Consider the following 115,343-nt stretch of genomic DNA (forward strand, 5'->3'; position numbering starts at 1 on the left):
TATCCGCCGCTGGTCAGTACGCGTTAGGTAATTATCAAGCTGAAGCAGTCACTTCAGGTCATGATAATTTCTCTGCCGGTTATGAACGCATATGTACTCTGAAAGCGAACGGTTTATCATATTGCGCTCAATAAAAAGCCTGTCTGAAATTTATTATCAGGCAGGCTTTAATTATCCGCATGCGCGTTGTCGCGTTAATACGGTGCTACTGATTCGGTCAGGCGGCTAATGTAGTCAGGAAGCCTGAAAATGCATTCAGGAAGCTTTTGGCGAAGTTCAGGCCAATGGCCTTGTAGGTCAGGCCCAGAGTCTGGCCCAGATCAGTGCTTTCCTTGATTGATGCGACGGTGGTGTCAAATAAGCCGGACACTTCAGTCAGTGCGGTATTAACCTCACCCAGAAATTCAGTCAGGCCCGCGCCGCTAACTGAAGCAATTTCTGTCTGGTTGATTTCTCTCATTTTTAATATCCTTATTGGTTTTTTAAATAATGGGGATCATTATTCTGCTTTATCCGTTGCCTGCGCAGCAGATAAGCGAGCGAAAGATAACGGATGAATTAACCTTTTCCTATAGTAAGATTTTGATAAATTACCCTTTGCTATTAATAAAATTTCTATCATTAGCGACTGGATGAATGAGCAATGTAACAATGGCTTTGAAATTATGTATGGGACGGTAATTACAGCGCTAAAAGGAAGTAATATAAACGGAGATCAGAAATGATAAAGCAGCGGATATTTAGTTTTGTGTAAAGACAGCCTGGAGGATAGGTTTATAAATAAAAATAGATTCCGATGGCGTTGCCCGGGAATCAGGAACTTAAATCGCGGGCCAGAATAAAGCGTAAATATATTCATCCCGATAAAAAGCCGGCTTACACCGGCTTTAATAACAGCGGTTACTCTTCATCTTCATCGCGCAGCGGCACAATCAGCATGTCGATGTGCACGGTGTTGATCAACTGACGGGCTGAAGACATCAGCTTGCTCCAGAAATCCTGGTGATGACCACACACCACCAAATCAACGTCATATTTTTTGATCGCATCAACCAGCACCTGGCCGAGGTCGCCACTGCCGCTCAGTGTCTCACTGATCGGATAGCCCGCAGCATCTGATAATCCTTTCAGTGCCGCATGCGTCTCTTCAGAGATGCGCTTCTGCATATCCCCTAAGTTGACATCAATCAGGCCGGTGTAAAGGTCGGAGTAATTCACATCAACGTGAATCAGGGAAATTCTGGCATCGTACGGACGAGCCAGCGAGACGGCCTTATCCACCAGCAACTGACTTTCGGGAGAAAGGTCTACTGCAATCAGGATGTGTTTATAAGCCATGATAAAACTCCTTTCACGAGATTAAGGATGGCATCCGGTGTTCCTGCCGCGTCACAGCTTAGCGAAATCCTTTGCGCGAGCGGGCGATGAGCGCCACCAAAGTGTCTACCTGCGTTGCAGGTGATGATGTTGTTATGTTCTGAGTATAGCCTTCTCTCACTGCAAATGCTGCTGTTGCCGTCTGGCTTATGAATAAGATCAAGGCTATGCCAGATTTACTCGCGCTGAACGAAAATCATCGTTGGAAAAAATGTAAAGAATTCTCCTACACTGAAAAAAGGCGGTCCGGTTCGCAGCCGCTCAGGGGGTCGAAAATTTTCGCAGTCCGGTGATTCAGTGGCTGGTTTTTTCTGCAGGCGGATACGGTGTCTGACGCTGGATCTGTTGCTGCGATGCCAGCCGGGAGGGGGAGAATATGATCAGCACTATTGCGCTTTTTTGGGCTCTTTGTGTGGTATGTATCGTGAATATGGCGCGCTATTTTTCATCGCTGCGTGCGCTGCTGGCGGTATTACGGGGTTGTGATCCGCTGCTGTATCAGTATGTCGATGGGGCGGGATTCTTCACCTCTCACGGTCAGCCGAGCAAGCAGGTACGGCTGGTCACCTATATCTGGGCAAAGCGCTATCTTGATCATCATGACGATGAGTTTATCCGGCGATGCGAGCGGGTGCGGGGGCAGTTTCTTCTGACCAGTGCGCTGTGCGGACTGGTAGTGATCAGTCTGGTGGCGCTGGCGATCTGGCATTAAAAAAGGGCGACTTGCGTCGCCCTTTTTTAGCTGGCATCACACCAGTTTTAAGGCAATCCAGTAGAGCGAACCTGACAGCAGAATACAGACCGGCAGGGTGAAGATCCACGCCATGGCGATATTCTTGATGGTCCGACTCTGCAGTCCGCCACCGTCAACCAGCATAGTACCGGCTACCGATGAAGAGAGGATGTGCGTTGTGGAGACGGGCATGCCGGTATAGCTGGCGACGCCAATCGACAGCGCTGCTGTTACCTGTGCTGACATGCCCTGTGCATAGGTCATGCCTTTTTTACCAATCTTCTCACCAATGGTGGTGGCAACACGACGCCAGCCAATCATGGTGCCAATGCCCAGCGCCAGCGCGACGGCCACAATAATCCAGATCGGCGCATACTCGATGGTGCCAAGCAGATCGCTTTTCAGCTTATTGAGGAAGCGCTTGTCATCTGGTGAGGTCTCTTCCAGACGGGCCGCTTTATCGGCGGTATCTGAGATACACAGCAGCAGACGACGCATCTGACCGCGCTGATCAACCGTCAGCTGGTCGTAGCTCTGCAGATTATTCAGTAACACCTGAGCACGCTGAACGGCCTGCAGTGCGCGCGCGCTGTCACAGTGGAACTCCTGCGGACTGGTCGCTGGCACTTCTTCCGGCGTTGGCAGCTTAGGCGGTGCCATCTGGATGATGTGGGTCAGCGAGGCGTTATGCTGCTGGTAATACTGCTCCAGGTGATTGACCGCATCGCGGGTACGCGTGATGTCATAACCGGAGGCATTCATATTCACCACGAAACCGGCCGGAGCCACACCAATCAGGACCAGCATGATCAGGCCGATGCCTTTCTGACCGTCATTCGCGCCGTGCGAATAGCTCACGCCAATGGCCGAAACAATCAAGGCGATACGGGTCCAGAACGGCGGCTTTTTCTTGCCGTCGATCTTCTCGCGGTCAGCAGGCGTCATATGAATACGCGCACGCTTTTTGGTATTGCTCCAGTAGCGACGCAGAATGAAGATTAAGCCGCCTGCGATCACCAGGCCAACGATCGGCGACAGAATCAGAGAAAGGAAGATGTTCAGGACTTTCGGGATGTTGAGTGCATCAACCACCGAGGTTCCGCTCATCAGGGCGTTGGTCAGACCGATACCGATAATGGCGCCGATCAGCGTATGGGAGCTGGAGGCCGGCAGACCGAGATACCAGGTGCCGAGGTTCCAGATAATCGCCGCCAGCAGCATAGAAAACACCATGGCGAGACCGTGAGCCGATCCAACATTTAACAACAGATCGGTGGGAAGCATATGAACAATAGCGTAAGCGACACTCAATCCACCGAGTAGCACGCCAAGGAAGTTGAATACACCCGCCATCACCACAGCAAGCTGGGCACGCATGGCACGCGTATAGATGACCGTCGCAACTGCGTTGGCCGTGTCGTGGAAACCGTTGATCGCTTCGTAAAACAATACAAACAGCAGGGCAAGAACCAATAACAGGCTAGTACTGAGGTCTAGACCAGCAAACAGATGTAGCATAAACGTTACGCCATTTTTGGAGGACATGAACGCGGCGCATTATCCGCGACAACGTGCTGTATGGGAAAGGAAAATATAGCGTTAATTTGACCTTTCGTCGTAAAGCTGAAGGGTAACTCAGCTAAAAAGGGTTAGATATTAAGCAGATACAATATGACACATTTACGGCAATTTTTTGACGCTGGCGTCTCGATGAGCAGATCACTACAATCTGCGCCTTTCCAGTTAAGTGAGTGAACCGCAGTGGAACAGTTTGACGTTATCATCATTGGTGCCGGCGCCGCCGGGCTGTTCTGTGCCGCCCAGGCCGGACAGCGAGGTCGCCGGGTGTTACTGCTGGATAACGGCAAAAAGCCGGGACGCAAGATTCTGATGTCTGGCGGTGGCCGCTGCAACTTCACCAATCTCTATACCGAACCAGCGGCCTATCTGTCGCACAATCCTCACTTCTGTAAATCGGCGCTGGCGCGTTATACCCAGTGGGATTTTATCGATCTGGTCAATCGTCACGGGATTGCCTGGCATGAGAAAACCCTGGGTCAGCTCTTCTGTGATGACTCGGCTCAGCAGATTGTCGATCTGCTGCTGGTCGAGTGTGACAAGGGCAATGTCACCCTGCGGCTGCGCAGTGAAGTGCTCAGCGTGGCGCGCGATGAAAGCGGCTACACCCTGCAGCTCAACGGCAGTACGGTTCAGGCGGAGAAGCTGGTCATCGCCAGCGGCGGTCTGTCGATGCCAGGCCTGGGCGCTTCGCCATTCGGCTACAAAATTGCAGAGCAGTTTGGCCTGAGCGTCTTTCCGACGCGGGCGGCGCTGGTGCCCTTTACCCTGCACAAGCCGCTGCTGGAGCAGCTGCAGACGCTGTCAGGCGTCGCGCTGGAAACCACGATTGACGCGCAGGATGGCACCCGCTTCAAAGAGGCGATGCTCTTTACCCATCGCGGCCTGTCCGGTCCGGCGGTGCTGCAAATCTCCAGCTACTGGCAGCCGGGTGAATTCGTCACTATCGATCTGTCGCCCGCCACGCCGCTTGAGGCGTTTCTGACGGCGCAGCGTGAAGCACATCCGAATCTCAGCCTGAAAAACAGCCTGGCGAAAATTCTGCCGAAGCGTCTGGTGGAAGTCTTACAGGGGCTGAAGGTGGTGCCGGATATCACCCTGAAGCAGCTCAACAGCAGACAGCAAACCGAACTGGCGCAGACGCTGCACGCCTGGCGCATCCAGCCAAACGGCACAGAGGGCTATCGTACGGCCGAAGTGACGCTGGGTGGCGTGGATACGACGCAGCTCTCCTCAAAAACGATGGAGGCGCGTGCAGTGCCGGGGCTTTACTTTATTGGCGAAGTAGCCGATGTCACCGGCTGGCTGGGTGGCTATAACTTCCAGTGGGCGTGGAGTTCTGCCTGGGCCTGTGCCCAGGCGTTGTAACGCGCGTTTACCAGCGCTGATGCACGTGAGGCGCGATCTTCTCCTGATAGATCTGCTTCAGCGCCGCCATCGTCTCCTCAGAGAGCGCATCGACATCGCTGGCGCGGGCATTGGCTTCAGCCTGTTCACGGTTTTTTGCGCCAGGGATGACCACGCTGACATCCTCGTTCATCAGGATCCAGCGCAGCGCAAACAGCGCCATGGTGGTGTCGCCCGTCACAAAGCGGCGAATCTCCTCAACCGCTTCCAGCGCCACTTCATACGGCACGCCGGAGAAAGTCTCGCCCTTATCAAACGCTTCACCATTACGGTTAAAGGTGCGATGGTCGTCAGCGGCAAACACGCTGTCGGCACGCATTTTGCCGGTCAACAGGCCTGACGCCAGCGGTACGCGGGCGATAATCGCCACATCACGGCGTTTCGCCTCACGCAGCAACAGTTCTGCCGGACGCTGGCGGAAAATGTTGTAGATCAGCTGAATCGACGAGACGTTGGGAAATTCCAGTGCCTTCAGGCCTTCTTCGACTTTCTCAACGGAAACGCCGTAGTGACGGATTTTACCGGCCGCCACCATCTCATCCATCACCGCAAACACATCCGGGTTGTAATAGACCTCGGTCGGCGGGCAGTGCAGCTGCACCAAATCCAGCGTCTCAGTCTGCAGATTTTCCCGTGAACGATCGATAAAGGCGTTGAGATTTTCGGCGTTGTAGCCTTCTGCCACGTGCGGTGAAAGGCGACGCCCCAGCTTGGTGGCGACAAACGGGCGTTCTCCGCCGCGCTGATTCAGTACCTCTGCGATAATCTTTTCGGAACGGCCATCGCCATAGACATCGGCGGTATCAATAAAGGTGATGCCCGCATCCAGCGCGGCGTTCAGCGCGGCTTTGGCATCCTCTATGCTCACTTCTCCCCAGGTTCCGCCAATGGCCCATGCGCCAAAGCCAATTTCAGAGACGCGCTGACCGGTACGGCCCAGTTTTCGTAATTTCATGCAAACCTTCCTCGATGCGTTTCAGACAGGGTGACAGAAAAGGGCTAACCATTGAGCTTAGCGCTTTCCGGCGGAGAGGCGCTTTAACGTTGTCGCACACCAGACGGGTAAAAATACAATGCTGCTACGGCAGGCTGCTGGTTACGTTGAAGATTTCAGCGAAAAGCAGCTCAAGCTGGATAGATACCGCTTCGCTAATTAATTGATTTTAAGAAATTTCACCTGAAATTAAACAGGCGAGAGTGTGGATTCCATCACATACTTCAACTTTCAGGCCAACAATGGGATCGCTATGTTTAAATTTGTTAAGTCGGTCTTTGCCAGTCCCGAGAAGTTCCTGCAGATCATGACCCGTCAGGATATCAACGACTCGATCGCAGAAGGTGAGCGCATCATTATTGATGAAAACGGCAATATCGCGGTCAACACGCTGAGCGAGGAAGTCCAGGAAGATTTCGCCCGCCACGTGAATATGTTAAAGGGAGTGTGAGGTGGGTACCGCAATATTTATGGTGTTGATGGTCAGTGGTTACTGGTACACCAGCCGTGATTTGAATAGCCGCTTTAAAATCCGTCGTTCGTCGGGCTGGGATGTCTATTTCCTGGTCGCGCTTTACGGTTGTATTTTTGTGCTCCAGGGTGTCTTTGCGACCGGTATCGTCTGGTTACTGCTGCTCTGTATCTCCGGCATCGCCAACGCTGTCCAGATGATCCCCGGCGTTCATCTGAAGTGGCAGGTGGAGTTTATGAACTGGAGCTTCCTGGGCATCCAGGCTCCGGTGGTGATTATGCTCGCCTTTGCCATTCTGCTCTGTCTCTATCGTTCAAACTGGGCAGGCAGCGCAAGACTGAATGTCTCCGGTCGTAAAGACCTCTATCAGCGACTGTCACGCTCTAATGGCGTGGAGCAACTGCTGTTTCAGTGCATGGAAGAGGGCGAACTGGCGTGGATTACGCTGAAGTCGCGCCGCATCTACATCGGCATGGTTCATGCCTCGACCTTCGAATATGAAAGCACCAAAAACATCGTGCTGATCCCGATGCTGAGTGGCTATCGCGACAGTAAGACGCTGAAGCTGGCGGTAGAGCATAACTATAGCAAATGGTACGCCGAGCACGAGATTACGCTCGACTCGAAGCCCAAAGATGCGATGTCGTTCCGAAAAGTGATCATGGTGGACCAGATTGAGAGTCTGTCACTGTTTGATCCGGCCAGTGCCACGGCGCTTTCGATGGGACATCCGCAGGAAGTGGAGAAGAGTCAGGGGAATGATGACGATGACAGCCCGGATGATGAAAGCCGGGACGCGCAGGATTAAAAAGCCCGATCGGTTTCCCCTGATGATGTGACTTCATCAGGGGAAACCAATCCCCGGTCACACCATATTTTCCGCCGTAAACAGCCGAAACGCCACTTTGCCCGCCTGATACACATCCGGCTGATAGCCGGTTTCGAGATAACTCAGCATCAGATCAATCGCTAAACGGGCATGCTGCTGGGCATGCTGATCCAGGGTAAAGGCCACTTCATCGTTCAGCAGTAGCTGGCGGGTGACATCATAAAGCTCATGGGTGATGTAGGTGCATTTACCCAGCAACTGATGGGCGCGCAGGGTGTCGCTGACATCACTATTTCCCATGCCGGTGTTATAGACCCCTGCAACTGCCTGCGACGGACGCAGATGGCGGGCCAGCTCACTGCGGATGGTTTCCCGCTGATCCTGACCCGACAGCACCTCACGCAGATGACGCAGTGGCGCACGCTGCTCCATGGCTTCACGGAAGCCAGCGATACGCTGACGGTGGGCGCGATAATCAAAGCGGCCGCTGACCATCAGAATATCGCCGGGCTGGTTCAGGGTTTTACTCATCAGCAGGCCTGCGGTGCGGCCTGCCTGATACTGGTCGATGCCAACATGACACAGGCGGTCAGCGTCGGGCAGATCGGTGACGATGGTGATCACCGGCACATTGCGGCTGCGGCACAGCGCCAGTGCGCGATAGACAGGTGGCGAGTCGTGCGCAAACACAATGATGCCGTCACGGTTACTGCTGCAGGCGATAATGCTTTGCGCCAGCTGCTCAGGCTGCGCTTCGGCCACCAGCGTTTTGTGCAGCTTCAGACGGCGATAGCCAAGCTGACTGGCGATCTCGCTGAAACAGGTGGTGAGCTGCTGAAAAAAGGATGAGCCGTTATTGCTGAGGAAGACTTCGATTTGCCAGGGATGCTGATACTCCTCTGGCAGCAGACGCCGGAGTCCCGCTTCGCGCGCGGCTTTCAGGACTTTGCGGCTGGTCTCCAGCGAGACGCCGCCGCGCTCATTCAGCACCCGGTCGACCGTCGCAATCCCGACGCCCGCCATTTTTGCCACCACCTCTAAGGTGAGCTTTTTCATTCAGACTCCACGCGTAAACGGGGCTTAGCTGCTGCCTGCCAGACTGTTTATCTCTTCTAACCGGTTAAAAGTAAAAGATAAAGCGATTTAATGATGGAAAACCATCAATGGCATTGCGCCATGAGCTTTTACCCTCAGTGCGGTCGTCAGGTTAAAAAGCACAGCGGGCCGCTGTCCGGACGGAAATACCGTTAAGCTTGTAGCGAGACAATTAACGAGGAGTGAATATGGCGCAGCAAAAAGAAGTTCTGATTATTGGTGCATCACGCGGTATCGGTCTGGCGGTCGTGCAGGCGTTTGCCGGTGAGGGCTGGCAGGTCACGGCCACCCATCGCAGCGGCGTTCCGGAGCAGGGCAACAAGCCAGGTATCGACTGGCAGGCGCTCGATATGACCGACGCATCGGCGGTTCAACAGCTTGCCGGCCAGCTCAGTGGCAAATCGTTCGATGCGATTCTGATCAATGCCGGGATTTCCGGGCCTTCGCACCAGAAGGTGTCGCAGAGTAACGATCAGGAGCTGGCGCAGCTGTTCCTGACTAATGCGATAGCACCGGTTCGCAGCGCAGAGATTCTGCTGCCGCTGCTGAAGCCGGAGGGCGTACTGGCGCTGACCTCATCCCAGCTCGGCAGCCTGAATGAAAATCCGGACGCGCAGATGCCGATTTACTCGGCCAGCAAAGCTGCACTGAATATGCTGAGCCGCACGCTGACCCCCGCAGTTGAAGCACAGAACGGGACGCTGCTGACGCTGCATCCCGGCTGGGTAAAAACAGATATGGGCGGCGAGAGTGCGCCGCTGACGGCAGAAGAGAGTGCGGCCGGTATCGTTCGGCAGTTAACCCAGTGGGGCGGACGCGGGGGCCATCACTACGTCGATTACGCCGGCCAGCAGCTGCAGTGGTAAGCTGAAACGGGGCGGTTACGCCCCGATGTCCCGCAGTGCCTTACCCTTCATCAGGTTGCGTTCAATATGCTCCAGCGTCACATGTTTGGTCTCAGGTACCAGCATCATGGTCAGCACGATAAACACCAGATTGAGTGCACCGTAGAACCAGAAGGTGTTGGCGTTCCCCAACTGATCCAGCATCGTCAGGAAGGTCGCACCCACAATCATGTTGCCGACCCAGTTGGTGGTGGTGGAAGCAGTAATGCCGAAGTCACGCCCTTTCAGCGGCTGAATCTCTGAACAGAGTAGCCAGATCACCGGCCCGGCCGCCATCGCAAAACCAACGATAAACATCAGCAGCATCGCGACCGCAAAGTATTTGCGGAAATCCGTTTCGACGCCGATGTGCAGCAGCGTGCCCAGCACGCCCATGCCCACCGCCATCACCAGAAAACTGGTGGTCAGCATCGGCTTGCGACCCCAGCGATCGACAAAAAAGATGGCAATCAGCGTGGCCAGCATGTTGACCAGCCCGACAATCACCGTGCCCCACATCTGCTCACTGGTGCTGGAGAAACCGGCAATATTGAAGATTTTAGGGGCGTAATACATCACCACATTCATCCCGGTAAACTGCTGCATCACCTGTAGCAGCATCCCCAGCCACACCGCGCGGCGAAAATTGCCATTAGAGCGGAACAGCGACCAGCCGCGCTGTTTCACCTGCAGACTTTCACGGATCTCTTCCAGCTCCTCCCGCGCCTGTTCGCTGCTGTTACGCAGCCGATCCAGCACGCGCTGTGCCTCGTTAAAGCGTCCGTGCGCTGCCAGCCAGCGCGGACTGTTGGGCAAAAACAGCACGCCGATAAACAGGATTACTGCCGGAATAGCGATAACGCCGAGCATTGCGCGCCAGTTGCCACTGTAGCTGAACGCGGTGTCGGAGAGATAAGCGACCACGATGCCGGTAGTCAGCATCAGCTGATACATCGAAATCATTGAGCCACGAATACGTTCCGGCGCAATCTCCGCCAGATAGAGCGGCGCGGTGTAAGAGGCGATGCCTACCGCCAGCCCCAGCATCACACGGGCACAGACCAGCGACTCTACATCGGGTGAAAAGGCGGACCAGAGCGAACCAATGACGAACAGCGTCGCGCCCGCCAGCATACTTTTCTTACGTCCCAGCTTTGAGGACATCCAGCCCGCCGCCAGCGCACCCAGCGCCGCACCAAACATCATCGAACTCACCACCCACTCCTGCTGATGGTTGGTAATCTGCAAATCCTTCGCCAGGAACGGCAAGGCCCCTGCGATGACGCCGATATCCAGACCAAACAGCAGGCCGGACAGCGCCGCCATAAAACAGACGAACCAGGTAAAACGGTTCTGATGATTTCCTGATTTTTTAGCCGCGGCCATGCGAGTCTCCTTGCAGTGATTCAGTGTCAACATTGTTAATGTTATGTAAACATAGTCGATATCAATGTGGGTCCGATCACACTTCAGCTTATCGCTGGGGGCGCACAACATGGCTGCGAAAAGAAAGCATCAGAGATCAGCAGGTTGATGCAGAAACGGGAAACCGCAGCAGGGCACGAATACGCAAAGCAGCCTGCATCAGGTCAGATTTTGCAACTGACCGCCTGCGGCATTACACTTCCGCCTTTCTGCTATTGATTGAAGGTGCTTATGTCTGAACCTTTCCAGCGTCAGCCGCTACCCTTGCCGGGCGGTCATAAAAAAGTTTTACTGCACTCCTGCTGCGCACCCTGTTCGGGGGAAGTGATGGAAGCGATGCTGGCCTCCGGCATTGAATACACCATCTATTTCTACAACCCGAATATTCATCCGCTCAAAGAGTATGAGCTGCGCAAAGAGGAGAATATTCGTTTTGCCGAGAAATTTGGCGTGCCGTTTGTCGATGCTGACTATGACCGGGATAACTGGTTTGAGCGGGCGCGCGGGCTGGAGTGGTCACCGGAACGGGGTGAACGCTGCACCATGTGCTTCGATATGCGCTTTGAGCGCACGGCACTCTATGCCCATGAGAACGGATTCCCGGTAATGACCAGTTGTCTGGGTATTTCACGCTGGAAAGATATGAAGCAGATTAATAGCTGTGGTGTCCGTGCAGCGGCGGCGTATCCGGATCTGATGTACTGGGATTTTAACTGGCGTAAAGGTGGCGGATCGGCGCGCATGATTGAAATCAGTAAGCGCGAAAGTTTCTATCAGCAGGAATATTGCGGCTGCGTCTATTCACTGCGCGACACCAATCGTCATCGCGTCACCCAGGGACGTGAGCGTATTAAGATTGGTGTGCAATATTATCAGCCGGATGAATCCTGATTAACTGATATCGCAGAAAGCATCTGCCTGCGCATAGCCGCGCGCTGAGCGCGTAACAGGCCGGACTGTTACGCCACAGCTCTGCTTTATGCTTCCTGGCCGTACGTAGCTGCACAGCGCGCAGGGGTCGTCAACGTCGGCCATCTGCTGCTTCGCTTCTTCACTCATCAGACGTTTACGGCAGGCGCTTGGCGTGCAGCCCATAATCTGCTTAAACGAGCGGGTAAAAGATTGCTGGCTTTCAAAATGGTATTTCAGTGCCAGGCTGATGATTGGCGTGCGGCTGTTTTTTAAATCATTCACACTGGCGTTAAGTTTTTTCTTACGAATATAGCGCGCCAGTGTTTCATTATGATAACGGGCAAAGAGTTTCTGTAAATACCATTTCGAATACCCGGCTTTTTCTGCAATATCATCCACGCTTAAACGCTGGTCGAGATTATTATTAATCCACTCAGTAATTGAGACGATCACGCTTTCGTTATATCTGTTTTCTTTCATGGCTGTTCTCCCCTGTTTAATTAAGAGGAATTATGAATTATTTATCTTAATGTGCTTATTCTTTGCGTAAAGTTCTTTCAGTATTTGAATCGTTATCTCTGAAGAGATTCATATGAACAGCAGTTATTAATAAAAAGCATGAATTGTAATTGGTTTGTTGGTAATTACAGGCGAGGGATACTCGATCCTGGGCGAATAACAATAAACGCGAGCATATGATTTGGCTTTCGGCCTCGCAGCTAACGCAGCCAGCGTCGATGACATCAACGTCATAGCACGGACCATCAATAGATTTTCTGCCGCGACATGCCAGGCTTACGACTTACCTTTAACCTGGAGAACCCTGGATGAGCCCGACATACGTGTTGAAAAAACCGCTTGCCGCTTTGCTCACCTCGCTGGCTTTATTTGCGCATGCACCTGCCAGTGCCGCTGGTGTGTATGGCGAACAGTTGGAAGGATTTCATTACCCCTATCCTCTGCAGCATTTCGATTTTCAGTCCCAGCAGCAACCGCTGAGTATGGGCTATATGGATGTGAAACCGGCGCAGCGTGCCAACGGCGAAACCGTGGTGCTGATGCACGGTAAAAACTTCTGTGGCGCAACGTGGGAAGAGACCATTCGCGCGCTGACTCAGCAGGGATATCGCGTTATCGCGCCCGACCAGATTGGCTTCTGCAGCTCGACCAAGCCAGCCAGTTACCAGTACAGCTTTCAGCAGCTGGCAGATAACACCCATCAGCTGCTCGCCCGGCTGGGTGTAGAGAAGGCAGTGATTATCGGTCACTCCACGGGCGGAATGCTGGCAACGCGTTATGCGCTGATGTACCCGGAACAGACGCAGAAGCTGGTGCTGGTCAACCCGATTGGGCTGGAGGACTGGAAAGCCAAAGGCGCACCGTGGCGTTCGGTGGATCAGTGGTATCAGCGCGAACTGAAACTCAGCGCGGAGGGCATTAAGAAGTATGAGCAGCAGACCTACTATGTCGGGCGCTGGAAACCTGACTATGACAAGTGGGTCGATATGCTGGCCGGGCTCAACAGCGGGCCGGGACATCAGAAAGTGGCGTGGAACTCCGCGCTTATCTACGACATGATTTTCACGCAGCCGGTATTGTATGAATTTGGCGCTCTGAACGTGCCCACCACGCTGATGATCGGCACCTCAGACACCACAGCCATCGGCAGTGATATCGCTTCTGCAGACGTGAAAGCCCGGCTGGGGAATTATGCGGTGCTGGGGAAAGAGACCGCAGAACGTATTCCGGGCGCGCGCTTAATTGAATTTCCCGGTATGGGACACGCGCCGCAAATGGAAGAACCGGCAAAGTTTAACCAGGCGCTGCTCAACGATCTGGGCCGGCCCTGAAGGGTCAGGTGCTGCGGCACCTGATCTCAAACCGCTACGCGTTTCTGCTTCTTCCTGAGGTACATCTGCTCATCGCTGTCGTGCAGCAACTGCTCCAGCGACTGTGGATGCGCCGCGTCAAACTCCACCACGCCAGACGAGAATTGCAGACGATAACGACGATTCAGACTGACTGACTGCTGTTGCAGATAACGGTCAAACTGCGCGAGCAATGCTTCGCTCTGCTGCTGCTGCAGGCCGTTGAACAGCACCACGAACTCATCGCCGCCCAGACGGGCAAACAGATCGGAGTGCTTAAACACCACCTTCATCGCATCGGCAAAGTCCATCAGCGCGCGGTCGCCTTCACGGTGGCCCAGCGAGTCGTTAATCTGCTTAAATTTGTCGAGATCGAGAAAGGTCAGGCAGGCGGGCCGGTTTTTCATCCGGCACTCATTCAGCACCATCTGCCCCAGCGTCATAAAGCCACGGCGATTGGTAATCTGGGTCAGCTCATCACAGGTGGCGGTCTGAAAGGCGACCAGTTCCGCTTCAGCCATCGCGGCCAGGTCACGCATCGTGGCCTGATCCTCTTCATTAAACTGGCGCGGTTCACGGCCAATAATACAGAGCGTGCCCATTTTGGCACCGCCCGGCGCACGCAGGGGACAGCCGGCATAAAAGCGAATGTGCGGCTCACCGGTTACCAGCGGATTATCATAAAAACGCGCATCTTTTTGCGCATCTTCAACGATCATGATCTCATCCTGAAGAATGGCGTGGCCGCAAAATGAGATGTTGCGGGGCGATCCTTTAGGTTCATAGCCCTGAGCGGATTTAAACCACTGATGGTCAGCTTCCAGCAGGCTGACTAACGCGATAGGAACGTCATACAGGCGGCGCGCCAGGCGGGTTAAACGATCAAACCGCTCCTCCGCTGGCGTGTTCATTATGTTCAGCGCACGCAACTGCGATAAACGTTGTGCCTCGTCGGCAGGGATTTCAGGTGCTTTCATCTCAGAGACCTTTATTGTTTTAGCTGAAGCCAGGTTCTGGTGTTTGCCTTACGGCGAAGAAGAAGAGCGTGGCATAGCAACCACGCTCTTTATGAGGAGGGGATCAGAGCACTTTTTGTTCTGCGAGATCAAGGGCGAAATAGCTGAAAATCAGGTCCGCACCGGCGCGTTTAATCGCACCGAGGCTTTCCAGCACCACATTGCGCTCATCAATAGCACCGGCCTGCGCGGCAAATTTGATCATCGCGTATTCGCCACTCACCTGATACGCCGCCAGCGGCAGTTCGGTACGTTCACGAATGTCGCGCAGGATATCCAGATAGGCACCTGCCGGCTTCACCATCAATGAATCCGCGCCCTGAGCCGCATCAAGCAACGATTCACGGATCGCTTCACGACGGTTCATCGGGTTCATCTGGTAGGTTTTACGGTCGCCTTTCAGCGCCGTTCCGGCGGCTTCACGGAACGGGCCGTAAAACGATGAAGCGAATTTGGTGGAGTAGGACATGATGGCGGTCTGGGTAAAGCCCGCCGCGTCCAGTGCCCGGCGAATCGCCTCAACCTGACCATCCATCGCCGCTGACGGCGCAATGAAATCCGCACCGGCTGCGGCGGCAACCACCGCCTGTTTACCCAGATTTGCCAGGGTTGCATCGTTATCGACACCATGATCGCAGAGCACGCCACAGTGACCGTGGCTGGTGTATTCGCAGAAGCAGGTGTCAGACATCACAATCATTTCCGGCACGGTGTCTTTGCAGATGCGGGACATGCGTGCCACCAGACCGTTTTCGTTCCAGGCATCGCTGCCGGTCGCGTCGGTATGGTGCGAAATACCAAAGGTCATCACCGAGCGAATGCCCGCTTTGGCGATGCGCTCAATCTCATAGGCGAGACGTTTTTCCGGAATACGCATCACGCCAGGCATCGCCTGAATCGCTTTGTAATCGTCGACTTCTTCTTCAACAAAGATAGGCAGAGCCAGATCGTTCAGGCTCAGAGAAGACTCCTGGAACATTTCACGCATTGAAGCGCTGGCGCGCAATCGTCTTGGGCGCTGGATAAGGGAATAATCAGACATTTTCATTCTTAAGCAGGTGAAAAAAGTGGCTACAGTTTACTCTCTTTGTCTGCGAGGCATGAAGGTTTGTGTGCGGTAATAAGAGGGGAAAAGAACTCTCCCGCCGGGCGGCGGGAGAGCAGAACGATTACTCGTTGATATCCGGATGCTGCTGCACCAGGTTTTTACGTTTCGCTTCCAGGCGGGCAATCTCTTCGTCGATATCTTCGATTTTGTGCTCGATGTTATCGTGATGCTCCTGCAGGATTTCGCGCGCTTCTTCCATGTCTGAGGCGGCTGGCGTGGCACCTTTCAGTGGCTTGTTCGCCGTCTCTTTCATGAACAGACCGGTAATCAGACCAATCACCGCGACCACCATCAGATAGTAGGCTGGCATGTAGAGGTTGTTGGTGGTTTCTACCAGCCAGGCCGCCAGCGTTGGCGTCAGACCGGCAACCAGTACCGAGATGTTAAACGCACTCGCCAGCGCACTGTAGCGGATGTGCGTCGGGAACATCGCAGGCAGTGACGAGGCCATAACACCGGTAAAGGCGTTGAGGATCACCGCCATCAGCAGCAGACCACCAAAAATCAGGCCCAGCACGCCACTGTTGATCATCATGAAGGCGGGAATCGCGAAGACCAGCAGGGCGATACTGCCGATGATGATAAACGGACGGCGGCCGAAACGGTCACTCATCATGCCGATCATCGGCTGAACAAACAGCATACCAATCATGATGGCGATGATAATCATCACGCCGTGATCTTCGCTGTAATGCAGGTTGTGCGACAGGTAGCTCGGCATGTACGTCAGCAACATGTAGTAGGTGACGTTCGTGGCGATAACCAGACCGATACAGGAGAGCAGGCTGCGCCAGTGTTTGGTCGCAATCTCTTTAAATGAAACCTGCGGACCATCCTGCAGGCCTTCACGGTCGCCCTGTTCCAGTTTGTCCACATGCTGCTGGAATGCCGGGGTCTCTTCCAGCGCATGGCGCAGGTAAAGACCGATGATGCCCAGCGGCAGCGCGACGAAGAACGGCAGACGCCAGCCCCACTCAAGGAAGCGCTCTTCCCCGATAATAGAGGAAATCAGCACGACCAGGCCCGCGCCGAGCACAAAGCCCGCAATCGAACCGAAGTCGAGCCAGCTTCCCATAAAGCCGCGTTTACGGTCAGGCGAATATTCGGCCACAAAGATAGACGCACCGGTATATTCACCGCCTACCGAGAAGCCCTGTGCCATCTTGGCTAACAGCAGCAGAATCGGTGCCCAGATGCCGATGGAGGCATAGGAGGGTATCAGGCCGATACAGAACGTACTGACCGACATGATGATGATGGTGATAGAGAGAATTTTCTGACGACCATATTTGTCGCCCAGCATACCGAAGAACAGACCACCTAGCGGACGGATCAGGAAGGGGACAGAGAAGGTACCCAGCGCGGCGATCATCTGCACGCCTGGTGATGCATCCGGGAAGAAGACTTTACCCAGTGCATAGGCCACAAAGCCATAAACACCGAAGTCGAACCACTCCATCGCGTTCCCCAGAGAGGCCGCGGTGATGGCTTTACGTAAACGGGCATCATCGATGATAGTCACATCATCGATCCCAATTGGTTTTACACGCTTCCTACGCAATTTCATAGAATTACCCTGTAATGGAACACGAAAGTCCTCAACGGCGCGAGCCGCGGTGAGTCATCAGACCGCTGCGTTGAGAAATTTAAGCATAGCTTCAAATAAGCGCGGTTTACGCGCTCACTGACACAATAATTACTGTTGTGATTATTGCGAACAGCGACAGAGTATACCGTTTTTGTGTGATATCTGTCATGTTTGGGCTACATACAGGCTATTTTTACCACTGATGCGGCTGATTAGCTGCGAAAAAAAATTATCACGCTGCGTGACAACCGCCGTTTTTTTCAGCAAATTGAGGGTGATGCGCGGCGATACCGACGCCGCAGGTGGTTATTCGCTATACAGAGCCGGATGGCAGTAAGCCAGGCGGCTTAACAAAGACGCTTAGACGCCGATATTGCGCGGCGAGCCTGTTAAGTTCAGAGGCGGTTCAGAGGCTGACTGTCTGATGAGTCTCAGAGGCATGATCCGCTTTAACCGGCTGTTCGCCCTGCCTGGCGAGCCAGGCGATCAGCGCCGCGTTGTCCATCGGGCGGGCATAATAATAGCCCTGGATAAAGACTACGCCGCGCCGATGCAGATAGCTGAACTGCAATGCGTTTTCGACGCCTTCCCCCAGGACTTCCAGCTCAAGCTCATGACTGAGCTGAATGATTGCATCCAGTACCGGGGTTCTGCCCTCCAGGGATTCAATCGCGTTGATAAAGCCGCGATCGATCTTCAGATAATCCATCGTAAAGGTCTGTAAATAACTCAGCGAACAGTGACCGGTACCAAAATCATCAATCGCGACTTTCATTCCGCAACCGCGCAGCTGCTCCAGTTTGCGTGCTACCTCAACGCCGTCTTTGATCAGGCTGCGTTCGGTCAGCTCCAGGGTAATCAGGAACTGCTTCTCTTTTACCCGCCCGGCGAAGTGCAGCATATCGTCGACAAAATCCGGATGCTGCAGATGATCGGCCGCTACATTGATAGCCAGATGGAAGCCTGGCTCAACCTGCCACGCCTGCACATCCGCTGCAATTAAATCGAGCAGATGACGGGTCAGCGGCACAATCATGCCTTCCGCTTCAGCGGCACCGATAAAAATATCGGGCCGGATCCCGTTACCGTCCGGTGTTGTCCAGCGCAGCAGTGCCTCTGCGCCGCTGCAGCGCTGCTGTCGGTTGTCATAGACGGGCTGATAGTGCGCCCTGAACTGGCCGCTGGCGATGGCCCGTCGAATCTCATCGCGCCAGGAAATACGCCGTTGCAGCCAGTTCGCCATCAGCATCATCAGCAGAATAGAGAAAATTATCGCCATCGGCATGATGATCAACATCACCTGACGCCATGCCGAGATCAGCTCAGAGGGTGAGGCAATAAGGGTGACAGAGAGCGGATATCGACTGGAGCCGGCCTGATAAATCAGCGGTTCAAACCAGCCGGACAGGGCGATTTGCGGATCGCCAAACGAGATCGGCGCGCCGTCGTTAAACTCCATGCTGAAATGATAGAGATGGGTGCTGCTGATAGCGCGCATAAAATCGATGAGATACTGGCCATCAATCACTGCCCAGAATCCCTCACCATCGGGCAGATCGCGCATAAAAATCACTGCGGGACGATCCGGCACACCTGTGGTTCCTGCAATCGACAGGCTCCACCAGGCTTTTCCGGTGACCGGCGCGTCACGCATGATCATATCGCTCAGAGAACCCGGTTTTGTACCATAGGCTGAAGAGCAGGCAATTCTGTTTTCTTCCATCTTACCGACGGCGCGAAAATAGGGATTCAGCGAACCGATGCGCTGCAACTGGTTTTCAATCTGGCGGCATGACTGATGCTGAAACTGGCGCAGCTCAGTAATCATATCCCACGCGCTGTCGCTCATTCTCTCGGCCTGAGATAATAGGGTGTTTGCCGCGCTCACCTGCTGCTGCCGAACGGTATGGCGCGCATCAAGGGCGGTGAAAAAAATGCCAATAATCAGAGGCAGCACACCGGAGATAATAATCACCAGCCTGGCGTAGTCGCGTTTTCGTTTTAGTAGCGGCACCGCTAAATCCTCTGGATATTATTGGTATTATACGGAGGGGCTAATCAGTGGCGCAGCATAGCATTTCTCCGGGCGGTGCAGATTAGCGTTTTTGCCATCAACTGAACTGACTCAGGTCAATTATCGACCAGACTTTGCATTTAATGACAGGTTGTTTTGCCTTTATTGGTATTCAGCAAAAAAATCAGATGAGCAGGGACGACAGGCGCGGCAAAAGGGCGAATCACTTGCGGTAGCCCGGGGAGACCCTGGCCCGCCTGAGAGCGGGCGCAGGGTAAACGTGTTTCTCAATCAGCAAAATAGATCTGTTTCAGCGCCACTTCGACGCCGCGCAGTTCAGCCAGTCCTTTCAGCCGGCCAATGGCAGAATAGCCGGGATTGGTATGCTTATGCAGGTCATCCAGCATCTGATGGCCGTGATCGGGACGCATCGGAATCGCTCGCTGATTGCCTGCCTGGCGACGCCGCTGCTCTTCCGCCAGAATGACCCTGATGACACCGACCATATCGACGTCGCCCGCCAGGTGCGCGGCTTCATGGAAGCTGTTGGGGTTATCCTCGCGTTTTGTGGCGCGCAGGTGGACAAAGTTAATGCGGTCGGCATAGGTTTCCGCCATCTCAAGCAGCGCATTGTCGGCACGCACGCCATAGGAACCCGTACAGAAACAGAAACCGTTGTGCAGACTGTCCACGGTGTCCTTCAGCCACTGCATATCTTCCTGGGTAGAGATAATGCGCGGCAGGCCCAGAATCGGGCGCGGTGGATCGTCCGGATGTACTGCCAGTTTAATACCCACCTCTTCGGCAACCGGCACAATGGCGCGCAGGAAAGTCGCCATATGCTCGCGCAGTGTTGCTTTGTCGATGCCGTCATACTGCGCCAGCTGTGCCTGGAACTGCTCCAGCGTGTAACCCTCTTCGGCCCCAGGCAGACCGGCGATAATATTGCGCACCAGCGTGCTTTTCTCTTCAGCGCTCATGGCGGCAAAGCGCTGAGCGGCGGCCTGCTGTTCAGCCGCGCTGTAATCCTGCTCCGCACCCGGACGCTGCAGCAGATAAAGTTCGAAGGCGGCGAAAGCGTCGGCGTCGAAGCGTAGCGCTTTTGCGCCATCCGGCAGCGTCCAGGCGAGATCGGTGCGCGTCCAGTCCAGCACCGGCATAAAGTTGTAGCAGACGGTATCAATGCCGCAGGCGGCCAGATTGCGTATCGACTGCTGATAGCTGGCGATATAGCGAAGGTAGTCACCGCGCTGGGTTTTGATCGCCTCATGAACCGGAATGCTCTCCACTACCGACCAGACCAGACCTTTTTCCGCCAGCAGCGCCTGACGCGCTTTAATCTCCTCAACCGGCCACACTTCGCCGTTAGGGATATGGTGCAGCGCCGTCACAATACCGGTTGCGCCCGCCTGACGGGCATCATCCAGGGAGACCGGGTCGTTCGGACCGTACCATCGCCATGTATGTTCCATTTTTACTCCTCAACTGTGATGCGGCCCAGTGGTCAGGCCGCTGGGCCAAGAGTATGATAGAGGGCAAAACAGGGCCGTGATCCGGATCGCAGCATGACAAACTGCATCCGGCAAGTGAGCGGTTTATGCGGAATAAAAGGAGAAGGTAATGAACCTGCCAGTCATTAAAACGGAGCGCCTGTACCGTCAGATCGCCAACGCCATTATGGCCGGTATCGCGCGCGGTGATTTTGTGGCGGGCGGCCTGTTACCGCCCGAGCGCGAGCTGGCAAAACAGCTGGGTGTCAGCCGTTCGTCAGTGCGTGAAGCATTGATTGCGCTGGAGATGACCGGCTGGGTCGATATCCGTACCGGCAACGGTGTTTACGTCGCTCAGCCACTGCCACAGGCCGCAATCCCGCAGGAGAGTGAAACCTGCAGCCTGCAGGACCTTTTGCAGGCGCGTGAAGCCTTTGAAGGCATGCTGGCAGGATTTGCCGCCCGTAACGGAACCGCCGTGCAGCGTGAGGCGCTGCTGGCGCTGACCGCTGAACTGCAGCAGTACAATGAAAACGACGCGGCGTTTCTGGAGCAGGATAAACGCTTTCATCTGCTGATCGGCGAGATGAGTGGCAATGACGTGTTACGCGACCTGCTGGAGCAGCTCTGGAACCGGCGTCACAGCCCACACGTGCAGCGGCTGGAACGCCATTATGCCGATAACAGCTTTGCGCAGGCGATGAACGCTGACCATCAGCAGATCGCCGACGCGATTGTGGCAGGCGACGAAGCAGTAGCCCGCCAGGCGATGGAGAGCCATCTGCAGCACGTCCAGCAGCGGCTACTTGGTTAATCCCCGAACGCGTTTAGGTCGTCCGGTGCCCAGCATAATCGCCAGACGGCTGCCGCCCGGCGTGGTCTCCATCAGGATTTTGGTAATGCTGGTCAGCGGCACCGAGAGCAGCATGCCGACCGGTCCGAGCAGCCAGCCCCAGAAGACCAGTGACAGAAATACCACCAGCGTTGATAAACCCAGGCCGCGACCCATCAGACGCGGTTCCAGCATGTTACCAAATACCATATGAATCGCGGTAAACAGCGCTGCCACCATCGCGGCATCAAACAGGCTGTTCAGTAACAGCGCCTGCAGAAAGGGCGGAATGCCGGCAATAATCGGGCCGATATTAGGAATATAGTTGAGGATAAATGCCACGACGCCCCACAGCAGCGCGAACTTTACATCCAGCAGATAGAGACTCAGCCAGACGGCGATGCCGGTGATGAGACTCACCAGGGTTTTTAGCGCCAGATAGTGCGTTACACCTTTCAGCGCCTTATGCAGCCCGGCGATGCGAATTTTGGGATTTACCAGTGCGTTACGCATTTTGTAAGGCAGGTGATGAACCTCAAACAGCATAAAGACCACGGTAAGCACCAGCAGCACGGTATTGGTCATCGCGCCGGAAAAGCCGCTGAGCGCCACGCTCGCCAGGTTCATCATGGTATTCGGGTCAAAGCGCTGTACCAGCGCATCGGTAGAAATATTGAGATGAAAACCCGCCGCCAGATGTTGCAACACCGTCATTTTCTGCTCCATGGTGGCGCGCAGTTGCGGGTAGAGATCAGAAAACTCGCTCATCGAGCTGGCGATGATGGCACCCAGCAGCAGAATACCGCAGAAGATCACAGTAATGACCAGCCCAATCGCCAGTCCACGGCGGAAGCCACGACGCATCAGCATTGTCACCAACGGATTCAGCACAATGGCAAAGAACGCCGCCAGCAGAAGCGGGACCAGAATATCGGACGCGGCCCGAACCCCGGCAAGAATGATGACCAGCATTGCCAGTTTTATCAGAATATTTTGTCCAATCTTTTCCCGTTGCAGCTCGCTCATTGCCTCTCCCGTGACGTAATCTGGCTGTTGGAAGTGTAGCTGAAAGAAAATTAACAATCTGATTTATCAGAGAAACGGTAAAGCGCGGCGGCATAATAGCGAGGTAATCAGCGCCATCGCACTCAGCTATGACGCCAGGGCCGCGACGCCCTGCTGTTCCTGTTTTTACGCCGCGTTCTGCTGCCCGATAACCGAGCCATTGGGATGCGCCAGTGACGAAAGCGGGTATAGTTAAAGGATAAACCTTATCATTCAGCCAACTACGCGCGAGAACCTATGCCTGAACAGCCTGCAGCGGAACAGAATGCTCCATCCGGAAGCCTGAATATCTCGCTGCTGATCCTCTCTATCGTCGCCTACAACTTTGCCAGCTATCTCACTATTGGTCTGCCGCTGGCGGTCCTGCCTGGCTGGGTGCATGACCAGCTGGGCTTCAGCGCATTCTGGGCGGGCGTGGTGATCAGCCTGCAATATGTGGCAACACTGCTGAGCCGGCCACACGCCGGGCGCTATGCCGATCTCTGGGGACCAAAGAAAGTGGTGGTGACCGGTCTGGTGGGCTGTCTGATTAGCGGATTGTGTATTCTGCTGGCGGCGCTGATCGCATCACCGGTGTGGAGCCTGATACTGCTCTGCGTGGGCCGGTTGATTCTGGGTGTGGGCCAGAGCTTTACTGGCACCGGCACCTCGTTGTGGGGGGTGGCGCGGGTGGGGTCACTGCACATTGGCCGCGTGATTTCCTGGAACGGCATCGTCACCTACGGTGCGATGGCGATAGGCGCGCCGCTGGGCGTGGTGATCTTCCGGGCAGGTGGGCTGCTGTGGCTGTCACTGGTGATTGTGGCCATCTGCGTGGTCGGCATCGTCTGCGCGGTCCCGCGTCCGGCGGTAAAAGCCAGCCGCGCCAGACCGCTGCCGTTTCGGGCGGTGCTGGGGAAAATCGCTGGCTTTGGCGCAATTCTGGCGATGGGATCGGCAGGTTTCGGCGTGATTGCCACCTTTATCACGCTGTTCTATCAGGATAAAGGCTGGGAAGGGGCCGCCTTTGCGCTCTCCCTGTTCAGCGCTGCTTTCGTCGGGGCGCGCCTGCTGTTTCCGAATGCAATTAACCGCCATGGTGGCCTGCGGGTCGCCAGCGTCTGTCTGGCGGTTGAGGCTGCCGGACTCTTTCTGGTCGCTGCAGCGGGTGATCCCTGGATGGCAAAAGCGGGCGCGTTTCTGACCGGCGCCGGATTCTCACTGGTGTTCCCGGCGCTGGGTGTGGTGGCGGTAAAAGTAGTGCCGCAGCAGAATCAGGGCAGCGCCCTGGCGACCTACACCGCTTTTATGGATCTGTCGCTGGGAATAACCGGGCCACTGGCCGGGTTCATCATGAATTATGCGGATGTTTCACGCGTCTATCTGCTCACGGGATTGCTGGTCTGCGTCGCGTTTTTCTGCACGCTGCGTCTGCAGCGGCGTCACGCTTCAGCGTCAGTAACGGACGAGAGTTCAGGATAAAAAAAATGGCCCAGCAGTGGGCCATAACGTCTTTTCAGACACAGATAAACGTATAAATTATGGCTGAAACAGGCTTCAGGCCTGCAGCAGTTCAATACTGTGGCGGATCTGGCATTCAATCTCCGCCGGGGTCCAGCTGTTGAGCTGACCGGAGAACGGCTCAAAGGCGTAGACGCCTTTGTAGCCGAGCATTTCCAGCCGTTTAACCTGCACCACGCTCTTCAGCACATCGTTGTCACTCAGCATGATCCGTTCGTCGTCGGTCAGTTCGGCAGTCGGACGCCGATCTTCCACGCCCGAAAGATGCACCAGCCCAATCTGGTCAATATCGATACCTGTCGGAAATTCCTGTTCAGCCTGCTCATAGAGATGATGATGAAAGGTATCCAGCAGCAGCTTAAAGGGCACGCCTGCCTCTGCGATCAATTCCTGCGCCTGCACGATCGAACGCAGTGAGCTGACCGGAAACCCCAGCGGCTCGACCAGACCCTGAATACCGTAATGGGCAAAGCGCGGCGCCAGCTTCTGCATCGCCGCCTGCGTCTGCTGAGGCGACACGGTAATTCCCTCATTCAGTGGACACATCACCAGTGCCTTTGCGCCAATCTGTTGTGCTGTCTGTAACAGCGACTCGGCCCGCGTCAGCAGCGCGTCATCAATCCGGTTAAACGGATAGAGCGCATTAATCGTGACGATATCGATGTGATACTTATCGGCAAGGGCACGCAGCTGAACGGTACTGAGATCATCGGTGACGCTGCCGCCCGGCATGTCATTACGCAGTTCGACCTTGCTCAGCCCCAGACGCTGAACCAGCTGAAAGAAGGCCTCCAGCGAGAGCCGGGGCGCAATTTTGCGGTTGATACAGAAACGGGTGGGATCGATAGCCATGCGCTGACTCCGGGACAGGAGAATGATGGGCTAAAGAAAACATTTATTTCATTGATAGTGAATTATGAAATGCAAATTATTAGATCGGTCTCGCATTAATTTCATATTCCGTTTCAGTCTGATGCATAAACGCTGGAGCAACGTCGCAGGAATACCAGCTCTCACCACCTCTGCTATTCGCCTGTCAGGCTAAGGCTGAGCGCTATTAAACGCCTCCTGCCATCGGGACATCGTCAGGCGCTGAAGGGCGGCAAAAATGCGATCCGTGCCGCTAAAAGCAAATTTTCCAAAAAGAATTATTTGAAAAATTTATTCCACTGTAATAGCTTCATAGCACGCTTTCAGGTTTGCCTGGTCAGGCAGTGTGGCAGGCCACAGGGCCCGTCTGCAGGGAACTTAACCATCTTAAGAGGCAACATCATGACAATCATAGGTAACTTTATTGGCGGCCAAACGACCTTCAGCGCCAGCAACGAAACCATTCCTGTTTACGATCCGGCAACCGGCAAAGTGGTTCGTGAACTGACGCAAAGTACCGCTGATGAAGTGGCTCAGGCGATTGGTGTCGCACATGACGCATTTGCTGCCTGGTCAAAAACCTCGCCGCTGCGTCGCGCCCGCGTTCTGTTTAACTTTAAAGCCCTGATGGAGCAGCATCGTGATGAGCTGGCGGCGCTGATTGTCTCTGAGCATGGCAAAGTCTGGTCTGATGCGTTAGGTGAACTGACGCGCGGCATTGAAGTGATTGAGTTTGCCTGCGGGATTCCACATCTGCTTAAAGGTGAATATTCCCCGAACGTCGGCGGCGGCGTTGACAGCTTCTCGCTGATGCAGCCGGTGGGTGTCGTGGCGGGTATTACGCCGTTTAACTTCCCCGCAATGGTGCCGCTGTGGATGTTCCCGATCGCCCTGGCCTGCGGTAATACCTTTGTTCTGAAGCCACCAGCGCTGGATCCGTCTGCGGCCGTGCGTATGGCTGAACTGCTGACCGAAGCGGGTCTGCCGGATGGCGTATTCAACGTGGTGCACAGCTCTAACGAAGATGCTGAACAGCTCTATAAAGATCCGCGCATTGCTGCGGTGAGCTTCGTCGGGTCATCGGGCGTGGCTGAACATATCTATAAAACCGCCAGCGCCCACGGCAAGCGGGTGCAGGCGTTTGGCGCGGCGAAAAACCACGCTATCGTTATGCCGGACGCCGATCTGGATGCCACCGTTAACGCGATTATGGGCGGCGCATTTGGCTCGGCCGGTGAACGCTGCATGGCGCTGCCAGTGGTGGTCGCGGTGGGCGATGATACTGCCGACAAACTGATTGCCCGTCTGACGCCGCTGGTGAAAGCGCTGCGGATCGGCCCTGGGATCAATCAGGGTGCCGAAGAAAATGAGATGGGGCCAGTTGTCTCAGCTGCACACCAGAAGAAGGTGCTGGGTTACATCGATAAAGGCGAGCAGGAAGGCGCGAAGCTGGTGGTCGATGGCCGTAACGTGCAGGTTGCAGGCCACGCCGAAGGTTACTACGTTGGTGGCACGCTGTTTGATAACGTCACCTCTGAGATGGTGATCTGGCGTGAAGAGATTTTTGGGCCGGTGCTGAGCATCATGCGCGCACCGGACTACGACAGCGCGCTGCAACTGGTCAACAGCCATGAGTTTGGTAACGGCAGCGCCATTTTCACCAGCAACGGTCACACCGCGCGTGAGTTTGTGCAGAACGTTGAAGCGGGCATGGTCGGTGTTAACGTGCCGGTTCCGGTACCGATGGCGTTTCACAGCTTCGGTGGCTGGAAACGTTCGGTGTTTGGCGCGCTCAATGTTCACGGGCCGGATGGCGTGCGCTTCTATACCCGTATGAAAACCGCCACCGTGCGCTGGCCGTCCGGTCAGCAGAGCGTGTCTGAATTCAGTATGCCAACCTTAGGCTGATCTATTTCAACGCTGATCGCGACCGGCAGGAGAGTCTGCCGGTCGCTTTGTTCGCTGGCACCTCGCCCGTGAGCCTACCGCAGCGTCAATCGTGACAGAGAGGAGGATCAGGATGTCTTTACTGTCGAAAGCACAGGCCCCTGACGCACAGGGTCGTATCCAGCATGTGACGCCTGAGCGCGCTGGCTGGCGTTATGTTGGCTTTGATGCTTATCTGCTGAAAAAAGGGGAAACCCTGCGTCTGACCAGCGGTGATAAAGAGCTGTGTCTGGTGCTGGTGGCCGGGCTGGCCTCGGTGAAAACCCGCCATGCTGAATTTCCCGGCATCGGTAAGCGCATGTCGCCTTTCGAACGTGTGCCGCCATATTCTGTGTATGTGCCGCATGATGATGAAGTGGAAGTCTATGCTGACAGCGATCTTGAGCTGGCTGTCTGTAACGCACCCGGTCAGGGCAATCTGCCTGCAAGACTGATTGCGCCAGCCGATGTCGGTGTTGAGCATCGCGGAAAAGGGCGCAATCAGCGCCTGGTTCACAATATCCTGCCTGACAATGAACCGGCTGATAGCCTGCTGGTGGTGGAAGTCTATACCAACGAGGGCGATACCAGCTCTTATCCCAGCCACAAGCACGACCAGGAGGAGAGTGAAAACGAAACCTACCTGGAAGAGACCTACTATCACCGTTTCGATCCGGAACCTGGCTTTGCCATGCAGCGCGTTTACACCGACGACCGTTCCCTGGATGTCTGTATGGCACCCTATAATCGCGACGTTGTGATGGTACCGCGCGGCTATCATCCGGTAGCGACGCTGGCGGGATACAACAACTACTATCTGAACGTGATGGCGGGGCCGGTGCGGCTGTGGAAATTTACCTGGGAGAAAGATCACGCCTGGGTGAACAGCGACAGCTATCCACGGAAAGCGTAAGTCTTCGCTGAAAAATAAACAGCAATCACCGTTTATAACCCGCGTTCATATCAGTAAAAAGGGCAGCCTGTCGCGCTGCCCTTTTTTGTGTGTGAAACTCAGCTGGTCTTTGCGTTGTTCAGCGCCAGCGAAACCGCCAGCGTCTGTGCCAGGCAGAGTGAGGCGACCTGCGAACGGAAGCCATCGACCTGTGCTTCTCGCACCACAAAACAGACATCGCTAAAGGCAGCCAGTGGGCTGACCTGACTGTCGGTAATGGCAATCTGATGCGCGCCACGCTTGGCTCCCATTTCGACTACCTCGACCGCTTCACGCGCATAGGGCGAGTAGCTGATCGCAATCACCACATCTTTCGGGTTAACCAGGCTGAGCTGCTCGGTGAACATCCCGCCCAGACCATCAATCAGAAAAGCACGACGCTCCAGATGACGCAGCGCGTAGACCAGATAGGAGGCGACGCTGAACGAGCGACGCAGGCCAATTACATAGATGTTCTCAGCCTCATTCAGCAGCTTCACTGCTTTGTTCAGCTGCTCAGGGTTTACCTGCATCGCCAGCTGCTGCAGCGCCTGGCTGTTCACCATGGTAAAGACGTTAAGGATCTCCGCCGGACTTTCAGGCGCACTGGCGCTGTCGTCCGTTGAGGTCTGACGAAACAGACGCGCGCGCTCGGTATAATTGACCGTCTCTTCCATCAGGTGCTGACGAAAAACCTGTTTCATTTCGTTGAAGCCGCTGAAGCCAAATGCATTCGCAAAACGGATCAGCGTCGACGGCGGCACATCGGCCTGCTGAGCAATTGAGGCGACGGTATCAAAAGCAATACTGTTACTGTTATCAAGGATGTAGCGCGCAACCTGTTTAAGACGCTTGCTCAGCGTTTCGTAGCGGCGACGAATATCGTCCTGCAAGAGAGAAAGTTGGGTGGGATTATTGTTCATCACTTCTGCCCGTATCATTAGAATAATGGCTGCATAATGAGCGCTATAGTATCAGATGGATGGAAAATTTCATTTCTTTGCGTCAACGATGCGGTTTATTTCATGGCTTTATGAAATGGTTCACAGATTAGCCTCAGCGCCCGAGGCGCGCCTCTGCACAGGTCATAACAGGATGAAAACCGGCGTGGAAAGTCAGTGAGGGGAAGAGGGTGCGAGTAAAAACGCCATCCCGGCTGGGATGGCGTGAGATTGTTGAAAAGTGTGCCCCTTCCCGCTGTAAGACTGTGCAGGCTCAGGTAACACGGTCAGATCGGAAAGTCGCTAAAGCCATCCCTGGCCGCTCGGCCCGCGCAATTACGCACCTCATCCCTGAGGTGCGCCCGTAGCCGGGCCAACGCGTTGCGTTGTTCAAAAACGCCTGGCGTTTTTATCCGGGCGGCGGGACGCTTTCCTCCTCTGACCGTGTTACCTGCGCATTGAGCTTATTCGTTGCGGCAACATTCACCCTGCTTTGAATGAGTCAGCAGTCTGAGGCTATCCCGGTTGAGACAGCCTCTGGCAGAGCAGGAAATCAGGCGCGGGCAGCGCGCCAGTACTCAATCAGTCGCAGATAGTTGCCTTTAACCGTCTCAATCAGCGCCTGATCGTCCAGCTCCCCCTGTAACCACTGGCGGGAAGGCTGACCAAAGATAGTGCGGCCTACCGCAAAACCTTTCACCCAGGGCGCTTTGGCCGCCGCGGCGAAGCCCGCTTTAAGCTTCTCTTCGGGCGCATCCAGACCGAGTAACAGAATGCCGCGACAGTGAGGATCCTGCTGCTCAATCAGACCGCTGATCGCCTGCCAGCTCTCTGCGGATAGCGGGGGCAGTTTCCACCAGTCCGGCTGGATGCCCAGACTGTAAAAATGGCTCAGTATATCGAGGTAATAGGCTTCATTCTTATCCGGGTTACTCTCGGGAAGAATCACTTCCAGCAGCAGCTCATGGCCACTTTTATTGCAGCCTTTCCAGACGTCGAGCACCAGATCGTCCTGCTCTTTGCGCAGTTCAGCACTGTCATGTGGATGATAGAAGACCAGACATTTCACGACATGTTCGGCGGGCCAGTCGATTAGCTGCGAGCCGATGTTGCCATGCTCCAGACGCAGTGGACGTGAGCTGGGCAGCTCGATTGGGCGGCCAATCCACCACTTTTTACCCGTGATGGCATTCAGCGCTTTCTGACCATACGTGGTATCCGCCAGAATGCCACTTTTGTTCTCTAGTCCCGCCTCACTGGCCGCCTGCTGAGCGGCTTCCAGCAGCAGCAGTTTAAGCTGTGGAATGCGGCTCTCATCAACGCCCGCTTCCTGCGCCATATCCGCCAGCTGTTTGCGATGGTCAAAGGCGAAAACGTTCAGCTCCGGCCACTGCTGCTTACGGGTGGTCACACGGTGCAGATGGTTCAGACGACTGTCGAGATCGGGACGTTTCACCTCTGTGTCGCGGCTCAGGAAATCATCCAGCTCCGCTTTGGTTGGCATGGCAGGGGCACAGCCGTGGCGCGACACGACCAGCGCGCCACAGGCATTGGCATAACGGCACGCCTGCTCCCAGCCTTCATCATTCAGCCAGCCGCGCAGCAGGCCAGACATAAAGGCATCGCCCGCGCCCAGCACGTTGAGCACGTCGACGCGCACGCCGGTGTGCAGCTGAGTCTGTTCCCAGCTATCCGGAATTTCACCTTCAAACACCACACAACCCAGCGGACCGCGTTTGCAGACCAGCGTCGCCTGGCTCGCCTGACGCACGTTTTTCAGCGCAGTCAGAGTATCGGTGCTGCCACCGGCAATATGAAACTCCTCTTCGGTGCCGACGATCAAATCGAAATAGTGCACCACTTCCTGCAACTGCTGCGTGACCTGAGAGGACTCAATGAAACGTGTTTCACCGTCGCCCAGAGAGGTCAGTCCCCATAACACCGGGCGGTAATCGATATCCAGCGCCGTGCGCAGGCCATTGCGGCGGGCGATATCCAGTGCTTTCAGCACCGCTTCACGCGTCTGCGGATGGGATAAGTGCGTGCCGGTGACCGCCACCGCGCGGGACGAGGTAATAAAGGCTTCGTCGATATCGTCCGGCACCAGACCCATATCAGCGCAGTTATCACGGTAGAAAATCAGCGGAAAAGTCTCTTCATCTTTAATCCCCAGGATCACCATGCCAGTCAGGCGTTTTGCATCGGTGATCAGGGCATCGGTGTTACAGCCCACGCGCTGCAATTCCTCACGCAGAAAGCGACCATTATGCTCATCTCCCACCCGCGCCAGCATCGCTGATTTCAGCCCCTGAATCGCGGTGCCATAAGCGACGTTGCCCGACGATCCCCCCAGATATTTAGCAAAGGAGGTGACATCTTCCAGCCGCGCTCCGATTTGCTGGCCATAAAAATCAACGGCGATGCGCCCGATACAAATCACATCAAGCGGCTTCTGTTGTGTACTCATACCTGTGGTTTCCTTCTGTGATTCGCAGAGCTGGTGGGCGAACAAACCGATCCAGGCAGGCTCTGCTTCCGGGTCTGTGGGTATCTGGCTGACTATGAGGGGAGTATGAGGAATAAAAATTCCATATTCAATATGAAATGAAATATCCATCGCAATTTTGTGAACCAGGTAAAACTCCTGATTGCCGCCCACCTGCACGATCTCTGCTGCTACGATGTGCGGTATGTCAGGGTTGTGAAGGCGATCGCAGGAATCAGCACGCCAGTCAGGCAAGCTGCTGCATTGAAATGAATTTTTTCATCATGAACCACTCTCTGCTAAACGTTCCAGATTTCCCCGTCGTGATCGCTCGCCAGTCCTGCTGCCATCGTTAAATTTGATCTCACTCGCAAAATGAAATGTTTCTTCTGTAATCGTGTTTTATGAAAAATATATTTGTTTATAATCGCCTCACGTTTCAGTTATTCCGGCCGCTTTTCCGCCAATGACAACGCCTGGCGCGCTGTCGCGGAAGTCGGGGTCCACCAGCATGTAAGGAAGAAACATGGGCACAATCAGACTGACCACGGCACAGGCGCTGGTTAAATTTCTTGATAATCAATTCATCGATGTTGATGGCGTTGAGACGAAGTTCGTCAAAGGCATCTTCGCCATCTTCGGCCATGGCAACGTGCTGGGGCTGGGCCAGGCGCTGGAACAGGACAGCGGCGATCTGGTGGTCTGGCAGGGGCGTAATGAGCAGGGCATGGCCCATGCTGCCACTGGCTTTGCCCGTCAGTCGCTGCGCCGTCAGATTATCGCCTGCAGTTCGTCTGTAGGACCGGGTGCGGCTAACATGATTACTGCCGCCGCCACTGCGACCGCTAACCGCATTCCTCTGTTGCTACTGCCCGGCGACGTCTTCGCCACGCGCCAGCCCGATCCGGTGCTGCAGCAGATTGAGCAGAGCTACGATCTCAGCATCAGCACTAACGACGCCTTCCGCGCCGTCAGCAAATACTGGGATCGTGTCAGCCGCCCTGAGCAGCTGATGTCCGCCTGTATCAATGCCATGCGCGTGCTGACCGATCCGGCCGAAACCGGCGCGGTCACGCTGTCGCTGCCGCAGGATGTGCAGGGCGAAGCCTGGGATTACCCGGACTACTTCTTCCAGAAACGCGTGCACCGTCTGGATCGCCGCCTGCCAGTCGCGGCGCAGCTGGCGGATGCCCTGACGCTGATTAACCGTAAGCGCAAGCCGATAATTATCTGCGGCGGCGGGGTAAAATATTCCGAAGCGGGCGAGGCACTGCGCCAGTTTGCCGAACGCTATCAGATTCCCTTTGCCGAGACGCAGGCGGGCAAGGGCACGCTGGTCTCTGACCATCCGCTGAATGTCGGCGGCGTAGGCGAAACCGGCTGTCTGGCCGCTAACCTGCTGGCGAAAGAGGCCGATTTAGTCATCGGCATCGGCACCCGCTACACCGACTTCACCACCGCATCCAAATGGATTTTCCAGCATCCCGATGTCAGCTTCCTGAACATCAACGTCAGCAACTTCGACAGCTACAAGCTCGATGGTGTGCAGCTGCTGGCCGATGCCCGTGAAGGGCTGACCGCGCTCACTGCTGCGCTGGCCTCACAGCACTACAGCAATGACTGGGGCAATCAGATTGAGCAGGCGCAGAGTCAGCTGCTGAAAGAGACGCAGCGCGTCTATCAGGTGGAATATCACGATGGCGACTTTGTGCCGGAGATTGCTGACCATCTCGATCGCGAAGCGGTGTTCGCAGAATTTAACCGCCTGACTCAGTCACTGCTGACGCAAAGCAGCGTGCTCGGCACCTTAAATGAGCAACTGCCGAAAGATGCGGTCGTGGTAGCCGCCGCAGGCAGCCTGCCGGGCGACCTGCAGCGCGTCTGGCGCACCAAAGATTACAACGCCTACCACGTCGAATATGGCTACTCCTGCATGGGCTATGAAGTGAATGCCGCGCTGGGTGCAAAACTGGCGCAGCCGCAACGCGAGGTCTATGCGCTGGTCGGCGACGGCTCCTTTATGATGCTGCACTCTGAGCTGGTCACCTCGATTCAGGAAAGGGCGAAGATCAACGTCGTGCTGCTGGATAACATGACTAACGGCTGTATCAACAACCTGCAGATGGAACACGGTATGGACAGCTTCACCACCGAGTTCCGTTTCCGTAACGCGGAAAGCGGCAGGCTGGACGGTGGCTTTATCCCGGTCGATTTCGCGGCCATTGCTGCCGGTTATGGCTGCAAAACTTATCGCGTCACCAGCCTGGAGCAGCTTAAAGCGGCGCTGGAAGATGCCCGCACCCAGACGGTTTCTACCCTTATCGACATCAAAGTGCTGCCAAAAACCATGATCCACAAATATTTCAGCTGGTGGCACGTCGGCGTAGCACAGGCGTCGAAAACCGAACGCGCTCAGGCGGTGGCGGACAAGCTCAACAGCCATCTGGATCAGGCGCGCAAATACTGATTTCCGGGCCGTGCTGCGGCCCGTTTTCCTCTTCTCCGTACGAACCCTACACAGGTGTAATTATGACTTTGAAACTTGGCGTCATCGGTACAGGTACAATTGGTCAGGAACATATTCGCCGCTGCAGCCATGTGCTGCAGGGGGCTCAGGTGGTTGCCGTCTCTGACATCAATGTTGACGGCGCGCGGGCTGCACTGCAACGCCTGAACATAGAGGCGGAGGTGTTTGAAAATGGTCATGATGTGATTCAGTCACCCAACGTCGATGCGGTGCTGGTCACCTCATGGGATCCGACCCACGAAGAGTTCACCTTAGCGGCAATTGCCGCCGGTAAACCGGTCTTCTGTGAGAAGCCGCTGGCGATGAGCGCCGAGGGCTGCCGCCGGGTAGTGGATGCAGAGATTCAGGCGGGTAAACGCCTGGTGCAGGTTGGCTTTATGCGCCCTTACGATGCGGGCTATCGCGCCCTGAAAAAAGTGATCACCGATGGCGATATCGGTGAACCGCTGATGCTGCACTGCGCGCACCGCAACCCGACCGTGCCAGAAAACTACACCACGCCGATGGCGATTACGAATACCCTGATCCACGAGCTGGATGTGCTGCGCTGGCTGACCAGTGATGACTATAAAACGGTGCAGGTGATCTTCCCGCGCGTGACGTCAAAGTCCCATGGTCAGCTGAAAGACCCGCAGATCGTCCTGTTCGAAACTCACAAAGGGGTCCGCATTGACGTCGAGATCTTCGTTAACTGCGCTTACGGCTATGACATTCAGTGTGAAGTGGTCGGTGAAGAGGGCATTGCCCGCCTGCCAGAGCCTTCTTCGGTGCAGCTGCGCAAAGATGCCCGCCTGTCGAACACCATTCTGGTGGACTGGAAAGATCGCTTTATCGAGGCGTATGACGTTGAGCTGCAGGCGTTTATCAACGATATCAACGCGGGCCAGCTTACCGGTCCTTCTGCCTGGGATGGCTTTGCTGCCTCGGTGGCCGCCGATGCCTGCATCAAAGCGCAGAACAGTGGTGCGATCGAGACGGTAGAGATGCCACCGCGTCCCGCTTTCTATAACTGATTCAGCTGTCTATGCGGCCTGGCCGCTCTCCGCCTGGGAATGAGAAGATGAACAAAGAGAATGTAAAACTGGCGATCGCGCCGATCGGCTGGACCAACGATGACATGCCGGATCTCGGCAGTGAAAACACCTTTCAGCAGACCGTCAGTGAGATGGCGCTGGCGGGCTTTACCGGTAGCGAAGTGGGCAGCAAATACCCGCGGGATCCGGCGATTCTGAAACCGATGCTCGATATTCGCGGCATCGAAATCTGCAATGCCTGGTTCAGCACCTTTTTTGCCAACGGCGATAAAGAGAAAACCATCGAACAGTTCATCGAGCACATGAACTTCCTGCATGCGATGGGCGCGCGGGTGATTGGCTGTTCTGAGCAGAGTAAAAGTATTCAGGGCACCGGGCTTGCGGTGTTTGAAGAGAAAGCGATTTTCAGCGATGAAGAGTGGCGGTTAACGGCAGAGGGCTACAACGAACTGGCCCGCATCGCAGCGGACAAGGGGATGCGCGTGACGCTGCATCACCACATGGGCACCGGCATTCAGACCACTGAAGAGATTGACCGGTTTATGACGATGACTGACGAGCAGGTTGGTTTACTCTATGACACCGGCCACGTCTACTACTCCGAAGGCTCCCAGCAGAAGATGCTGGCGGTACTGGAAAAATATCTGCCGCGCATCTTCCATGTTCATCTTAAGGATGTGCGTGATGAAGTGGTGGCTGAGGTGCGCGAGAACCATCTCTCATTCCTGGAGGGCGTCAAAAAGGGCACCTTTACCGTACCTGGCGATGGCGTGATCGACTTCAAACCCGTGTTTAAAATCCTGGACGATTACGGCTACAAAGGCTGGATGGTGGTGGAAGCGGAGCAGGATCCGGCGCTGGCCAATCCGTTTGAGTATGCGGTGAAAGCGCGGAAATATATCCGGGAAAATACAGGCTTATAAAGTTCTGTGAACAAAGGCGGGCTTCCCGGTGGGAAGCCCGCCTTTTGTTTTACTTCAGCGTAATGCTTTTCACAATGTTGTCAGCATCGCTCTGTGCCTGCTGCTGATTATCGCCTGGCAGCGTAATCTGCAGTGTCACCAGCTTGCCATCCACTTTTGCCAGAACCACGGAAGACCATGAGGTCTGGTTGTTAGCAGAAATCACCGTATCCAGCTGCTGGGCGGGCTGATCTTTCAGCGTCACAGATTTGTTCGACACCACCTGCAACTGCGGATCGCGGTTACGCTGCTGCTGTTCCATGCGCTGCGACAGCACATCCAGACCATCATTGGTCGGGTCACCGGCAATCACAATAATGGCGCGGGCACCGGTTTCATCCGCATAAACGTGCATGTTCGTAGTCTGCGAACCCAGTTTACCGCTTTTATCGGACATGCCTGGTGGCAGCGAGAAGCTCAGTTTGCCATCCATCAGCGTGACGGTCTGCGCCGACTGACTGGCGCTGACGCCGTTGTCGTTCGCCGCTTCATCTTTCTTCTGGTCACAGGCCGCCAGGCCAAGTACCAGTAAACCCATTCCTACATATTTCACCAGGTTGCGCATCAGAATCCCTTTTTAAGTTTCCAGTCAGGCATTAATACAACAGGAATCAGGTTGCAAACGCAACCTGATGATTGTCAGAAGATCTTAGCGGATAGGAGTGGAAACCGTATGGGCACTTAGCCGAAATTGACCTGGCGGGCGGTCTGGCGTTCAGCCAGACGTTTCAGCGCGGCATTGAGCAGTACGCCGTAGGCGGGCAGGAAGAAGACCATGCAGATCAGCACCTTGAAGCTGTAATCTACCAGAGCAATCTCAACCCAGTGCTGCGCCATAAACGCATCGGGGCTTTTATAGAAGGCGATAAAGAAGAAGGCCAGCGTATCGCTGATATTCCCCAGGAACATGGCGCAGCCGGGTGCTATCCACCACTGAGGCAGACGACGCAGACGGTTAAAGACATGAACGTCGAGGATCTGACCCAGTGCATAAGCCATAAAGCTGGCGCAGGCGATACGGGCCACAAACAGGTTCATCACTTCCAGCGCCTGCCAGCCCTGCCATTCACCCTGATAGAACAGCGCCGAGACGCCATAAGAGATAAACAGCGCCGGGATCATTACGGCCAGAATAATGCGTCGGGCCAGCGGTGCGCCAAAAATACGCACGGTGAGATCGGTCGCCAGGAAGATAAACGGGAAGCTGAACGCGCCCCAGGTGGTGTGGAAGCCAAAGACGGAGATCGGCAACTGAACCAGGTAGTTACTGGAGGTGATCACCAGCAGGTGAAACAGCGATAGCCAGAAAAGCGCATGCATGCGCTGACGTGAAGAAAATGCGAGCATATTCAACCTTTTTAATGTTGGGGTGAGGGAACCCATTGCGGGACGCCGTTCGGGCAGCGCCTGGCAGTTTTATGAGCAAAAAGCGGCGGCATATTACCGCGTTGTGCTTTTTATGCAATGGTTAATTTTAACGCAATCGTTATCGCCTTGCTTCACCGCCAGCACGCGCTAGAATGAGCGCCCCTTACCTGAACCGAGTTGATTATGAGCGATGCCTTTTCCTCTGCCGACCATCAGCTGGACGCCCGTGGCCTGCGTTGCCCGGAGCCGGTGATGATGGTGCGCAAAACCGTACGCAGCCTGCAGGATGGCGAGACGTTACTGATCATCGCCGATGATCCGGCAACGACCCGCGATATTCCCGGCTTCTGCCGCTTTATGGAACATGGCCTGCTGGCGCAGCAGACCGACACGCTGCCCTATCAGTTTCTGATCCGCAAAGGTATAGCCGGTTAACAGCAGCCGTTCAGGCCGCCGTTAACCGCACTCTTCAGACAGCGCTTTTTACTCAGGCGCGACGTCGCAGTAACCGCAGCGCGTTGGCCGTGACCAGCGCGGTCGCCCCGGAATCTGCCAGCACGGCCAGCCAGAGTCCGGTCAGACCCAGCAGGGTAGTGACCAGGAAAATCGCCTTCAGCCCCAGCGCAATACCGACATTCTGGCGGATGATGCGCCGTGTCCGGCGTGCCAGTGCTATCATCGGCACCAGATTGCTGAGCTGATTACGCGTCAGGGCCGCATCGGCCGCTTCCAGCGCGACATCGGTGCCGCTGCCCATCGCAATGCCCAGCGTTGCCGCTTTCATTGCTGGCGCGTCGTTAATGCCATCCCCGACCATCGCCAGCGGCTGTTGCTGACTCAGTTCACGGATCGCCGCGACTTTATCGGCGGGCAGCAGGCTGGCGCGATAATCAATATCCAGCTGGCGGGCAATGGTCGCCGCAGCGCGCGGGTTATCACCGGTCAGCATCAGGCTCTCAATACCCAGCTTTTTCAGCGCTTTTAACGCATCGGCGGCGTCGTCGCGCAGCTGATCGCGCAGAGCCAGCGCACCCAGTGCTTCGCCATTGCGCATCAGCACCACCAGCGTTTCACCTTCGGCTTCCTGTTGCGCTATCTGCGCATTTTGCTGCGGCGTCAGACCGGGCGTATGGCTGGGCGTCAGCAGCTGAATCTGCTGGCCTGAGACCTGCGCACGGATGCCGCGTCCCGCCTGCACCTGCTGATCCTGCGCGTCAGGAATCACCAGGTTACGCGCCTGCGCGGCCGCCACGATAGCGCTGGCCAGTGGATGGGTGGCACCCTGTTCTGCAGCGGCGCTCAGCGCCAGCATCTCTGACTCGCTGGCCGTACCAAAGCGCAGGATCTGCGTCAGCTGTGGCTTGCCCAGCGTCAGTGTACCGGTTTTATCAAACGCCATTCTGCGCACCGAACTCAGCCGCTCCAGCGCCGCACCGCCTTTGATCAGTGCGCCCTGACGCGCCGCCGCAGCCAGCCCCGAGGTAATGGCTGCTGGCACTGAGATCACCAGTGCACAGGGGCAGCCAATCAGTAACAGGGTCAGCCCTTTATAGATCCACGGCTGCCAGTCGCCTGCGAAGAGCAGGGGCGGCACCATCATGACCAGCAGCGACAGCAGCATCACCAGCGGCGTATAGATGCGGCTGAACTGGTCGATAAAGCGTTCGACCGGCGCACGGTGCGTTTCCGCTTCCTCGATCAGTTGCAGGATACGGTCAATCGCGCTTTCACCCGGCTTCGATACCACTTCCAGCATCACCAGCCGATCCACGCTGGTGGCACCGGCAAGGATTTTTTCACCCTTGGTGTGCGTAACCGGCAGCGACTCACCGGTCAGCGCGCTCTCATCGAAACTGGCGAGCGGGCTGATTAAACAGCCATCGACCGGCAGGCGGCTGCCCGCCGCGACTTCAATCACATCACCCGGTTGCAGCGCCGCCAGCGGCACTTCACTGCGTTTGCCCTGTTCCAGACGAATCGCCGATTCAGGCCGCAACGCCATCAGACTGGTGACGCCGCTGCGTGCCCTGGAGGCGGCATAGCTTTCCAGCTTTTCGCCCAGCTGAAACAGCATCAGCACCATCGCGGCTTCGGCGTGCGCGCCAATGATCAGTGCGCCAGCCGACGCCAGGGTCATTAAGGTTTCAATGGTAAAAGGCGATCCGCTGCGCAGACGCTGCCAGGCACCGCGCGCCACCGGGATCAGGCCGACCAGGGTGGTCAGCACAAACAGCCGATCGCCCCAGACGGGTGCGAACTGGCTGAGAACGCTGCTGGCGATCACCAGCAGTGCCAGTAAAATCAGCATGCGGTTATGTTGCCAGTCGGGCTTAGCGGGGAATGTGGCCGACGTGGCTGATGGGGTTGCGAGCTGGAAGCCGGCTTTTTTCACCGCCTGTTCAACGGCGTTCAGTACATCGTGGTCAGCGTTAACCACCAGCTTCTCGCTGCTGAACAGCACACGGGCGTCGGTCACACCACTTATCTGACGGACAGCGGTTTCAATAGTGCGGGCACACGACGGGCAATCCATCCCGCTGACCTGCCAGCTAAAGGGATAACTGTCGGCACCTCGCCGGTCGCTTTCCTCAGCGGGGTCGGTGTCGTTGCCAGGGCTGCTGTTGCAGTCACAGCAACAGCCTGCCGTCTCCGCAGGTACAGGCGTCGCGGCATGAATAGAAAGGGAGAGGGGGCGAGTCTGGCGAACCTGGCACAGCGGTTTTGCTGCGGCGTGACTGGCACGGGGTTTGCCGCAGCCACAGGCGTGATGTTGATGCATATGACCTCCGGATAATGGGATGAGCAACGCTGCCCATCCCGCTATCCTACACTCTGGAGTGAACTCCAGAGTCAAGGCTATTTTCTCAGACGACCCACAACGAGCGCACGATCATAAAGTGACCGGCGAAGTAGCAGGCGGCAACAATCGCGCTGTCGGCGGTAAAGCGGTGACGATAGTGTGAGATAAACCAGACGGCGTTTGCCAGCAGCAGCAGACCGGCACCCACCATGATCGAGAAGCTGTAATCGGTCGGGCGGAAGAAGTACTGCTCGGTCGCTATCCAGGTCATTACCAGCGTCATGCCGATAAAGGTGCAGACAGGCCAGCGCAGATCTTCCAGTCGGCTCCAGATGACGCCAATCAGAGCGGCACCGATGATGAGCAGCGTTAGCGGGATCGGCCAGAAGAAGGTCATGGTCATGCTGGCGGCGAAGCAGAGGGTATAAAGCAGGTGCGACAGGAAGAAAGCCCCGACGGCATAGAGCATCTGCTGACGCGGCAGCAGCGTTAACGCATCACCGACCAGCGTCGCGACCAGACCGGCCAGAATCAGGTAGTCCGTAGTCTGCAGCACAGGTGCCTGCCAGGCCAGCCCGACAAGCAGCAGCAGCGTGACCGGTTTAAATAACCAGCGTTGCCATTGCGGGCCGCGATAGGTGGCGTCGACATAGAGCCAGCCGGAGAAAAGTACAGCGAGGAAAGACCAGAGCATTGTTTCTCCCTTTTTTATTCAAAATGGTGAAAGATCCCAAAATATCCTTTCCAGTTTAGGTTAAGCCTCTGAGATGTGACAATCAGGCAACTCTGGTTGTATGCTTTGCCGCCTGATTAATCATTCTGCAGGCACCAGATCGCTATGAGCAAACCGCCGCTAATCTTTATTATCGTTCTGGCGATTATCGCCGTGCTGGCGACCCGTCAGTTCATTAAGCAACGCCGGGAAGTGGCGGTGAATGACGCTTCACCCGAGCGTTCTCTGCAGGTTGAGGTCAAAACCAAACGTGAATTTCCTGCACCCAATCGCCGTTCACGGCAGCGGGAAGTTATCGCCGGGGAAGAGATGCGCTACGAGGTGCTGCTTCACCCGCTGAACGGTGCCAGCGACATCAAAGTGCAGCTTAAAGAGGCGGAATATCATCAGCTGGACAAGGGTGCCAAAGGCGAGCTGAAGATGCAGGGCACGCGCTTTATCAGCTTCACACCCCGGCAGTAACAGGCGGGCATTGCGCCCGCCCGGGTTTATTTCTTACGTGGGAAGTTTTTCTTCTGCCAGGCGACCAGTTCGAATACCCCGAACAGAAACACTTTGGCCTGGGTGACGCGGTCAATCGGCGGCGCATCTTTGGTCTGCGTGGTGCGCAGTAACACCAGCTGCAGACCATGCATCAGGATCATGAAAATCAGCGCAACGTTGATAAAATAAGTCAGTGGCTTCGGGTAGGGATGGACCAGATTAGCCAGTAAAAATCCCCACACGCATAGCATCAACAGACGCCCCAAATTAAGTAACATCCTGCGTCTCCTGTTGACGTTGATACAAACGATAAGCCACTTGTCCGGCTATTTTCTCGCGATAAAGATCCCACTCTGGCGGCACCGGCGGTGCGCCATTTTCCACTTCACTTTCGACGTAAATCAGCGCCTGGTCGGCCAGCCAGTGATTCTGCTCCAGCAACTGTAACGTCTGTTCCAGCAATCCCTGACGAAACGGCGGATCAATAAACACCACATCAAAGGGTGTACCCGCCTGTGCCAGCCAGTTTAGCGCATTGGTCTGAACCACGGTGCCATTCGTGGCGCGCAGCGTCTGCAGATTTTTTGATAACTGCTGTGCTACCGGACGTTCCAGCTCCAGCAGCGTCGCCGATCCCGCGTAACGCGACAGCGCTTCCAGTCCTAATGCGCCGCTACCGGCAAAGCAGTCGAGGCAGCGCGCTTCTGGCAGCACCGGGGCCAGCCAGTTAAACAGCGTCTCGCGAACCCGATCGGTCGTGGGGCGCAGTCCGGCGCTGTCCGGCACCGGCAGTTTGCGTCCGCGCCACTGGCCGCCAATGATGCGAATCTGCCCGGCACCGCCTGTACTGCGGGGGTTTTTATTCATCTTGCTCACAACTCGTCATAATTTGTTGCGTAGTTTAACGGGCGAATCGGTGAGAAGAAACGTTAAAAAAGGGTGCTGTGGTGAGCTGGCTGGAAAGTGTTAGACTACTGAGTTGCTGAAGTCATGCATTATTCTGCGGTTTACGCCGGTCTGGCGCTGACCAATTTCATTGATTTACCCCTGGAAACCACGCGCGACCGGGACAAAGCCATCGAGGAGTGTCGTCACACAATGGCAAAAGAGAAAAAACGTGGCTTTTTTTCCTGGCTGGGATTTGGCAAAGAGGAAGAGAAACAACCTGTAGCGGAGGAGCAGACACCAGAGGTCGCTGAACCCGCACAGCAGCAGACAGAACAGGAAGCCCCGGCATTAAGCCAGGCTGAAGCACAAGCGGAAGAGACTGTCGTCATCACCGAAACGGTGGCCGGGCAGCAGCGTGAGGCGGAAGTCACTGCGGCAGCGCCGCATGAATCAGCACCTGCGGTGCTGGATGAGGCTGAGCCGATTGAGGCCGACCCTGAAGCGCTGCTGGAGGTTGCCGCACCTGAACATGATGCGACGCCGGTCATAGCCGACGACGACGTGGTCACGCCGATCGCTGACGCGGAACCCGCAGACGCGCCGTTAAGCGAAGAAGAGCTGACGGCACTGGCGCTCGGCGACGCAGAAATCGTTGACATCCCGCACAGCGAAACCGACGCGCCGTTAAGCGAAGAAGAGCTGACGGCGCTGGCGCTGGGCGATGCAGAGATCGTCGAAACCCCGCACAGTGAAGCACAGTTAAACGACGAAGTGCCCAGGCCACAGGTGCTGGATGACGCCGCGAGCGCTGAAACGCAGGATAGCGAAGCAGACGCGCCGCTGACTGAGGAAGAGCTGACTGCACTGGCACTGGATGACGCCGATGTCACGGACCAGGAACCGACTGAGTCGCTATCCGATACCGTCAGCGATCTGCCGCTGGCCGCCGCGCCGCTCATCGTGCAGGAGCAGGAGCGTCCCAGCAAAGAGGGCTTCTTCTCCCGCCTGAAGCGCAGCCTGGTCAAAACCCGTCAGAACCTCGGTTCCGGTTTTATCAGCCTGTTCCGTGGCAAAAAGATTGATGATGACCTGTTTGACGAGCTGGAAGAGCAGTTGCTGATTGCGGATGTGGGCGTGGATACCACGCGTCGCATCATCACCAACCTGACCCAGCAGGCAAACCGCAAGCAGTTGCGTGACGCGGAAGCGCTCTACAGCCTGCTGAAAGCAGAGATGGCCTCGATTCTGGCGAAAGTGGATGCACCACTGGACGTCTCCGGCAAAACGCCGTTTGTGATCCTGATGGTTGGCGTTAATGGTGTGGGTAAAACCACCACCATCGGTAAGCTGGCGCGTCAGTATCAGGCCGAAGGCAAAACGGTGATGTTAGCGGCCGGTGATACCTTCCGTGCGGCGGCGGTTGAGCAGCTGCAGGTGTGGGGCCAGCGCAATAACATTCCGGTCATTGCGCAGCACACCGGCGCAGATTCCGCTTCGGTGATTTTCGATGCCATTCAGGCCGCGAAATCACGCGGCGTTGACGTGCTGATTGCCGATACGGCGGGTCGTCTGCAGAACAAATCGCACCTGATGGAAGAGCTGAAAAAAATCACCCGCGTGATGAAAAAGCTGGATGATTCCGCACCTCACGAAGTGATGCTGACGCTGGATGCCAGCACCGGACAGAATGCGGTCAGCCAGGCCCGACTGTTTAATGAAGCCGTCGGCCTGACCGGGATTGCGCTTACCAAGCTGGATGGCACCGCCAAAGGCGGCGTGATCTTCTCGGTGGCCGATCAGTTCGGTATTCCGATTCGCTACATCGGCGTCGGTGAAGGCATTGAAGATTTACGGCCGTTTAAGGCGGAAGATTTTATTGAGGCACTGTTTGCCCGAGAGGACTAATTAGGATGATTCGCTTTGAAGAGGTCAGTAAGGCATATCTCGGCGGACGTCAGGCGCTGCAGGGGGTAGATTTCCATCTGCGTCCCGGCGAAATGGCGTTTCTGACCGGCCACTCCGGTGCCGGTAAAAGTACCTTGCTGAAGCTGATTTGTGGCATTGAGCGCCCGAGTGCCGGAAAAATCTGGTTCAGCGGCCATGACATTTCCCGCCTGCGTAACAGTGAGGTGCCTTTCCTGCGTCGTCAGATTGGCATGATCTTCCAGGATCACCACCTGCTGATGGATCGGTCGGTTTATGACAATGTGGCGATCCCGCTGATTATTTCCGGTGCCAGCGGCGAGGATATCCGTCGTCGCGTCTCGGCGGCGCTGGATAAAGTAGGCCTGCTCGACAAAGCGAAAAGTTATCCGATTCAGCTTTCGGGCGGTGAGCAGCAGCGTGTGGGCATCGCCCGTGCGGTGGTGAACAAGCCGGCCGTACTGCTGGCCGATGAACCGACCGGTAACCTCGACGACGCGCTGTCAGAAGACATTCTGCGCCTGTTCGAAGAGTTTAACCGCGTCGGCGTCACCGTCCTGATGGCGACGCATGACAGCGGCCTGATCGCCCGACGCAACTACCGGATGATGACGCTGAATCAGGGACGTCTGCACGGAGGCCACGATGGTCAATAAACGCATTAAACGTCCGGCTGCGCCGAAAGCTAAGCAGCCGTCGAAGTCGAAGAGTAAAGCGCTGAAGGGCGGCTGGCAGGAGCAGTGGCGCTATGCGCTGCGCGGTACGCTTTCGGATATGTGGCGTCAGCCGCTGGCTACACTGCTGACGGTGATGGTCATCGCCATTTCTCTGACGCTGCCCAGCGTCTGCTACATGGTGTGGAAAAACGTCAGTCAGGCGGCCACGCAGTGGTATCCGGCGCCGCAGTTGACCGTTTATCTCTCCAAAACGCTGGATGATACGGCGGCAGAAAACGTAGTGGCGCAGCTCAAGCAGGTCGAAGGCGTAGATAACGTCAACTACCTGACGCGGGAAGAGGCGCTGAATGAGTTCCGTAACTGGTCGGGCTTTGGTGGCGCAATGGATATGCTGGAGCAGAATCCGCTGCCTGCGGTAGCCATCATCACGCCTAAGCTCAACTTCCAGAACTCAGACACCATGCAGAGCCTGCGCGATCGGGTGAGCAAAGTGCAGGGCGTGGATGAAGTGCGAATGGATGACAGCTGGTTTGCGCGGCTGGCGGCACTGACCGGGTTGGTGGGGCAGATTGCCTCCATGATTGGCGTGCTGATGATTGTGGCGGTGTTCCTGGTGATCGGTAACAGTGTCCGCCTCAGCATCTTTGCGCGACGCGACACCATTAACGTGCAGAAGCTGATTGGTGCCACCGATGGCTTTATCCTGCGTCCATTCCTCTATGGCGGCGCGCTGCTGGGCTTCAGCGGTGCGGTGCTGTCGCTGCTGCTGTCAGAAGTGCTGGTGCTGCGTCTGCAGTCGGTCGTCGCCAGTGTGGCAACCGTATTTGGTACCACCTTCTCGCTGGAAGGCTTCTCCTGGGATGAAGCGCTGCTGCTGCTACTGATTGCGGCCATCATCGGCTGGGTGGCAGCCTGGCTGGCAACGGTACAACATTTACGTCGATTTACGCCGCAGTAAACGCCTGCAACATTTTTTTGTTATAATGGTCCTCTGCTAACGATAGTGGGTGCAGAGGATTTTTCCCCTCTTCCCTTCCTGTCATCTGTGTGTAAAATATTCACTGCTATAATTGAACTTGTGGATAACTTTATCACTCTAAGTAGCACAGATTGCTTTCGGATCTCGCGCGACGTTGACGTAATGTATCGTCTGCGCAGGGAAATGTGCGGCAATTCCACTGAATTTGTGAGGGTTTGAATGACCAAAGAAATGCAAACTTTAGCTATTGCTCCTCTTGGCAACCTGGAGTCTTACGTCCGGGCTGCGAATACCTGGCCGATGCTCTCGGCTGAAGAGGAAAAAGCGTTGGCTGAACGGCTGCATTACCAGGGCGATCTGGAAGCAGCAAAGACGCTGATCCTGTCTCACCTACGCTTTGTAGTTCATATCGCTCGTAATTACTCCGGCTATGGTCTGCCACAGGCTGACCTGGTCCAGGAAGGCAACATCGGCCTGATGAAAGCGGTGCGTCGCTTCAATCCTGAAGTGGGCGTGCGTCTGGTTTCGTTCGCCGTGCACTGGATTAAAGCGGAGATTCACGAATACGTGCTGCGTAACTGGCGTATTGTGAAAGTCGCGACCACCAAAGCACAGCGTAAGCTGTTCTTTAACCTGCGTAAAACCAAGCAGCGTCTGGGCTGGTTCAATCAGGACGAAGTCGAGATGGTTGCGCGCGAGCTGGGCGTAAGCAGCAAAGACGTGCGCGAAATGGAATCGCGTATGGCCGCGCAGGATATGACCTTTGATATGTCTGCCGACGACGAGAGCAGCGAAGGCCGTTCGATGGCACCGGTGCTGTATCTGCAGGATAAAACCTCTGACTTTGCCGACGGCATCGAAGAGGATAACTGGGATGCGCATGCGGCTGACAAGCTGAGCTATGCGATGGAAGGTCTGGATGAGCGCAGTCAGCACATCATTCGCGCCCGCTGGCTGGACGAAGACAATAAAACCACGCTGCAGGAACTGGCCGATCAATACGGCGTATCCGCCGAACGTGTCCGGCAGCTGGAAAAGAACGCCATGAAGAAACTGCGTATGGCGATTGAAGCGTAACGCACTTCAACACCTTAAGGGGCGACAGATGATGTCGCCCTTTTTGTTTTCTGCGTCCGGCTAGTCTGCCGCCCGTATCCAGCCATCACTCTGCGCCCTGAAGCCACACGCCTGCATAAACGCCGCGCGTACCTGCTGATCGTCACTGCCATCATCGGCAATCCACCAGTCCGCGATTGAACCATTCTGCCTGATTGTCTCCTCCAGCAAATACTGTCCTACCCCGCGTCGCCGGGTGACATCGCGCACCGCCAGCCGGTGAACCTTGCCATGGATGCCGGAGATTTCCAGCTGCAAACCTGCCAGCAGACGGTCATTAAAACGCGCCGCGTAAAGACGATGAGACTCACTTAAACCCTGTTCCAGTTTTTCCATCTCCAGATCCGGCCAGACTTTGCCAAGATCGATGCGGTCCTGCGGCGTCAGCGCGGTCAGGCGCTGGATAGTGAGCTTCATAACAAAAACCTCTAAAAAAGGGGAAAGTGTAGCGAAAGTATACAACCAGAGGGCCACCACATTTTCATCAATAAAACAGGTCAAAAGATGGCCTGGATGCCAGGATAACAGGAGTAAACCTGGATAGCGGGCGAAGAATCCAGCATAACACGCTGGCAAAGTGGTCATAAACCGGCCATTGCATCCAGTGTATTATGCTGTTTAACCCGGTCAATTCTGAATGTGTCAGTTGATTTACAGAAGAAACTTCCTGTTTAATAACCTGAAAAATAAAGCCTTATTACTAATAAATGTCAGAAAAGTACGCTAACTCATTCATCATTAATCAGTTTTCGACTTTATCTGGCAACGCAAGCACTCACAACATACACGACAAAATAAATGGGGTAGTCAGGATGAAAATGAAAGGGCGCGCATTACTGGCGGGATGTGTAGCACTGGCGATGAGCCATGCGGCGCTGGCTGAAGATATCAAAGTGGCAATTGTCGGCGCAATGTCAGGTCCGGTAGCGCAGTACGGCGACATGCAGTTCGCCGGTGCAACGCAGGCGATTGAAGATATTAACGCCAAAGGCGGCGTTAACGGCAACAAACTGGTGGCGGTGAAATATGATGACGCCTGTGACCCGAAACAGGCGGTTGCGGTCGCGAACAAGGTGATTAACGATGGCATCCGCTACGTCATCGGCCACCTCTGCTCTTCCTCCACCCAGCCGGCGTCTGACATCTATGAAGATGAAGGCGTGCTGATGATCACCCCGGCCGCGACCGCACCTGACCTGACTTCCCGTGGCTATAAACTGATTATGCGCACCACCGGCCTCGACTCCGATCAGGGGCCGACCGCCGCGAAATATGTGATGACCGAGCTGAAACCGCAGCGTATCGCAGTGGTTCACGACAAACAGCAGTATGGCGAAGGCCTGGCGCGCTCCGTGCAGGAGAGCCTGAAAAAGCAGGGCGCTAATATCGTGATGTTTGAAGGAATCACCGCGGGCGATAAAGATTTCTCTACGCTGGTAGCCCGCTTCAAGAAAGAGAACGTCGATTTCGTCTATTTCGGCGGTTACTACCCGGAAATGGGCCAAATCGTGCGTCAGGCACGTGCTGCTGGCCTGAAAACCCAGTTTATGGGACCAGAGGGTGTGGGTAATGCCTCGCTGTCGAACATCGCCGGTGCGGCTTCTGAAGGCATGCTGGTGACCCTGCCGAAACGTTACGACCAGGTCGAAACTAACAAACCGATCGTTGACGCGCTGAAAGCGAAGAAACTGGATCCGACCGGCCCGTTCGTCTGGACCACCTATGCCGCTCTGCAGTCGCTGGCAACCGGTATGGAGCGCAGCAAGAGTGCTGAGCCGGATGCTATCGTAAAAAACCTCAAGGAAGGTGCCGCGGTGCCAACCGTGATGGGCAACCTGAACTGGGATGAGAAGGGCGATCTCAAGGGCTTTGAATTCGGCGTCTTCAAATGGCATGCCGATGGCACCTCGACGGCTGTGAAGTAAACCAGGCTGTTTTGTGGTGAGCGGGAGGCCGGGTAACCGGTTTCCCCTGACCAGCGACACGAACGCCTGGTGCTCGTCTGCCAGGCGTTTTTTGTACCCCGATCGCCTGCGATCGGTTAAGTAAGGGTCAAGGTATGTCCGAGCAGTTCCTCTATTTTATTCAGCAGATGTTTAACGGTGTGACCCTGGGTAGCACTTACGCGCTGATCGCCATCGGTTACACCATGGTTTACGGCATTATCGGCATGATCAACTTCGCCCACGGCGAGGTCTACATGATCGGTAGCTATGTCTCCTTTATCGTGATCGCCGCCCTGATGATGATGGGCATCGACACTACCTGGCTGATGATTGCTGCTGGCTTTGTGATGGCGGTGATTATCTCCAGCGCCTACGGCTGGAGCATTGAGCGCGTCGCCTACCGGCCTGTGCGTTCATCCAAGCGCCTGATTGCGCTGATCTCCGCCATCGGGATGTCGATATTCCTGCAAAACTACGTCAGCCTGACGCAGGGTTCACGCGACCTGGCGCTGCCGAGCCTGATCACCGGACAGTGGACGGTAGGCGAGAGCAACGGGTTTGCCGCCACGATTTCTACCATGCAGATTGTGATCTGGGTGGTGACGTTCCTGGCGATGCTGGCGCTGACCACCTTTATCCGCTATTCCCGTATGGGCCGCGCCTGTCGCGCCTGCGCTGAAGACCTGAAAATGGCCAGCCTGCTGGGGATTAACACCGACCGCGTGATCTCGCTGACCTTTGTGATCGGTGCCGCGATGGCGGCAGTCGCAGGCGTGCTGCTGGGCCAGTTCTATGGGTCGATCAACCCCTTCATCGGCTTTATGGCGGGCATGAAAGCCTTTACCGCCGCGGTGCTGGGCGGGATTGGCAGTATTCCGGGCGCAATGATTGGCGGCCTGGTACTGGGCATCGCTGAAGCGCTGACTTCTGCGTATCTCAGCACGGAATATAAAGATGTGGTCTCGTTTGCCCTGCTGATTGTGGTGCTGCTGGTGATGCCGACCGGGATTCTGGGTCGCCCGGAGGTTGAAAAAGTATGAAGATCTCCTTTATCAATGCCCTGATCTCGTCGGTGATGCTGCTGGTGCTTGCCACCTTCTTTATGGGATTGCGCCTGAATCTGGACGGCACGAATCTGGTAGTGCAGAACGCGGGTAGCGTGCGCTGGAACTGGATCGCCGCAGGCTGTGCGGTGGTGTTTCTGTTCCAGCTGTTGCGTCCGGTGTGGCAAAGCGGCCTGAAGAAAATCTCCGGTCCGGCGCTGGTGTTGCCTGGCCTGGATGGCTCGACGCCAAAGCAGAAGCTGGTGATGGCAGTGATGATTATCGCCGCCATTGCCTGGCCATTCCTGGTGTCACGCGGCACCGTCGATATCGCCACCATGACGCTGATCTATGTGATGCTCGGTCTGGGCTTAAACGTGGTGGTCGGTCTCTCTGGCCTGCTGGTACTGGGTTATGGCGGCTTTTACGCCATCGGTGCCTACACTTTTGCGCTGCTGAATCACTATTACGGTCTTGGCTTCTGGCAATGCCTGCCGCTTTCCGGCATGGTCGCTGCATTGTTTGGTCTGCTGCTGGGCTTCCCGGTGCTGCGACTGCGCGGCGACTATCTGGCGATTGTGACGCTGGGCTTCGGTGAGATCGTGCGTATTCTGCTGCTGAACAATACCGCCCTGACCGGCGGGCCGAATGGCATTAGCCAGATCCCGAAACCGACGCTGTTTGGTCTGGAGTTTGGCCGTACGCCCCGTGAAGGCGGCTGGGATACCTTCCATAACTTCTTTGGGCTGAAGTACGATCCCAGCGACCGCATCATCTTCCTCTACCTGGTGGCGCTGCTGCTGGTGGTATTGACGCTGTTCGTGATCAACCGGCTGTTGCGGATGCCGCTGGGCCGGGCCTGGGAAGCGCTGCGCGAAGATGAGATTGCCTGTCGTTCACTGGGCCTGAGTCCGACCCGCATCAAGCTGACCGCCTTTACCATCAGTGCCGCGTTTGCCGGTTTTGCCGGCAGTCTCTTCGCGGCGCGTCAGGGCTTTGTCAGCCCGGAATCCTTTACCTTTGTCGAGTCCGCCTTTGTGCTGGCGATTGTGGTATTGGGCGGGATGGGCTCGCAGTTTGCGGTCATTCTGGCCGCCATCCTGCTGGTGGTGTCACGCGAGCTGATGCGCGACCTCAATGAATACAGCATGCTGGTGCTGGGTGGCCTGATGGTGCTGATGATGATCTGGCGTCCGCAGGGCCTGTTGCCGATGAAGCGTCCGCATCTGAAGCTCAGAACCGGTAAACAAGGAGAACAGGCATGATTCAGCCTTTATTAGCCGTTGAAGGCCTGATGATGCGCTTCGGCGGTCTGTTAGCCGTGAACAATGTGGCACTGGAGCTGCGTCCACAGGAGATCGTTTCACTGATTGGTCCCAACGGTGCCGGTAAAACCACCGTGTTCAACTGCCTGACCGGCTTTTACAAACCCACCGGTGGCACGATCAAACTGCGTGAGCAGCATCTGGAAGGGTTGCCGGGCCAGAAGATTGCGCGGATGGGCATCGTGCGGACTTTCCAGCACGTGCGTCTGTTCCGTGAGATGACAGTAATTGAGAACCTGCTGGTCGCGCAGCATCAGCATCTGAAAAGCGGCGTATTTTCCGGCCTGCTGAAAACCCCGGCGTTTCGCCGCAGTGAGAGCGAGGCGCTGGATCGTGCGGCGACCTGGCTGGAGCGGGTGGGTCTGCTGGATCTGGCGAACCGTCAGGCGGGCAATCTGGCCTATGGTCAGCAGCGCCGTCTGGAGATTGCGCGCTGTATGGTGACGCGCCCGGAGATTCTGATGCTGGATGAACCGGCGGCGGGTCTTAACCCCAAAGAGACCCACGAGCTGGACGCGCTGATTGCGGAACTGCGTGGTGAACACAAGGTGTCGGTGCTGCTGATTGAACATGATATGAAGCTGGTGATGGGTATTTCTGACCGTATTTACGTGGTTAATCAGGGAACGCCGCTGGCTAACGGAACGCCGGAGGAGATTCGTAATAATCCGGATGTCATTCGTGCCTATTTAGGAGAGGCCTGAGATGGCAAATGCGATGTTAACCATTGAGAACGTCAGCGCTCACTACGGCAAAATTCAGGCGCTGCACAACGTTAGTCTCTATATCAATCAGGGCGAAATCGTCACCCTGATTGGCGCTAACGGCGCCGGAAAAACCACGCTGCTGGGCACGCTGTGCGGCGAGCCGCGCGCGACCCAGGGCACCATCACTTTTGATGGCAAAGCCATTACCGACTGGCAAACGGCGCGCATCATGCGTGAAGCGATCGCCATCGTGCCAGAGGGACGGCGGGTGTTTTCGCGCATGACGGTGGAAGAGAACCTGGCGATGGGCGGCTTTTTTGCCAGCCGCCCGGAGTATCTGACGCGGATTAAGCGCGTGTATGAACTCTTTCCACGGCTGGAGGAGCGTAAAATCCAGCGTGCCGGGACGATGTCAGGCGGCGAACAGCAGATGCTGGCGATTGGCCGTGCGCTGATGAGCCAGCCGCGCCTGCTGTTGCTGGATGAGCCGTCGCTGGGACTGGCACCGATCATTATTCAGCAGATCTTCGACACGATTGTGCAGTTGCGCAGCGAAGGGATGACGATTTTCCTGGTGGAGCAGAATGCCAATCAGGCGCTGAAGCTGGCTGATCGGGGCTATGTGCTGGAGAACGGGCATGTCGTGCTCGAAGATAGCGGTGCAGCGCTCCTATCCAACGAAGCCGTCCGCAGCGCATACCTCGGCGCTTAACCTTTAGAGGCCTGGTTTACTTGCCATTTCGACACCGGGCAGTGCTCGCATTCCTCACGTACTTCAGTACGCTCCGGATGCTGTGCGCTGGCCGATGCCGAACTGCCTGCGACGCCGACGGCCTTGAGTGTTGGTTTGAGTGGAGCCGCTGACGGCCTTCGACTTCAGTGAAGTGAAAACCTCAGTAAGGTATTTTCAGCTTCCAGTCGCTCTGCAATTTATGTAACTAAAAACTGGTATCGCGGGCGTTTTGCCGCCGTGCTGCCAGCGTCCTCTTTTTCTCAATAAAGCCTGTCACCCGCCTGTCATCTTCCTGTTATTAATCCGTCATTTCCCCGTGTCATGTTACTTCGCGAACCAGAAATCCGTGATTTCACGCGTATTTACCTGCACAGGAAAATTCTATGTCCGTCGTTACCTTTCGTCGTAGCCTGATGAGCGTGCTGCTCGGTCTGACACTCAGCAGCCATGCCATGGCCGCCACTGAGATTCCTTTCTGGCACTCTATGGAAGGCGAGTTAGGCAAAGAAGTGGATTCGCTGGCACAGCGTTTTAACCAGACGCATCCCGATTACAAAATTGTTCCGACCTACAAAGGTAACTACGAGCAGAGCCTGGCGGCAGGGATTGCGGCCGTGCGCAGCGGCAAAGCCCCCGCGGTACTGCAGGTCTATGAAGTCGGTACGGCGACCATGATGGCTTCTAAGGCGATTGTGCCGGTGCATCAGGTTTTCAAAGATGCTGGCATCCCCTTTGATGAAAAGCAGTTCGTACCAACGGTGGCGGGCTACTACAGCGACAGCAAAGGTCAGCTGATCTCTCAGCCGTTCAACAGCTCGACGCCGGTGCTCTACTACAACAAAGACGCCTTCAAAAAAGCGGGCCTTAACCCGGATCAACCCCCTAAAACCTGGCAGGAGCTGGCGACGGATGCCGCCGCACTGCGCAAATCGGGGATGAGCTGTGGCTACGCCAGCGGCTGGCAGGGCTGGATCCAGATTGAAAACTTCAGCGCCTGGCATGCGCTGCCGGTGGCGACAGAGAACAACGGATTTGATGGGCTCAACGCGGTGCTGGAGTTCAACAAGCCGGTACAGGTTCGTCACATCGACCTGCTGGAAGCGATGAACAAAAAAGGGGACTTCACCTACTTTGGCCGCAAAGATGAGTCCACCGCCAAGTTCTACAACGGTGACTGCGGTATCACTACCGCCTCATCCGGATCGCTGGCTGATATCCGCCACTACGCCAAATTCAACTTCGGCGTCGGCATGATGCCGTATGACGACACCGTGCCGAATGCACCGCAGAACGCCCTGATCGGCGGGGCCAGCCTGTGGGTGATGAAAGGCAAAGATGCGGCAACCTACAAAGGCGTGGCCGAGTTCATGCAGTTCCTGGCTAAACCGGAAATCGCCGCGGAATGGCACCAGAAAACCGGCTATCTGCCGATTACCACCGCCGCCTACGAGCTGACGAAACAGCAGGGCTTCTACGATAAGAATCCGGGTGCAGATATTGCGACCCGCCAGATGATGAACAAGCCGCCACTGCCGTTCACCAAAGGCATGCGTCTGGGCAACATGCCGCAGATTCGTACCGTGATCGACGAGGAGCTGGAAAGCGTCTGGACCGGCAAACAGTCGCCGCAAAGCGCGCTGGATAACGCAGTGAAACGCGGCAACGAACTGCTGCGCCGCTTTCAGCAGCAGGTGAAATAATCTCTCCTCTGGCCAGCCCAGGCTGGCCCCTCTTTTCTGACGCCAGGTACGCCATGTCTTCATCCCGTCCGGTTTTTCGCACCAGACTGTTGCCCTATCTTCTGGTGCTGCCGCAACTGCTGATTACCGCCATCTTCTTTCTCTGGCCTGCCGGTGAAGCGCTGTGGTACTCGCTGCAAAGCCTCGACCCCTTTGGCATCTCCAGCAGCTTTGTCGGGCTGGAAAACTTCAGACGCCTGTTTGCCGATCCCTACTATCTGGACTCGTTCTGGACCACGATAAAATTCAGCGGCATGGTCACGGTGTTCGGCATGGTCTTTTCGCTGCTGCTGGCGGCGCTGGTGGATTATGTGGTGCGACTGCGCCGCCTCTATCAGACCCTGCTGCTGCTGCCCTACGCCGTTGCGCCTGTGGTGGCTGCGGTGCTGTGGATGTTTCTGTTTAACCCCGGTCTGGGCCTGTTCAGCTATCTGCTGAACCACATCGGCTACGACTGGAACTATGCGCAAAACAGCGGTCAGGCGATGTTCCTGATTGTGCTGGCATCAATCTGGCAGCAGATGAGCTACAACTTCCTGTTCTTTTTTGCCGCCCTGCAATCTATTCCCAAATCGCTGGTGGAAGCCGCCGCCATTGACGGTGCCGGGCCGGTGCGTCGCTTCTTCAACCTCTCACTGCCGCTGATCACGCCCGTGAGTTTCTTTCTGCTGGTGGTGAACCTCATCTACGCCTTCTTCGATACCTTCCCGGTGATTGATGCCGCGACCGGCGGCGGGCCGGTGCAGGCGACCACCACGCTGATCTACAAAATCTATCGTGAAGGCTTTACCGGTCTGGATCTCTCCTCGTCCGCGGCGCAGTCGGTGGTGCTGATGCTGCTGGTCATCGGGCTGACGGTGCTCCAGTTCCGCTTTGTTGAACGTAAGGTGCAATACCAATGATTGAGAATCGACGCGGGCTGGATATCTTCAGCCACATCGTGCTGGTGCTGGGCGTGCTCACTATCCTGTTTCCGCTCTATGTCGCCTTTGTGGCGGCGACGCTGGATAACGAGGCGGTCTATCAGGTGCCGATGACGCTGGTGCCCGGTACGCACCTGTGGGAGAACATCTCGCGCATCTGGACCCATGGCGTCAACGGCAGCGGGCCAGCGTTTGGCCTGATGCTGCTCAACAGCATGATCATGGCGCTGGGCATCACCTTCGGCAAAATCACCGTGTCGATGCTGTCGGCGTTTGCGCTGGTCTGGTTCCGTTTTCCGCTGCGCACGCTCTTTTTCTGGCTGATCTTCATCACCCTGATGCTGCCGGTAGAGGTGCGTATCTTTCCTACGGTTCAGGTGATTGCCGATCTCAACCTGCTCGACAGCTACAGCGGATTAACCCTGCCACTGATGGCATCGGCAACCGCGACCTTTCTGTTCCGCCAGTTCTTTATGTCACTGCCGGATGAGCTGGTGGAAGCGGCGCGCATCGACGGTGCCAGCGCGATGCGCTTCTTTATCGACATTGTTCTGCCGCTGTCAAAAACCAATCTGGCGGCGCTGTTTGTCATCACCTTTATCTACGGCTGGAACCAGTATCTCTGGCCGCTGCTGATTATCAATGACGCCAGCCTCGGCACGGCGGTGGCAGGGATCAAAAGCATGATCTCCTCCAGCGGTTCGCCGACCCAGTGGAACGAAGTGATGGCGGCAATGTTATTAACCCTGATCCCACCGCTGGTGGTGGTGTTAGTCATGCAGCGTGCCTTTGTGCGCGGTCTGGTTGAGAGTGAGAAATAAGATGGCAGGCGTAACCCTTCAGGCAGTAACCAAGTCCTACGATGGCAAAAATCAGATCATTCAGCCGCTGAACGTCACCATCAATGACGGCGAATTTATGGTGATGGTCGGGCCGTCCGGCTGCGGCAAATCGACCCTGCTGCGCATGGTGGCCGGACTGGAGCGCGTCAGCTCCGGCGATATCTATATCGACAACCGGCGCGTCACTCAGGAAGAGCCGAAAGATCGCGGCATTGCGATGGTGTTCCAGAACTACGCGCTCTATCCCCATATGTCGGTAGAGGAGAACATGGCCTATGGCCTGAAAATCCGCGGTATGGGCAAAGAGCAGATTCGCCAGCGGGTACTTGAAACGGCGCGCAGTCTGGAGCTGGATCACCTGCTGATGCGGCGGCCTCGCGAGCTGTCTGGCGGACAGCGCCAGCGCGTGGCGATGGGGCGCGCCATCGTACGTGAACCGGCAGTGTTTCTGTTTGATGAGCCGTTGTCGAATCTTGATGCCCGCCTGCGGGTGCAGATGCGGCTGGAACTGCAACAGCTGCATCGCCGCTTACAGACCACCAGCCTCTATGTCACGCATGATCAGGTGGAGGCGATGACGCTGGCGCAGCGGGTGATGGTAATGAACAAAGGGGTGGTCGAGCAGCTTGGCACGCCGGTTGAGGTGTATGAACGTCCCGCCAGCCAGTTTGTTGCCTCGTTTATCGGCGCGCCTGCCATGAACCTGCTGAAAGGACAGTTCAGCAGCGACGGATCGCGCTTTGACCTCGACGCCTCGCATGCCCTGCCGCTCAGCGACACAAAAGCGAAATGGGCCAACCGGCCGGTGGTGCTGGGCATCCGGCCAGAGCACATCCGGCTCAGTAGCCGCGAGCAGGGCGGCGTGCCGCTGCGGGTCGATACGCTGGAGATGCTGGGTGCCGATAATCTGGCCCATGGTCGCATCGGTGACACGCCACTGGTGGTACGCTTAGCCCACAGCGAACGGCCGCAGCCAGGCAGTACGCTGTGGCTGCATCTGCCGTCAGATGCGTTACACTTCTTCGATTCAACTCATGGAAAGCGTCTGGAATGAGCACACAACACTGGCCTTATCCCCGCATCGTCGCCCATCGTGGCGGCGGTAAACTGGCACCAGAAAACACGCTGGCCGCGATCGACACTGGCGCGAAGTATGGTCATCAGATGATTGAATTTGATGCCAAATTATCGGCGGATGCGCAGATCTTCCTGCTGCATGACGACACGCTGGATCGCACCAGTAACGGCTGGGGCGTCGCGGGTCAGCTGCCGTGGGAGAAGCTGTCGCAGCTCGACGCGGGCAGCTGGTTTGGCAACGCGTTTACCGGCGAGAAGCTGGCGCGGCTGGATGAAGTCGCGGCCCGCTGTCGTCAGCATCAGATGATGGTGAACATCGAAATCAAACCGACCACCGGCAGTGACGCCGAAACCGGACGCGCCGTGGCGCAGGCTGCCGCGATCCTGTGGCAGGGTCAGACCGCACCGTTGCTCTCTTCGTTCTCTTTTGAAGCACTGGAAGCGGCGATGCAGGTCGAGCCAGGGCTGCCGCGTGGCCTGCTGTCGCACAGCTGGGATCCACAGTGGCAGGAAAAAACCACGGCGCTGGCGTGCGTATCCATCCACCTCAACCATAAAGTGCTGACTGCGGAGCGGGTTGCAGAGCTGAAAAGTGCGGGCCTGAAGATTCTGGTCTATACCGTGAACAGCCCGGACCGGGCGCGGGAATTGCTGACGTGGGGCGTCGATGCCATCTGTACCGACAGCATCGACATCATTGGCCCCGATTTTCATTAGTTCTGATTCGGACTCTGGTTCTGCTGGCCCGGCTGTGTGGTTATCACCCGCTGTTGGGCGCTGTTGCGCTGCTCCTGCATTTTACGCTGCATGTCCTGCGTCTGACGCTGCTGATCCTGGCGCAGCTTCAGCTGTTGCTGCTGTTGCTGGCTCTGCATCTGCGACTGCATCCGCTGCTGGCTCGGGTTATAGCCCGGTTTATTTGGATCGTTGGTGCTGTTCAGCGTGTTCGCCTGACTGGCGAAAGGCAGCAGGGCGGCTAAAACAATCATCCACTTTTTCATCTTTGCTCCTTCCTTTATCGCGACAGGTTTTTTGGGTGCACAACGGCGCACACCGATATCAGGGTCGCACCCATAAGTTTACGCGATATCACAGACCTTACTTTCCGATCTATTCCTGATTTGACTTAACCCCGGTTATTTTGCTGTATTTGTAGGCACTTGCAGAAATGATAAAAAAATGTAAATAACAACATGGGATGGTGGCAGGATGAAAATGCAGCAGACAGTGCGTCAGCTTAGCTGGTCGCTGGTGATGAGCTTTACCATGGTGGCAGGCACTTATGCCGCGCCCACTCAGGCACCACCGGTCTCCTACGGCGTGGACAGTGATACCTTTCACCCGGTAAAAGCGCAGCACGGCATGGTAGCGTCGGTGGATGCGCTTGCAACCCAGGTGGGCGTGGAAATTCTGCGTCAGGGCGGTAATGCGGTAGATGCCGCGGTCGCCGTGGGCTTTGCGCTGGCTGTGACCCATCCGCAGGCGGGCAACCTGGGCGGCGGCGGCTTTATGCTGCTGCGCACTGCCTCTGGCCGCGCGACCGCTATCGATTTCCGTGAAATGGCACCGGGCCATGCGTCGCGCGATATGTTTCTGGATAAGCAGGGCAACGCCGACAGTAAGCTGTCGCTGACGTCACACCTTGCTTCCGGCACGCCGGGCACCGTTGCCGGACTGGCGCTGGCTGCGCAGAAATATGGCACCCTGCCGCTGAGCACGCTGCTGGCACCAGCGATCAAACTGGCGCGTGACGGTATTCCGGTCAACGATGCGCTGGCGGATGACCTGAAGACCTACGGCAAAGAAGTGTTGATCACCCATCCGAACAGTAAAGCGATTTTCTATAAACCGGACGGCACGCCGTGGCAGAAGGGCGATCGGCTGGTGCAGAAAAACCTGGCCCACAGCCTGCAACTGATTGCCCGTCAGGGACCGGATGCGTTTTACAAAGGTGAAATCGCGGATGAGATCGCCGGCGAGATGGCGCAGCATGGCGGCCTGATCAACAAAGCTGATCTGGCGGCCTATCGTGCGGTCGAGCGAACGCCTGTCAGCGGAACATACCGTGGCTATGAAGTCTTCTCTATGCCGCCGCCGTCATCCGGTGGTATCCACATCGTGCAGATCCTCAATATCCTGGAGAACTTCGATCTGGCGAAGATGGGCTTTGGCAGTGCTGACGCCATGCAGGTGATGGCAGAAGCGGAGAAATATGCCTACGCGGACCGCTCGGAATATCTTGGCGATCCCGATTTCGTGAAGGTACCGTGGCAGGCGCTGACCAGTAAAGCCTATGCCAAAACGCTGGCGCAGCAGATCGATGTAGCAAAGGCGCGCCCTTCCAGCGAGATCAAGCCCGGTAAGCTCGAACCTTACGAAAGTAATCAGACCACCCATTTCTCGGTGGTGGATAAGCAGGGCAATGCCGTTGCGGTAACCTATACCCTTAACACCTATTTCGGCAGCGGAATTGTGGCGGGCAAGAGTGGCATCCTGATGAATAATGAGATGGATGACTTCTCTGCCAAGCCAGGCACGCCAAATGTCTACGGGCTGGTCGGCGGGGAAGCGAATGCGGTGCAACCGGCGAAACGTCCGTTGTCATCGATGTCGCCGACTATCGTCGCCAAAGGGGGCAAAACCTGGCTGGTGACCGGCAGTCCTGGCGGCAGCCGCATTATCACCACGGTATTGCAGATGGTGGTTAACAGCATCGATTTCGGGATGAATGTGGCGGAAGCCACCAATGCGCCGCGCTTCCATCATCAGTGGCTGCCGGATCAGCTGCGGGTGGAGAAGGGCTTCAGTCCCGATACGCTGCGTCTGCTGGAAACCAAAGGTCAGCATGTGAAGGTACTTCCGTCGATGGGCAGTACGCAGAGCATCATGATCGGGCCGGATGGCATGCTCTACGGCGCTTCCGATCCGCGCAGCATCGATGATTTGAGTGCGGGTTATTGAGATTTGAGACTGCTGACAAACTCAAACCCGGGTGAATCTGACAGCAATAAATAAGCTTAACGCGCAGGGAACTGGGTCAGAAGAGGAAAGCGTCCCGCGCCAGGACGGCGCGGGCCGAGCATGTCATGGATGACGGCTTTTGCGTCTTTCCGATCTGACCCTGTTTCCTGCGCAGCCGCTAACTGACAGCGAACCTTGTCAGGGTTTATCAGCAGAAAGGGCGCCTTCGGTGCTCTTTCTGCTTCCACACGTCAGGCTTTAACCCGCGCCATATAATGCGCGTCAATCAGTTCACCGTGTCGCATTGCGAAGCCTTTTGCCGTTCCCTCAATCTCAAACCCGAAACGCTGATACAGGGCGATAGCCGGGCCATTATCCACGAACACCGTCAGCTCCATTCGGCTCACCTGTAGCCAGTTGTCACATAACGAGACCATTTCACGCATGAGTGCAGTACCGACGCCTCGCTGCCGGTAGCGTTCATCCACGCCCATCCCCAGCGAGGCGACGTGACGGCGTCTGGGACGTGCTACTGCGTCCAGCGCACACTGGCCTACAACCTCTTCGTCGATACAGGCCACCAGCAGATGCGAATGGGGCGGTGGTGTAGCGAGGCGGGTCTGCCACATCTGTAGCGATGAGTGAGGCAGATGCAGCGTGCTGGCCTGGGTATCTGGCTGACTGTAAATCCTGTGCAGCGCAGCAGCATCTTCTGGCATGACGTGGCGGACAACTATTTCACTCATGGTCTCTCCTTTAGTCCATAAAAACCTTTTAAACATCAAGGTATTCACCGCGTTAATCAGGGTAAAAAATGTGAAAAGAACTTTACAGACGCGAATGATAATGATTATTATTGCTATGCGTTTCCGGGAGGTCGCCCGACAGCCTGGAAAAGCACGACATTGCTCACATTGCTTCCAGTATTATTTCGCCAGCTTAGATGCTGGCTTTTTTTTGCCTGCACTCCTTCAATCCTTTTCAGCCACTGCGTCGCACTCATTCAATGAATTTGAAAAGAGGCGTGAAGTTTTTCAGCTATCAATCAAACCGCCTCAGGGACACACTATAAAAAACATTGAGGAGATTTGAACATGATCTATGTACGCAAAGCTGAAGAACGCGGTCACGCAAACCATGGCTGGCTGGATAGCTGGCATACCTTCTCTTTCGCCAGCTATCACGATGCGAACTTCATGGGGTTCTCCGCGCTGCGGGTCATCAATGAAGATGTGATCGATGGCGGTCAGGGATTTGGCACCCATCCGCATAAAGATATGGAAATTCTGACCTACGTGCTCTCCGGTACGGTTGAGCATCAGGACAGCATGGGCAACAAAGAGCAGATCCCGGCAGGGGAGTTCCAGATCATGAGCGCCGGTACTGGCGTGCGTCACTCGGAATACAACGCCAGCGAAAGCGAGCCGTTGCACCTCTATCAGATCTGGATCATTCCTGAGCGCACCGGCATTGAACCACGCTACGATCAGCGCCGCTTCCCGGATGTGCAGGGACGTCAGCTGGTGTTAAGCCCCGATGCCCGTGAAGGATCGCTGAAAGTTTATCAGGACATGACCTTATCGCGCTGGGTACTGGCTGCCGGTGAGCAGGATAACGTCGCGATTGATGCGGGACGCCGTATCTGGATTCAGGTCGTGAAAGGTGATGTTACCGTTAACGGCAACGCAGTTACCACCAGCGACGCCCTGGCGATCTGGGACGAAAGCGCGCTGACGATTGAAGCCAGCTCGGCTGCCGAAGTTCTGCTATTTGATCTGCCACCCGTCTAAGCAGATAACGGGCGCGACTCGTCGCGCCCGGTTAGGAATTTTGTGACAGAAAAGTGATAGACTCATCGTACTTTAGCTTTCAGGGCGATCCCAGGCGCTACGATGAAGAAGAAAAGACCGGTATTACAGGATGTTGCCGATCGCGTCGGCATTACAAAAATGACCGTCAGCCGTTACCTGCGTAATCCTGAGCAGGTCTCTGTTGCCCTGCGGGACAAGATTGCAGTGGCACTGGATGAGCTGGGTTATATCCCCAATCGCGCCCCCGATATGCTTTCTAACGCTACCAGCCGTGCCATCGGCGTACTGCTGCCATCACTCACTAACCAGGTTTTTGCTGACGTATTGCGCGGCATTGAAGCCGTCACTGACGAAGCCAACTATCAGACGCTGGTCGCCCACTTTGGTTACAACCCGCAAAAAGAGGAGCTGCAACTGCGCTCGCTGCTGGGCTGGAACATTGATGGCGTTATCCTCACCGAACGCACCCATACGCCAGGCACGCTGCGTATGCTGGAAGTGGCCGGTATTCCGGTGATTGAGGTGATGGACAGCGTTACACCCTGCCTGGATATGGCGGTCGGCTTTGATAACGTCGAAGCGGCCCGGCAGATGACGCAGGCGATCCTCAGTAAAGGCCATCGTCACACCGTCTATCTTGGCGCACGCCTTGATGAACGTACGCTGCAAAAGCAGCGCGGTTATGAAATCGCCATGCACGAAGCGGGTCTGACGCCGCACAGCGTGATGATGGAAGATGCCTCATCATTCAGCGCCGGTGGCGATTTGCTGCGTGAGGCGCAACGTCTCTATCCTGAAACGGATAGCCTGTTCTGTACCAATGATGACCTGGCGGTCGGCGCGATGTTTGAGTGTCAGCGCCAGGGATTGCAGGTACCCATTCAGATGGCGATTGCGGGTTTTCACGGCCATGATATCAGTCAGGTCGTCACACCACAGCTGGCGACCGTGCTGACGCCACGCGACCGCATGGGGCGTGAAGCGGCGGCGATGTTGCTGGCGCGTATTGCCGGTGAGAACAGTGATAATCCGCTTCGGGATATCGGTTTTGAGATCAGTGAAGGTGGCAGCATCTGATTGTGATGTTTTTATGAGTCAGCTCACACTTTTATGCTTTTCCTGGTAAAAAGGTTGCCAGGCTGTTAACCGGCCAGGAGAATGAGAAACGACATTGTTATCGGTAACATTGGCAAATTCTCACCTGCCGGAGCAGAAAAATGACAACGCAATCCCCGTCGCATCACGTTTTTATCCTGATGGGCGTTTCAGGCAGCGGAAAGTCTGCTGTCGCCAACCAGGTCTCTCACCAGCTGAATACAGCCTTTCTTGACGGTGATTTTCTCCACCCGCGCGCCAATATCCTGAAGATGGCCGATGGTCATCCGCTGGATGACAGCGATCGCCAGCCGTGGTTACAGGCGCTGAATGATGCCGCATTTGCCATGCAGCGGACCCAGGCGATCTCCATCATTGTCTGCTCAGCCCTGAAAAAAAGTTATCGCGACATTCTGCGTCAGGGCAATGACAACCTGCGTTTTGTCTACCTGAAAGGCGATTTTGACACCATCGAAGCCCGCCTGAAGGCGCGTAAGGGCCACTTCTTCAAGCCGCAGATGCTGGTAACCCAGTTTGCCACGCTGGAAGAGCCAGGGCGGGACGAGCCGGATGTCCTGGTCGTGGATATCGCGCATTCACTGGACGAGGTGGTAGCGGCTACGGTTGCAACTATTCAGGACGCTATCAGCCAGGGTTAGAGATGAATACCGCAACACTCGTTTTGACCGCAGCAGGCTCCGTCCTGCTGCTGCTTTTTCTGGTGATGAAGGCACGGATGCACGCCTTTGTCGCGCTGATGTTAGTCTCCATCGGTGCCGGATTGTTCTCCGGCATGCCACTGAACAAAATCGCGGAAACCATGCAGAAGGGGATGGGCGGCACGCTCGGCTTCCTCGCCATTGTGGTTGCACTGGGCGCAATGTTCGGCAAAATCCTGCATGAAACCGGCGCCGTGGATCAAATCGCGATCCGGATGCTGAAAACCTTTGGTCAGAGCCGCGCCCATTATGCGATGGGCATTGCCGGTCTGATCTGCGCGCTGCCGCTTTTCTTTGAGGTGGCGGTGGTGCTGTTGATCAGCATCGCGTTTGCGGTGGCGCGGCGAACTGGTGGCAATCTGGTGAAGCTGGTCATTCCGCTGTTTGCCGGTGTGGCCGCGTCGGCGGCGTTCCTGCTGCCCGGACCGGCTCCGATGCTGCTGGCTTCACAGATGCACGCGGACTTTGGCTGGATGATTTTGCTGGGTCTTTGTGCGGCGATCCCGGGCATGCTGATTGCCGGGCCGCTGTTTGGCAACTTCATCGGCAATCACGTGACGTTCAGTGCGCCACCGGAAGATCATCAGCCGGATGTTGATGAGAGTAAACTGCCGTCGTTTGGCTTCAGCCTCTCACTGATTCTGTTCCCGCTGGTGCTGGTCGGCCTGAAAACCATCGGCGCACGCTTCACAACCGAAGGCACCACGCTGTATGAGTGGCTGGAATTTATCGGCCATCCTTTCACCGCCATCCTGCTGGCGCTGCTGGTCGCGATTTATGGTCTGGCTTACCGTCAGGGTATGGATAAAGAGCGGGTGATGCAGGTGTGCGGCAGCGCGCTGCAACCGGCCGGGATTATCCTGCTGGTGATTGGCGCAGGCGGCGTGTTCAAGCAGGTGCTGGTGGATTCCGGCGTCGGCCCGGTGCTGGGCAATGCGCTGACCGGCGCGGGCCTGCCGATTGCGCTGGCCTGCTTTATCCTGTCGGGCGCGGTGAGGGTGATTCAGGGGTCGGCGACGGTCGCCTGTCTGACCACGGTCGGCTTAATCATGCCGGTGATTGAACCGCTGCATTACAGCGGTGCTCAGCTGGCGGCGCTGTCGATCTGCATCGGCGGTGGCTCGATTATTATCAGCCATGTGAACGATGCCGGGTTCTGGCTGTTTGGCCGCTTCACCGGAGCCAGCGAAGCGGAAACGCTGAAGACCTGGACGCTGATGGAGACCATTCTCGGCACCGTGGGTGCAGTTGTTGGAATGATTGCTTTCGAACTGCTTTCCTGACCAACCCGACGGGCTATCTGCCCGTCAGTTTTTTTCCCGCGAGCCGGGGAAGAGTAAAAAAGGGAACAGCAGATAAGGCGCCACTACCAAAAGGGCAATGACGCCGCGTGAATAGCCGGCGTCATTTATTCTTCTCACCCCGCAGGAAAATAGAGGCAAAACAAACAGCAGCAGCGCGATTAAGCCTATTTCATGCTCTGGCCCGGTAAACCATTGCAGATAACAGCAGAACCAGACCAGCTGAAACAGCAGGAAAATAAAATAGCTCGTCCTTCCTTCACGCCCTTCATAGTTAAACGTGCGCAGCAGACAGCTTTTGATAATTTGCAGCAGCCTGTTCATGCCCATTTTCTTCTTATCAGAGCAAAAACAACCAGCGTGATAGCGGCGGCAAGCAAGTAAACCCAGGCCAAATCAGTGACGTCAACTTGCATCAGTTGCACGTCATTCAGCGCCGCTTTCTGGCTCGGGACGGATAATACGGTCAGGCCAGCTAAACAGAGTATATTTGCCAGAAAGAATAGCGCCTGAAAAACTGTTTCTTTAGCCACGGACAGGGCGGCAATTTTTCTGAAACCCCACCAGGCTACCAGATAAACCAGTAGCCAGAGCAACGCGCAGAGTAGTGGGGCAACCAGATAACTGCGCATATCTGTGATCACCCCTGAATGGCCGCTGCTGGCATACTCCAGGACTTCCTGAAGGGAGACGTAACCTGTTATCAGATAGAGCGCGCCGAAGAAAAAGGGTAATAACAACCTCATTGCATTTCCCTCCGGGTTTTCAGACGCTGCATCAACTGCGGCAGCTCTTTTCCGGGGTCCACCATCACCAACTGTTTACTTTTTGCATCGTATTTCGCGGCGGCGGTCGGGTCACCTTTACCACCCTCCGCCATCACAAAACGTGCATCTGAACGGCCATAAAGGCCGACATGCGGAAAGGGATCGCTGCCAAAGGCCAGCACGTTTCGGCCAGGCAGGGTATATTCTCTGGTCAAAAAATCCGGGATTTTTTTTGAGTCGACGCCTGAGAAAGGCGTAGTGACAAAGCGGGAACCTGCATAGTCGAGAGAAAAGCAGGTACTGTTATCGGCAGCATTTTTCTGCACCAAATCCGCGCCAAACAGGATTTTTAAACGCTGCCAGACCGTCGCGCTGTCGGGTTCGATCTTCTTGCCTTCCAGATAAACATCTTGCTTATGATAAAGTTGGTAAACCATTTTGTGAATCTGCATCATGGAGGCGCCAACGCCGTGCCAGTTCGGTGCATCCCTGCTGTAAAGCCGCTCAACGATAATAAAGACGCCTGTCCCGGCATAATTTTCGATACTGCCGGCCATAGAAATCTCCTTTTTTACAACATTATATTAATATTATTGTTCATTTCAATGCCGTAACTATGTGATAAACAGGCTGAACTGAGGCGGCTGCCTGCCTGTCAGTGTAAAAGGACAAAGGCGCGCTTATAACTTCAGATAGGCCCGAATGCCATCCAGGAACATCTGGGTGGCCAGCATAATCAGTATTAATCCCATCAGCCGCTCCAGCGCATTCACACCCTTATCGCCCAGCAGACGCAGGAACAGACCTGACATCAGCAGAATAGCGACCGTTACGCCCCAGGCGATCAGCAGCGCGCCTACCAGATGCGACATCTGATGCGGATACTGATGCGACAGCAGCATCAATGTGGCCAGCAGCGATGGCCCGGCCACCAGTGGAATCGCCAGCGGCACCAGGAACGGCTCTTCACCCGCCGGTAAGCCAGAACTGCTGCTTTCAGCCGACGGGAAAATCATCTTGATGGCGATCAGAAACAGGATGATCCCGCCGGAAATCGACACTGTTTCGGTGCGCAGATTTAAAAACGCCAGGATGCGTTCGCCGGTAAACAGGAACAGCAGCATGATGATCAGGGCAATCAGCATTTCGCGGATTAGCACCACCCGCCGCCGTTTCGGCTCCAGATGCTTCAAAACCGACATAAAAATCGGCAGATTGCCCAGCGGATCCATAATTAACAACAATAATATTGTTGCCGAAATCATTTCAGTCATCGGTTTTGCGCCATGTTGTTCGCGAAAAAGCGGAGTTATTAGTTACGCTGCTGAAAAAGTTAGCGTAATCGAATTAATTCACTTGCTACCCGGCCTGCATTTTGTAGAGTGAGAGGACACAGGTAAATCCTATTATTACGCAGAGCGGCGTGAAAATAGCACGCCGCTCTCTCCTCTGAAATGAAAAGCAGGTGTAACTGCCTTAGACGGACACGACATGAAGAATGTAGGTTTTGTTGGTTGGCGCGGCATGGTCGGCTCAGTGCTGATGTCCCGCATGAGTGAAGAGCGTGATTTTGATGCAATCAATCCGGTCTTCTTCTCGACGTCGCAGCATGGTCAGGCGGCACCCGCGTTTGCGGGCAAACAGCAGGGCACCCTGCAGGATGCGTTTGATATTGAAGCGCTACGCGCGCTGGATATCATTATCACCTGCCAGGGCGGCGACTACACCAGTGACGTCTATCCAAAGCTGCGCGCCAGCGGCTGGCAGGGATACTGGATTGATGCGGCCTCTACGCTGCGCATGAAAGATGATGCCATCATCATCCTCGATCCGGTCAACCATGCGGTGATTCGCCAGGGCATCGACCGTGGCATCAAAACCTTTGTGGGTGGTAACTGTACTGTCAGCCTCATGCTGATGTCGCTGGGCGGCCTGTTTGCGCAGGATCTGGTGGAGTGGGCCTCGGTTGCCACCTATCAGGCAGCCTCTGGCGGCGGCGCGCGCCACATGCGCGAACTGCTGACCCAGATGGGCATGCTGCACGATCACGTTGCGCCTGCGTTGCAGAACCCGGCTTCGGCCATTCTCGACATTGAGCGTAGCGTGACCGACTTTACCCGTTCCGGCACTTTACCAACCGACAACTTCGGCGTACCGCTGGCAGGCAGCCTGATTCCATGGATTGATAAGCAGCTGGATAACGGCCAGAGCCGCGAAGAGTGGAAAGGCCAGGCGGAGACCAACAAGATCCTCGCCACCTCTAAAGTCATTCCGGTTGATGGCTTGTGCGTGCGCGTCGGGGCGCTGCGCTGCCACAGCCAGGCCTTTACGCTGAAGCTGAAACGCGACCTGCCGCTGGCTGAAATTGAGCAACTGCTGGCCTCTCACAATGAGTGGGTCAAAGTGGTGCCGAATGATCGCGAGCTGACGATGCGTGAACTGACGCCAGCCGCTGTTACCGGCACGTTGACCACACCAGTTGGCCGCTTGCGTAAACTGAATATGGGGCCGGAATATCTCTCCGCCTTCACGGTGGGCGATCAGCTGTTATGGGGCGCAGCCGAACCGCTGCGTCGCATGCTGCGATTGTTAACCAACTAAACAGCAAACATCGCCACAGGGCGGATTGATAATCAATGCCGATCAGATGAAACAATGGATCGGCTAACCGCCTGGTCGCTATGTGAAAGCCCGTAATCATTACTGATGGTTGCGGGCTTTTTGTTTAGTTAAAATTAAATGCAATGTTATGAGCGGGTATAACTTAAAAAAGCCTCAAGGGGCTTTTTTATGTCTCTATTGCCATTATCAGGCAGAGCGCCAGTGATCAGGATTGCCTTTGCTGGTATTTCTTACTCGGGCGACTAGCGGATTATGGCCTGCCTTTTTGGCTGCCTGAATTGCGCTGTCTTGAGTGGAATGATTCAATCCATCAATACTCTGACCTCCAGCATATTCGACGGTATAATGTGTGATCGCTGATCCTTCCGGGTGTCCGGTAGGCTGTGGTTCTACATAAACGTTAGACATAAAATAAACCTCGCTTCTTGAAAGTTATTTTCCAACCACTTTTAATATGATTGTTTATTTTTTCATTTCCAATCAGGATTGCTTAATCGCTTAATATCTAAAGTGTGATGATGTTCAAAAAAGAATGTCTTGCTAATTTTTATTATGTTAGCGCTGTGTTTTACAGGGTGAATAAAGTTAAAGAAAGTTTGCGCTGTTACTGGCTTGATTGTTTTTTTAAATAATGAAGTTTCTGGATTATTTTTTATTATAACGGCTACCCACTGATACTGGCGTACCACTTTACGACTGCACCAGTGGGTAAAATTCACGGCCATTTTCAGATAATCCTTTTTTTTAATTAATCCTTTTCAGCCATGCTTTTCTTTCCGATGCGCTATGCCCGTACATTCCAGTCATCCGTATACTGCACATTTCCATCAACATAACGCCATGTAATTTTGTCATACATCATGGATATCGATTCCATATGATTAATTTTCGCATTACCTGACATTTTAGCATTTGGCATGCCGGGATTCACACCGGTAATCTTTACCCCCTCGATAGTCATAACAAAGTAACACTCTTCCTGACCGGCATGGTTGATTCTGTACCAGCGGATTTCCGCACTTTGCAGCGTCTGACCCGTCGCCACCGCCTTGTACAGATAAGGACTGGAGCTATCAAACTCCTTTTCAATCATCATCGGTGAGTGTGAACGCTTGCCGGTAATCTTGCCGTTGGCGCTGTCTACAGGAATATTCAGCCCATGACTGAAACCCACAATCTCAATGCTGCCATCACGATCCTGGACATCAACGGAGCCTTTAATATGAGCGCCGCCATCATCTTTGAGCCACATATAAGCAGGAATTGACATGTTAATATCTCCTTATTTTTGTGATTAACTTCATTGTCAGGAAAAAAACCACCACAGTAATAACTATATTAGCGAGGAAACTAATATAGAAAAACGTATCATCTATTGCCTCTGCGCCAATTTCACCAGGGCCATAAAGCAGGTTTCCTATCTTCAAAACGAAATCATAGCTAATCCAGTTATACGGTTCACCCATAGTCCGCCCCACACAAAGTAAAATCAGAAGGAAAAAGGCTACCTTCCCTGATTTACGGGCAAGTATCGCCATAAGTGATTACCTCAATGGTGCCATAGGCTTTTAAGTCGCTGCCCGGAATCGGGGTTCTGGACGTTCTTAGCAGAGCATTTCTCAGCATGTCGAAATCGGATTGCCAGGCAAGAGTAATGCAACCCTCTGAGACATGACCAGGATGAAGCCTGAAACCGCCCCGGGCTACGCCCCGAAAGAATGTGCTATCGTCGATCATGTTATCTGCACGAAAAAGGGCAAACCATTCTGAATGATCAACATGATACTTAAACGCAGATTTTATTTCGTCAATTGCCCATGCTCTGACGCTGTTGATCCAACTACCAGAAGGGCGGTCAACAATGTAGTAACGTCCGGCAGGTAATGGTCCCTTATTAATTATCATCCCGCAACCACCCTTGTTACGATAGATGCCATTACCAGAAAACGCTAAAAACGTTCCTACTCCCGGAAAACTCAGTGGTGAATAATCAGCGTTATTGATTACAAACTTTCCGTATAAAGTCATAGCCATTCCTTTGCCTCTGTTATTTTTATTTGCATGCTAATACAAAGAAAAAAACAGACGAATGGCTATTTCTGTAAAAAATTAAGCTTGTGAAGCCGATTCACTTCCAGCCCTGTTGGTGTCCCAAATCCTGCCAATCCCAGAAACATGCCGTTAACCATCGCTTTACAACACGTTATCAGGTAGCTTTTCTTGATCATCGTTGTCTGCACTCCACGCTTCCGGAGGCTGACCAGGGTCGGCGGCAGAGCTATCGTTTCGATCCAGTAAAAAATGTTGCTTCATCAGTTGGGGCATTTCGGGCAGCTTAAATGAAAATAATCATCCATTTACTTGGCATTTTCATCACTGTCGTACACGAAACAATCTACCGTTTCGCTTACTCAGTGATCTGCTTCCCTTTTTTGCCGATCGCTAAAGAATATTTTGCTTAAGTCCATGGCAACTCCCGTGACCAAGCTATGATTTAACCATGATGTGCCACAGGTCACTCTTGTGCTTTCCGGATTAAATGGTTGTGGTACACGGCAAAAACACTTTTCCCACGGAATGGCCTGACTTCTTTGTCGTTGTACGTATGGCTCAATGAAGAGCAGCGCAGATGAACCGCGACAGGCCGTGTCGCGTTCATTTCGGCTGCCAATTATCACAGGAAGAAAGTCATGTCAGAGCTTCCCGATCGCGATGCGATCAATGCCCTGTTTGCGGGTAATTATGCCGACCCTTTTTCGTTACTAGGGATGCACCGAACTCAGCAAGGCCTTGAAGTCAGGGCATTGCTTCCCGAAGCGCTTGAAGTGTGGGTCATTGAAACCTCCACCGGGCGCAAACTGGCTCAGCTGATGTGTGAAGATGCACGCGGCTTCTTCAGTGGCGTCATTCCACGCCGCAAAAACCCGTTCCGCTATCAGCTGGCGGTGAACTGGCACGGCCAGCAAAACCTGGTAGACGATGCCTATCGCTTTGGTCCGCTGCTGCAGGAGATGGATCTGTGGCTGCTGGCGGAAGGGACACACCTGCGCCCTTATGAGACGCTGGGCGCGCACGGCGACGTCATTGATGGCGTCTTCGGCACCCGCTTCTGCGTCTGGGCACCCAACGCCCGTCGCGTGTCAGTGGTTGGCGATTTCAACTTCTGGGATGGCCGCCGTCATCCGATGCGTCTGCGTCAGGAGCTGGGCATCTGGGAGCTTTTTGTACCGGGCGCGGTCAATGGCCAGCTCTACAAGTATGAAATCATCGACGCCAATGGCGAACTGCGCATCAAAGCGGACCCGTACGCGTTTGAGGCGCAGATGCGTCCGCAGACTGCGTCGATGATCTGTGGTCTGCCAGAGCCGGTTGAGATGAAAGCGGAGCGCAAGGCGGCCAACGCCTTCGACGCGCCGATCTCCATCTATGAAGTGCATCTGGGCTCCTGGCGTCGTCACACCGACAACAACTTCTGGCTGAGCTACAAAGAGCTGGCTGAACAGCTGGTGCCCTACGTCAAAGAGATGGGCTTTACCCATATCGAACTGCTGCCGATCAACGAACATCCGTTTGATGGCAGCTGGGGCTATCAGCCGCTGGGCATGTATGCGCCGACCCGACGTTTTGGTACCCGTGACGAGTTCCGCGCCTTCATTGACGCCGCCCATGACGCGGGCCTCAACGTGCTGCTCGACTGGGTGCCGGGTCATTTCCCCAGCGATGATTTCGGTCTGGCGCGCTTCGACGGAACGCAGCTCTATGAGCACAGCGACCCGCGTGAAGGCTTCCACCAGGACTGGAACACCCTGATCTACAACTTTGGTCGCCGGGAAGTGAGCAACTACCTGTCGGGCAATGCGCTCTACTGGACCGAACGCTTTGGCATCGATGGCCTGCGTGTGGATGCGGTCGCGTCGATGATCTACCGCGATTACAGCCGCAACGAAGGAGAGTGGGTGCCGAATCAGTTCGGTGGCCGCGAGAACCTCGAAGCGATCGAATTCCTGCGTTACACCAACCGCACGCTCGGCACTGTGGCATCCGGGTCGGTAACCATGGCTGAAGAGTCAACCGACTATCCTGGTGTGACGCGTCCGACCGAAGGCGGCGGGCTGGGCTTCTGGTTCAAATGGAACCTGGGCTGGATGCACGACACGCTCGACTACATGCAGGTCGATCCCATCTACCGCAAGCACCATCACAACCTGATGAGCTTCGGCATGATGTACAACTACACCGAAAACTTTGTGCTGCCGTTGTCGCATGATGAAGTGGTGCACGGTAAGCGCTCAATTCTCGACCGTATGCCGGGCGACGCCTGGCAGAAGTTCGCCAACCTGCGTGCCTACTATGGCTGGATGTGGGGCTTCCCGGGCAAGAAACTGCTGTTTATGGGCAACGAATTTGCTCAGGGCCGCGAGTGGAACCACGACGTCAGCCTGGACTGGCACCTGCTGGAAGGGGATGACAACTGGCACAACGGCGTTCAGCGTCTGGTGCGCGATCTCAACCACACCTATCAGCACTACACGCCGTTGCATCAGCTCGACTTTGATCCGGCAGGGTTTGAGTGGCTGGTGGTGAACGATGCGGAACACTCCGTCTTCGCTTTCGTCCGCCGCGACCGTGAAGGCAACGAAGTAATCGTCATCAGTAACTTCACCCCGGTGCCGCGTCCGGGCTATCGCTTTGGCGTTAATCAGCCTGGCTACTGGCGAGAAGTACTGAACACCGATCAGCATGAGTATCACGGTAGTGACGTGCGCATTCATCGGGTGCATACCGATGAGCAGGAGAGCCACGGACGACCGCAGTCGCTGAGTCTGGATCTGCCACCGCTGGCAACAGTCTGGCTGGTGCGGGAGGCTGAATGACCATTACTGCCGGAGATCCCGAACCGCTGGGTGCCAGTTATGATGGCAAAGGCGTTAACTTCACTCTGTTCTCACAGCATGCGGAGCGCGTAGAGCTCTGCCTGTTTGATGAACAGGGCGCAGAACAGCGTCTTGAGCTGCCTGGCCGCAGTGGGGATATCTGGCATGGTTATGTTCCGGCGTTAAAACCGGGACAGCGCTACGGCTACCGGGTGCATGGGCCCTGGGCGCCGCAGCAGGGACATCGCTTTAACCCGGCGAAGTTACTGGTCGATCCCTGCGCTCGCGCGGTGGAAGGCGATGTTCCGGATGACCCGCTGTTTCATGGCGGCGAGGCGCAACCCGATCCGCATGACAATGCGGCGATTGCGCCCAGGTCGCGGGTGGTCGCAGAGGATTTCGACTGGCAGGACGATGTCGCACCGTGCGTGCCGTGGGGCAACACGGTAATTTATGAAGCCCACGTGCGCGGCCTGACGCAGCAGCATCCGGAAATTCCGGAAACGCTGCGCGGGACTTACGCGGCGCTGGGTCATCCTGTTATGGTGGATTACCTGCGCAAGCTGGGGATCACCACCCTTGAACTGCTGCCCGTGGCCCATTTCGCCAGCGAACCGCGACTGTTGCAGCTCGGCCTCAGCAACTACTGGGGCTACAACCCCTTTGCGCTCTGGGCGGTGGACCCTCGTTACGCCTCCGGTCAGCCGGGCGTGACGCCGTTGCAGGAGTTTCAGCAGGCGGTCAAAAGCCTGCACGCTGCGGGTATCGAAGTGGTGCTGGATGTGGTGTTCAACCATACCGCCGAACTGGATGAGATTGGCCCGACAATCTCCATGCGTGGCATTGATAACGCCAGCTACTACTGGCTGGATGAGCAGGGCGATTATCAGAACTGGACCGGCTGCGGCAACACGCTGAATATCCACCATCCGCAGGTAATGGCGTGGGCCCTGGAGGCGCTGCGCTACTGGGTGCGGGTCTGCCACGTCGACGGCTTCCGCTTTGACCTCGCACCAGTACTGGGTCGTACACCCGATTACCAGCGTGATGCGCCCTTTTTCGAGGCGATACGCGCCTGTCCGCTGCTCTCCCAGGTCAAGCTGATTGCGGAACCCTGGGATATCGGCCCTGACGGCTATCAGGTTGGCCGTTTTCCGCCGCCGTTTGCCGAGTGGAACGATAAGTTTCGCGACACCGCACGTCGTTACTGGCTGCACGGCGACGTAAGCAACGGCGACTTTGTTCGCCGCTTTGCCGCCTCCAGCGATCTCTACCAGCATGATGACCGGCTGCCACACGCCACGGTTAACCTGATCACCGCCCATGACGGTTTTACGCTGTGGGATGTGGTGAGCTTCGAACGTAAACACAACGAAGCGAACGGGGAAGAAAACCGTGATGGCCACGGTGATAACTACAGCCACAATCACGGCAAAGAGGGGCTGAACGTCAGCTTTGACGTGATCGAACGCCGCCGTCGCAGCGTACGGGCATTGCTGACGACGTTGCTGCTGTCACAGGGCACGCCGATGCTGCTGGCCGGCGATGAGCGCGGCCACACCCAGCACGGCAACAACAACGCCTACTGTCAGGATAACGCTCTGAGCTGGCTTGACTGGCAGGCGGATGAGAAGGGATTAGTCGGATTCACCGCAGCACTGATTGCTCTGCGCCAGCGCATTCCGGCGCTGACCGCAGATCGCTGGTGGCAGGACGGTGACGGCAATGTGCAGTGGCTCAATGCCGGTGGCCAGCCACTGCAACACGATGAATGGGCACAGGGGATGCACAGATTGCAGATCCTGCTGTCCGGCCGCTGGTTAATAACAATAAACGCCACGGATACGGTGAATGACATCGTGTTACCAGACGGAGAATGGCGTGCCCTTCCTCCTTTCGCCGGGGACGACAACCCCATCCTGCTAACTGTCTGGCATGGTCCCGCACACGGTGTGTGCGTGTTCCAAAAGCAATCATAAGGAGTCAGACATGGTTAAGTTAGATAGAACAGATCACCTGATGCTGGCCCGCCAGCTCCCTACACAGACGGTTGCTCTGATCCTTGCCGGCGGACGCGGCACGCGCCTGGTCGATTTAACGGCCAAACGTGCTAAACCGGCGGTGCATTTCGGCGGCAAGTTCCGCATTATCGACTTTGCCCTTTCCAACTGCGTCAACTCCGGTATCCGACGGATTGGCGTAATTACCCAGTATCAGTCCCATACCCTGACTCAGCATATCCAGCGTGGCTGGTCGATCTTCAATGAAGAGATGAATGAGTTTGTCGATTTGCTGCCAGCGCAGCAGCGCTTTTCGACCGAACAGTGGTATCGCGGAACGGCCGATGCCGTGACGCAAAACCTTGATGTGATTCGCCGCTATCAGGCGCAGTACATTGTGATCCTTGCCGGGGACCACATTTATAAGATGGATTATTCACGCATGCTGCTGGATCACGTGGTGAACGAGGCGAAATGTACCATCGCCTGTTTACCCGTGCCGGTGCATGAGGCCACGGCCTTTGGCGTGATGGCGGTGAACGAAGATAACATGGTGATCGACTTCGTAGAGAAACCCGCGAAACCGCCCACCATGCCGGGTGATGACACGCAGTCGCTCGCCAGTATGGGGATCTACGTGTTTAACGCGGATTATCTCTATGCGCTGTTGGAGGAGGATCTGCAGACGCCTGGCTCTAATCATGATTTCGGCAAAGATATCCTGCCGAAAATCGTGGCAAGCGGCGAAGGCTATGCGCACTCCTTTGCGCTCTCCTGCGTCCAGAACGATGACAATGCGCCGCCTTACTGGCGCGACGTCGGCACGCTGGAAGCCTACTGGCGCGCCAATCTCGACCTGGCATCGGTGATGCCTGAGCTTGATATGTATGACGTTACCTGGCCGATTCGTACTCACATGGAGCCGCTGCCGCCGGCGAAATTTGTTCAGGACCGTTCCGGCAGTCACGGAATGACTATGAACTCGCTGGTATCGGGCGGTTGCATCATCTCCGGTTCGGTGGTGGTCAATTCAGTGCTGTTCCCACGCGTTCGCGTTAACTCGTTTTGCAATATTGATTCAACTGTACTGCTGCCCGATGTGGTAGTGGGCCGATCGTGTCGCCTGCGTCGCTGCGTGATTGATCGTGCCTGCGAACTGCCGGAAGGCATGGTTATTGGCGAAAACCCCGATGAAGACAGTCGCCGTTTTCACCGTTCGGATGAAGGGATCGTACTGGTCACCCGCGCCATGCTGGCCAGGCTAGCCAAAGCGGGGCTGTAAGCGATAAGCGGAACTTACGCAATCGGCACGCGGAGCGTGCCGGATAACTTAATGAGGTCGAGGATGCAGGTTTTACATGTCTGTTCAGAACTTTTCCCGCTGCTGAAAACGGGCGGACTGGCTGATGTAGTTGGGGCATTACCTCAGGCGCAGATTGCGGGCGGCACGGATACACGGGTACTGTTGCCCGCTTTTCCCGCATTGCGCAAAGGCATACCTGATCTCCAGGTCGTGACGGAGCGAGAGACATTTGCCGGTCATATACGTCTGTTATTTGGTGAATTTAATGGTGTGGGCATCTACTTAATTGATGCGCCTGGCCTCTACGATCGCCCCGGCAGTCCTTACCATGACGAGTCGCAGTTTGCGTATGTCGACAACTATCTGCGCTTTGCGCTGCTGGGTTGGGTCGGCTGTGAACTGGCGTGCGGCATGGACGCTATGTGGCGTCCCGAGATCGTGCATGCGCATGACTGGCATGCTGGCCTGACCTGTGCCTATCTGGAAGCGCGCGGTCGTCCGGCTAAATCAGTCTTTACCGTGCACAACCTGGCGTACCAGGGGCTATTCATGGCGCATCACATGGATGAGATTGGCCTGCCGTGGTCGTTCTTTAACATGCATGGGCTGGAGTTCTTCGGACAGATCTCCTTCCTGAAAGCGGGACTCTTTTACGCTGACCATATCACGGCGGTAAGCCCGACTTACGCTCATGAAATTACCTCTGCCGAATATGCTTATGGCATGGAAAGCCTGCTGGCACAGCGGATGCTGGAAGGCCGTCTTAGCGGGATCCTTAATGGCGTCGATCCCTCTATCTGGGACCCGGCGCACGATCTGCTGTTGAGCGCGCGCTATAACCGCGACACGCTGGAAGCGAAAGCGGAAAACAAACGGCAGCTGCAGGTGGCGATGGGGCTGAAGGTGGATGATAAAGCGCCGGTATTCTGCGTGATCAGCCGTCTGACCAAACAGAAAGGGCTGGACCTGGTGCTGGAAGCGCTGCCTGGCCTGCTGGCGCAGGGCGGACAGCTGGTGCTGCTGGGACAGGGTGATGCCGAACTGCAACAGGGATTCCTGGCGGCGGCGGCGGAGCATCCGGGCAGTGTCGGCGTACAGATTGGCTATCACGAAGCGTTCTCCCACCGTATTGTCGGTGGCGCGGATGTGATCGTGGTGCCGAGTCGCTTTGAGCCCTGCGGCCTGACACAACTTTATGGCCTGAAGTATGGTACGTTGCCGTTAGTGCGCCGCACCGGCGGGCTGGCGGATACCGTCAATGACAGCTCTCTGGAGAACCTGGCCGACGGTATTGCCAGTGGCTTCAGCTTTGAAGATGCCAATGCCTGGTCGCTGTTACGGGCCATCCGGCGCGCGTTTGTGTTGTGGTCCCGTCCTTCACTGTGGCGTTACGTTCAGCGCCAGGCGATGGCGATGGACTTTAGCTGGCAGGTGGCCGCACAAGCCTACCGTGATCTCTACCAACGTTTGATGTAACGGATTGGGAAAACTGGATATGAATGCACCTTTCACTTACGCCTCACCAACGTTGACGGTTGATGCCTTAAAGCATTCGATTGCCTACAAACTGATGTTTACCATCGGCAAAGATCCCTCGATCGCCAACAAGCACGAGTGGCTCAATGCCTCGTTGCTGGCGGTGCGCGACCGGATGGTGGAGCGCTGGCTGCGTTCCAGCCGTGCCCAGCTCTCTCAGGATGTCCGCCAGGTCTATTACCTGTCGATGGAGTTCCTGATGGGTCGCACCTTAGGGAATGCCCTGCTGGCGATGGGGATCTATGACGATCTCAACCAGGCGCTGGATGAGATGGGTCTGGATCTGGCCGAGCTGATGGAAGAGGAGAACGATCCGGGGCTGGGCAACGGTGGTCTGGGTCGCCTGGCGGCCTGTTTCCTCGATTCACTGGCGACGCTGGGCATGCCGGGCCGCGGTTATGGCATCCGCTATGATTACGGCATGTTCAAACAGAACATTGTGGAAGGTGAGCAGAAAGAGTCGCCGGATTACTGGCTTGAGTATGGTAATCCATGGGAATTCCAGCGTTTCAATACCCGTTACAAAGTACGATTTGGCGGTCGCGTTCAGCACGAAGGCACCAAAGTGCGCTGGCTGGAGACTGAAGAGATTCTGGCGATGGCCTATGACCAGATCATTCCCGGCTTCGACACTGATGCCACAAACACCCTGCGGCTATGGGGCGCGCAGGCCAGCAACGAGATCAACCTCGGTAAGTTCAACCAGGGCGACTACTTCGCGGCAGTGGAAGACAAAAACCACTCAGAGAACGTGTCGCGCGTGCTTTATCCGGATGATTCGACCTACTCAGGCCGTGAGCTGCGTCTGCGTCAGGAGTATTTCCTTGTCTCCGCGACGGTGCAGGACATTCTGAACCGTCACTGGCGGATGCATCAGACCTGGGACAACCTGGCGGATAAAATCGCCATTCACCTGAATGATACCCATCCGGTGCTGGCGATTCCCGAACTGATGCGCCTGCTGATCGACGAACATAAATTCAGCTGGGACAGCGCTTTTGACGTCTGCTGTCAGGTCTTCTCGTATACTAACCATACGCTGATGACTGAAGCGCTCGAGACCTGGCCGGTCGATATGATCGGTAAGATCCTGCCGCGCCACCTCAGCATCATTTTCGAGATTAACGACTTCTTCCTTAAGACGATTCAGGATCACTATCCTGATGACCTGGATCTGCTGTCGCGCATTTCGATCATCGACGAGAACGATGGACGCCGGGTACGCATGGGCTGGCTGGCCGTCGTCGTCAGTCATAAAGTGAATGGCGTGTCAGAGCTGCACTCTAACCTGATGGTCCAGTCGCTGTTTGCCGACTTCTCCCGTCTGTTCCCGGGCCGCTTCTGCAATAAAACCAACGGCGTCACCCCTCGTCGCTGGCTGGCGCTGGCGAACCCGGCGCTATCAGAGGTACTGGATGAGGAGATTGGTCGCAACTGGCGTACCGATCTCAGCCAACTGGATGAGCTGAAAGCACAGATCGACTATCCGGCGTTTATTGAAAAAGTCGCGGTTGCCAAGCATCAGAACAAGCGTCGGCTGGCAGACTGGGTGGCGAAGAATCTGGATGTGGTGCTCGACCCGAACGCGCTGTTTGATGTCCAGATCAAGCGTATTCACGAGTACAAACGTCAGTTGCTCAACGTGCTGCATGTGATCACCCGTTACAACCGCATCAAGGCCGATCCGCAGGCGGATTGGGTGCCGCGCGTGAATATCTTTGCCGGTAAAGCAGCGTCGGCCTATTACGTCGCCAAGCATATTATTCATCTGATTAACGATGTCGCGAATGTGATCAACAATGATCCACAGGTGAAGAACAAACTGAAGGTGGTCTTCATCCCGAACTACAGCGTGAGTCTGGCGCAGATCATTATCCCGGCGGCCGATCTCTCTGAGCAGATCTCGACCGCAGGGACGGAAGCGTCCGGCACCAGTAACATGAAGTTTGCGCTGAACGGCGCGCTGACAATCGGTACGCTGGATGGGGCCAATGTTGAGATGCTGGATCACGTCGGGGAAGAGAACATCTTTATCTTTGGTAATACCACGCCGCAGGTCGAAGCGCTGCGTAAGGGCGGCTATAACCCGCGTGACTATTACGAAGGGGATGAAGAGCTGCACCAGGTGCTGACTCAGATTGCCTCTGGCGTGTTTAGTCCGCAGGATCCGGGCCGTTACCGCAATCTGTTCGACTCTCTGGTTAACTTTGGCGATCACTACCAGTTACTGGCGGATTATCGCAGCTATGTGGATACCCAGGATAAGGTGGATGCGCTCTACCGTAAACCGGATGAGTGGCAGCGCCGCGCGGCGAAAAATATCGCGGGCATGGGCTACTTCTCGTCGGACCGTACCATCCAGGAGTACGCCGATGAGATCTGGAACATTACACCAATAAGGCTGTAGGGTCGGACAGTATGCCTTTCTGACGTTCTTTGCGGCCGGGTAACCGGCCGCATTGTCATCTTTTCTCATGGCATTCCCGCCACCCCGTCGCTTTTTCAGAAGGTTCAGCGTCTTATGACCTCGGTGCCTGTATCTGCCCACAGAGCGAACCAGATCATTACACTCTGGCTGAGAATCGCTACTATGCGGAAAAGCAAAACGATCCGACAGGCAACCGCAGCCCATGAGTGACAACATCAATCAGGAAATTACCTTCCGCAAGCTCAGCGTTTTTATGATGTTTATGAGCAAAGGGAATATCGCCCGCACAGCGGAAGCGCTGGCGCTGAGCAGTGTCAGCGTGCATCGCGCGCTGCACACGCTGGAAGAGGGCATTGACTGTCCGCTGTTTATTCACAAAGGCCGTAATCTGGTGCCGCTGCCTGCCGCCTGGACGCTGCTGGACTACTGTCGCGACGTGACTACCCTGATGGGTAAAGGTATTGAAGAGGCGCGCAAGGTGGCGGGTATCGGCGTGGGTCGTCTGCGGCTTGGCACACTCTACTCGCTAACGCTTGAAACCATTCCCCGGCTGATCATGGGCATGAAACTGCGTCGGCCCACGCTCGAGCTTGATCTGACCATGGGCTCCAATCAGATGCTCATGAATATGCTGGAAGATGACGCGCTGGATGCGATTCTGATCGCCACCGATGAGGGCGAACTCAGCGATGCGCATTTTGATGTGATTCCGCTGTTTGAAGACAGTATTTTTCTGGCTGCGCCAGCCGGGGAGACGCGGGAAAAAACCGGCCCGGTGGATCTGCGTGATTTTGCCGACCGGGATTTTGTTTCACTGGCTGAGGGATTTGCCACCTATACCGGTTCGCAGGAGGCGTTTCAGATAGCCGGATTTGAACCGCGCATAGTCACCCAGGTAAATGACATCTTCTCAATGATAAGCCTGGTGCAGGCGGGCATTGGCCTGGCGCTGATTCCGGGACGAATGAAGAAGGTGTATGAAAACAACATTCAGTTGCTGCCGCTCGCTGAGCCTTGTCAGATGCGTCAGCAGATCTCGATTGTCTACTCACATCGTCGCGAACGCGATAATGACCTGCTGGCCCTGGCGGCAGAAGGGCGGATGTACGCCCGCAGCCTTACTGACTGAGCCGTTTAGCCAGATGCAGCGCCACCCCGACGCTGTTGCGCTCCATGCAGATCGCTTCGCCCTGCCAGCCCGCCTGCAGTGTCAGGCCCGTCAGCACATTGCCCGGCGGCATCTCGATCGCCAGTCGGGCATCGCGCTGATTAGCGGCAACCATCGCATCATTCCACTGCACCGTGCGCGCCATATTAAAGGCGAGATCGTCAGCAATCTTCTCAGGTTCCCAAATCACCCGTCCGGTTGAGCCGCTGAGATAAGCGCAATCGGGCCGGGAGAGGGTGACGGATGCAAACGCGCGCGCCAGTTCGGCGGCGGGCTTGTCCAGCAGCGCGCAGTGCGACGGCACGCTCACCGCGAGTCTGATCGCTTTGCTGGCACCGGCATCCAGCGCTTTCTGCGCCACGACAGCCATATCCTCATCACGACCGGCAATCACAATCTGCGTTTCCGCATTCAGGTTGGCGATGTAGGTATTGCTGCCAGCCAGCAGCTTCTCCAGACGATTCAGCGTTAAACCGGTGATGGCGGTCAGGCCATATCCGTGCGGGTAAGCCTGCTCCATCAGATCGCCGCGCAGTGCAACCAGCCGCAGGGCGTCGCTGAAATCGAGCGCACCGGCGATCACCGCAGCGGGAAATGCACCAATCGACAGACCACTGACGATGTCCGGTTTCACTCCACGGCGGATCAGCTCGCGCGCCCAGGCGACTCCGGCAATCAGCAGACAGAGCTGCACGGCGCGGGTGTGGCGCAGCGCATCAGTGCTGTCGAGCCGGTCGGTCTCGTCGCCCAGTACCGCGCGCACGCTGTTTAATACCGCGTCGCCGTCGGGCAGATGCTGCAGCATCCCGGCTCGTTGGGTGCCCTGGCCGGGAAAGGTAAAGAGTATTTTCATGAATTCTCCCTGCTCCAGGGTGAAGCGGTCAGTATCGGTCCGGTATCGGTTTTTAACAGCACGCGACCCTCACGCAGCCACTCGTTCAGCGCAAACGCGCCAGACGGCGTTTCCACCTGGGTATCCACCCGGCAGTCCAGCGAGTCGGTCAGCGTCTGCCACTGTTGCAGCGCATCGCGCGGCAGCGGCTGCGGGGCGCGGATCACTAAATCAAGATCGCTGGCAGCATGCAGCGTGGGCCGTTGCGTCGCCAGCGCATAACCGGTGCTGCCGGTTATGCCCCAATGCCAGGGCCAGAGAGACTCGCTGAGCGTAATCGCCGCGCGAACCGGCGCATAAGCGGTAAAGGGTGAATCCAGCAGCCATGCCCGTTCTGCCACTCTCTCTGGCGTCACCATCCGGACAATATCGGCTGGATTAATCCAGCCGGCGGCGCGCTGCTCACGTCGCTCACCGCGCACACCCACCGGAATCAGACCGGATTCACGGTGATCGCGCCGTACCACCACCGGCAGATCGGGATGCCAGAATGTGCTGACCCAGTTCTCTTTAATCGCAGCTAACGCGTCGCTGTGACGCAGCCAGAGCAGATCGTGGGGGCGCGGCGCACTCATATTACATTCCTGATGTCAGCGTGATGAACAGCGGTAACGATAAAATACACAGAATCGAACTCAACAGTAGCACGGCTTCAGCATCGGGCGACTGCACGCCAAAGCGGTTGCCGAATACCACGCCGAAGAAACCGGCTGACAGCGCAATCATCAGGATAGCGGTAATGGCCACTGAACCGTTAAGCCCCAGCGCCAGTACCAGACCCCAGGCGATAAAGGGCTGAATCAGCAGTTTAGTCACCGTGCCGACGCCCACCACCGCGTTAAGTTTCAGTTTGCGTGCCGACAGGATGACACCGGTCAGGAAGAGTGCAGCGGCGGTGGCAGCAAGACCCAGCGGTTTGATGGCGGCCAGCACCAGATCAGGCATTTTAACGCCCAGCGCTGATAACACCACGCCAATCAACGGTCCCAGTACAATCGGTTTTTTCACTGAACGCCACATCAGAATCGGCAGCATGGTCAGGGTTGAACCGTGCTCGGTGCCGTCGGCAAACGCTTTTTCACGTTCCAGAATCAGCAGGCAAAGCGGTGTAAGCAGCACTGAACCACAGGCGATGGAGACCGCTACCGAGAGCGAAGTGGCACCATTTTCACCCAGCACGCTGGCCAGAATGGGCAGGCCCAGCGCGGCGTAATTTGGCAGCGCCACCGTCAGTGTTAACACAGCCGCATCCTGCGGTGACTTTTTGAAAACTTTTGTAGCCGCGAAATAGACAGCTCCATAAGTAATCCACATTGCGCCGGTAATAACCACAATCAGCGGCCATTGCGCCACGATGCCCGGCCAGGGCGTTTGTACCGTTGCGCTGAACAGCGCGGCGGGCAGTGCAAAATCCATGACGAAAATATTCAGCAGAGAGACGTCTTTGTTGTTGACCATTCCGGCCTTACCGGCCCAGAAACCCAGCAGCATAATGACAAAGATCGGAGCAAGGGCATGAACAATTATATAAATCATAAATCACCTGTAATTAAGAAGAATTCTTTAAAAAACAGCGATGTTTATAATTCTGAACACGGCCACTGCTCCGGGGCGCAGTTAGCGATGCGCCCCGTCAGACCGGTTTCGGCAGGTTTATTTTTTTTATGATTACCAGGTCGCGCGCATCCGTTCGCGAACCAGGGAGGAGCTGTGACGATTGGATGCACCCAGGCGGCTTTTCAGGCTCGGATCCTGACGAGCGTCGCTAATCGCCTTGTGCAGCGCAATCTCGACCATCGCCACATCAGCGTCAGACGGCGCATCAGGATTGCCCACGTTCAGCAGATCGGAGAGCAGGCCCAGCGTGGCGAAGTTATTCACGTCGTAAGCCATCGGTGGAATGGTCGCAGCCAGTTTTTCCAGCGCTTCCACGGAGCGCAGCGTAATACGCGCCGCCGATGCTTTGCCCATGGCATGCACCAGCACACCCTGATCGTTAAGCGCAATCAGTCGGTTAGCCTGATAGCCGTGTGCCAGGAACGCACCGGACATCGCTTTGCCAACAATCAGGCCAATCACCGGATGACCGTCAAGGCGTGCGTTGGCATAAGCCCCCGCCGCACCGGCCAGCGCCTGATGAATACCAAATGCCTCTTCGCGGCGGCCATAGGCCTGACTCGGCACATCAATCACCGCCACAATCGGGCGTTTCACGGCACTGTTTTTGTCTGCTTCGCGCGTTTCATTCACCACTTTCGCCAGCGTCCAGCCCTCCAGCAGACCGACTTCACCCTGCGCGGCGCGCGGATAATGGTTTTGGGGATCGGGCACAACGGCAATAAAGCGTACGTTTTCGCCATTGAGCTGGCCGTCAGCCACCTGAACAGAGGCACACAGGCCGCTAAGACGCTGTGCATTGGGTGCGAGTTTTTCCAGCCAGGTTGCACCGCGGCTGCTTGTCTGAGTCATTATTTCTCCTCCCGGGCGAAAAGCTGTTTAATCTGCGCGGTGTCCGCCTGCTGGCGGGTATCAAACTGCGACAGACGTGACAGGAAATCGGCATAGTTATCACTGCGGTTCTGGGCCGGAACGCCTTTGGCAATAAAGTCATTCATGGCGGTTTTCACCGCGTTGATGCCGTCACTCACCAGCGCATCGACCAGGCCGCTGGCGTAGCGGATTTCGCCGCCGGTCATGCTCCAGATAAACGGGCGATCGCGTGAGTCATACTCTTCAATGCCTGCTTCCTGCTCAATCACCTGCGGACCGTTCAGCCCCAGACGGGCTTCACGCGTGACAATCAGGTAGCTGCACAGCGCGGCAGCAATAGACATCCCGCCGAAGCAGCCAACGGTGCCGCTGACGATGCCGATAACCGGGGTGTAGCGACGCAGATCGACAATCGCTGCGTGAATATCCGCAATCGCCGCCAGGCCAAGATTTGCTTCCTGTAAACGCACGCCACCGGTTTCCAGGCAGAGCACCGCCTGAGTCGGAATGCCGTTGCGGTTGTCTTCTGCCGCCAGCTCCAGCGCTGCCGCCATTTTCGCCCCGGAAACTTCGCCCATGCTGCCGCCCTGGAAGGTGCCTTCAATGGCGACAACCACTGCAGGCTGACCATTCAGGGTACCGCGCGCCACTACCATGCCGTCATCTGACTGAGGCACCACGCCCTGCGGGGCCAGCCATGGCGACATAATGCCTTCAAACGGATCAAGCAGTTCGCGATAGCTGCCTGCATCCAGCAGCGCATGGGCGCGTTCACGAGCCCGTAATTCAATAAAACTGGCATCGTTACGCATGGCTCACCTCTTCAAAAACCTGTTCAATACGGATACGCGCTACGCCGGGTGTCGCGCCGAAATCGTGAATAATCAGCTCTCCGGCGGGCAGGCCGTTTATTAAGTTCAGGCGATCAAACAGCGCTTTCCAGCGCGCGTCGCTGTTATCCAGTGAGGTGGTGATATCGATGTTCAGTGTCTGGCCTTCAGTTGCGGTGTACAGCACTTCCATATCACCGGAACCAACGACCCCGGCCAGCGCTCTGCCATTGAGCAGGCGGTTAGCAGGTAAAGATAATGTGATGTGTTCCATAATGGCCTCTAAAAATAAGAAAGTTCAGGCGAGCAGACCCGATCAATAAACAGCGTCGTGGCCAGCAAATCGGCGGCCCCGCCAGGCGAAGCATTGAGCGCCAGCATGCGCTGGTCGAGCTGCGACAGCGCCACCTGACCTGCGGCTGTGCGGCAGCCTCCCGCCAGCAGTACGGCGCGTGCGCCCTGCTGCATGGCGTTCAGTCCGGTCATACCCGCACGAGACAGCACGCAGGTATCGCTGAGCGAGGTCATGATCGCCATCAGCGCATCCAGGCGGGCTTCGCTCTCACTGGCACCCACCGCCCGGCTGGACAGCAGCTGCGGCAGCGCCAGCTTCATCACATGAGGAAACGCCTGTTGCGCCTCTTCGCGTGCGCCGGGCACCTGATAGCGGTGCGTCGCTTTCAAACCTTTGCTGAACAGCTTTGGTGCTGCCCGGTCGGGCAGGCTGGCCAGTGCAGCGGCGGTGCGGGTCAGCTGGTCGGCACTGGCAGCGCCGCCGTGCATGGCCGCGGCACTCACCAGCAATCCCAGCGCCCAGATTGCGCCACGATGGGTGTTAACGCCGCCGGTTGCCGCCATCATCTGCTGCTCACCGTCACGGCCCAGGCGGCCTACCGTTTCGCGCAGGGCGATATCAGCAGGACGCAGCCAGCTGTGACGGGCCAGCGCCAGAAAGGCTGGCATCAGGCTGTGAGCAGAACGCTCCATCAGCGCCAGCGTCAGATCCTGATGCGCGCCGTTTCCCCGACTGTCGACCAGACCCGGCTTAGGGCTCAGACGTGCTTCATCGATCAGACAATCGCGCGCCATCGTTGCCAGCTGGCTGGACTGCGCCTCGGCTTGAGTCTGTGACAGGAGTTTCATTTACCAGCTCCGGAATTTAGCAGGTGGGTTGTACAGGCCATCTGACCATTCAACCAGGTCAGCGACGCTGCCCGCTGCCAGCAGTGAACGCGTGGCGTCAGAGCGGCGGATACCCATATCTTCCGGGTAGACCACTTTGCCGCTTTTACGCAGGGCTGCGACGCGTGCCGCATCCACACCCAGACCGATGTCGGTAATGCCCGCAACAGCAGCAACCATAGCGCGACGCTCTTCAAGACTTTCTGCGCGATAGAGATAGGCGATACCTTCCTCGGTCAGCACATGGGTCACGTCATCGCCGTAAATCATGACCGGTGCCAGCGGCATGCCGGAGGTTTTGGCGACCTCAACCGCATCAAGGGTTTCAACGAAGGTCGGTTTCGCGCCTGCCTGGAAGGTCTCGACCATCTGCACCACCAGTTTTTTACCGCGCTGCATCGGGTCTGGCTCAGTGATCATGTTCAGCCAGGCGGGCGTGGCGTGACGACGGCCATGGGGATCGTGGCCCATGTTCGGTGCACCGCCGAAGCCGGAAAGACGACCACGCGTCACGGTAGAGGAGTTTGCCAGCCCATCAACCTGCAGGGTGGCACCGATAAACATATCGACCGCGTACTGGCCGGCCAGCTGACAGAAGGCGCGGTTAGAGCGCATTGAGCCGTCGCTGCCGGTAAAGAAGATGTCAGGACGGGCGCGGATATACTCTTCCATTCCCAGCTCACCGCCGAAGCAGTGCACACTCTCGACCCAGCCGCTCTCAATCGCCGGGATCAGCGTTGGATGCGGGTTCAGCGTCCAGTGTTTACAGATTTTACCTTTCAGACCGAGCTGCTCGCCGTAGGTTGGCAGCAGCAGTTCAATGGCGGCAGTGTTAAAACCGATACCGTGGTTCAGCGACTGCACCTGGTGTTCGGCGTAGATGCCTTTAATCGCCATCATCGCCATCAGGATATGTTCCTGTTTAATCAGGCGTGGATCGCGGGTAAACAGCGGTTCGATGAAGAACGGTTTGTCTGCGACGACGACGTAGTCAATCCAGGAGCCGGGGATATCGACGCGCGGCAGGTCGGTTTCGTCATCGACCAGTTCATTGACCTGGGCTATCACAATACCGTCACGAAACGCGGCGGCTTCCACCAGTGCCGGGGTATCTTCGGTGCTCGGGCCGGTATAAAGGTTGCCCTTGCGGTCGGCTTTGTATCCTGCAATCAACGCCACATTTGGGCTAAGATCAACATAGAGGCGGGAATAGAGTTCGATATAGGTATGGATAGCGCCGATTTCCAACTGGCCATCCTGTAACAGCTGAGACATGCGCAGACTTTGCGGACCGGAAAAAGAGAAGTCGAGTTTGCGGGCTATGCCTTTTTCAAAAATATCGAGATGCTCACTGCGGCCGACGCTCGGCATAATCATATGCAGGTCGTGAATCTTTGCCGGATTCACCGCTGCCAGCGTGCGGGATAAGAAGTCAGCCTGTTTCTGGTTATTCCCTTCAAGCACCACGCGGTCGCCTGGTGCAATGAGTGTTTCCAGGGCTTCTGTAGCTCTTTCTGAAGGAATGACTTTGCCATCAAGGGGAAAGGAAGCCATACGACGCGCTTTTTCACTGCGGCGTGTGTTCCACTCCCGGGCAGGCGTTTGGCCTGTGTTCATTTCAACCTCCTGATTAGAATCGCTGTTGCTTCGTTTATGCTGAAGAAAGTCTGAGCTTTCTTAATGCATCGTTCAATTAAGCAAAAAAGCTGAACGTTAGATTTAAGGTAACGATAGAGAAAGGGAGTAAGAGATAAGCGAAGGGATGAGTTTAGGCTGCGATACATGAAGTAAAAGTTACAGCAGTGAGTATTGCTGGTCGTAACTGATTATCAAAAAAAAGTGTGATCCAGAGTTAATTTTCATCTAGCGTTTACTCTGGACGTGAGTATTGAAATAGATCCGAATAGTTGTCCGATGAACCGCCATAAAAAAAGCAGGCCGAAGCCTGCTTTCTGTATTTTAACTTTCTGCTCAGGAGGCCAGTGACAGGACGGGTTTCGCTTTCGCTGCCAGCCACTCGGCAACGCGAGCCTGCTGCTCTTTGGTCAGCCACATACCCTGTTTGGTACGACGCCAGATAGCATCATCCAGTTCACGCACCCACTCATGCTGTACCAGGTAACGCAGTTCCGCTTCGTAGAATTCGTGTCCGAAGTTCTCACCCAGGTCATCCAGACTTTTCGCGCCAGCAAGCAGGGTTTCCGTGCTGCTGCCGTAAGTGCGCGAGAAGTGGCGCGCCATATTTTCGCTGATGAATGGATAACGACGACGCAGACTGGCTGCATAATCTTCACGGGTGCCGGAGATATTGCCACCCGGCAATACGCAGTTTTTGGTCCAGGCCGGACCCGCGTTCGGGTAGTACTTCACCAGTTTTTCCAGCGCATGTTCCGCCAGCTTACGATAGGTGGTCAGCTTGCCGCCAAATACGGAAAGCAGCGGTGCCTGACCATTATCGTCGCGCACGTCCAGCGTGTAATCACGGGTGATCGCCTGCGGTGAATCGGATTCATCATCACACAACGGACGGACACCGGAATAGGACCAGACGATATCGTCAGCGGTCAGCTGCTTTTTAAAGTGTCCGTTGAACACTTTCAGCAGATAGGCTGTCTCGTTGTCGTCGATATTGACGTTTTTCGGATCGCCTTTGTACTCCACATCGGTGGTACCGATGATTGAGAACTCATCCATCCACGGGATGACAAACACAATACGGTTATCTTCGTTCTGCAGAATATAAGCCTGCTTCTCGGTATGAACGCGCGGCACCACAATGTGGCTGCCTTTGATCAGACGAATACCGTAAGGCGATTTCAGCTTCAGGCTGTCATCAAACAGCTGCTTAACCCATGGGCCAGCGGCGTTGACCAGGCCTTTCGCCTGCCAGGTGAAGGTTTTGCCGCTGTCGACATCTTCCGCTTCAACTTTCCACAGGCCGCCTTCGCGCCAGGCTCGGGTCACGCGGGTGCGGGTACGGACTTCACCACCACGCTTCACCACTTCCTGCGCGTTCAGTACCACCATGCGGGCATCATCGACCCAGCAGTCAGAATATTCGAATCCGCGCGTAATTTCCGGCTTCAGGGCTGAATCCGCGCCAAACCGCAGACTTTTACTGCCTGGCAGGCTGGTACGCTTGCCGAGATGGTCATACATAAACAGGCCGGTGCGGATCATCCACGCCGGACGCAGATGCGGACGGTGCGGCAGACGGAAGCGCATCGGGAACGCCAGATGGGGGGCCATTTTCAGCAGGACTTCACGCTCGGCCAGTGCTTCACTGACCAGACGGAATTCGTAATGTTCAAGGTAGCGCAGGCCGCCGTGAATCAGTTTTGAACTGGCAGAGGAGGTCGCGCAAGCCAGATCCCGCGCCTCCAGCATTAACACCGACAGTCCGCGTCCTGCAGCGTCTGCTGCAATGCCGGCACCGTTGATGCCGCCGCCGATCACGATCAGGTCTTTGGTTTCCACGTCATCTCCTCCGATGTTCGGAATAGTTCATTAATGTTCGTTTTCGAGCATAATCATAATCGCAAACCAACATTTACGCCAGTCTTTAACCGGGTAAAAACATTTTTGCGTGATATAGCTAACATTCTGCCCACCAAAAAAACAGATAGCCGTAACGATTGTCAGGTTATCGGCGTGGATTCTCGGGTTACACTACGCAGCATTACGACGACGCTGTTATGAGAGATTCCATGGAAATGTTCGAATGTATTAACGTGCAGCAGGCGCAGGCGCATCTGACTGAGGGTGCACTGCTGGTGGATATCCGCGATCCGCAAAGTTACGCCCTGGGTCATGCGGCAGGCGCGCTGCATCTGACCAACACCAACCTCAGCGACTTTGTCAGTGGCGCAGACCACAGCCTGCCGGTGCTGGTAATGTGCTATCACGGCAACAGCAGCAAAAGCGCGGCGCAATATCTGCTGGGACAGGGTTTCAGCGCGGCCTACAGCATTGATGGCGGCTTTGATGCCTGGCGTGCCGCCTTTCCTCAGCAGGTTGCCCCCGGCAGCGAATAAGTTGCTGCCCGTCACATGGAGAGTTACTGATGCGCATTACCCAGTTTAATCAGCCGCGCATGGCGCAGGCGTTTGTGGACTACATGGCGACGCAGGGCATTACGCTGCGCATCGAGCATGAAAATCACTACGTCATCATGCTGGATGACGAGAGCAAGATCTCAGTGGTCGAAAACGAACTTCAGCAGTTTTTGCACGACCCTAACCATCCGCGCTATCAGGCCGCCAGCTGGCACAGCGGCAAGACCGACAGCGGTCTGCGCTATGAGCGCAGCAACATCTGGGCGAACATCCGCGAGCGGGCAGGTCCGCTGACCCTGTCCCTGATGGTGCTCTGTATCGCCGTGTTTATTCTGATGCAGGTGATGGGCGATCAGACCGTGATGGCTTGGCTCTCCTGGCCCGATGCCGACCAGCATCTGCAGGTCTGGCGCTGGTTCAGCCATGCGCTGCTGCACTTTTCACTGCTGCACATCCTGTTTAATCTGATGTGGTGGTGGTATCTCGGCGGCGCGGTCGAAAAGCGCCTTGGCAGCGGCAAACTGTTCGTGATTATGCTGATTTCCGCGCTGCTCAGCGGCTGGCTGCAGGCGAAGTTTAGCGGCATCTGGTTTGGCGGTCTGTCTGGCGTGGTGTATGCGCTGATGGGTTACTGCTGGCTGCGCGGCGAGCGCGATCCAGACAGCGGCGTCTATCTTGAAAGGGGATTGATCGGTTTTGCGCTGGTCTGGCTGGTGATTGGCTGGTTCGGCGTCTTTGGTCTGGCGATTGCTAACGCGGCGCACGTCGCCGGTCTGGTCGTCGGGCTGGCAATGGCGCTGGTGGATACGCGTAACGTCAGGCGTCGTTAGACAGGATATAAGCGGGTTAACAGGAGAGGAACGTGAAGCAGACGCAACGTCATGATGCGATTATCGATTTAGTCCGTCGTCAGGGATATGTCAGTACTGAGGAGCTGGTGGATCACTTTGAGGTCAGCCCGCAAACCATTCGTCGCGATCTCAACGATCTGGCCGATCAGAATAAAATTCAGCGTCACCACGGCGGCGCGGCGCTTCCTTCCAGCTCTGAGAATACCGCCTGGCACGATCGTAAAATGATGTGGTCAGCGGAGAAAGCGCGGATTGCGCAGCGTGTTGCCAGTCAGATCCCGGATGGGGCCACGCTGTTTATCGACATCGGCACCACGCCGGAAGCGGTGGCGCATGCACTGCTCAACCATAGCGACTTACGCGTGGTGACCAACAACCTCAACGTCGCGATGCTGTTGATGGGCAAGCCCGATTTCCGGGTAATTATCGCAGGCGGTGAAGTACGGACCCGCGATGGCGCGGTGATGGGGGAAGCGACGCTCGACTTCATTTCCCAGTTCCGGCTCGATTACGGCATCCTGGGGATCAGCGGCATCGATATGGATGGATCGCTGCTGGAGTTCGACTATCACGAAGTCCGCACCAAGCGCGCCATCATTGAAAATTCACGCTGTGTGATGCTGGTGGTGGATCACTCGAAGTTTGGCCGTAACGCCATGGTTAACCTTGGCAACATGAGTCTGCTGGACTATCTCTACACCGACAAAATGCCGCCCGCCAGCGTCATGAAAGTGATTGAGCAGCATGAGGTTCACCTCGAACTCTGCTGATTCCTGTCACGCCAGCCGCCCGGCTGGCGTTTTTCTTTGATTGCTGTCGCTTTTTTCCTCACTCCCGTCTTTACTTAACGATTGCTGGTACCCGGTTGCCAGCCCGTGCGCTTTCTATTTTTGCTTCACCTCATTGCGTAACAGAAGGGAGTGCTATGCCGCAGCAGAAATTTAATAAAGCCCGTTTTAACGCCGCATTGACCCGCCAGTGGCAGCAGTTAAGTCTCCTCTCCGCACAACAGATGACCCCGCATCAGGCGTGGCAGGCAGTGAGTGCGGTGCTGGCAGAACTGCTGGCCGCGCAACCGGCACCGCGTCCGGCGGTGCAGCAGCGCCATGTTAATTATCTGTCGATGGAGTTTCTGATTGGTCGTCTGACCGGCAACAATCTGCTGAATCTCGGCTGGTATGACGAGGTTAAGGCGGCGCTGGCTGAGCAGCAGCTCGATTTAACCGAACTGCTGGAGCAGGAGGTCGATCCAGCGCTCGGTAACGGCGGGCTGGGACGACTGGCCGCCTGCTACATGGATTCAATGGCAACGGTAGGGCAGTCTGCCACCGGTCACGGGCTTAATTACCAGTACGGCCTGTTCCGCCAGTCTTTTGACGAGGGTAAGCAGATTGAAACGCCCGATGACTGGCAGCGCGAGCGCTATCCGTGGTTCCGTCACAACGCGGCGCTGGATGTTGATGTCGCGATGGGCGGCCGGGTTGAAAAGCTGGAAAACGGTGGTGTACGCTGGCATCCCGATTTTACGCTGCGCGGCGAGGCCTGGGATTTGCCGGTTACCGGCTATCGCAACGGCGTGACGCTGCCGCTGCGCCTGTGGCAGGCCGTAAGCGCGCATCCGTTTGATCTCAGCGCCTTTAACGACGGCCACTTCCTGCAGGCAGAGCAGCCCGGCATCGAAGCGGCAAAGCTCACCAAGGTTCTTTATCCCAATGACAACCATCAGGCTGGCAAGCGGCTGCGCCTGATGCAGCAATATTTCCAGTGCGCCTGTGCGGTGGCGGATATCCTGCGGCGTCACCATCTGGCGGGGCGCAGCATTCACAGCCTGCCGGATTTCGAAGTGATCCAGCTCAACGATACCCATCCGACCATCGCTATACCGGAGATGCTGCGCGTGCTGCTGGATGAGCATCAGCTGAGCTGGGATGCGGCATGGCAGATCACCAGCCGGTTGTTTGCCTACACCAACTACACGCTGATGCCAGAGGCGCTGGAGCGCTGGGATGAGAAGCTGATGCGCAGTCTGCTGCCGCGCCACATGCTGATTATCAAAGAGATTAATCAGCGACTGAAGAAGCAGGTGAAGCAGCGCTGGCCGGATGACAAAGCGATGTGGCACAAGCTGGCGGTGGTGGCTGACGGTCAGGTGCGAATGGCCAATCTCTGCGTCGTCAGCGGCTTTGCGGTCAACGGCGTGGCAGCGCTGCACTCCCGTCTGGTGGTCAGCGATCTCTTTCCGGAGTATCACCAGCTCTGGCCGCAAAAATTCCATAACGTCACCAACGGCATTACGCCGCGCCGCTGGCTGAAGCAGTGTAACCCGGCGCTGGCCGGGCTGATTGATGAGACGCTGAAAACCGAGTGGGCCAATAACCTTGATGCATTGATCGGTCTGGAGGCCTATGCCGACGATCAGGCGTTTCGTCAGCGCTATCGCAGCATCAAACAGCAGAACAAAGCGCAGCTTACAGAGTATATCGCGCGGCATACCGGCATCATCGTGAATCCGGCTGCGCTGTTCGATGTGCAGATCAAGCGACTGCATGAGTACAAGCGGCAGCATCTCAGCCTGCTGCATATCCTCTACTGCTATCAGACGCTCTGTAACAACCCGGAAGATGTCACCTTTACGCCACGGGTATTCCTGTTCGGGGCTAAGGCCGCGCCGGGTTACTACCTCGCCAAAAATATCATCTACGCCATTAACAAAGTGGCGGAGGTGGTGAACAACGATCCGCGGGTTGGCGACAGACTCAAAGTGGTGTTTATCCCCGACTACCGTATCACCGTGGCCGAGCAGATGATCCCGGCAGCCGATCTCTCTGAGCAGATCTCCACCGCCGGTTATGAAGCCTCCGGCACCGGCAACATGAAGCTGGCGCTGAACGGTGCGCTGACGATTGGCACGCTCGATGGTGCCAACGTCGAAATTGCCGAACAGGTGGGCGAGGAAAACATCTTTATCTTCGGCCACACCGTGGATGAGGTGAAGGCGCTCAAGGCGAAAGGCTACAACCCGAAAAAAGTGCGTAAGCAGAACAAGCCGCTGGACGATTTACTGAAATCGCTGGAGAAGGGCAAATTCAGCGACGGGGATAAGCACGCCTTTGACCTGACGCTGGAAAGCCTGACCAAACATGGCGATCCCTGGCTGGTGCTGGCCGATTTCCAGGCCTATATCGAGGCGCAGCAACGGGTGGAAGCGCTATGGCGTGACCCCGAAGGCTGGACCCGCGCCGCCATCCTCAATACGGCACGAACCGGCATGTTCAGTTCGGACCGTTCCATTCGTGACTACCAGCAACGTATCTGGCAGGCACCGCGCTAAGGAGCAGCAATGCAGCAAAATTCACTCGATCAGGCCGCCCGTGCCGCAGGCATATCACTGGATTACATCGACGTCAACGGCAGGAAAGAGGCCGTCAGCGATGAGACCAAACGCGCGCTGCTGGCGGTGATGGCAGAACCGCAGAAGGCCAGTAAATCCCCGCTGCCGCCGGTCGCGGTGTTCAGCGGCAGCAGTAAGCGACAGCTGACGCCTCAGGGCAGTGGCACTTACAGCTGGCAATTGCAGACTGAAAAGGGCAAACAGCAAAGCGGTGAGTTAACCGCCGGGGAGCCTTTTACGCTGCCGGGACCGCTGACCCAGGGTTATCACCAGCTGACGCTCAACAAAGGGAAGAAAAGCTGGCAGACGCAGATTATTGTCGCGCCGCGGCGCTGCTATCTGCCTCCGGCGCTGGAGGCCGGGGAAAAACGCTGGGGTGCACTGGTTCAGCTTTATACCGTGCGCTCTGAACAGAACTGGGGCATCGGCGACTTCGGCGATCTCTATCAATTGCTGGTCCAGCTGGCTGAGCGCGGCGGCGATTTCGTGGGGCTGAATCCGCTGCATGCGCTCTATCCTGCCAGCGCCGGTTTTGCCAGCCCGTATAGTCCGTCATCGCGCCGCTGGCTGAACGTGATCTATATCGACGTCAGTCAGGTGGACGATTTTCAGCAAAGCGCGGCAGCGCAGAAATGGTGGAAAAGCGCGAAAACACAGAAGGCGCTGACCAAAGCGCGTGAGGCGGAGCAGGTCGACTACGACGCCGTGATGGCGCTGAAGCTGGCGGCGTTGCGCCATGCCTGGACACACTTTCAGGCGCGTGACAGTCAGAGCGAAGAGCCTCTCTCCTTTGCAGCCTTTGTGCGTGAAGGCGGTGACAGCCTGCGTTATCAGGCTGCCTACGATGGCATACAGCTGGAGCGGCAGGCAGACAAGTCACAGCAGGGCGGCTGGCCTGCCTGGCCAGAGGCGTGGCGCAACAGTCAGTCGCCGGAAGTGCAGCAGTGGTGTGAACAGCATGAAGAGGAGATCGCCTTCTGGCAGTGGCTGCAATGGCTGGCGCAGCAGCAGTTCTCAGGCTGCTGGGCGCACAGTCAGGCGCTGGGCATGAGCGTCGGTCTCTACCGTGACCTGGCGGTGGGCGTGGCGGAAGGCAGTGCGGAGACCTGGCACGACCCGGAGCTTTATCGCCTCAAGGCCTCGGTGGGCGCACCGCCTGACCGTCTGGGACCGCTGGGACAAAACTGGGGCTTACCGCCGATGGATCCGCATGTGATGCAGGCGCGCGCCTACCAGCCGTTTATCGACATGCTGCGCGCCAATATGCGTGACTGTGGCGCGCTGCGTATCGACCATGTGATGTCGCTGCTGCGTCTGTGGTGGGTGCCAGCCGGAGAGACGGCGGATAAAGGTGCTTATGTGGCCTATCCGGTCAACGATCTGCTGGCTATCCTGGCGCTGGAGAGCCACCGGCTGCGCTGTATGGTGATTGGTGAAGACCTTGGCACCGTGCCTCAGGAGATCGTCAGCCTGCTGCGCAAAAGCGGCGTCTTTTCATGGAAGGTGCTCTGGTTTGAGCAGGAGAAAGATGAACGCTATCGCGCCCCTGAAGACTATCCACGTCAGTCTATTGCCAGCGCCAGTACCCATGATCTGCCGACACTGACCGGCTTCTGGGAGCAGGGCGATCTGGAACTGGGCGAGAAGCTGGGTCTTTATCCGGGCGATGCGGTAAAAGCGTTACATGAGCAGCGTGCCGCACAGAAGCAGGCGCTGCTGGATGCGCTGCATCAGGCGGGTGCCTTACCGGCTCGCAGCCAGAAGAAGGCGGAGAAGCTGGCTATGACGCCTGCGCTGAACCGGGCGATCCATCGTTTCCTGGCAGATACCGACAGTGCGCTGCTGGGCCTGCAGCCTGAGGACTGGCTTGGGATGACCACGCCGGTCAACGTGCCGGGCACGGTGGATCAGTACCCTAACTGGCGACGCAAGCTGAGCAAAACGCTGGAGGCGATCTTTGCGGACAAGGAAGTGAATGCACTGCTGAAGGTGGTCAGCCAGCAGCGTCAGTCAGGACAGAAAGGGCAATAACAGAAGCGCAGCAGCCAGGCTGCCGTTTCTGACTGATGATAAAACGTGATCAGAAGAAATCCGGCAGCAACGGCTCAATTCAACACGCAGGGAACATTGTCAGAGGAGTAAAGCGTCCCGCGTCAGGGACAAAAACGCCGGGCGTTTTTGAACAACGCAACGCGCGTTGGCCCGGCAACGGGCGCACCTCAGGGATGAGGTGCGTAATCGCGCGGGCCGGGCATGCCAGGGATGGCGGCATTTGCGTCTTTACGATCTGACCGTGTTCCCTGAGCAGGCTCAATCTCACAGCGGAGAGAGCAGAATATTTCTGCTATCCGCCGCTTTATCATCAGTAGAATGAGTGTTCGCCGCGCTGATGCTCGGTAATATCGCGCACGCCTTTCAGTTCCGGGAAGGCAGCCAGCAGCTCTTTCTCAATACCATCTTTCAGGGTCACGTCGATCATTGAACAGCCGTTACAGCCGCCGCCAAACTGCAGAATGGCGTAGCCCTCATCGGTGATCTCCATCAGCGACACGCGACCGCCATGGCCAGCCAGCTGTGGGTTGATCTGCGCCTGCAGAAGATACTCAACGCGCTCAACCATTGGCGCATCATCAGAGACTTTGCGCATCTTGGCATTCGGTGCTTTCAGCGTCAGCTGGGAACCCAGATTGTCGGTAACGAAATCGATTTCTGCATCTTCCAGATACGGCTTGCTCAGCTCATCAATATACGCTGAGAGCTTTTCGAACTTCAGTTCGGTGTCGGTGGCTTCAACCGCATCGGGCGGACAGTAAGAGACGCCGCATTCTGCTGTTGGCGTACCCGGGTTAATCACGAATACGCGAATCTGGGTGCCATCTTCTTGTTTGGATAGCAGTTTAGAAAAATGTTCCTGGGCAGAGTCAGTAATTCGGATCATGTCGATTGCTCAATAGTTGACTAATTTAGTTGGTTATAATACGCCCATCAAAGACGCTCTACAAGGTACGGCACAGGCACCAGACCTGCACGCTGGCCGCACCCTGTGCCAGTAACAGACGACTGATTTCATCTACGGTACTGCCGGTCGTAATGACGTCATCAAGCAGCGCGATATGGCGTCCCTGCACCGCCATTTCAAGGCGAAAGGCACCGCGTAAGTTGGTACGTCGCTGCCGGGCGCTGAGCTGATGCTGTAGGGCGCCCCTTCGCCTGCGGGAAACACCTTCACGCCATTCACATCCCAGCCAGTGCGCCAGCGGAGCGGCCAGCAGTACCGTCTGATTGAAGCCGCGCTGCCAGCGTCGTCGCCGGTGCAGCGGAACCGGCAGCAGCAGATCGGGACGCGGCACCGTGCCACGCCGGTAAACATTCAGCCAGCTTAGCAAAAGCAGCCGCGCCAGCATCACCCTGAGTGCGGTTATGTGAGAAAACTTCAGCTGATTAACCCACTGGCTGAACGGCGGACAGTAGTCATTGACGCAGACCAGCGCCTGCCAGGCGGGCGGTTTAAGCTGGCAACGGCCACAGGCGACCTTTGCTGAGCCAGCCGGCAATCCGCAGCGCGGACAGAGCAATGGCAACGGCGGTAATCCGCGCAGGCATAAACTGCAGATGCCGTGCCGGGCTATCCGTAACGGCATCCGGCATAGCCAACACAGGGCGGGCATTGCTAGCATAGCGACCTCCTTATCAATTTCGGGATAGTAACTGATGATGTCGCTCTACTGGCACACCTGCGGGGAAGGAAAACGCGATCTTGTGCTGCTGCACGGATGGGGACTGAACGCCGAAGTCTGGCAAAGCATTATTCCGCGACTCAGCCCGCACTATCGCCTGCATCTGGTCGATCTGCCGGGTTATGGCCGCAGCCAGCATTTCGGTGCGCTGACGCTGGCGCAGATGGCAGAAGAGTTACTGCCTTTGCTGCCACCGCAGGCGATTGTGGTGGGCTGGTCGCTGGGCGGACTGGTGGCGACGCAGCTTGCGCTGAGCGCGCCAGAAAAACTGGCTGCACTGATCACCGTTGCCTCGTCGCCCTGTTTCACCGCCACAGAGAGCTGGCCCGGCATTAAACCGGAGACGCTGCAGAACTTTCAGCAGATGCTCAGCAATGATTTCCAGCGCACGGTGGAGCGCTTTCTGGCGCTGCAGACGCTGGGTACCGAAACGGCTCGCGCCGATGCGCGGCAGCTGAAAGAGGTGGTGCTGTCGCAGCCGATGCCGGAGGTGGCGGTGCTGGATGGCGGGCTGGAGATTCTGCGCCAGGTCGATCTGCGCGACGCGTTACCGCAGATTACGCTGCCGTTCCTGCGACTCTACGGGGCGCTGGATGGACTGGTGCCGCGCCGGATAGCCGCTGAGATAGATGAAATGTTGCCAGCATCGCCTTCAGTGGTTATCGAAAAAGCCGCACATGCGCCTTTTATTTCCCATCCTGAGCGTTTTTGCCAGCATATTGTTAATTTTATCAGTAATCTGCCGTGATAATGACGCTTTGAACTGGCAAAATCGCAGACAGCAGCAATACTTCTCTCTGTGAGCAAGGCCGCTGCATTTTATGTGATTAGTCACGGAAATGACTATGCCGTTCCATACTGTCTTACGCGTTTAGCGGCTGCTTACATCTCACAATGGATCATGAATGAGGGTAAACATAATGAAGGTTTTTAAATGGGTTGTGGCTTCAATGATGATGGGCGCGATTTCATTTTCTGCGATGGCAGCGAAAGAAGTCACCCAGGAAGAAGTTAAAACAATGAACCTGCAAAAGATCGGCAACGTTAACACCACGGCGGAAACTACCTCGCCAATGGATGCTAAGAAAGTGTTGTCGAAGCTCGCTGACGAAAAGGGCGGTAAATACTACCGCGTGATCGCAGGCCGCGAACACGGTAAATTCAGCGCCACCGCTGAAGTCTACAAGTAATTAACGTAGCCACATGAACTGCCAGGCATCCAGCTTAACCGGCTGGGTGCCATCAATTTTCTCTCCGCTCACCACATCCTGCAACGTATGCGCCATTGGCAGCCGCGTCTCCACTGATCGTCCACTGAGATTAAATACGCAAAGCAGTCCGTCGCCGCTTTCCGCCTGATGGCGGCTGAGCACCAGCACGGCGTTTTCGCTGTCATACAGCGTCATCGGATTATCCGGGTGAAACGCAGGCTGGCGACGACGCAGCTGTATCAACTGGCCGAGCCGGGTATAAATCTGCTGCCGCAGCCAGTCACCGCCCGACAGCGCCGCTTCAATCTGCTGCAAATCATACTTCTGACGGTTAATCGCCCGGTTGTGTCCGGCGGCCCGCACGCCATCATAATGGTTACGACCGCCCAGAATGCTCTGGATATAGATGGCAGGCACGCCAGGAAAGACCAGCAGAATCGCATGGGCCAGCAAAAAGCGTTTCAGCCGCGTGGCGTCATCGTCAGCCTCGCTATTTAACGCATCCAGATAGGTGACGTTGATTTCATAGGGACTGGTGGTGCCGTCGGGGTTATTTTTATAGGAGACGAGCGCGCCTTCCAGTGCCAGATCGCGCACCAGCGCCACAATCTCCACTTCAGACAAAATGCCGCGCGCCGGATTCAGCCCGATGCCATCGTGTGACGCCAGAAAGTTGAAGAAGGTGGTGTCGTTGCTGCTGAGATCCAGCGAACTGGCCCACTGCCGCAGTGCGCGCGCCGATCCGGTATGAATGGCATGCAGGACCAGCGGCGGCAGTGAAAACTGATAGACCATCTGCGCCTCATCGTGCCCGTTGCCCAGATAACTGATGTTGTCCTGATGCGGCACGTTGGTCTCGGTGATAATCACCGTGCCAGGCGCGACATGGTCGGCAATGGCGCGGAACAGCTTCACCAGCTGATGGGTTTTTTCCAGATGAATACAGCGCGTGCCGGGCGTTTTCCACATATAACCGACCGCATCGAGACGTACATAGTCAGCGCCACGAATCAGATAGTCGAGCAGTACGTTGACCATGCGCAGCAACACCTCAGGATTGGCAAAGTTAAGGTCGATCTGGTCGGCGCTGAAGGTGGTCCAGATAAAGCGGGTGTCGCCATCGGCCATCTTAAACGGCGTCAGCAGCGGCGAGGTGCGCGGTCGCGTGACGGCACTGAGATCGGTGGCGGGCGGCATGCTGATAAAGAAATCGTCCCAGCCGGGATCCTGCGCCAGGAAGTGGCTGAACCAGACGCTCCGTGACGACATATGGTTACAGACGAAGTCAAACATCAGCCGGGTTTCCTGATGCAGGCGCGCAATGTCCTGCCAGTCGCCGCACTGCGGATCGACCTGATGGTAATCAATCACTGAAAAGCCGTCATCGGACGACCAGGGGAAAAAGGGCAGCAGGTGAACCAGCGGAAACGTGGATTGCAGATGCTGCTGATAGAACCGGGAAAAGGTGCTGAGCGTGGGTTTACCGGCTTCACGAAACTGGTCGGCGTAGGTGATCAGCACCACATCCTGTTCATCCCAGTGTGCCTTGCGCGGCAGCTTAATCGCCTCGCGGGCGATAGCGATGTCAGCCTGCAGGCGCGCAAAGGTCGCCTCCGGGAATTTGCCAGCATAAATCTTCTCAATCAGATCGGTGATCGTATCCATCGTGAATTGGGTGCCACAGCAGGTGTTGTTTTTATGACAGGCGTCTTTTTAGCGTAGCGCGATGATGGGGATTTTCAACCGGGGGAGAGGACGAGAAGAGGGGGCCAGATGTGGCCCCCTGAAAAGCTTAGCGTTTTTTACCGAATGCCGCGGCCAGCGCATCACCCATCGCGCTATTACCCGCAGAGGAACTGACCGGACGTGGACGGCCTTTACCGGCGGCCGGACGTTTCTCTTCGCGCGGGGCGGCGTTTCTCGCGCCGCCACGTGCATTGCCTTCGCCCGGCTGCTCATCAAGACGCATGGTCAGGGCAATACGTTTGCGCTGGAGATCGACTTCCATCACTTTCACTTTGACGATATCGCCCGCTTTCACCACCTGATGGGGGTCTTCCACAAAGCGGTCTGAAAGCGACGAGATATGGACCAGGCCATCCTGATGCACGCCAATATCCACAAACGCACCGAAGTTGGTGACGTTGGTGACGGCGCCTTCGAGGATCATGCCCGGCAACAGATCGTTCAGTGTTTCCACACCTTCTGCAAACTGCGCAGTTTTAAACTCAGGACGCGGATCGCGGCCCGGCTTCTCCAGCTCTTTCATGATGTCGGTAACGGTCGGCAGACCAAAACGTTCATCAATGAAATCGTGGGCGCTGAGGTTACGCAGGCTGCCCGCGTTGCCCATCAGATCGCTCAGCGCCTGCTCGGTGGCGGTCAGAATACGCTCCACGACCGGGTAGGCTTCCGGGTGGACGGTCGAGGCATCCAGCGGGTTATCGCCGTGGTTGATGCGCAGGAAGCCCGCACACTGCTCAAAGGCTTTTGGCCCAAGACGGCTCACTTTCAGCAGCTGCTGGCGATTCTGGAAGCGGCCGTTCTCATCACGCCAGCCGACAATGTTCTGCGCCATCATGCGCGTCAGGCCCGCGACGCGGGTCAGCAGCGGCACCGAGGCGGTGTTAAGGTCAACGCCGACGGCATTTACGCAATCCTCTACTACGGCGTCGAGTTTCTTCGCCAGCTGGCTCTGACTGACGTCATGCTGATACTGACCGACACCGATCGATTTCGGGTCTATTTTCACCAGCTCAGCCAGTGGATCCTGCAGACGGCGGGCAATCGACACCGCGCCGCGCAGCGAAACATCAAGATCCGGAAATTCCAGCGCCGCCAGCTCAGAGGCAGAGTAGACCGATGCGCCAGCTTCACTGACAATCACTTTCTGTGCCGTGACCTGTGGGAATTGCTGCTGCAGATCCAGGAAGAAGCGCTCGGTTTCACGGGACGCGGTGCCGTTGCCAATCGCCACCAGCTCGACCTGGTGCTTAATGCAGAGCGCGGCAACCGCGGCAGCCGCTTTGGCGGTCTGACCGGTGTGTGGATAAACGGTATCGGTCGCCACGACTTTACCGGTGGCATCGACCACAGCGACTTTAACGCCGGTACGCAGGCCGGGATCCAGTCCCATGGTGGCACGCATCCCAGCCGGGGCGGCCATCAGCAGATCGTGCAGGTTGCGGGCAAAGACGTTGATCGCTTCATCTTCTGCGCGTTCACGCACCGTACCCATCAGTTCGGTTTCCAGATGCAGCATCACCTTGATGCGCCACGTCCAGCTCACGACGGCTTTACGCCAGCTGTCGGCAGGGGCGTTATTCAGGCGCAGATTCAGGTGTTCAGCAATCAGGGTTTCGCCGTGGCTTTCACGCGGTGCTTCATCAAACTGCGGATCGGCATTCAGCGAGAGTTGCAGCACACCTTCGTTGCGGCCACGCAGCATCGCCAGCGCACGATGCGACGGCACGGTGCTCAGCGCTTCGTGATGATCAAAGTAGTCACGGAACTTCGCGCCCGCTTCCTCTTTGCCTTCCACTACACGAGAGACCAGGTGGGCATTTTTCCACAGGTAGTTACGCACTTTGGCAAGCAGCGCGGCATCCTCGGCGAAACGCTCCATCAGAATGTAGCGGGCACCATCCAGCGCGGCACGGACGTCGGCAACGCCTTTATCAGCATCGACATACTGCTCAGCCAGCTGCTCAGGGGTGTGCGACGGATCCTGCCAGAGCGTGTCCGCCAGCGGTTCCAGACCCGCTTCAATCGCGATCTGTCCACGCGTACGGCGTTTCTGCTTGTAGGGCAGGTAGAGGTCTTCAAGCTCGGTTTTGCTGAGGGTGGTATTGATGGCGCGGGCGAGGTCGTCAGTCAGTTTTCCCTGATCGTCAATCGACTTCAGAATTGACTGGCGTCGCTCTTCAAGTTCACGCAGATAGCTGAGGCGGGTTTCCAGCTGGCGGAGTTGGGTATCATCCAGACCGCCGGTGACCTCTTTACGATAGCGTGCGATAAACGGCACGGTATTCCCTTCATCTAACAGGCGAACGGCGGCGTCAACCTGCTCTGGTCGCGCCTGTAGCTCACTGGCAATTATCTGGCTCAGAACTTTCATCATCAGGACTGTCTTGCTTTCCGGGTTGAGAAATAGCCGACAGTTATACGGATTGATAATCAAAATTGCCAGAGACGCGGGCGGCTTTCAGCGATAATCTGAATCGTTATTGCGGGTAGTCAATCGCGTTGACATACCACAGTGCCGGACCCACTGGCGTCTCAACGGTGGCGGCATCGCCGACCTCTTTTTTCAGCAGCGCCCGCGCCATGGGTGAGTCGATAGAGATGTAATCTTTACGGCCAAAAATCTCATCGTAGCCCACAATGCGGAAGCGTTTGAGGTCGCCCTCATCGTTTTCAATTTCTACCCAGGCACCAAAGAAGACTTTGCCATCCTGCTGGGGTGAGTAGTCAACGATACGCAGCTGTTCAAGACTTTTGGTCAGATAGCGAACGCGGCGGTCAATTTCACGCAGCCGTTTTTTGTTGTACTGATAATCGGCATTTTCACTGCGATCGCCAAGGCTGGCAGCCCAGGTGACTTTTTTCGTCACTTCCGGTCGCTCTTCACGCCATAAATAGTCGAGTTCCGCTTTCAGCTTATCGAAGCCTTCACGGGTAATAAGTCGGGTTTTCATGCTATACCGGCCACAGAAATCTCAGGAGCGACAGTGTAAGGCAAAGAGGGCACGGCAAAAAAGAGTCGGGGAAAGGGTTTTTAAAGGCTAAAAACCCACGTTAATTTCCCCGGCGGCGAAAGGGTTGATGCTGTGATGCAAAATGAAACCAGTAATCTGAAGCCAGCAGGGTGCTTAAACTTATTTTCCGGCGTGAGTCGCCGTAGTGGTCGAGGTGCCGGTGCTGTGACCGTCACCGCCGCCGCCGCCCATAGTGGCCAGCGCAACGCCCAGCAGGGCTGCGACTGCACCCACGCCGATGGCGTCAGAGTTACCTTTTGCAGTGGTTGTCGCTGCTGCGCCGGCGGCTTCACCGGTGGCTGTGGCAGCATAACCTGGGCTGACGCTGCTTAATGCCAGCGCGCTCAGCAGTAAAATTGTTTTTTTCATTGTGTATTCCCCGTTGAGACATCGAATGTTGCCAGAGCAGTCTGGTTCAAAACGAGAGGGGCGAAAAGTTGGCTTTACTGATTGATTTAAAGAGCTTTAATTTAAACTGGCCTTGCTGAACGTGCTGCTGAAACTAATCCGAGAGGAGCATGAGGTGTCAGGCAGATTTACTGGAATATTATGCTGCCGCAACGCTGTTGAGGTAGATTATCTGGAGCTTATCTACAATGATGGCTGATCATTAAGTCAAATTATCTGCTAACTCACTGAATTGATTCATCGATTAAAAACTGGCTCGCTTCTGACGCCAGCGATACAGAGAAACAGGGCCATTTTTTCAGATTTGCCGTATCAGAAGCCAGGCAGGGGTAAACGGGTTGAAACGACCCCACAATCGCCTTAATTCAAATATAAGCTCCTGTTTAATATGCTTTGTAACAATTTTGGCTAGAATATAAACCAATAATGACTGTCACTATAAGGCATCTTTTTTTAACAATGTTGGCTCAGGCAATAGCGCCTTTGGGAGTTGAAAATGCAAGAGAACTACAAAATTCTGGTCGTCGATGATGATATGCGTCTGCGTGCACTGCTTGAACGCTATCTCACCGAGCAGGGCTTTCAGGTGCGCAGTGTCGCTAATGCCGAGCAGATGGATCGTCTGTTAACCCGTGAATCCTTTCATCTGATGGTGCTGGACCTGATGTTGCCGGGCGAAGATGGCCTCTCTATCTGCCGTCGTCTGCGCAGTCAGAGCAACCCGATGCCGATTATTATGGTGACTGCCAAGGGCGAAGAGGTGGACCGTATCGTGGGGCTGGAGATCGGCGCTGACGACTACATTCCCAAGCCTTTCAACCCGCGTGAGCTGCTGGCGCGTATCCGCGCGGTGTTGCGCCGTCAGGCTAATGAACTGCCAGGCGCACCGTCGCAGGAAGAGGCGATTATTGCCTTCGGTAAATTCAAACTTAACCTCGGCACCCGCGAGATGTTTCGTGAAGATGAGCCGATGCCGCTGACCAGCGGTGAGTTTGCGGTGCTGAAAGCGCTGGTAAGCCACCCGCGTGAGCCGCTGTCCCGTGACAAGCTGATGAACCTGGCGCGTGGCCGTGAATACAGCGCCATGGAGCGTTCGATCGACGTCCAGATCTCCCGTCTGCGTCGCATGGTGGAAGAGGATCCTGCGCATCCGCGCTATATCCAGACCGTCTGGGGTCTGGGCTACGTCTTTGTGCCGGACGGCAGTAAAGCATGAAGCGACTGCGCTTCTCGCCACGTAGTTCGTTTGCCCGCACCCTGCTGCTGATCGTTACCCTGCTGTTCGTCAGCCTGGTAACGACCTATCTGGTGGTGCTGAACTTCGCTATTCTTCCCAGCCTGCAACAGTTCAATAAGGTGCTCGCTTACGAAGTTCGTATGCTGATGACCGACCGGTTGCAGCTGGAAGATGGCACGCAGCTGGAAGTGCCCCCGGCGTTTCGCCGGGAAATCTACCGCGAGCTGGGGATCTCGCTCTACACCAATGCAGCAGCAGAGGAGAGCGGATTGCGTTGGGCGCAGCACTATGAATTCCTGAGCGAGCAGATGGGCCAGCAGCTTGGCGGTCCCACCGATGTCCGGGTGGAGGTGAACAAAAACTCGCCGGTGGTCTGGCTGAAAACCTGGCTGTCGCCCGATATCTGGGTGCGGGTGCCGCTGACGGAGATTCATCAGGGCGACTTCTCACCACTGTTCCGCTACACCCTGGCGATCATGTTGCTGGCGATAGGCGGTGCCTGGCTGTTTATCCGTATTCAGAACCGACCCCTGGTGGATCTGGAGCACGCCGCGCTACAGGTCGGACGCGGGATTATTCCGCCGCCGCTGCGCGAATACGGTGCATCAGAAGTGCGATCGGTAACGCGCGCCTTTAATCAGATGGCGGCTGGCGTGAAGCAGCTGGCGGATGACCGCACGCTGCTAATGGCGGGTGTCAGCCACGATCTACGTACGCCGCTGACCCGCATTCGTCTCGCCACCGAGATGATGAGCGAGCAGGATGGCTATCTGGCCGAATCGATTAATAAAGATATCGAAGAGTGCAACGCCATCATTGAACAGTTCATTGACTACCTGCGCACTGGTCAGGAGATGCAGACCGAGCGTGCCGACCTGAACAGCGTGCTGGGCGAGGTGGTGGCGGCTGAAAGCGGCTATGAGCGTGAAATCGAAAATGCGGTGATGCCGGAAGAGTTAATGCTGGATATTAACCCGCTGTCGATTAAACGCGCACTGGCTAACCTGGTCGTCAACGCCGCACGCTACGGCAATGGCTGGATCAAGGTCAGTAGCGGACGGGAACTGCATCGTGCCTGGTTCCAGGTGGAAGATGACGGACCTGGCATCAAGCCGGATCAGCTGGCGCATCTGTTCCAGCCGTTTGTGCGCGGTGACAGCGCCCGCAGCACCAGCGGGACTGGTCTGGGCCTGGCGATCGTGCAGCGTATTATTGATGCCCATCAGGGCTCGCTGGAGATTGGTGAGAGCGAACGCGGCGGTTTACGCATTCGTGCCTGGTTGCCGTTAGTGGAAAGCATGGCGCTGAGCCACAACAACGGCAGCAACAGCGTGTCGGGATGATAAAAACGGCGCGGCAGTTTCATTGCCGCGCCGGTTCTTTTAGCGTTGCGGGCCAGCTTTCACCAGCGCAGCACCTGCAGCGTTATCCGTGTACTTGTCGAAGTTATCAATAAAGCGCTGTGCCAGACCTTCGGCGGCAGCGGTCCACTTCTCTTCGCTCTCCCAGCTACGACGCGGATCGAGCGTGTCACTGTCCAGCTCGCCCAGCGCAACCGGCATCTGCAGATTAAAGATTGGCAGCGTTTCTGTCGGTGCATCATCCAGCTCACCCGCCAGGATCGCATTGATAATGGCGCGGGTATTCTTCAGTGAGATGCGTTTGCCACTGCCGTTCCAGCCGGTATTGACCAGATAAGCCTGCGCACCGGACGCCTCCATCCGCTTCACCAGCACTTCAGCGTACTGCGTCGGATGCAGCGTCAGGAATGCCGCGCCGAAACAGGCGGAAAAGGTTGGGGTCGGCGCCGTCACGCCACGCTCGGTACCCGCCAGTTTGGCGGTGAAGCCTGACAGGAAATGATACTGCGTCTGCTCCGGCGTCAGACGTGAAACCGGTGGCAGCACGCCAAACGCATCGGCGGTCAGGAAAATCACTTTCTTCGCGTGGCCCGCTTTTGAGACCGGCTGCACGATATTGTCGATGTGATTAATCGGATAGGAGACGCGGGTGTTCTCTGTTTTGCTGCCGTCGGCGTAATCAACGCTGCCATCTTCGCGCACTACCACGTTTTCCAGCAATGCATTACGGCGAATGGCGCGGTAGATCTCCGGCTCAGCCTGCTCAGAAAGGTTGATGGTTTTGGCGTAGCAACCGCCCTCGAAGTTAAACACGCCATCATCGTCCCAGCCGTGCTCATCATCGCCGATCAACTGGCGGTCAGGATCGGTGGAGAGTGTGGTTTTGCCGGTGCCGGAGAGACCAAAGAAGACCGCCACATCACCTGCTTTACCGACGTTAGCTGAACAGTGCATTGAAGCAATGCCTTTCAGCGGCAGCAGGTAGTTCATGATGGCGAACAGACCTTTCTTCATCTCGCCACCGTACCAGGTGCCGCCAATCAGCTGCATGCGTTCCGTCAGATTGAAGGCAACAAAGTTCTCCGAGTGCAGACCCTGCGCCTGCCAGTCAGGATTGGTGCATTTCGCTCCGTTCATCACCACAAAGTCAGGCGTGAAGTCGGCCAGCTCAGCGTCTGTAGGCTGGATGAACATGTTTTTCACGAAGTGAGCCTGCCAGGCAACTTCAGTGACGAAACGTACGCTCAGACGTGAATCGGCATTGGCACCACAGAACGCATCCACTACAAACAGACGCTTGCCGGAAAGCTGGCGGGTAACACAGCTTTTCAGTGCGTTCCAGGTCTCCTGTGACAGAGGCTGATTGTCGTTTTTGCCGGTGCCCTGGTCGTTCCACCACAGGGTATCGCGCGTGGTGTCGTCACGCACAATGTACTTATCCTTTGGCGATCGCCCGGTGAAAATCCCGGTGTCTACTGCAATCGCGCCGCTCTGCGTCAGGGTGCCACGAGCAAAACCTTCGAGGTCCGGGCGCGTCTCTTCCTGAAATAGCGTGTCGTAATCAGGGTTGTAAACCACTTCCGTGGTATCCACGATGCCCAAAGCGGCAAGGTCTTGCGAGGTCAGGCCGTTAACGCGCATTTTACTGCTCCTTAAATCGGTGTCTGTTCTGCAAAGCAGAGATAGGTTGGGATCGTGCCACCGGCTGTGGTATCGGGTGCGGTGAATCACTGACGGTTTACTGCGCGTCGTTACGACAGCCTGCAAAGCTAACCGGGCTATTCAGGGCATCTGCCCCAGGCGTCCGGGCGTTTGCACGATCGCGCGCAGTTTACTCTTCTGCGAAGAGGGAAAAAGGGCAGTGATCTAAAAATGCGACTCAGGGCGCGTTAAGGCTATGTTTCGAACGTTTAAAAGATGTTATGAAAGTAAAAAAAGATAATTTGTCAGAAAAATTATGGGGATAGCGCGGGGGAAAAGAGAAGGGGCGGCAGACGCCGCCCGATTAATCAGTGCAGTCGGTCGTTATTCTCATGGGAGTGGCTACGGATGCCGGCAATGTCTACGGCGTCAAACACGTAGTTTGAGCCGCAATAGTCGCAGTGCATGTCGATTTTGCCATCTTCCGCGATGATCTCATCCACTTCTTCCTGCGGCAGCGTGGTCAGCACTTCGCCACAGCGTTCACGCGAGCAGGTGCACTTGTAGATCACCGGCTGCGGATCGTAGAGGGTAACCTCTTCCTGATGGTAGAGACGCCACAGCGCTTCATTAGCAGGCAGATCGATCAGCTCTTCCGTTTTGATGGTTTCGGTCAGTGTCGCCAGGTGTTCGAAGACCTCTTTCTCTGTATCCTGCGCTGGCAGTACCTGCAACAGAATACCGGCAGCGCCTTTGTCGCTGGTGCGGATAAACAGGCGCGTGGGCAACTGCTCGGAGCGCATAAAGTAATCTTCCAGGCACGCCGCCAGAGTGTCACCTTCCAGCCCGACCACGCCCTGATAACGTTCACCCTTTTCAGGGGAGATGGTGATCACCAGATAACCATTGCCGACCATGCTTTTCAGGGTGCTGTCATCCGGGATGTCGCCTTTGATACGTGCAACGCCGCGCAGCTCCTGATTATTGTTACCGTTGATCACTGCCAGCGACAGCGGACCGTCACCCTGCAACTGCACGGTGATTTCGCCATCGAACTTCAGCGTGGCGGTCAGCAGGCTGGTGGCGACCAGCATCTCACCCAGCAGCGTTTTAACCGGTGCCGGATAGTCGTGGTTCTTCACGGTTTCACGCCAGGTGTCAGAGACGTTCACCAGCTCGCCGCGCACGGCGGCATTTTCAAACAGATAACGGTGCAGTTGATCCTGGACTGACATATTTTTTCTCTCACTGGGACGGGGCGATGGTGCGTCAGCGAAGACGGCGTTATTCATCGCCCGATAATTTAAACTTCATCAAATCGCGACGCTCTTTTTTGTCTGGTCGCCGATCGGGATGCGGCATAGTCAGCGCATTCATCTTGCGCGCCTGCGCCATTTTTTCGCGTTTTTCAATGCTGGCATCGGTTTCGCGATAGAGCTGCTGGGCCTCGCTGGCGGGACGGCGCTGCGCGGTGATGCCAGCCACTACTACGGTGCGTTCATCATTGCCCTGACGCAGTGTCAGTTCCGCATTCAGCTCTACCACTTTGCCGGGTTTGCTACGCTGGCCGTTGTAATGCACCTTGCCGCCTTCAATCATTTCCCGCGCCATTGCCCGGGTTTTGTAGAAGCGCGCGGCCCACAGCCACTTGTCGAGGCGGACCTCTTCGCTGCTTTTCTCTTTCATTGCTGCTCCTGACTCAGATCAGCGTCCGGTAATCGTCCGTGGCGCGGTGACGCTGAAAGATTTGCTCAGGACGACCCGAATCGGGGTTCTTCACGCCTAAGCTCTCACCGATGCCCCATAGCTTCGCAGCATCCAAAATCACTTCGCTATCGTCGATAAACAGCGTGCGCGGCGCAGAAAAGCCGGTGTGCTGTTGTACCGCGTGCCATAAACGCGGGTCTTCTTTCGGATACCCAAAGGTATGGGTGGAAAGTAATAAATCAAGGTGCGGCGCTAAACCTGTCTGCGCCAGTTTGACGTCCAGATTGTAAGGATGCGCATTGGTCAGCAGAATCGTGGACTTTCCGGCGCGACGCAGGGCCTGCAAAAAAGGCAGCGTATCGTCACGCAGTGCGATCCGGCTGCGCATCGCCCAGGTCATGGCACGGATGTCCAGCGACAGCGCCTCTGCCCAGTAATCCAGACAATACCAGTTTAGCGTATGGGCAGCGGCCTGATACTTTTCCGTGATGATCGCGTCGGCTTCTGCCCGGCTGATGTCGCGTTGCTGGCTGAGCTGTTCAGGGACATGCTCCAGCCAGAAATAGCGATCGAATGCCAGATCCAGCAGCGTGCCATCCATGTCGAGCAGCACGGTATCAATCTCAGACCAGTTGAGCATCGTCGTGTCAGACCCTGTAAAAAACCGGGCGACAGGGTAGCACAGAAGGGCAGGGCTCAGAATATCGAGCGCACGCTCTGCAAAGTGCCGAGGTTATGGTTGAAACACTTGTCGTAGTATTGCTGGATATCGATCATGCGCTGGCGATTACGGTGCATGCGGCGCAGCGCCAGCAGTCCGTTGATTACGCCGCAGGCCAGCAGCACCAGCAGCAGCAACACGGTGCCGAGATAGCGCCACTGCGCCATAGCATCCGGTTCATTGTGCAGCATGATGTGACGTGTGCCGTTGGCATCGGTCGAAATGCCAGTAATGATGCCGCTTGCGCTGAACGGCGTGTGCAGCAGCATGGCGGAAATACGTTGCAGCTCGCGCCACTGGGAGGGGGGATCGAGATCAAACAGCGATACGGAAGGCTGCGGCTGATTGACCAACTGGCGACCCTCGTCGCTGACGATCAGGAATCCCCCAGGTGGCGGGCTATTAAGGTTTTCTGCCGCCCGGCGTGTTTCGCGGAAAAAGAAGGTCGAGGTAGCGGTATTGACCAGATTTTCCAGGGCTTCCGCACTGACCGGCCGCAGCAGGACATTCATGCCGTTTAGCTGGCCGGAATCTGCCCGGCGCATCAGCGCTTCCCAGTCTTTGGCATTGCCCAGGTTCACCAGCGCATTTTTCAGGCGCATACAGTCCTGCGGCTGATTGCAGAGATCCTGCGTTTTCATCACCAGATCGGAAAAATCATCCAGCAGAATCATGCCTGACTTCTGAATCGCGGAGGCCAGTTGTGGATTGAGTTTGGGATCGGTATTGGTTTCCGGATGCAGCTGCTTTGTGGTGGTATCCAGCAGCGCCGCGGCTTTGTCGATGATGTCCGATTGTGGCTGCGGCAATGGCGTGGCGTTATTCCAGTAGACCGCCGAGCAGTCAAACGGCATATAGGCGTAACTGCGGTTGCTCTGGTAGTTGTCTGGCACGGAACACATGCCGGTGCCACTCACTTTGAGGTTGTCGCCAATATTCAGCGGCACGCTGCTGAGTTTATCGACGCTGCTGACCTCCAGACTGTCGGTGCCTCTGGCCCAGGCCAGACTGAGCTTAATCGGCATACCAAGCGGGATCCAGGTGACCAGCATGGTCAGCACCATCAGCGAACCACAGGCCAGCACCACGTTTTTCCGCCAGCGCTGGATAGGGAAATTTTTGACTTCATCCTGCAGCGACAGGAAACGTCCCTGACGCACGACCTGACGATTGAGGTAGATTTCCACATCGGTCACCTGACCGAGATCGTGTGCCACATAAGGCTGCCAGTGCGGGGGATAGGCGAGGTCAATAATCCCCAGTGTGATGTTGCTCTGCTCCTGGTTCGACTCACTGAACAGGCCCCAGCGCTTTGGCGCGCCGCGCAGGCAGTGGATATCACGCAGTCCGCGCTCACCCGGAATGCGATAGAGCAGCCACAGACTAGCCGCGATCGTGACTGCGCCGGTCAGGACCAGCCAGATCATCAGTGTGGTGGGCACTAACAGGCTGAAGAAGAAGAGTAAGAAGGCAAGGGAGATCATCACCGCTTCACGCGTGCCGTCTGGCCGCGAGAGGCGATATTCTTCCGCTGTCTCTTTACGCACCTGCAGCAGTTCGACGTTTTCCGTTTCTGCTTTGCGGATTGAGGCGTTAGTCGACACAGGGCGCATCAGTGTCGGCAGCGATTGCTGGTCGACGGCGTAATCCACCAGCGAGTGGCCATTCAGTGAGATCACCAGCGGAATGGACTGGGTGCGGATTAACTCAACGTAGTTTTCGTCAGTGATGTACTGTTCCCACAGCGGCGGCAGATGAACTTCAACTTCATCCAGGTAGTAGCGCCATTTATGGGGATCGTCAGTAGAGAGGCCATAGCGTGTAATGGCGCGGGTAACCGGATAGACATTGTTGCTCTGCGCCGTCAGTGTCAGACGTTCAGACGCGCTGCGCTTATCCGTAGTCAGTGTGGTACGGGGCTGCTTTTCCAGCGCGGCGACATATTTATCGACCGCCTCACGCTCCTGGGCAGAAAGTTTACGGCAGGGCGGACTGATGAATGGCAGCGGTTTCGCCAACGGCGGGCGATGCCGCATAGCGTACCAGAACCCAATACCTGCCAGGATTGAACAGGTCAGCACTATGGCCAGGATCATAAAGATTGTGCTCATGCTCTGCTCAATTCAGCCAAAATGCTGCCTTCACTTTAAACTTTCGCCTCCGGTTATGCTCACTATAAAAGAGGCATTCCGGAAGATTATATAACCCTGAGGAGTCAGGCACCCGATGAAATAGTGCCAGCGTATATCTGACTGGCATTTTTTAAACCCTGCCTTGTCCGAATGGTAACTGGCACAGACTGGATTAAATATCGGTATTATCTGAAACTTATCGCAGCATATTGACTAATGCAAATTTAGTCTTAACTGATAACCAAAGGCTGTTATTCAATCGCTGTAATCTATGCAACGATAACGACACTGTCTGACTGTCGCACAATTGCCTGTGGTTAGGTATGCTAATTCGCTCCAGATAGCCGGCGCAGAATAATTTGAGGCTGATATGAAAATTCCAAAAAAACCTGACATCCTCAATATCACCGCCGTGGCGCGTTCACGGTTATTCACTATTGAGTCGGTCGATCTGGCTTTCAGCAATGGGGCGCATCGCGTTTATGAGCGGATGAAGCCCTCTGAGCGTGAAGCGGTGATGATTGTGCCGATTATTGATGACCATCTGATCCTGATTCAGGAGTATGCCGTCGGACTGGAAACCTATGAGCTGGGTTTTCCGAAAGGGCTGATCGATGCAGGTGAAACCGTGAATGAAGCGGCAGTTCGCGAGCTGAAAGAAGAGGTCGGTTTTGGTGCCGATCAACTGACCACGCTGGGCAAGCTCACGATGGCCCCCTCCTATTTTTCCAGTAAGATGAATATTGTGATAGCGGAAGGTCTCTACGCTGAAAAGCTGGAAGGCGATGAGCCGGAGCCGCTGATTGTCCACCGCTGGCCGCTGAGCGATATGATGTCGCTGCTGGATGAACCCGATTTCCGCGAGGCACGTAATGTCAGTGCGCTGTTTATGGCGCGCGAATGGCTGGTGAAGCAGGGGCGGCTGAGTTACTGAGCGAGCGCATAAGTAAGGAAACGCGCCTGTCAGCAGGCGCGTTTCGATTTTATTCT

The 115,343-nt window shown here is 56.0% G+C and carries 107 protein-coding genes (2 of these 107 only partly in view); 53 read left to right on the forward strand and 54 right to left on the reverse strand.

Annotation, left to right across the window (positions count from 1 at the left end; all coding sequences use genetic code 11):
- Positions 1–27: the final stretch of a 16S rRNA (guanine(1516)-N(2))-methyltransferase RsmJ gene (gene rsmJ, locus K6R05_RS01320; RefSeq protein WP_222924873.1), read on the forward strand. 732 nt of this gene lie to the left of the window's left edge; 27 of the gene's 759 nt are visible here — the last part of the coding sequence; the start codon falls outside the window, past its left edge; its stop codon occupies positions 25–27.
- Positions 28–217: 190 nt separating this feature from the next.
- Here the strand turns inward: rsmJ and K6R05_RS01325 are convergent, their stop codons facing one another.
- Together K6R05_RS01325 and uspA are read right to left on the reverse strand one after the other, a co-directional pair.
- A complete protein-coding gene (locus tag K6R05_RS01325) occupies positions 218–460 on the reverse strand; it encodes a hypothetical protein (protein ID WP_222924874.1) in 243 nt (80 codons plus the stop codon).
- Positions 461–900: 440 nt separating this feature from the next.
- Entirely contained in the window at positions 901–1,338 is a 438-nt protein-coding gene (uspA, locus tag K6R05_RS01330; RefSeq protein ID WP_161734119.1) for a universal stress protein UspA, read from the reverse strand.
- Positions 1,339–1,753: 415 nt separating this feature from the next.
- On the opposite strand from uspA, the gene uspB reads away from it, so the two are divergent.
- Positions 1,754–2,089 (forward strand): universal stress protein UspB, encoded by a 336-nt coding sequence (uspB, locus tag K6R05_RS01335; RefSeq protein WP_150011237.1) that lies wholly within the window; start codon positions 1,754–1,756, stop codon positions 2,087–2,089.
- A gap of 36 nt (positions 2,090–2,125) precedes the next feature.
- On the opposite strand, the gene pitA is transcribed toward uspB, so the two are convergent.
- Positions 2,126–3,628 carry an inorganic phosphate transporter PitA gene (gene pitA / locus K6R05_RS01340; protein WP_150011381.1) on the reverse strand — a complete coding sequence of 501 codons (1,503 nt, stop codon included), beginning with the start codon at positions 3,626–3,628 and terminating at the stop codon, positions 2,126–2,128.
- A gap of 243 nt (positions 3,629–3,871) precedes the next feature.
- On the opposite strand from pitA, the gene K6R05_RS01345 reads away from it, so the two are divergent.
- Positions 3,872–5,056 (forward strand): BaiN/RdsA family NAD(P)/FAD-dependent oxidoreductase, encoded by a 1,185-nt coding sequence (locus K6R05_RS01345; RefSeq protein WP_222924875.1) that lies wholly within the window; start codon positions 3,872–3,874, stop codon positions 5,054–5,056.
- Positions 5,057–5,063: 7 nt separating this feature from the next.
- On the opposite strand, the gene K6R05_RS01350 is transcribed toward K6R05_RS01345, so the two are convergent.
- Positions 5,064–6,050, reverse strand: coding sequence for an aldo/keto reductase (locus tag K6R05_RS01350; RefSeq protein WP_222924876.1), 987 nt, complete (start codon positions 6,048–6,050; stop codon positions 5,064–5,066).
- 292 nt (positions 6,051–6,342) lie between these two features.
- Between K6R05_RS01350 and K6R05_RS01355 the strand changes: the two genes are divergently transcribed.
- Positions 6,343–6,540, forward strand: a complete 198-nt coding sequence (locus K6R05_RS01355) for an anti-sigma-F factor Fin family protein (protein WP_161734151.1) — start codon at positions 6,343–6,345, stop codon at positions 6,538–6,540.
- A 1-nt stretch (position 6,541) separates the two neighbouring features.
- A complete protein-coding gene (locus K6R05_RS01360) occupies positions 6,542–7,369 on the forward strand; it encodes a hypothetical protein (protein WP_161734125.1) in 828 nt (275 codons plus the stop codon).
- Positions 7,370–7,426: 57 nt separating this feature from the next.
- On the opposite strand, the gene K6R05_RS01365 is transcribed toward K6R05_RS01360, so the two are convergent.
- Positions 7,427–8,446, reverse strand: a complete 1,020-nt coding sequence (locus K6R05_RS01365; protein WP_161734127.1) for a LacI family DNA-binding transcriptional regulator — start codon at positions 8,444–8,446, stop codon at positions 7,427–7,429.
- Positions 8,447–8,673: 227 nt separating this feature from the next.
- On the opposite strand from K6R05_RS01365, the gene K6R05_RS01370 reads away from it, so the two are divergent.
- Positions 8,674–9,351, forward strand: coding sequence for an SDR family oxidoreductase (locus K6R05_RS01370; RefSeq protein ID WP_222924877.1), 678 nt, complete (start codon positions 8,674–8,676; stop codon positions 9,349–9,351).
- Between the two features lie 15 nt (positions 9,352–9,366).
- Here K6R05_RS01370 and K6R05_RS01375 read toward each other — a convergent pair whose 3' ends face one another.
- Entirely contained in the window at positions 9,367–10,755 is a 1,389-nt protein-coding gene (locus tag K6R05_RS01375) for a sugar porter family MFS transporter (protein ID WP_161734131.1), read from the reverse strand.
- Between the two features lie 270 nt (positions 10,756–11,025).
- Here K6R05_RS01375 and K6R05_RS01380 point away from each other — a divergent pair, with 270 nt between their 5' ends.
- Positions 11,026–11,685: an epoxyqueuosine reductase QueH gene (locus K6R05_RS01380; RefSeq protein WP_150011223.1), complete on the forward strand. Its 660-nt coding sequence runs from the start codon at positions 11,026–11,028 to the stop codon at positions 11,683–11,685.
- On the opposite strand, the gene K6R05_RS01385 is transcribed toward K6R05_RS01380, so the two are convergent.
- Entirely contained in the window at positions 11,686–12,186 is a 501-nt protein-coding gene (locus K6R05_RS01385; RefSeq protein WP_013359375.1) for a helix-turn-helix domain-containing protein, read from the reverse strand.
- Between the two features lie 347 nt (positions 12,187–12,533).
- Here K6R05_RS01385 and K6R05_RS01390 point away from each other — a divergent pair, with 347 nt between their 5' ends.
- Entirely contained in the window at positions 12,534–13,556 is a 1,023-nt protein-coding gene (locus K6R05_RS01390; protein ID WP_222924878.1) for an alpha/beta fold hydrolase, read from the forward strand.
- A gap of 26 nt (positions 13,557–13,582) precedes the next feature.
- Here K6R05_RS01390 and K6R05_RS01395 read toward each other — a convergent pair whose 3' ends face one another.
- From K6R05_RS01395 to uxuA, 5 genes are all read right to left on the reverse strand, one after another.
- Positions 13,583–14,551 carry a sensor domain-containing diguanylate cyclase gene (locus K6R05_RS01395; protein ID WP_222924879.1) on the reverse strand — a complete coding sequence of 323 codons (969 nt, stop codon included), beginning with the start codon at positions 14,549–14,551 and terminating at the stop codon, positions 13,583–13,585.
- A gap of 103 nt (positions 14,552–14,654) precedes the next feature.
- Complete coding sequence (hemB, locus tag K6R05_RS01400; protein ID WP_033734324.1) at positions 14,655–15,632, reverse strand: porphobilinogen synthase; 978 nt, start codon at positions 15,630–15,632, stop codon at positions 14,655–14,657.
- Between the two features lie 127 nt (positions 15,633–15,759).
- Entirely contained in the window at positions 15,760–17,265 is a 1,506-nt protein-coding gene (gene proP, locus K6R05_RS01405; protein ID WP_161734137.1) for a glycine betaine/L-proline transporter ProP, read from the reverse strand.
- Positions 17,266–17,692: 427 nt separating this feature from the next.
- Positions 17,693–19,300, reverse strand: coding sequence for an EAL domain-containing protein (locus K6R05_RS01410; RefSeq protein ID WP_222924880.1), 1,608 nt, complete (start codon positions 19,298–19,300; stop codon positions 17,693–17,695).
- A gap of 287 nt (positions 19,301–19,587) precedes the next feature.
- A complete protein-coding gene (gene uxuA, locus K6R05_RS01415) occupies positions 19,588–20,772 on the reverse strand; it encodes a mannonate dehydratase (protein ID WP_161734141.1) in 1,185 nt (394 codons plus the stop codon).
- Between the two features lie 148 nt (positions 20,773–20,920).
- Here uxuA and K6R05_RS01420 point away from each other — a divergent pair, with 148 nt between their 5' ends.
- Positions 20,921–21,604 (forward strand): FadR/GntR family transcriptional regulator, encoded by a 684-nt coding sequence (locus K6R05_RS01420; RefSeq protein WP_222924881.1) that lies wholly within the window; start codon positions 20,921–20,923, stop codon positions 21,602–21,604.
- On the opposite strand, the gene K6R05_RS01425 is transcribed toward K6R05_RS01420, so the two are convergent.
- On the reverse strand, positions 21,593–22,648 hold the full coding sequence (locus tag K6R05_RS01425) for an AI-2E family transporter (RefSeq protein ID WP_161734145.1): 1,056 nt from the start codon (positions 22,646–22,648) through the stop codon (positions 21,593–21,595). The genes K6R05_RS01420 and K6R05_RS01425 overlap by 12 nt on opposite strands.
- Positions 22,649–22,924: 276 nt before the next feature.
- On the opposite strand from K6R05_RS01425, the gene K6R05_RS01430 reads away from it, so the two are divergent.
- Positions 22,925–24,148, forward strand: a complete 1,224-nt coding sequence (locus tag K6R05_RS01430) for an MFS transporter (protein ID WP_222924882.1) — start codon at positions 22,925–22,927, stop codon at positions 24,146–24,148.
- A 75-nt stretch (positions 24,149–24,223) separates the two neighbouring features.
- Here the strand turns inward: K6R05_RS01430 and K6R05_RS01435 are convergent, their stop codons facing one another.
- Entirely contained in the window at positions 24,224–25,039 is an 816-nt protein-coding gene (locus K6R05_RS01435) for a TIM barrel protein (RefSeq protein ID WP_222924883.1), read from the reverse strand.
- Between the two features lie 420 nt (positions 25,040–25,459).
- On the opposite strand from K6R05_RS01435, the gene K6R05_RS01440 reads away from it, so the two are divergent.
- Both K6R05_RS01440 and iolB read left to right on the forward strand, forming a co-directional pair.
- Positions 25,460–26,965: a CoA-acylating methylmalonate-semialdehyde dehydrogenase gene (locus tag K6R05_RS01440; RefSeq protein ID WP_222924884.1), complete on the forward strand. Its 1,506-nt coding sequence runs from the start codon at positions 25,460–25,462 to the stop codon at positions 26,963–26,965.
- 112 nt (positions 26,966–27,077) lie between these two features.
- Positions 27,078–27,896: a 5-deoxy-glucuronate isomerase gene (iolB, locus tag K6R05_RS01445; protein WP_161735564.1), complete on the forward strand. Its 819-nt coding sequence runs from the start codon at positions 27,078–27,080 to the stop codon at positions 27,894–27,896.
- Between the two features lie 98 nt (positions 27,897–27,994).
- Here iolB and K6R05_RS01450 read toward each other — a convergent pair whose 3' ends face one another.
- Positions 27,995–28,837: a MurR/RpiR family transcriptional regulator gene (locus K6R05_RS01450; RefSeq protein ID WP_010253340.1), complete on the reverse strand. Its 843-nt coding sequence runs from the start codon at positions 28,835–28,837 to the stop codon at positions 27,995–27,997.
- A 571-nt stretch (positions 28,838–29,408) separates the two neighbouring features.
- A complete protein-coding gene (locus K6R05_RS01455; RefSeq protein ID WP_222924885.1) occupies positions 29,409–31,322 on the reverse strand; it encodes a bifunctional 5-dehydro-2-deoxygluconokinase/5-dehydro-2-deoxyphosphogluconate aldolase in 1,914 nt (637 codons plus the stop codon).
- A 544-nt stretch (positions 31,323–31,866) separates the two neighbouring features.
- On the opposite strand from K6R05_RS01455, the gene iolD reads away from it, so the two are divergent.
- The 3 genes from iolD to iolE all read left to right on the forward strand — a co-directional run bounded on the left by iolD (position 31,867) and on the right by iolE (position 35,824).
- Positions 31,867–33,807 carry a 3D-(3,5/4)-trihydroxycyclohexane-1,2-dione acylhydrolase (decyclizing) gene (iolD, locus tag K6R05_RS01460; protein ID WP_161735560.1) on the forward strand — a complete coding sequence of 647 codons (1,941 nt, stop codon included), beginning with the start codon at positions 31,867–31,869 and terminating at the stop codon, positions 33,805–33,807.
- A 62-nt stretch (positions 33,808–33,869) separates the two neighbouring features.
- Entirely contained in the window at positions 33,870–34,880 is a 1,011-nt protein-coding gene (iolG, locus tag K6R05_RS01465) for a bifunctional inositol 2-dehydrogenase/D-chiro-inositol 1-dehydrogenase (protein ID WP_222924886.1), read from the forward strand.
- Positions 34,881–34,927: 47 nt separating this feature from the next.
- The gene (gene iolE / locus K6R05_RS01470; protein ID WP_161735556.1) at positions 34,928–35,824 is read left to right on the forward strand and encodes a myo-inosose-2 dehydratase; all 897 of its coding nucleotides are present in this window, start codon (positions 34,928–34,930) and stop codon (positions 35,822–35,824) included.
- A gap of 49 nt (positions 35,825–35,873) precedes the next feature.
- Here iolE and K6R05_RS01475 read toward each other — a convergent pair whose 3' ends face one another.
- Both K6R05_RS01475 and K6R05_RS01480 read right to left on the reverse strand, forming a co-directional pair.
- On the reverse strand, positions 35,874–36,428 hold the full coding sequence (locus tag K6R05_RS01475; RefSeq protein WP_010253333.1) for a DcrB family lipoprotein: 555 nt from the start codon (positions 36,426–36,428) through the stop codon (positions 35,874–35,876).
- A gap of 116 nt (positions 36,429–36,544) precedes the next feature.
- Positions 36,545–37,210 carry a 7-cyano-7-deazaguanine/7-aminomethyl-7-deazaguanine transporter gene (locus K6R05_RS01480; RefSeq protein ID WP_003852182.1) on the reverse strand — a complete coding sequence of 222 codons (666 nt, stop codon included), beginning with the start codon at positions 37,208–37,210 and terminating at the stop codon, positions 36,545–36,547.
- 204 nt (positions 37,211–37,414) lie between these two features.
- Between K6R05_RS01480 and tusA the strand changes: the two genes are divergently transcribed.
- Positions 37,415–37,666: a sulfurtransferase TusA gene (gene tusA, locus K6R05_RS01485; protein WP_161735554.1), complete on the forward strand. Its 252-nt coding sequence runs from the start codon at positions 37,415–37,417 to the stop codon at positions 37,664–37,666.
- Positions 37,667–37,718: 52 nt separating this feature from the next.
- Here the strand turns inward: tusA and K6R05_RS01490 are convergent, their stop codons facing one another.
- Entirely contained in the window at positions 37,719–40,010 is a 2,292-nt protein-coding gene (locus K6R05_RS01490; protein ID WP_161735552.1) for a zinc/cadmium/mercury/lead-transporting ATPase, read from the reverse strand.
- Positions 40,011–40,095: 85 nt separating this feature from the next.
- Positions 40,096–40,725, reverse strand: coding sequence for a lysoplasmalogenase (locus tag K6R05_RS01495; RefSeq protein WP_161735550.1), 630 nt, complete (start codon positions 40,723–40,725; stop codon positions 40,096–40,098).
- 144 nt (positions 40,726–40,869) lie between these two features.
- Between K6R05_RS01495 and K6R05_RS01500 the strand changes: the two genes are divergently transcribed.
- Positions 40,870–41,226 (forward strand): DUF2500 domain-containing protein, encoded by a 357-nt coding sequence (locus K6R05_RS01500; RefSeq protein ID WP_222924887.1) that lies wholly within the window; start codon positions 40,870–40,872, stop codon positions 41,224–41,226.
- Positions 41,227–41,252: 26 nt separating this feature from the next.
- On the opposite strand, the gene K6R05_RS01505 is transcribed toward K6R05_RS01500, so the two are convergent.
- A complete protein-coding gene (locus tag K6R05_RS01505; protein WP_003852192.1) occupies positions 41,253–41,525 on the reverse strand; it encodes a DUF1145 family protein in 273 nt (90 codons plus the stop codon).
- A complete protein-coding gene (gene rsmD, locus K6R05_RS01510; protein ID WP_222924888.1) occupies positions 41,515–42,114 on the reverse strand; it encodes a 16S rRNA (guanine(966)-N(2))-methyltransferase in 600 nt (199 codons plus the stop codon). The genes K6R05_RS01505 and rsmD overlap by 11 nt, the downstream gene beginning before the upstream one ends.
- 231 nt (positions 42,115–42,345) lie before the next feature.
- Between rsmD and ftsY the strand changes: the two genes are divergently transcribed.
- The 4 genes from ftsY (at position 42,346) to rpoH (ending at position 46,791) form a co-directional block, all read left to right on the forward strand.
- Positions 42,346–44,040 (forward strand): signal recognition particle-docking protein FtsY, encoded by a 1,695-nt coding sequence (ftsY, locus tag K6R05_RS01515; protein WP_222925445.1) that lies wholly within the window; start codon positions 42,346–42,348, stop codon positions 44,038–44,040.
- A 5-nt stretch (positions 44,041–44,045) separates the two neighbouring features.
- A complete protein-coding gene (gene ftsE, locus K6R05_RS01520; protein WP_013359348.1) occupies positions 44,046–44,714 on the forward strand; it encodes a cell division ATP-binding protein FtsE in 669 nt (222 codons plus the stop codon).
- On the forward strand, positions 44,704–45,693 hold the full coding sequence (gene ftsX, locus K6R05_RS01525; RefSeq protein WP_013359347.1) for a permease-like cell division protein FtsX: 990 nt from the start codon (positions 44,704–44,706) through the stop codon (positions 45,691–45,693). The genes ftsE and ftsX overlap by 11 nt, the downstream gene beginning before the upstream one ends.
- 240 nt (positions 45,694–45,933) lie before the next feature.
- Complete coding sequence (gene rpoH / locus K6R05_RS01530; protein WP_003852201.1) at positions 45,934–46,791, forward strand: RNA polymerase sigma factor RpoH; 858 nt, start codon at positions 45,934–45,936, stop codon at positions 46,789–46,791.
- Positions 46,792–46,851: 60 nt separating this feature from the next.
- Here rpoH and panM read toward each other — a convergent pair whose 3' ends face one another.
- Entirely contained in the window at positions 46,852–47,247 is a 396-nt protein-coding gene (gene panM / locus K6R05_RS01535; protein WP_013359346.1) for an aspartate 1-decarboxylase autocleavage activator PanM, read from the reverse strand.
- A gap of 395 nt (positions 47,248–47,642) precedes the next feature.
- Between panM and K6R05_RS01540 the strand changes: the two genes are divergently transcribed.
- The 10 genes from K6R05_RS01540 to ugpQ all read left to right on the forward strand — a co-directional run bounded on the left by K6R05_RS01540 (position 47,643) and on the right by ugpQ (position 57,882).
- On the forward strand, positions 47,643–48,755 hold the full coding sequence (locus K6R05_RS01540; protein WP_013359345.1) for a branched-chain amino acid ABC transporter substrate-binding protein: 1,113 nt from the start codon (positions 47,643–47,645) through the stop codon (positions 48,753–48,755).
- A 134-nt stretch (positions 48,756–48,889) separates the two neighbouring features.
- Complete coding sequence (gene livH / locus K6R05_RS01545; protein ID WP_009087789.1) at positions 48,890–49,816, forward strand: high-affinity branched-chain amino acid ABC transporter permease LivH; 927 nt, start codon at positions 48,890–48,892, stop codon at positions 49,814–49,816.
- Positions 49,813–51,084 (forward strand): high-affinity branched-chain amino acid ABC transporter permease LivM, encoded by a 1,272-nt coding sequence (locus K6R05_RS01550; protein WP_161735544.1) that lies wholly within the window; start codon positions 49,813–49,815, stop codon positions 51,082–51,084. Before livH ends, K6R05_RS01550 begins: the two co-directional genes overlap by 4 nt.
- Positions 51,081–51,848 carry a high-affinity branched-chain amino acid ABC transporter ATP-binding protein LivG gene (livG, locus tag K6R05_RS01555; RefSeq protein WP_013359342.1) on the forward strand — a complete coding sequence of 256 codons (768 nt, stop codon included), beginning with the start codon at positions 51,081–51,083 and terminating at the stop codon, positions 51,846–51,848. The genes K6R05_RS01550 and livG overlap by 4 nt, the downstream gene beginning before the upstream one ends.
- A gap of 1 nt (position 51,849) precedes the next feature.
- Positions 51,850–52,563, forward strand: a complete 714-nt coding sequence (gene livF, locus K6R05_RS01560) for a high-affinity branched-chain amino acid ABC transporter ATP-binding protein LivF (protein ID WP_222924889.1) — start codon at positions 51,850–51,852, stop codon at positions 52,561–52,563.
- A gap of 404 nt (positions 52,564–52,967) precedes the next feature.
- Positions 52,968–54,284 (forward strand): sn-glycerol-3-phosphate ABC transporter substrate-binding protein UgpB, encoded by a 1,317-nt coding sequence (gene ugpB, locus K6R05_RS01565; protein WP_161735542.1) that lies wholly within the window; start codon positions 52,968–52,970, stop codon positions 54,282–54,284.
- A gap of 53 nt (positions 54,285–54,337) precedes the next feature.
- Positions 54,338–55,225: a sn-glycerol-3-phosphate ABC transporter permease UgpA gene (gene ugpA / locus K6R05_RS01570; RefSeq protein WP_222924890.1), complete on the forward strand. Its 888-nt coding sequence runs from the start codon at positions 54,338–54,340 to the stop codon at positions 55,223–55,225.
- Positions 55,222–56,067, forward strand: a complete 846-nt coding sequence (gene ugpE / locus K6R05_RS01575) for a sn-glycerol-3-phosphate ABC transporter permease UgpE (RefSeq protein ID WP_161735538.1) — start codon at positions 55,222–55,224, stop codon at positions 56,065–56,067. Before ugpA ends, ugpE begins: the two co-directional genes overlap by 4 nt.
- A 1-nt stretch (position 56,068) precedes the next feature.
- Positions 56,069–57,142, forward strand: a complete 1,074-nt coding sequence (locus tag K6R05_RS01580) for a sn-glycerol-3-phosphate import ATP-binding protein UgpC (RefSeq protein WP_161735536.1) — start codon at positions 56,069–56,071, stop codon at positions 57,140–57,142.
- The gene (ugpQ, locus tag K6R05_RS01585) at positions 57,139–57,882 is read left to right on the forward strand and encodes a glycerophosphodiester phosphodiesterase (protein WP_161735534.1); all 744 of its coding nucleotides are present in this window, start codon (positions 57,139–57,141) and stop codon (positions 57,880–57,882) included. Before K6R05_RS01580 ends, ugpQ begins: the two co-directional genes overlap by 4 nt.
- On the opposite strand, the gene K6R05_RS01590 is transcribed toward ugpQ, so the two are convergent.
- The gene (locus K6R05_RS01590; RefSeq protein ID WP_161735532.1) at positions 57,879–58,166 is read right to left on the reverse strand and encodes a DUF2756 domain-containing protein; all 288 of its coding nucleotides are present in this window, start codon (positions 58,164–58,166) and stop codon (positions 57,879–57,881) included. The genes ugpQ and K6R05_RS01590 overlap by 4 nt on opposite strands.
- A gap of 208 nt (positions 58,167–58,374) precedes the next feature.
- Between K6R05_RS01590 and ggt the strand changes: the two genes are divergently transcribed.
- Positions 58,375–60,126 carry a gamma-glutamyltransferase gene (ggt, locus tag K6R05_RS01595; RefSeq protein WP_161735530.1) on the forward strand — a complete coding sequence of 584 codons (1,752 nt, stop codon included), beginning with the start codon at positions 58,375–58,377 and terminating at the stop codon, positions 60,124–60,126.
- Positions 60,127–60,377: 251 nt separating this feature from the next.
- Here the strand turns inward: ggt and K6R05_RS01600 are convergent, their stop codons facing one another.
- Positions 60,378–60,872, reverse strand: a complete 495-nt coding sequence (locus tag K6R05_RS01600; protein WP_161735528.1) for a GNAT family N-acetyltransferase — start codon at positions 60,870–60,872, stop codon at positions 60,378–60,380.
- Positions 60,873–61,220: 348 nt separating this feature from the next.
- Between K6R05_RS01600 and K6R05_RS01605 the strand changes: the two genes are divergently transcribed.
- From K6R05_RS01605 to gntU, 4 genes are all read left to right on the forward strand, one after another.
- Entirely contained in the window at positions 61,221–61,916 is a 696-nt protein-coding gene (locus K6R05_RS01605; RefSeq protein WP_013359331.1) for a pirin family protein, read from the forward strand.
- A 102-nt stretch (positions 61,917–62,018) separates the two neighbouring features.
- Positions 62,019–63,014 (forward strand): gluconate operon transcriptional repressor GntR, encoded by a 996-nt coding sequence (gntR, locus tag K6R05_RS01610; protein WP_161735524.1) that lies wholly within the window; start codon positions 62,019–62,021, stop codon positions 63,012–63,014.
- Positions 63,015–63,154: 140 nt separating this feature from the next.
- Positions 63,155–63,691 carry a gluconokinase gene (gene gntK, locus K6R05_RS01615; protein WP_161735522.1) on the forward strand — a complete coding sequence of 179 codons (537 nt, stop codon included), beginning with the start codon at positions 63,155–63,157 and terminating at the stop codon, positions 63,689–63,691.
- A 2-nt stretch (positions 63,692–63,693) separates the two neighbouring features.
- Positions 63,694–65,034: a gluconate transporter gene (gene gntU / locus K6R05_RS01620; RefSeq protein WP_008926287.1), complete on the forward strand. Its 1,341-nt coding sequence runs from the start codon at positions 63,694–63,696 to the stop codon at positions 65,032–65,034.
- 24 nt (positions 65,035–65,058) lie between these two features.
- On the opposite strand, the gene K6R05_RS01625 is transcribed toward gntU, so the two are convergent.
- The 4 genes from K6R05_RS01625 to K6R05_RS01640 form a co-directional block, all read right to left on the reverse strand.
- Positions 65,059–65,376 (reverse strand): DUF805 domain-containing protein, encoded by a 318-nt coding sequence (locus tag K6R05_RS01625; RefSeq protein ID WP_222924891.1) that lies wholly within the window; start codon positions 65,374–65,376, stop codon positions 65,059–65,061.
- On the reverse strand, positions 65,373–65,798 hold the full coding sequence (locus K6R05_RS01630) for a hypothetical protein (protein ID WP_161735518.1): 426 nt from the start codon (positions 65,796–65,798) through the stop codon (positions 65,373–65,375). The genes K6R05_RS01625 and K6R05_RS01630 overlap by 4 nt, the downstream gene beginning before the upstream one ends.
- Entirely contained in the window at positions 65,795–66,376 is a 582-nt protein-coding gene (locus tag K6R05_RS01635) for a hypothetical protein (RefSeq protein ID WP_222924892.1), read from the reverse strand. Before K6R05_RS01635 ends, K6R05_RS01630 begins: the two co-directional genes overlap by 4 nt.
- Before the next feature lie 123 nt (positions 66,377–66,499).
- Complete coding sequence (locus tag K6R05_RS01640) at positions 66,500–67,093, reverse strand: YhgN family NAAT transporter (RefSeq protein ID WP_013359324.1); 594 nt, start codon at positions 67,091–67,093, stop codon at positions 66,500–66,502.
- A gap of 217 nt (positions 67,094–67,310) precedes the next feature.
- Between K6R05_RS01640 and asd the strand changes: the two genes are divergently transcribed.
- Positions 67,311–68,420 (forward strand): aspartate-semialdehyde dehydrogenase, encoded by a 1,110-nt coding sequence (gene asd, locus K6R05_RS01645; protein ID WP_161735516.1) that lies wholly within the window; start codon positions 67,311–67,313, stop codon positions 68,418–68,420.
- Between the two features lie 491 nt (positions 68,421–68,911).
- On the opposite strand, the gene K6R05_RS01650 is transcribed toward asd, so the two are convergent.
- Genes K6R05_RS01650 through K6R05_RS01665 form a run of 4 tightly spaced genes read right to left on the reverse strand, consistent with a single transcriptional unit; the run spans position 68,912 to position 70,469 of the window.
- Positions 68,912–69,166 (reverse strand): hypothetical protein, encoded by a 255-nt coding sequence (locus tag K6R05_RS01650; RefSeq protein WP_222924893.1) that lies wholly within the window; start codon positions 69,164–69,166, stop codon positions 68,912–68,914.
- 59 nt (positions 69,167–69,225) lie between these two features.
- On the reverse strand, positions 69,226–69,711 hold the full coding sequence (locus K6R05_RS01655) for an Hcp family type VI secretion system effector (RefSeq protein WP_222924894.1): 486 nt from the start codon (positions 69,709–69,711) through the stop codon (positions 69,226–69,228).
- Between the two features lies 1 nt (position 69,712).
- Positions 69,713–69,979: a hypothetical protein gene (locus K6R05_RS01660; RefSeq protein ID WP_222924895.1), complete on the reverse strand. Its 267-nt coding sequence runs from the start codon at positions 69,977–69,979 to the stop codon at positions 69,713–69,715.
- Positions 69,960–70,469 (reverse strand): DUF2778 domain-containing protein, encoded by a 510-nt coding sequence (locus K6R05_RS01665; protein WP_222925446.1) that lies wholly within the window; start codon positions 70,467–70,469, stop codon positions 69,960–69,962. The genes K6R05_RS01660 and K6R05_RS01665 overlap by 20 nt, the downstream gene beginning before the upstream one ends.
- 662 nt (positions 70,470–71,131) lie before the next feature.
- Between K6R05_RS01665 and glgB the strand changes: the two genes are divergently transcribed.
- The 6 genes from glgB to K6R05_RS01695 all read left to right on the forward strand — a co-directional run bounded on the left by glgB (position 71,132) and on the right by K6R05_RS01695 (position 81,711).
- Positions 71,132–73,315 carry a 1,4-alpha-glucan branching enzyme gene (gene glgB, locus K6R05_RS01670; RefSeq protein WP_161733729.1) on the forward strand — a complete coding sequence of 728 codons (2,184 nt, stop codon included), beginning with the start codon at positions 71,132–71,134 and terminating at the stop codon, positions 73,313–73,315.
- A complete protein-coding gene (glgX, locus tag K6R05_RS01675; RefSeq protein WP_222924896.1) occupies positions 73,312–75,294 on the forward strand; it encodes a glycogen debranching protein GlgX in 1,983 nt (660 codons plus the stop codon). Before glgB ends, glgX begins: the two co-directional genes overlap by 4 nt.
- Positions 75,295–75,304: 10 nt before the next feature.
- Positions 75,305–76,597: a glucose-1-phosphate adenylyltransferase gene (gene glgC / locus K6R05_RS01680; RefSeq protein ID WP_161733725.1), complete on the forward strand. Its 1,293-nt coding sequence runs from the start codon at positions 75,305–75,307 to the stop codon at positions 76,595–76,597.
- Positions 76,598–76,660: 63 nt separating this feature from the next.
- Positions 76,661–78,094: a glycogen synthase GlgA gene (gene glgA / locus K6R05_RS01685; RefSeq protein WP_161733723.1), complete on the forward strand. Its 1,434-nt coding sequence runs from the start codon at positions 76,661–76,663 to the stop codon at positions 78,092–78,094.
- Between the two features lie 19 nt (positions 78,095–78,113).
- Entirely contained in the window at positions 78,114–80,561 is a 2,448-nt protein-coding gene (gene glgP / locus K6R05_RS01690) for a glycogen phosphorylase (RefSeq protein ID WP_135907558.1), read from the forward strand.
- Between the two features lie 223 nt (positions 80,562–80,784).
- The gene (locus K6R05_RS01695; protein WP_222924897.1) at positions 80,785–81,711 is read left to right on the forward strand and encodes a LysR family transcriptional regulator; all 927 of its coding nucleotides are present in this window, start codon (positions 80,785–80,787) and stop codon (positions 81,709–81,711) included.
- On the opposite strand, the gene mdcH is transcribed toward K6R05_RS01695, so the two are convergent.
- The 9 genes from mdcH to glpD form a co-directional block, all read right to left on the reverse strand.
- Positions 81,701–82,603 (reverse strand): malonate decarboxylase subunit epsilon, encoded by a 903-nt coding sequence (gene mdcH / locus K6R05_RS01700; protein WP_161733719.1) that lies wholly within the window; start codon positions 82,601–82,603, stop codon positions 81,701–81,703. The two genes, K6R05_RS01695 and mdcH, sit on opposite strands and share 11 nt — an antisense overlap.
- Positions 82,600–83,217: a malonate decarboxylase holo-ACP synthase gene (locus K6R05_RS01705; RefSeq protein ID WP_161733717.1), complete on the reverse strand. Its 618-nt coding sequence runs from the start codon at positions 83,215–83,217 to the stop codon at positions 82,600–82,602. Before K6R05_RS01705 ends, mdcH begins: the two co-directional genes overlap by 4 nt.
- 1 nt (position 83,218) lies before the next feature.
- Positions 83,219–84,178, reverse strand: a complete 960-nt coding sequence (locus K6R05_RS01710) for an AEC family transporter (protein WP_161733715.1) — start codon at positions 84,176–84,178, stop codon at positions 83,219–83,221.
- A gap of 132 nt (positions 84,179–84,310) precedes the next feature.
- Complete coding sequence (mdcE, locus tag K6R05_RS01715) at positions 84,311–85,111, reverse strand: biotin-independent malonate decarboxylase subunit gamma (protein ID WP_150011130.1); 801 nt, start codon at positions 85,109–85,111, stop codon at positions 84,311–84,313.
- A complete protein-coding gene (locus tag K6R05_RS01720) occupies positions 85,111–85,944 on the reverse strand; it encodes a biotin-independent malonate decarboxylase subunit beta (RefSeq protein WP_135907562.1) in 834 nt (277 codons plus the stop codon). The genes mdcE and K6R05_RS01720 overlap by 1 nt, the downstream gene beginning before the upstream one ends.
- Positions 85,937–86,236, reverse strand: coding sequence for a malonate decarboxylase acyl carrier protein (gene mdcC / locus K6R05_RS01725; protein ID WP_033734248.1), 300 nt, complete (start codon positions 86,234–86,236; stop codon positions 85,937–85,939). The genes K6R05_RS01720 and mdcC overlap by 8 nt, the downstream gene beginning before the upstream one ends.
- Positions 86,237–86,244: 8 nt before the next feature.
- Positions 86,245–87,105, reverse strand: coding sequence for a triphosphoribosyl-dephospho-CoA synthase (locus tag K6R05_RS01730; protein ID WP_161733713.1), 861 nt, complete (start codon positions 87,103–87,105; stop codon positions 86,245–86,247).
- Entirely contained in the window at positions 87,106–88,761 is a 1,656-nt protein-coding gene (gene mdcA / locus K6R05_RS01735) for a malonate decarboxylase subunit alpha (protein WP_161733711.1), read from the reverse strand. It lies immediately after the preceding gene.
- Positions 88,762–89,115: 354 nt separating this feature from the next.
- Complete coding sequence (glpD, locus tag K6R05_RS01740; RefSeq protein ID WP_161733709.1) at positions 89,116–90,621, reverse strand: glycerol-3-phosphate dehydrogenase; 1,506 nt, start codon at positions 90,619–90,621, stop codon at positions 89,116–89,118.
- 230 nt (positions 90,622–90,851) lie between these two features.
- On the opposite strand from glpD, the gene glpE reads away from it, so the two are divergent.
- The 5 genes from glpE (at position 90,852) to malQ (ending at position 97,472) form a co-directional block, all read left to right on the forward strand.
- Positions 90,852–91,178 (forward strand): thiosulfate sulfurtransferase GlpE, encoded by a 327-nt coding sequence (gene glpE, locus K6R05_RS01745; RefSeq protein ID WP_222924898.1) that lies wholly within the window; start codon positions 90,852–90,854, stop codon positions 91,176–91,178.
- A 29-nt stretch (positions 91,179–91,207) separates the two neighbouring features.
- The gene (gene glpG, locus K6R05_RS01750) at positions 91,208–92,029 is read left to right on the forward strand and encodes a rhomboid family intramembrane serine protease GlpG (protein ID WP_222924899.1); all 822 of its coding nucleotides are present in this window, start codon (positions 91,208–91,210) and stop codon (positions 92,027–92,029) included.
- Positions 92,030–92,061: 32 nt separating this feature from the next.
- Positions 92,062–92,820, forward strand: coding sequence for a DeoR/GlpR family transcriptional regulator (locus tag K6R05_RS01755; protein WP_013359303.1), 759 nt, complete (start codon positions 92,062–92,064; stop codon positions 92,818–92,820).
- Positions 92,821–92,975: 155 nt separating this feature from the next.
- Positions 92,976–95,381 carry a maltodextrin phosphorylase gene (gene malP, locus K6R05_RS01760; protein ID WP_222924900.1) on the forward strand — a complete coding sequence of 802 codons (2,406 nt, stop codon included), beginning with the start codon at positions 92,976–92,978 and terminating at the stop codon, positions 95,379–95,381.
- 9 nt (positions 95,382–95,390) lie between these two features.
- Positions 95,391–97,472 (forward strand): 4-alpha-glucanotransferase, encoded by a 2,082-nt coding sequence (gene malQ, locus K6R05_RS01765; protein WP_222924901.1) that lies wholly within the window; start codon positions 95,391–95,393, stop codon positions 97,470–97,472.
- Between the two features lie 331 nt (positions 97,473–97,803).
- On the opposite strand, the gene nfuA is transcribed toward malQ, so the two are convergent.
- Positions 97,804–98,379, reverse strand: a complete 576-nt coding sequence (gene nfuA, locus K6R05_RS01770; RefSeq protein ID WP_161733698.1) for a Fe-S biogenesis protein NfuA — start codon at positions 98,377–98,379, stop codon at positions 97,804–97,806.
- Between the two features lie 58 nt (positions 98,380–98,437).
- Entirely contained in the window at positions 98,438–99,118 is a 681-nt protein-coding gene (gntX, locus tag K6R05_RS01775; protein WP_033784173.1) for a DNA utilization protein GntX, read from the reverse strand.
- Positions 99,119–99,152: 34 nt separating this feature from the next.
- Here gntX and bioH point away from each other — a divergent pair, with 34 nt between their 5' ends.
- Both bioH and K6R05_RS01785 read left to right on the forward strand, forming a co-directional pair.
- Positions 99,153–99,926, forward strand: a complete 774-nt coding sequence (bioH, locus tag K6R05_RS01780; protein WP_161733696.1) for a pimeloyl-ACP methyl ester esterase BioH — start codon at positions 99,153–99,155, stop codon at positions 99,924–99,926.
- Positions 99,927–100,098: 172 nt separating this feature from the next.
- Positions 100,099–100,368 carry a YdgH/BhsA/McbA-like domain containing protein gene (locus tag K6R05_RS01785; RefSeq protein ID WP_010671554.1) on the forward strand — a complete coding sequence of 90 codons (270 nt, stop codon included), beginning with the start codon at positions 100,099–100,101 and terminating at the stop codon, positions 100,366–100,368.
- Here the strand turns inward: K6R05_RS01785 and K6R05_RS01790 are convergent, their stop codons facing one another.
- The 4 genes from K6R05_RS01790 to yjbE form a co-directional block, all read right to left on the reverse strand.
- Positions 100,369–102,054 (reverse strand): alpha-amylase family glycosyl hydrolase, encoded by a 1,686-nt coding sequence (locus K6R05_RS01790; RefSeq protein WP_222924902.1) that lies wholly within the window; start codon positions 102,052–102,054, stop codon positions 100,369–100,371.
- A 127-nt stretch (positions 102,055–102,181) separates the two neighbouring features.
- The gene (locus tag K6R05_RS01795) at positions 102,182–104,509 is read right to left on the reverse strand and encodes a Tex family protein (protein ID WP_222924903.1); all 2,328 of its coding nucleotides are present in this window, start codon (positions 104,507–104,509) and stop codon (positions 102,182–102,184) included.
- 103 nt (positions 104,510–104,612) lie between these two features.
- Complete coding sequence (gene greB / locus K6R05_RS01800) at positions 104,613–105,086, reverse strand: transcription elongation factor GreB (protein WP_003853016.1); 474 nt, start codon at positions 105,084–105,086, stop codon at positions 104,613–104,615.
- A 180-nt stretch (positions 105,087–105,266) separates the two neighbouring features.
- On the reverse strand, positions 105,267–105,515 hold the full coding sequence (yjbE, locus tag K6R05_RS01805; protein WP_150011104.1) for an exopolysaccharide production protein YjbE: 249 nt from the start codon (positions 105,513–105,515) through the stop codon (positions 105,267–105,269).
- A 535-nt stretch (positions 105,516–106,050) separates the two neighbouring features.
- Here yjbE and ompR point away from each other — a divergent pair.
- The gene (gene ompR / locus K6R05_RS01810) at positions 106,051–106,770 is read left to right on the forward strand and encodes an osmolarity response regulator transcription factor OmpR (protein ID WP_003853014.1); all 720 of its coding nucleotides are present in this window, start codon (positions 106,051–106,053) and stop codon (positions 106,768–106,770) included.
- Positions 106,767–108,134, forward strand: a complete 1,368-nt coding sequence (gene envZ, locus K6R05_RS01815; RefSeq protein WP_003853013.1) for a two-component system sensor histidine kinase EnvZ — start codon at positions 106,767–106,769, stop codon at positions 108,132–108,134. Before ompR ends, envZ begins: the two co-directional genes overlap by 4 nt.
- 39 nt (positions 108,135–108,173) lie before the next feature.
- Here the strand turns inward: envZ and pckA are convergent, their stop codons facing one another.
- The 5 genes from pckA to K6R05_RS01840 all read right to left on the reverse strand — a co-directional run bounded on the left by pckA (position 108,174) and on the right by K6R05_RS01840 (position 114,332).
- Positions 108,174–109,793 carry a phosphoenolpyruvate carboxykinase (ATP) gene (gene pckA / locus K6R05_RS01820; protein WP_013359292.1) on the reverse strand — a complete coding sequence of 540 codons (1,620 nt, stop codon included), beginning with the start codon at positions 109,791–109,793 and terminating at the stop codon, positions 108,174–108,176.
- Positions 109,794–110,161: 368 nt separating this feature from the next.
- Positions 110,162–111,028: an Hsp33 family molecular chaperone HslO gene (gene hslO, locus K6R05_RS01825; protein WP_150011098.1), complete on the reverse strand. Its 867-nt coding sequence runs from the start codon at positions 111,026–111,028 to the stop codon at positions 110,162–110,164.
- A gap of 49 nt (positions 111,029–111,077) precedes the next feature.
- Positions 111,078–111,479 (reverse strand): ribosome-associated heat shock protein Hsp15, encoded by a 402-nt coding sequence (hslR, locus tag K6R05_RS01830; protein WP_033734209.1) that lies wholly within the window; start codon positions 111,477–111,479, stop codon positions 111,078–111,080.
- A 13-nt stretch (positions 111,480–111,492) separates the two neighbouring features.
- Positions 111,493–112,140 (reverse strand): GMP/IMP nucleotidase, encoded by a 648-nt coding sequence (gene yrfG / locus K6R05_RS01835; RefSeq protein ID WP_222924904.1) that lies wholly within the window; start codon positions 112,138–112,140, stop codon positions 111,493–111,495.
- A 56-nt stretch (positions 112,141–112,196) separates the two neighbouring features.
- Entirely contained in the window at positions 112,197–114,332 is a 2,136-nt protein-coding gene (locus K6R05_RS01840) for an intracellular growth attenuator family protein (RefSeq protein WP_161733690.1), read from the reverse strand.
- A gap of 391 nt (positions 114,333–114,723) precedes the next feature.
- Between K6R05_RS01840 and nudE the strand changes: the two genes are divergently transcribed.
- Positions 114,724–115,287, forward strand: a complete 564-nt coding sequence (gene nudE / locus K6R05_RS01845) for an ADP compounds hydrolase NudE (RefSeq protein WP_222924905.1) — start codon at positions 114,724–114,726, stop codon at positions 115,285–115,287.
- A gap of 49 nt (positions 115,288–115,336) precedes the next feature.
- On the opposite strand, the gene K6R05_RS01850 is transcribed toward nudE, so the two are convergent.
- Positions 115,337–115,343, reverse strand: the end of a protein-coding gene (locus tag K6R05_RS01850; protein ID WP_161733687.1) for a cytosine permease. Its footprint extends 1,292 nt past the window's final position; only the last 7 of its 1,299 coding nucleotides appear in the window; its start codon lies off the right edge, out of view; it ends in the stop codon at positions 115,337–115,339.

Source organism: Pantoea alfalfae, assembly GCF_019880205.1.
Classification (GTDB): domain Bacteria; phylum Pseudomonadota; class Gammaproteobacteria; order Enterobacterales; family Enterobacteriaceae; genus Pantoea; species Pantoea alfalfae.

Coding starts and splice junctions, on each gene's coding strand:
- K6R05_RS01840 (WP_161733690.1), bottom strand. CDS start 114,332: ATGAGCACAATCTTTATGATCCTGGCCATAGTGCTGACCTGTTCAATC.
- K6R05_RS01660 (WP_222924895.1), bottom strand. CDS start 69,979: ATGGCGATACTTGCCCGTAAATCAGGGAAGGTAGCCTTTTTCCTTCTG.
- K6R05_RS01370 (WP_222924877.1), top strand. CDS start 8,674: ATGGCGCAGCAAAAAGAAGTTCTGATTATTGGTGCATCACGCGGTATC.
- K6R05_RS01540 (WP_013359345.1), top strand. CDS start 47,643: ATGAAAATGAAAGGGCGCGCATTACTGGCGGGATGTGTAGCACTGGCG.
- envZ (WP_003853013.1), top strand. CDS start 106,767: ATGAAGCGACTGCGCTTCTCGCCACGTAGTTCGTTTGCCCGCACCCTG.
- K6R05_RS01665 (WP_222925446.1), bottom strand. CDS start 70,469: ATGACTTTATACGGAAAGTTTGTAATCAATAACGCTGATTATTCACCA.
- K6R05_RS01425 (WP_161734145.1), bottom strand. CDS start 22,648: ATGAGCGAGCTGCAACGGGAAAAGATTGGACAAAATATTCTGATAAAA.
- iolD (WP_161735560.1), top strand. CDS start 31,867: ATGGGCACAATCAGACTGACCACGGCACAGGCGCTGGTTAAATTTCTT.
- K6R05_RS01580 (WP_161735536.1), top strand. CDS start 56,069: ATGGCAGGCGTAACCCTTCAGGCAGTAACCAAGTCCTACGATGGCAAA.
- glgA (WP_161733723.1), top strand. CDS start 76,661: ATGCAGGTTTTACATGTCTGTTCAGAACTTTTCCCGCTGCTGAAAACG.
- K6R05_RS01720 (WP_135907562.1), bottom strand. CDS start 85,944: ATGCGTAACGATGCCAGTTTTATTGAATTACGGGCTCGTGAACGCGCC.
- ompR (WP_003853014.1), top strand. CDS start 106,051: ATGCAAGAGAACTACAAAATTCTGGTCGTCGATGATGATATGCGTCTG.
- nfuA (WP_161733698.1), bottom strand. CDS start 98,379: ATGATCCGAATTACTGACTCTGCCCAGGAACATTTTTCTAAACTGCTA.
- iolB (WP_161735564.1), top strand. CDS start 27,078: ATGTCTTTACTGTCGAAAGCACAGGCCCCTGACGCACAGGGTCGTATC.
- ggt (WP_161735530.1), top strand. CDS start 58,375: ATGAAAATGCAGCAGACAGTGCGTCAGCTTAGCTGGTCGCTGGTGATG.
- K6R05_RS01350 (WP_222924876.1), bottom strand. CDS start 6,050: ATGAAATTACGAAAACTGGGCCGTACCGGTCAGCGCGTCTCTGAAATT.
- K6R05_RS01730 (WP_161733713.1), bottom strand. CDS start 87,105: ATGAAACTCCTGTCACAGACTCAAGCCGAGGCGCAGTCCAGCCAGCTG.
- glgX (WP_222924896.1), top strand. CDS start 73,312: ATGACCATTACTGCCGGAGATCCCGAACCGCTGGGTGCCAGTTATGAT.
- K6R05_RS01450 (WP_010253340.1), bottom strand. CDS start 28,837: ATGAACAATAATCCCACCCAACTTTCTCTCTTGCAGGACGATATTCGT.
- pckA (WP_013359292.1), bottom strand. CDS start 109,793: ATGCGCGTTAACGGCCTGACCTCGCAAGACCTTGCCGCTTTGGGCATC.
- malQ (WP_222924901.1), top strand. CDS start 95,391: ATGCAGCAAAATTCACTCGATCAGGCCGCCCGTGCCGCAGGCATATCA.
- malP (WP_222924900.1), top strand. CDS start 92,976: ATGCCGCAGCAGAAATTTAATAAAGCCCGTTTTAACGCCGCATTGACC.
- K6R05_RS01550 (WP_161735544.1), top strand. CDS start 49,813: ATGAAGATCTCCTTTATCAATGCCCTGATCTCGTCGGTGATGCTGCTG.
- ugpB (WP_161735542.1), top strand. CDS start 52,968: ATGTCCGTCGTTACCTTTCGTCGTAGCCTGATGAGCGTGCTGCTCGGT.
- ugpQ (WP_161735534.1), top strand. CDS start 57,139: ATGAGCACACAACACTGGCCTTATCCCCGCATCGTCGCCCATCGTGGC.
- mdcH (WP_161733719.1), bottom strand. CDS start 82,603: ATGAAAATACTCTTTACCTTTCCCGGCCAGGGCACCCAACGAGCCGGG.
- uxuA (WP_161734141.1), bottom strand. CDS start 20,772: ATGGAACATACATGGCGATGGTACGGTCCGAACGACCCGGTCTCCCTG.
- K6R05_RS01390 (WP_222924878.1), top strand. CDS start 12,534: ATGAGCCCGACATACGTGTTGAAAAAACCGCTTGCCGCTTTGCTCACC.
- ugpA (WP_222924890.1), top strand. CDS start 54,338: ATGTCTTCATCCCGTCCGGTTTTTCGCACCAGACTGTTGCCCTATCTT.
- glpE (WP_222924898.1), top strand. CDS start 90,852: ATGGAAATGTTCGAATGTATTAACGTGCAGCAGGCGCAGGCGCATCTG.
- yrfG (WP_222924904.1), bottom strand. CDS start 112,140: ATGCTCAACTGGTCTGAGATTGATACCGTGCTGCTCGACATGGATGGC.
- K6R05_RS01710 (WP_161733715.1), bottom strand. CDS start 84,178: ATGATTTATATAATTGTTCATGCCCTTGCTCCGATCTTTGTCATTATG.
- K6R05_RS01630 (WP_161735518.1), bottom strand. CDS start 65,798: ATGAGGTTGTTATTACCCTTTTTCTTCGGCGCGCTCTATCTGATAACA.
- K6R05_RS01790 (WP_222924902.1), bottom strand. CDS start 102,054: ATGGATACGATCACCGATCTGATTGAGAAGATTTATGCTGGCAAATTC.
- hslO (WP_150011098.1), bottom strand. CDS start 111,028: ATGTCAGTCCAGGATCAACTGCACCGTTATCTGTTTGAAAATGCCGCC.
- K6R05_RS01430 (WP_222924882.1), top strand. CDS start 22,925: ATGCCTGAACAGCCTGCAGCGGAACAGAATGCTCCATCCGGAAGCCTG.
- hemB (WP_033734324.1), bottom strand. CDS start 15,632: ATGTCTGATTATTCCCTTATCCAGCGCCCAAGACGATTGCGCGCCAGC.
- uspB (WP_150011237.1), top strand. CDS start 1,754: ATGATCAGCACTATTGCGCTTTTTTGGGCTCTTTGTGTGGTATGTATC.
- yjbE (WP_150011104.1), bottom strand. CDS start 105,515: ATGAAAAAAACAATTTTACTGCTGAGCGCGCTGGCATTAAGCAGCGTC.
- panM (WP_013359346.1), bottom strand. CDS start 47,247: ATGAAGCTCACTATCCAGCGCCTGACCGCGCTGACGCCGCAGGACCGC.
- proP (WP_161734137.1), bottom strand. CDS start 17,265: ATGAAATTGCGTAGGAAGCGTGTAAAACCAATTGGGATCGATGATGTG.
- glgP (WP_135907558.1), top strand. CDS start 78,114: ATGAATGCACCTTTCACTTACGCCTCACCAACGTTGACGGTTGATGCC.
- glpG (WP_222924899.1), top strand. CDS start 91,208: ATGCGCATTACCCAGTTTAATCAGCCGCGCATGGCGCAGGCGTTTGTG.
- mdcE (WP_150011130.1), bottom strand. CDS start 85,111: ATGACTCAGACAAGCAGCCGCGGTGCAACCTGGCTGGAAAAACTCGCA.
- K6R05_RS01795 (WP_222924903.1), bottom strand. CDS start 104,509: ATGATGAAAGTTCTGAGCCAGATAATTGCCAGTGAGCTACAGGCGCGA.
- K6R05_RS01650 (WP_222924893.1), bottom strand. CDS start 69,166: ATGGCCGTGAATTTTACCCACTGGTGCAGTCGTAAAGTGGTACGCCAG.
- K6R05_RS01380 (WP_150011223.1), top strand. CDS start 11,026: ATGTCTGAACCTTTCCAGCGTCAGCCGCTACCCTTGCCGGGCGGTCAT.
- K6R05_RS01440 (WP_222924884.1), top strand. CDS start 25,460: ATGACAATCATAGGTAACTTTATTGGCGGCCAAACGACCTTCAGCGCC.
- uspA (WP_161734119.1), bottom strand. CDS start 1,338: ATGGCTTATAAACACATCCTGATTGCAGTAGACCTTTCTCCCGAAAGT.
- K6R05_RS01695 (WP_222924897.1), top strand. CDS start 80,785: ATGAGTGACAACATCAATCAGGAAATTACCTTCCGCAAGCTCAGCGTT.
- ftsX (WP_013359347.1), top strand. CDS start 44,704: ATGGTCAATAAACGCATTAAACGTCCGGCTGCGCCGAAAGCTAAGCAG.
- gntR (WP_161735524.1), top strand. CDS start 62,019: ATGAAGAAGAAAAGACCGGTATTACAGGATGTTGCCGATCGCGTCGGC.
- K6R05_RS01475 (WP_010253333.1), bottom strand. CDS start 36,428: ATGCGCAACCTGGTGAAATATGTAGGAATGGGTTTACTGGTACTTGGC.
- K6R05_RS01420 (WP_222924881.1), top strand. CDS start 20,921: ATGAACCTGCCAGTCATTAAAACGGAGCGCCTGTACCGTCAGATCGCC.
- ftsE (WP_013359348.1), top strand. CDS start 44,046: ATGATTCGCTTTGAAGAGGTCAGTAAGGCATATCTCGGCGGACGTCAG.
- K6R05_RS01325 (WP_222924874.1), bottom strand. CDS start 460: ATGAGAGAAATCAACCAGACAGAAATTGCTTCAGTTAGCGGCGCGGGC.
- K6R05_RS01705 (WP_161733717.1), bottom strand. CDS start 83,217: ATGAGTGCGCCGCGCCCCCACGATCTGCTCTGGCTGCGTCACAGCGAC.
- K6R05_RS01655 (WP_222924894.1), bottom strand. CDS start 69,711: ATGTCAATTCCTGCTTATATGTGGCTCAAAGATGATGGCGGCGCTCAT.
- mdcA (WP_161733711.1), bottom strand. CDS start 88,761: ATGAACACAGGCCAAACGCCTGCCCGGGAGTGGAACACACGCCGCAGT.
- K6R05_RS01365 (WP_161734127.1), bottom strand. CDS start 8,446: ATGAAAAAGCTCACCTTAGAGGTGGTGGCAAAAATGGCGGGCGTCGGG.
- K6R05_RS01395 (WP_222924879.1), bottom strand. CDS start 14,551: ATGAAAGCACCTGAAATCCCTGCCGACGAGGCACAACGTTTATCGCAG.
- K6R05_RS01495 (WP_161735550.1), bottom strand. CDS start 40,725: ATGCTCTGGTCTTTCCTCGCTGTACTTTTCTCCGGCTGGCTCTATGTC.
- K6R05_RS01785 (WP_010671554.1), top strand. CDS start 100,099: ATGAAGGTTTTTAAATGGGTTGTGGCTTCAATGATGATGGGCGCGATT.
- gntU (WP_008926287.1), top strand. CDS start 63,694: ATGAATACCGCAACACTCGTTTTGACCGCAGCAGGCTCCGTCCTGCTG.
- glgB (WP_161733729.1), top strand. CDS start 71,132: ATGTCAGAGCTTCCCGATCGCGATGCGATCAATGCCCTGTTTGCGGGT.
- ugpE (WP_161735538.1), top strand. CDS start 55,222: ATGATTGAGAATCGACGCGGGCTGGATATCTTCAGCCACATCGTGCTG.
- hslR (WP_033734209.1), bottom strand. CDS start 111,479: ATGAAAGAGAAAAGCAGCGAAGAGGTCCGCCTCGACAAGTGGCTGTGG.
- K6R05_RS01355 (WP_161734151.1), top strand. CDS start 6,343: ATGTTTAAATTTGTTAAGTCGGTCTTTGCCAGTCCCGAGAAGTTCCTG.
- ftsY (WP_222925445.1), top strand. CDS start 42,346: ATGGCAAAAGAGAAAAAACGTGGCTTTTTTTCCTGGCTGGGATTTGGC.
- K6R05_RS01490 (WP_161735552.1), bottom strand. CDS start 40,010: ATGCATCAACATCACGCCTGTGGCTGCGGCAAACCCCGTGCCAGTCAC.
- asd (WP_161735516.1), top strand. CDS start 67,311: ATGAAGAATGTAGGTTTTGTTGGTTGGCGCGGCATGGTCGGCTCAGTG.
- mdcC (WP_033734248.1), bottom strand. CDS start 86,236: ATGGAACACATCACATTATCTTTACCTGCTAACCGCCTGCTCAATGGC.
- bioH (WP_161733696.1), top strand. CDS start 99,153: ATGATGTCGCTCTACTGGCACACCTGCGGGGAAGGAAAACGCGATCTT.
- rsmD (WP_222924888.1), bottom strand. CDS start 42,114: ATGAATAAAAACCCCCGCAGTACAGGCGGTGCCGGGCAGATTCGCATC.
- glgC (WP_161733725.1), top strand. CDS start 75,305: ATGGTTAAGTTAGATAGAACAGATCACCTGATGCTGGCCCGCCAGCTC.
- K6R05_RS01605 (WP_013359331.1), top strand. CDS start 61,221: ATGATCTATGTACGCAAAGCTGAAGAACGCGGTCACGCAAACCATGGC.
- K6R05_RS01500 (WP_222924887.1), top strand. CDS start 40,870: ATGAGCAAACCGCCGCTAATCTTTATTATCGTTCTGGCGATTATCGCC.
- K6R05_RS01590 (WP_161735532.1), bottom strand. CDS start 58,166: ATGAAAAAGTGGATGATTGTTTTAGCCGCCCTGCTGCCTTTCGCCAGT.
- gntX (WP_033784173.1), bottom strand. CDS start 99,118: ATGCTAGCAATGCCCGCCCTGTGTTGGCTATGCCGGATGCCGTTACGG.
- livG (WP_013359342.1), top strand. CDS start 51,081: ATGATTCAGCCTTTATTAGCCGTTGAAGGCCTGATGATGCGCTTCGGC.
- livH (WP_009087789.1), top strand. CDS start 48,890: ATGTCCGAGCAGTTCCTCTATTTTATTCAGCAGATGTTTAACGGTGTG.
- pitA (WP_150011381.1), bottom strand. CDS start 3,628: ATGCTACATCTGTTTGCTGGTCTAGACCTCAGTACTAGCCTGTTATTG.
- K6R05_RS01385 (WP_013359375.1), bottom strand. CDS start 12,186: ATGAAAGAAAACAGATATAACGAAAGCGTGATCGTCTCAATTACTGAG.
- greB (WP_003853016.1), bottom strand. CDS start 105,086: ATGAAAACCCGACTTATTACCCGTGAAGGCTTCGATAAGCTGAAAGCG.
- K6R05_RS01480 (WP_003852182.1), bottom strand. CDS start 37,210: ATGCTCGCATTTTCTTCACGTCAGCGCATGCATGCGCTTTTCTGGCTA.
- K6R05_RS01600 (WP_161735528.1), bottom strand. CDS start 60,872: ATGAGTGAAATAGTTGTCCGCCACGTCATGCCAGAAGATGCTGCTGCG.
- K6R05_RS01435 (WP_222924883.1), bottom strand. CDS start 25,039: ATGGCTATCGATCCCACCCGTTTCTGTATCAACCGCAAAATTGCGCCC.
- K6R05_RS01375 (WP_161734131.1), bottom strand. CDS start 10,755: ATGGCCGCGGCTAAAAAATCAGGAAATCATCAGAACCGTTTTACCTGG.
- tusA (WP_161735554.1), top strand. CDS start 37,415: ATGAGCGATGCCTTTTCCTCTGCCGACCATCAGCTGGACGCCCGTGGC.
- K6R05_RS01640 (WP_013359324.1), bottom strand. CDS start 67,093: ATGACTGAAATGATTTCGGCAACAATATTATTGTTGTTAATTATGGAT.
- iolE (WP_161735556.1), top strand. CDS start 34,928: ATGAACAAAGAGAATGTAAAACTGGCGATCGCGCCGATCGGCTGGACC.
- rpoH (WP_003852201.1), top strand. CDS start 45,934: ATGACCAAAGAAATGCAAACTTTAGCTATTGCTCCTCTTGGCAACCTG.
- K6R05_RS01505 (WP_003852192.1), bottom strand. CDS start 41,525: ATGTTACTTAATTTGGGGCGTCTGTTGATGCTATGCGTGTGGGGATTT.
- livF (WP_222924889.1), top strand. CDS start 51,850: ATGGCAAATGCGATGTTAACCATTGAGAACGTCAGCGCTCACTACGGC.
- K6R05_RS01635 (WP_222924892.1), bottom strand. CDS start 66,376: ATGGCCGGCAGTATCGAAAATTATGCCGGGACAGGCGTCTTTATTATC.
- gntK (WP_161735522.1), top strand. CDS start 63,155: ATGACAACGCAATCCCCGTCGCATCACGTTTTTATCCTGATGGGCGTT.
- K6R05_RS01625 (WP_222924891.1), bottom strand. CDS start 65,376: ATGAACAGGCTGCTGCAAATTATCAAAAGCTGTCTGCTGCGCACGTTT.
- iolG (WP_222924886.1), top strand. CDS start 33,870: ATGACTTTGAAACTTGGCGTCATCGGTACAGGTACAATTGGTCAGGAA.
- K6R05_RS01455 (WP_222924885.1), bottom strand. CDS start 31,322: ATGAGTACACAACAGAAGCCGCTTGATGTGATTTGTATCGGGCGCATC.
- nudE (WP_222924905.1), top strand. CDS start 114,724: ATGAAAATTCCAAAAAAACCTGACATCCTCAATATCACCGCCGTGGCG.